At 54.9% G+C, this 114,900-nt stretch carries 113 protein-coding genes, 1 tRNA gene and 1 other RNA gene (2 of these 115 running past the window's edge); 68 read left to right on the forward strand and 47 right to left on the reverse strand.

Features of this window, described 5'->3' with window-relative positions:
• Positions 1-620, forward strand: partial view of a tyrosine-type recombinase/integrase gene (locus WMO46_RS04915; RefSeq protein WP_349093929.1) — the 3' portion only. Its footprint begins 316 nt before the window's first position; only the last 620 of its 936 coding nucleotides appear in the window; its start codon lies off the left edge, out of view; it ends in the stop codon at positions 618-620.
• 268 nt (positions 621-888) lie between these two features.
• Here the strand turns inward: WMO46_RS04915 and WMO46_RS04920 are convergent, their stop codons facing one another.
• Positions 889-1,776, reverse strand: coding sequence for a Fic family protein (locus WMO46_RS04920; protein ID WP_349093930.1), 888 nt, complete (start codon positions 1,774-1,776; stop codon positions 889-891).
• A 144-nt stretch (positions 1,777-1,920) separates the two neighbouring features.
• On the opposite strand from WMO46_RS04920, the gene WMO46_RS04925 reads away from it, so the two are divergent.
• The 6 genes from WMO46_RS04925 (at position 1,921) to WMO46_RS04950 (ending at position 8,358) form a co-directional block, all read left to right on the forward strand.
• Complete coding sequence (locus tag WMO46_RS04925; protein WP_349093931.1) at positions 1,921-2,367, forward strand: phage terminase small subunit P27 family; 447 nt, start codon at positions 1,921-1,923, stop codon at positions 2,365-2,367.
• Positions 2,368-2,378: 11 nt separating this feature from the next.
• Positions 2,379-4,046 (forward strand): terminase large subunit, encoded by a 1,668-nt coding sequence (locus tag WMO46_RS04930; RefSeq protein WP_349093932.1) that lies wholly within the window; start codon positions 2,379-2,381, stop codon positions 4,044-4,046.
• 27 nt (positions 4,047-4,073) lie between these two features.
• Positions 4,074-4,361, forward strand: coding sequence for a hypothetical protein (locus tag WMO46_RS04935; RefSeq protein WP_129652106.1), 288 nt, complete (start codon positions 4,074-4,076; stop codon positions 4,359-4,361).
• 63 nt (positions 4,362-4,424) lie between these two features.
• Positions 4,425-6,443 carry an ATP-binding protein gene (locus tag WMO46_RS04940; protein WP_129652107.1) on the forward strand — a complete coding sequence of 673 codons (2,019 nt, stop codon included), beginning with the start codon at positions 4,425-4,427 and terminating at the stop codon, positions 6,441-6,443.
• A 129-nt stretch (positions 6,444-6,572) separates the two neighbouring features.
• Complete coding sequence (locus WMO46_RS04945) at positions 6,573-7,727, forward strand: phage portal protein (RefSeq protein WP_129652108.1); 1,155 nt, start codon at positions 6,573-6,575, stop codon at positions 7,725-7,727.
• Positions 7,714-8,358, forward strand: coding sequence for an HK97 family phage prohead protease (locus tag WMO46_RS04950; protein WP_129652109.1), 645 nt, complete (start codon positions 7,714-7,716; stop codon positions 8,356-8,358). Before WMO46_RS04945 ends, WMO46_RS04950 begins: the two co-directional genes overlap by 14 nt.
• 204 nt (positions 8,359-8,562) lie before the next feature.
• Here the strand turns inward: WMO46_RS04950 and WMO46_RS04955 are convergent, their stop codons facing one another.
• Both WMO46_RS04955 and WMO46_RS04960 read right to left on the reverse strand, forming a co-directional pair.
• Entirely contained in the window at positions 8,563-8,889 is a 327-nt protein-coding gene (locus WMO46_RS04955) for a hypothetical protein (protein ID WP_129652110.1), read from the reverse strand.
• 90 nt (positions 8,890-8,979) lie between these two features.
• Positions 8,980-9,642 carry an NERD domain-containing protein gene (locus WMO46_RS04960; RefSeq protein WP_165357794.1) on the reverse strand — a complete coding sequence of 221 codons (663 nt, stop codon included), beginning with the start codon at positions 9,640-9,642 and terminating at the stop codon, positions 8,980-8,982.
• Positions 9,643-9,856: 214 nt separating this feature from the next.
• Between WMO46_RS04960 and WMO46_RS04965 the strand changes: the two genes are divergently transcribed.
• From WMO46_RS04965 to WMO46_RS05070, 22 genes are all read left to right on the forward strand, one after another.
• A complete protein-coding gene (locus WMO46_RS04965; protein WP_165357795.1) occupies positions 9,857-11,056 on the forward strand; it encodes a phage major capsid protein in 1,200 nt (399 codons plus the stop codon).
• A gap of 3 nt (positions 11,057-11,059) precedes the next feature.
• Complete coding sequence (locus WMO46_RS04970) at positions 11,060-11,596, forward strand: head-tail connector protein (protein WP_129652112.1); 537 nt, start codon at positions 11,060-11,062, stop codon at positions 11,594-11,596.
• Positions 11,589-11,906: a phage head closure protein gene (locus tag WMO46_RS04975; RefSeq protein WP_129652113.1), complete on the forward strand. Its 318-nt coding sequence runs from the start codon at positions 11,589-11,591 to the stop codon at positions 11,904-11,906. Before WMO46_RS04970 ends, WMO46_RS04975 begins: the two co-directional genes overlap by 8 nt.
• Complete coding sequence (locus WMO46_RS04980; protein WP_129652114.1) at positions 11,887-12,411, forward strand: HK97-gp10 family putative phage morphogenesis protein; 525 nt, start codon at positions 11,887-11,889, stop codon at positions 12,409-12,411. Before WMO46_RS04975 ends, WMO46_RS04980 begins: the two co-directional genes overlap by 20 nt.
• A gap of 17 nt (positions 12,412-12,428) precedes the next feature.
• Positions 12,429-12,764: a hypothetical protein gene (locus WMO46_RS04985; protein WP_129652115.1), complete on the forward strand. Its 336-nt coding sequence runs from the start codon at positions 12,429-12,431 to the stop codon at positions 12,762-12,764.
• Between the two features lie 17 nt (positions 12,765-12,781).
• On the forward strand, positions 12,782-13,222 hold the full coding sequence (locus WMO46_RS04990; RefSeq protein WP_129652116.1) for a phage tail tube protein: 441 nt from the start codon (positions 12,782-12,784) through the stop codon (positions 13,220-13,222).
• 5 nt (positions 13,223-13,227) lie between these two features.
• A complete protein-coding gene (locus tag WMO46_RS04995) occupies positions 13,228-13,587 on the forward strand; it encodes a hypothetical protein (protein WP_129652117.1) in 360 nt (119 codons plus the stop codon).
• Between the two features lie 35 nt (positions 13,588-13,622).
• A complete protein-coding gene (locus tag WMO46_RS05000) occupies positions 13,623-13,910 on the forward strand; it encodes a hypothetical protein (RefSeq protein ID WP_276716159.1) in 288 nt (95 codons plus the stop codon).
• Positions 13,895-14,404: a hypothetical protein gene (locus WMO46_RS05005; protein ID WP_129652119.1), complete on the forward strand. Its 510-nt coding sequence runs from the start codon at positions 13,895-13,897 to the stop codon at positions 14,402-14,404. The genes WMO46_RS05000 and WMO46_RS05005 overlap by 16 nt, the downstream gene beginning before the upstream one ends.
• 10 nt (positions 14,405-14,414) lie before the next feature.
• Positions 14,415-15,203: a DNA adenine methylase gene (locus tag WMO46_RS05010; protein WP_242493248.1), complete on the forward strand. Its 789-nt coding sequence runs from the start codon at positions 14,415-14,417 to the stop codon at positions 15,201-15,203.
• A complete protein-coding gene (locus WMO46_RS05015; RefSeq protein WP_129652315.1) occupies positions 15,203-16,219 on the forward strand; it encodes a DNA cytosine methyltransferase in 1,017 nt (338 codons plus the stop codon). The genes WMO46_RS05010 and WMO46_RS05015 overlap by 1 nt, the downstream gene beginning before the upstream one ends.
• Before the next feature lie 14 nt (positions 16,220-16,233).
• On the forward strand, positions 16,234-17,193 hold the full coding sequence (locus WMO46_RS05020; RefSeq protein WP_129652120.1) for a DNA-methyltransferase: 960 nt from the start codon (positions 16,234-16,236) through the stop codon (positions 17,191-17,193).
• A gap of 1 nt (position 17,194) precedes the next feature.
• On the forward strand, positions 17,195-17,971 hold the full coding sequence (locus WMO46_RS05025; RefSeq protein WP_129652121.1) for an adenine nucleotide alpha hydrolase family protein: 777 nt from the start codon (positions 17,195-17,197) through the stop codon (positions 17,969-17,971).
• A gap of 101 nt (positions 17,972-18,072) precedes the next feature.
• A complete protein-coding gene (locus tag WMO46_RS05030; protein WP_129652122.1) occupies positions 18,073-18,369 on the forward strand; it encodes a hypothetical protein in 297 nt (98 codons plus the stop codon).
• Between the two features lie 191 nt (positions 18,370-18,560).
• Positions 18,561-18,983: a hypothetical protein gene (locus tag WMO46_RS05035; RefSeq protein WP_129652123.1), complete on the forward strand. Its 423-nt coding sequence runs from the start codon at positions 18,561-18,563 to the stop codon at positions 18,981-18,983.
• Positions 18,984-19,036: 53 nt separating this feature from the next.
• Entirely contained in the window at positions 19,037-19,252 is a 216-nt protein-coding gene (locus WMO46_RS05040) for a hypothetical protein (RefSeq protein ID WP_129652124.1), read from the forward strand.
• 108 nt (positions 19,253-19,360) lie between these two features.
• Positions 19,361-19,693, forward strand: coding sequence for a hypothetical protein (locus WMO46_RS05045; RefSeq protein ID WP_129652125.1), 333 nt, complete (start codon positions 19,361-19,363; stop codon positions 19,691-19,693).
• Positions 19,694-20,003: 310 nt separating this feature from the next.
• Positions 20,004-20,222 (forward strand): hypothetical protein, encoded by a 219-nt coding sequence (locus WMO46_RS05050; protein WP_129652126.1) that lies wholly within the window; start codon positions 20,004-20,006, stop codon positions 20,220-20,222.
• Positions 20,223-20,297: 75 nt separating this feature from the next.
• Positions 20,298-20,495 (forward strand): DUF4314 domain-containing protein, encoded by a 198-nt coding sequence (locus WMO46_RS05055; protein WP_129652127.1) that lies wholly within the window; start codon positions 20,298-20,300, stop codon positions 20,493-20,495.
• Positions 20,496-20,645: 150 nt separating this feature from the next.
• Positions 20,646-20,933: a hypothetical protein gene (locus WMO46_RS05060; RefSeq protein ID WP_129652128.1), complete on the forward strand. Its 288-nt coding sequence runs from the start codon at positions 20,646-20,648 to the stop codon at positions 20,931-20,933.
• A gap of 201 nt (positions 20,934-21,134) precedes the next feature.
• Positions 21,135-22,175, forward strand: a complete 1,041-nt coding sequence (locus tag WMO46_RS05065; protein WP_129652129.1) for an alcohol dehydrogenase — start codon at positions 21,135-21,137, stop codon at positions 22,173-22,175.
• A 13-nt stretch (positions 22,176-22,188) separates the two neighbouring features.
• Positions 22,189-22,677, forward strand: a complete 489-nt coding sequence (locus WMO46_RS05070; RefSeq protein ID WP_129652130.1) for an exodeoxyribonuclease X C-terminal domain-containing protein — start codon at positions 22,189-22,191, stop codon at positions 22,675-22,677.
• A gap of 3 nt (positions 22,678-22,680) precedes the next feature.
• On the opposite strand, the gene WMO46_RS05075 is transcribed toward WMO46_RS05070, so the two are convergent.
• The 3 genes from WMO46_RS05075 to WMO46_RS05085 are packed head-to-tail and all read right to left on the reverse strand — an operon-like array spanning position 22,681 to position 25,762.
• The gene (locus WMO46_RS05075) at positions 22,681-23,382 is read right to left on the reverse strand and encodes a BspA family leucine-rich repeat surface protein (RefSeq protein ID WP_129652131.1); all 702 of its coding nucleotides are present in this window, start codon (positions 23,380-23,382) and stop codon (positions 22,681-22,683) included.
• A gap of 3 nt (positions 23,383-23,385) precedes the next feature.
• Positions 23,386-23,619: a hypothetical protein gene (locus tag WMO46_RS05080; RefSeq protein ID WP_129652132.1), complete on the reverse strand. Its 234-nt coding sequence runs from the start codon at positions 23,617-23,619 to the stop codon at positions 23,386-23,388.
• Positions 23,620-23,623: 4 nt separating this feature from the next.
• Positions 23,624-25,762 (reverse strand): hypothetical protein, encoded by a 2,139-nt coding sequence (locus WMO46_RS05085; protein WP_207209358.1) that lies wholly within the window; start codon positions 25,760-25,762, stop codon positions 23,624-23,626.
• Positions 25,763-26,114: 352 nt separating this feature from the next.
• Here WMO46_RS05085 and WMO46_RS05090 point away from each other — a divergent pair, with 352 nt between their 5' ends.
• Together WMO46_RS05090 and WMO46_RS05095 are read left to right on the forward strand one after the other, a co-directional pair.
• On the forward strand, positions 26,115-26,618 hold the full coding sequence (locus tag WMO46_RS05090) for a hypothetical protein (RefSeq protein WP_349093933.1): 504 nt from the start codon (positions 26,115-26,117) through the stop codon (positions 26,616-26,618).
• A 78-nt stretch (positions 26,619-26,696) separates the two neighbouring features.
• Positions 26,697-28,820: an NACHT domain-containing protein gene (locus WMO46_RS05095; protein WP_276716170.1), complete on the forward strand. Its 2,124-nt coding sequence runs from the start codon at positions 26,697-26,699 to the stop codon at positions 28,818-28,820.
• Here the strand turns inward: WMO46_RS05095 and WMO46_RS05100 are convergent.
• The 10 genes from WMO46_RS05100 to WMO46_RS05145 form a co-directional block, all read right to left on the reverse strand.
• Positions 28,795-31,152: a hypothetical protein gene (locus tag WMO46_RS05100; protein ID WP_349093934.1), complete on the reverse strand. Its 2,358-nt coding sequence runs from the start codon at positions 31,150-31,152 to the stop codon at positions 28,795-28,797. The genes WMO46_RS05095 and WMO46_RS05100 overlap by 26 nt on opposite strands.
• A 6-nt stretch (positions 31,153-31,158) precedes the next feature.
• Positions 31,159-31,566: a structural protein P5 gene (locus WMO46_RS05105; protein WP_349093973.1), complete on the reverse strand. Its 408-nt coding sequence runs from the start codon at positions 31,564-31,566 to the stop codon at positions 31,159-31,161.
• A 145-nt stretch (positions 31,567-31,711) separates the two neighbouring features.
• Positions 31,712-32,086 carry a hypothetical protein gene (locus WMO46_RS05110; protein WP_349093935.1) on the reverse strand — a complete coding sequence of 125 codons (375 nt, stop codon included), beginning with the start codon at positions 32,084-32,086 and terminating at the stop codon, positions 31,712-31,714.
• A gap of 10 nt (positions 32,087-32,096) precedes the next feature.
• Positions 32,097-34,961, reverse strand: a complete 2,865-nt coding sequence (locus tag WMO46_RS05115) for a hypothetical protein (RefSeq protein WP_349093936.1) — start codon at positions 34,959-34,961, stop codon at positions 32,097-32,099.
• Positions 34,962-35,030: 69 nt separating this feature from the next.
• Positions 35,031-35,621 (reverse strand): ORF6N domain-containing protein, encoded by a 591-nt coding sequence (locus tag WMO46_RS05120; protein ID WP_349093937.1) that lies wholly within the window; start codon positions 35,619-35,621, stop codon positions 35,031-35,033.
• 10 nt (positions 35,622-35,631) lie between these two features.
• Positions 35,632-36,945: a site-specific integrase gene (locus tag WMO46_RS05125; protein WP_349093938.1), complete on the reverse strand. Its 1,314-nt coding sequence runs from the start codon at positions 36,943-36,945 to the stop codon at positions 35,632-35,634.
• A 304-nt stretch (positions 36,946-37,249) separates the two neighbouring features.
• Positions 37,250-37,323: transfer RNA gene (locus tag WMO46_RS05130), tRNA-Asp, on the reverse strand.
• 55 nt (positions 37,324-37,378) lie between these two features.
• Complete coding sequence (locus WMO46_RS05135; protein WP_196018071.1) at positions 37,379-37,915, reverse strand: RsmD family RNA methyltransferase; 537 nt, start codon at positions 37,913-37,915, stop codon at positions 37,379-37,381.
• A complete protein-coding gene (locus WMO46_RS05140; protein ID WP_349093939.1) occupies positions 37,906-38,520 on the reverse strand; it encodes a hypothetical protein in 615 nt (204 codons plus the stop codon). Before WMO46_RS05140 ends, WMO46_RS05135 begins: the two co-directional genes overlap by 10 nt.
• Positions 38,498-39,133 carry a hypothetical protein gene (locus tag WMO46_RS05145; protein WP_019150405.1) on the reverse strand — a complete coding sequence of 212 codons (636 nt, stop codon included), beginning with the start codon at positions 39,131-39,133 and terminating at the stop codon, positions 38,498-38,500. Before WMO46_RS05145 ends, WMO46_RS05140 begins: the two co-directional genes overlap by 23 nt.
• A gap of 48 nt (positions 39,134-39,181) precedes the next feature.
• Here WMO46_RS05145 and WMO46_RS05150 point away from each other — a divergent pair, with 48 nt between their 5' ends.
• The 3 genes from WMO46_RS05150 to mutS all read left to right on the forward strand — a co-directional run bounded on the left by WMO46_RS05150 (position 39,182) and on the right by mutS (position 44,046).
• The gene (locus WMO46_RS05150) at positions 39,182-40,597 is read left to right on the forward strand and encodes an ATP-dependent DNA helicase (RefSeq protein ID WP_129649688.1); all 1,416 of its coding nucleotides are present in this window, start codon (positions 39,182-39,184) and stop codon (positions 40,595-40,597) included.
• A complete protein-coding gene (locus WMO46_RS05155; RefSeq protein WP_019150403.1) occupies positions 40,590-41,165 on the forward strand; it encodes a uracil-DNA glycosylase family protein in 576 nt (191 codons plus the stop codon). Before WMO46_RS05150 ends, WMO46_RS05155 begins: the two co-directional genes overlap by 8 nt.
• 217 nt (positions 41,166-41,382) lie before the next feature.
• A complete protein-coding gene (mutS, locus tag WMO46_RS05160; RefSeq protein ID WP_410520082.1) occupies positions 41,383-44,046 on the forward strand; it encodes a DNA mismatch repair protein MutS in 2,664 nt (887 codons plus the stop codon).
• Positions 44,047-44,141: 95 nt separating this feature from the next.
• On the opposite strand, the gene WMO46_RS05165 is transcribed toward mutS, so the two are convergent.
• The 4 genes from WMO46_RS05165 to WMO46_RS05180 all read right to left on the reverse strand — a co-directional run bounded on the left by WMO46_RS05165 (position 44,142) and on the right by WMO46_RS05180 (position 48,099).
• A complete protein-coding gene (locus WMO46_RS05165) occupies positions 44,142-44,555 on the reverse strand; it encodes a hypothetical protein (RefSeq protein ID WP_349093940.1) in 414 nt (137 codons plus the stop codon).
• A gap of 33 nt (positions 44,556-44,588) precedes the next feature.
• Positions 44,589-45,212, reverse strand: a complete 624-nt coding sequence (udk, locus tag WMO46_RS05170; RefSeq protein WP_349093941.1) for a uridine kinase — start codon at positions 45,210-45,212, stop codon at positions 44,589-44,591.
• A 75-nt stretch (positions 45,213-45,287) separates the two neighbouring features.
• On the reverse strand, positions 45,288-47,246 hold the full coding sequence (gene gyrB / locus WMO46_RS05175) for a DNA topoisomerase (ATP-hydrolyzing) subunit B (protein WP_019150399.1): 1,959 nt from the start codon (positions 47,244-47,246) through the stop codon (positions 45,288-45,290).
• A gap of 109 nt (positions 47,247-47,355) precedes the next feature.
• Complete coding sequence (locus WMO46_RS05180; RefSeq protein ID WP_129649698.1) at positions 47,356-48,099, reverse strand: cell division ATP-binding protein FtsE; 744 nt, start codon at positions 48,097-48,099, stop codon at positions 47,356-47,358.
• 225 nt (positions 48,100-48,324) lie between these two features.
• Here WMO46_RS05180 and WMO46_RS05185 point away from each other — a divergent pair, with 225 nt between their 5' ends.
• From WMO46_RS05185 to WMO46_RS05255, 15 genes are all read left to right on the forward strand, one after another.
• Positions 48,325-51,522 (forward strand): ATP-binding protein, encoded by a 3,198-nt coding sequence (locus tag WMO46_RS05185; protein ID WP_349093942.1) that lies wholly within the window; start codon positions 48,325-48,327, stop codon positions 51,520-51,522.
• A 97-nt stretch (positions 51,523-51,619) separates the two neighbouring features.
• Positions 51,620-52,023: a transfer-messenger RNA gene (gene ssrA / locus WMO46_RS05190) on the forward strand.
• Positions 52,024-52,285: 262 nt separating this feature from the next.
• Positions 52,286-53,497 (forward strand): site-specific integrase, encoded by a 1,212-nt coding sequence (locus WMO46_RS05195; RefSeq protein WP_349093975.1) that lies wholly within the window; start codon positions 52,286-52,288, stop codon positions 53,495-53,497.
• A gap of 244 nt (positions 53,498-53,741) precedes the next feature.
• The gene (locus WMO46_RS05200) at positions 53,742-54,014 is read left to right on the forward strand and encodes a hypothetical protein (RefSeq protein ID WP_196018090.1); all 273 of its coding nucleotides are present in this window, start codon (positions 53,742-53,744) and stop codon (positions 54,012-54,014) included.
• 86 nt (positions 54,015-54,100) lie between these two features.
• Positions 54,101-54,841, forward strand: coding sequence for an AAA family ATPase (locus WMO46_RS05205; protein WP_349093943.1), 741 nt, complete (start codon positions 54,101-54,103; stop codon positions 54,839-54,841).
• Positions 54,810-55,826 (forward strand): DUF3871 family protein, encoded by a 1,017-nt coding sequence (locus WMO46_RS05210; protein WP_349093944.1) that lies wholly within the window; start codon positions 54,810-54,812, stop codon positions 55,824-55,826. The genes WMO46_RS05205 and WMO46_RS05210 overlap by 32 nt, the downstream gene beginning before the upstream one ends.
• Positions 55,827-56,097: 271 nt before the next feature.
• Positions 56,098-56,460 (forward strand): LytTR family DNA-binding domain-containing protein, encoded by a 363-nt coding sequence (locus WMO46_RS05215; RefSeq protein ID WP_129649710.1) that lies wholly within the window; start codon positions 56,098-56,100, stop codon positions 56,458-56,460.
• Positions 56,460-57,341: a hypothetical protein gene (locus WMO46_RS05220; RefSeq protein ID WP_129649712.1), complete on the forward strand. Its 882-nt coding sequence runs from the start codon at positions 56,460-56,462 to the stop codon at positions 57,339-57,341. The genes WMO46_RS05215 and WMO46_RS05220 overlap by 1 nt, the downstream gene beginning before the upstream one ends.
• Before the next feature lie 132 nt (positions 57,342-57,473).
• Entirely contained in the window at positions 57,474-58,538 is a 1,065-nt protein-coding gene (locus WMO46_RS05225) for a hypothetical protein (RefSeq protein WP_129649714.1), read from the forward strand.
• Positions 58,510-60,702, forward strand: coding sequence for a hypothetical protein (locus WMO46_RS05230; protein WP_349093945.1), 2,193 nt, complete (start codon positions 58,510-58,512; stop codon positions 60,700-60,702). The genes WMO46_RS05225 and WMO46_RS05230 overlap by 29 nt, the downstream gene beginning before the upstream one ends.
• 346 nt (positions 60,703-61,048) lie before the next feature.
• Positions 61,049-61,771 (forward strand): hypothetical protein, encoded by a 723-nt coding sequence (locus WMO46_RS05235; protein WP_129649718.1) that lies wholly within the window; start codon positions 61,049-61,051, stop codon positions 61,769-61,771.
• 32 nt (positions 61,772-61,803) lie between these two features.
• Positions 61,804-62,229, forward strand: a complete 426-nt coding sequence (locus tag WMO46_RS05240) for a hypothetical protein (protein WP_129649720.1) — start codon at positions 61,804-61,806, stop codon at positions 62,227-62,229.
• Entirely contained in the window at positions 62,213-62,623 is a 411-nt protein-coding gene (locus tag WMO46_RS05245) for a hypothetical protein (protein WP_129649722.1), read from the forward strand. Before WMO46_RS05240 ends, WMO46_RS05245 begins: the two co-directional genes overlap by 17 nt.
• Positions 62,624-62,826: 203 nt before the next feature.
• On the forward strand, positions 62,827-63,393 hold the full coding sequence (locus tag WMO46_RS05250) for a hypothetical protein (RefSeq protein WP_349093946.1): 567 nt from the start codon (positions 62,827-62,829) through the stop codon (positions 63,391-63,393).
• A 39-nt stretch (positions 63,394-63,432) separates the two neighbouring features.
• Complete coding sequence (locus WMO46_RS05255) at positions 63,433-63,837, forward strand: aspartyl protease family protein (RefSeq protein ID WP_349093947.1); 405 nt, start codon at positions 63,433-63,435, stop codon at positions 63,835-63,837.
• Between the two features lie 92 nt (positions 63,838-63,929).
• Here WMO46_RS05255 and WMO46_RS05260 read toward each other — a convergent pair whose 3' ends face one another.
• Positions 63,930-65,231 carry a VapE domain-containing protein gene (locus WMO46_RS05260; protein WP_349093948.1) on the reverse strand — a complete coding sequence of 434 codons (1,302 nt, stop codon included), beginning with the start codon at positions 65,229-65,231 and terminating at the stop codon, positions 63,930-63,932.
• Positions 65,218-65,541 (reverse strand): helix-turn-helix domain-containing protein, encoded by a 324-nt coding sequence (locus WMO46_RS05265; protein WP_349093949.1) that lies wholly within the window; start codon positions 65,539-65,541, stop codon positions 65,218-65,220. Before WMO46_RS05265 ends, WMO46_RS05260 begins: the two co-directional genes overlap by 14 nt.
• Before the next feature lie 737 nt (positions 65,542-66,278).
• Between WMO46_RS05265 and purT the strand changes: the two genes are divergently transcribed.
• From purT to WMO46_RS05285, 4 genes are read left to right on the forward strand one after another with little or no spacing between them, the layout of a single operon-like run.
• Positions 66,279-67,448 (forward strand): formate-dependent phosphoribosylglycinamide formyltransferase, encoded by a 1,170-nt coding sequence (gene purT, locus WMO46_RS05270; protein ID WP_276714683.1) that lies wholly within the window; start codon positions 66,279-66,281, stop codon positions 67,446-67,448.
• 54 nt (positions 67,449-67,502) lie between these two features.
• Positions 67,503-68,636, forward strand: coding sequence for an acyltransferase family protein (locus WMO46_RS05275; protein ID WP_349093950.1), 1,134 nt, complete (start codon positions 67,503-67,505; stop codon positions 68,634-68,636).
• Between the two features lie 22 nt (positions 68,637-68,658).
• Positions 68,659-69,099: a peptidylprolyl isomerase gene (locus WMO46_RS05280; RefSeq protein ID WP_019150394.1), complete on the forward strand. Its 441-nt coding sequence runs from the start codon at positions 68,659-68,661 to the stop codon at positions 69,097-69,099.
• Positions 69,100-69,103: 4 nt separating this feature from the next.
• Positions 69,104-70,267, forward strand: a complete 1,164-nt coding sequence (locus tag WMO46_RS05285; protein ID WP_349093951.1) for an acyltransferase family protein — start codon at positions 69,104-69,106, stop codon at positions 70,265-70,267.
• Between the two features lie 107 nt (positions 70,268-70,374).
• Here WMO46_RS05285 and WMO46_RS05290 read toward each other — a convergent pair whose 3' ends face one another.
• From WMO46_RS05290 to WMO46_RS05330, 9 genes are all read right to left on the reverse strand, one after another.
• A complete protein-coding gene (locus WMO46_RS05290) occupies positions 70,375-71,562 on the reverse strand; it encodes a pyridoxal phosphate-dependent aminotransferase (RefSeq protein WP_019150392.1) in 1,188 nt (395 codons plus the stop codon).
• A 103-nt stretch (positions 71,563-71,665) separates the two neighbouring features.
• The gene (locus WMO46_RS05295; RefSeq protein ID WP_026076449.1) at positions 71,666-73,330 is read right to left on the reverse strand and encodes a putative transporter; all 1,665 of its coding nucleotides are present in this window, start codon (positions 73,328-73,330) and stop codon (positions 71,666-71,668) included.
• Positions 73,331-73,419: 89 nt separating this feature from the next.
• Positions 73,420-74,118, reverse strand: coding sequence for an LrgB family protein (locus WMO46_RS05300; protein WP_278966124.1), 699 nt, complete (start codon positions 74,116-74,118; stop codon positions 73,420-73,422).
• Entirely contained in the window at positions 74,111-74,482 is a 372-nt protein-coding gene (locus tag WMO46_RS05305; RefSeq protein WP_019150389.1) for a CidA/LrgA family protein, read from the reverse strand. Before WMO46_RS05305 ends, WMO46_RS05300 begins: the two co-directional genes overlap by 8 nt.
• A gap of 33 nt (positions 74,483-74,515) precedes the next feature.
• Positions 74,516-74,674 (reverse strand): FeoB-associated Cys-rich membrane protein, encoded by a 159-nt coding sequence (locus WMO46_RS05310; RefSeq protein ID WP_019150388.1) that lies wholly within the window; start codon positions 74,672-74,674, stop codon positions 74,516-74,518.
• Positions 74,675-74,677: 3 nt separating this feature from the next.
• Positions 74,678-77,200 (reverse strand): ferrous iron transport protein B, encoded by a 2,523-nt coding sequence (gene feoB / locus WMO46_RS05315; RefSeq protein WP_349093952.1) that lies wholly within the window; start codon positions 77,198-77,200, stop codon positions 74,678-74,680.
• Between the two features lie 107 nt (positions 77,201-77,307).
• On the reverse strand, positions 77,308-78,696 hold the full coding sequence (locus WMO46_RS05320; protein ID WP_349093953.1) for an efflux transporter outer membrane subunit: 1,389 nt from the start codon (positions 78,694-78,696) through the stop codon (positions 77,308-77,310).
• Positions 78,696-81,830, reverse strand: coding sequence for an efflux RND transporter permease subunit (locus WMO46_RS05325; RefSeq protein WP_349093954.1), 3,135 nt, complete (start codon positions 81,828-81,830; stop codon positions 78,696-78,698). The genes WMO46_RS05320 and WMO46_RS05325 overlap by 1 nt, the downstream gene beginning before the upstream one ends.
• 4 nt (positions 81,831-81,834) lie before the next feature.
• Positions 81,835-82,944: an efflux RND transporter periplasmic adaptor subunit gene (locus WMO46_RS05330; protein WP_196017504.1), complete on the reverse strand. Its 1,110-nt coding sequence runs from the start codon at positions 82,942-82,944 to the stop codon at positions 81,835-81,837.
• Between the two features lie 165 nt (positions 82,945-83,109).
• Between WMO46_RS05330 and WMO46_RS05335 the strand changes: the two genes are divergently transcribed.
• The gene (locus WMO46_RS05335) at positions 83,110-83,283 is read left to right on the forward strand and encodes a histone H1-like protein Hc1 (protein WP_019150383.1); all 174 of its coding nucleotides are present in this window, start codon (positions 83,110-83,112) and stop codon (positions 83,281-83,283) included.
• Between the two features lie 54 nt (positions 83,284-83,337).
• On the opposite strand, the gene WMO46_RS05340 is transcribed toward WMO46_RS05335, so the two are convergent.
• From WMO46_RS05340 to WMO46_RS05355, 4 genes are all read right to left on the reverse strand, one after another.
• Positions 83,338-85,053 carry a phosphoethanolamine transferase gene (locus WMO46_RS05340; RefSeq protein ID WP_349093955.1) on the reverse strand — a complete coding sequence of 572 codons (1,716 nt, stop codon included), beginning with the start codon at positions 85,051-85,053 and terminating at the stop codon, positions 83,338-83,340.
• A gap of 13 nt (positions 85,054-85,066) precedes the next feature.
• Complete coding sequence (locus tag WMO46_RS05345) at positions 85,067-86,260, reverse strand: BamA/TamA family outer membrane protein (protein ID WP_349093956.1); 1,194 nt, start codon at positions 86,258-86,260, stop codon at positions 85,067-85,069.
• Positions 86,261-86,266: 6 nt separating this feature from the next.
• Entirely contained in the window at positions 86,267-86,785 is a 519-nt protein-coding gene (locus WMO46_RS05350; RefSeq protein WP_019150380.1) for a hypothetical protein, read from the reverse strand.
• Positions 86,786-86,888: 103 nt separating this feature from the next.
• On the reverse strand, positions 86,889-87,260 hold the full coding sequence (locus WMO46_RS05355) for a DoxX family protein (protein ID WP_410520083.1): 372 nt from the start codon (positions 87,258-87,260) through the stop codon (positions 86,889-86,891).
• A gap of 92 nt (positions 87,261-87,352) precedes the next feature.
• Here WMO46_RS05355 and WMO46_RS05360 point away from each other — a divergent pair, with 92 nt between their 5' ends.
• Complete coding sequence (locus WMO46_RS05360; protein ID WP_129649752.1) at positions 87,353-87,841, forward strand: low molecular weight protein-tyrosine-phosphatase; 489 nt, start codon at positions 87,353-87,355, stop codon at positions 87,839-87,841.
• On the opposite strand, the gene WMO46_RS05365 is transcribed toward WMO46_RS05360, so the two are convergent.
• Both WMO46_RS05365 and fabG read right to left on the reverse strand, forming a co-directional pair.
• Positions 87,819-88,700, reverse strand: coding sequence for a PorV/PorQ family protein (locus WMO46_RS05365; protein WP_019150377.1), 882 nt, complete (start codon positions 88,698-88,700; stop codon positions 87,819-87,821). The genes WMO46_RS05360 and WMO46_RS05365 overlap by 23 nt on opposite strands.
• Positions 88,701-88,983: 283 nt before the next feature.
• The gene (fabG, locus tag WMO46_RS05370; protein WP_019150376.1) at positions 88,984-89,730 is read right to left on the reverse strand and encodes a 3-oxoacyl-[acyl-carrier-protein] reductase; all 747 of its coding nucleotides are present in this window, start codon (positions 89,728-89,730) and stop codon (positions 88,984-88,986) included.
• Positions 89,731-89,853: 123 nt separating this feature from the next.
• Here fabG and WMO46_RS05375 point away from each other — a divergent pair, with 123 nt between their 5' ends.
• The 4 genes from WMO46_RS05375 to WMO46_RS05390 all read left to right on the forward strand — a co-directional run bounded on the left by WMO46_RS05375 (position 89,854) and on the right by WMO46_RS05390 (position 93,286).
• Complete coding sequence (locus WMO46_RS05375; RefSeq protein WP_349093958.1) at positions 89,854-90,123, forward strand: GIY-YIG nuclease family protein; 270 nt, start codon at positions 89,854-89,856, stop codon at positions 90,121-90,123.
• Positions 90,124-90,380: 257 nt separating this feature from the next.
• Positions 90,381-91,661 (forward strand): serine hydroxymethyltransferase, encoded by a 1,281-nt coding sequence (gene glyA, locus WMO46_RS05380; RefSeq protein WP_019150374.1) that lies wholly within the window; start codon positions 90,381-90,383, stop codon positions 91,659-91,661.
• 1 nt (position 91,662) lies between these two features.
• Positions 91,663-92,343 (forward strand): DUF2461 domain-containing protein, encoded by a 681-nt coding sequence (locus tag WMO46_RS05385; RefSeq protein ID WP_019150373.1) that lies wholly within the window; start codon positions 91,663-91,665, stop codon positions 92,341-92,343.
• A gap of 1 nt (position 92,344) precedes the next feature.
• A complete protein-coding gene (locus WMO46_RS05390) occupies positions 92,345-93,286 on the forward strand; it encodes an alpha/beta hydrolase family protein (RefSeq protein ID WP_019150372.1) in 942 nt (313 codons plus the stop codon).
• Positions 93,287-93,362: 76 nt separating this feature from the next.
• Here the strand turns inward: WMO46_RS05390 and glmS are convergent, their stop codons facing one another.
• The 5 genes from glmS to glmM form a co-directional block, all read right to left on the reverse strand.
• Positions 93,363-95,207, reverse strand: coding sequence for a glutamine--fructose-6-phosphate transaminase (isomerizing) (gene glmS / locus WMO46_RS05395; RefSeq protein ID WP_349093959.1), 1,845 nt, complete (start codon positions 95,205-95,207; stop codon positions 93,363-93,365).
• Positions 95,208-95,329: 122 nt separating this feature from the next.
• Positions 95,330-96,112, reverse strand: coding sequence for an inositol monophosphatase family protein (locus WMO46_RS05400; RefSeq protein WP_129649762.1), 783 nt, complete (start codon positions 96,110-96,112; stop codon positions 95,330-95,332).
• A gap of 6 nt (positions 96,113-96,118) precedes the next feature.
• Complete coding sequence (locus WMO46_RS05405; protein WP_129649764.1) at positions 96,119-97,483, reverse strand: dipeptidase; 1,365 nt, start codon at positions 97,481-97,483, stop codon at positions 96,119-96,121.
• A 4-nt stretch (positions 97,484-97,487) separates the two neighbouring features.
• Positions 97,488-97,931: a copper resistance protein NlpE gene (locus WMO46_RS05410; protein ID WP_129649766.1), complete on the reverse strand. Its 444-nt coding sequence runs from the start codon at positions 97,929-97,931 to the stop codon at positions 97,488-97,490.
• A gap of 4 nt (positions 97,932-97,935) precedes the next feature.
• The gene (glmM, locus tag WMO46_RS05415) at positions 97,936-99,324 is read right to left on the reverse strand and encodes a phosphoglucosamine mutase (RefSeq protein WP_019150367.1); all 1,389 of its coding nucleotides are present in this window, start codon (positions 99,322-99,324) and stop codon (positions 97,936-97,938) included.
• A 115-nt stretch (positions 99,325-99,439) separates the two neighbouring features.
• On the opposite strand from glmM, the gene WMO46_RS05420 reads away from it, so the two are divergent.
• The 7 genes from WMO46_RS05420 to WMO46_RS05450 are packed head-to-tail and all read left to right on the forward strand — an operon-like array spanning position 99,440 to position 105,783.
• Positions 99,440-100,318, forward strand: a complete 879-nt coding sequence (locus WMO46_RS05420; RefSeq protein WP_410520080.1) for a nucleoside phosphorylase — start codon at positions 99,440-99,442, stop codon at positions 100,316-100,318.
• Between the two features lie 33 nt (positions 100,319-100,351).
• Entirely contained in the window at positions 100,352-101,476 is a 1,125-nt protein-coding gene (gene dnaN, locus WMO46_RS05425; RefSeq protein ID WP_349093960.1) for a DNA polymerase III subunit beta, read from the forward strand.
• 10 nt (positions 101,477-101,486) lie between these two features.
• Positions 101,487-102,254, forward strand: coding sequence for a 3'-5' exonuclease (locus WMO46_RS05430; protein WP_019150364.1), 768 nt, complete (start codon positions 101,487-101,489; stop codon positions 102,252-102,254).
• The gene (locus WMO46_RS05435) at positions 102,251-104,077 is read left to right on the forward strand and encodes a LysM peptidoglycan-binding domain-containing protein (RefSeq protein ID WP_410520081.1); all 1,827 of its coding nucleotides are present in this window, start codon (positions 102,251-102,253) and stop codon (positions 104,075-104,077) included. The genes WMO46_RS05430 and WMO46_RS05435 overlap by 4 nt, the downstream gene beginning before the upstream one ends.
• A gap of 7 nt (positions 104,078-104,084) precedes the next feature.
• Complete coding sequence (locus tag WMO46_RS05440) at positions 104,085-104,738, forward strand: redox-sensing transcriptional repressor Rex (protein WP_026076444.1); 654 nt, start codon at positions 104,085-104,087, stop codon at positions 104,736-104,738.
• The gene (locus WMO46_RS05445) at positions 104,731-105,315 is read left to right on the forward strand and encodes an FAD synthase (RefSeq protein ID WP_196016605.1); all 585 of its coding nucleotides are present in this window, start codon (positions 104,731-104,733) and stop codon (positions 105,313-105,315) included. Before WMO46_RS05440 ends, WMO46_RS05445 begins: the two co-directional genes overlap by 8 nt.
• A 54-nt stretch (positions 105,316-105,369) precedes the next feature.
• Complete coding sequence (locus WMO46_RS05450; RefSeq protein ID WP_026076443.1) at positions 105,370-105,783, forward strand: acyl-CoA thioesterase; 414 nt, start codon at positions 105,370-105,372, stop codon at positions 105,781-105,783.
• 118 nt (positions 105,784-105,901) lie between these two features.
• On the opposite strand, the gene htpG is transcribed toward WMO46_RS05450, so the two are convergent.
• Positions 105,902-107,962 carry a molecular chaperone HtpG gene (gene htpG / locus WMO46_RS05455; RefSeq protein WP_349093962.1) on the reverse strand — a complete coding sequence of 687 codons (2,061 nt, stop codon included), beginning with the start codon at positions 107,960-107,962 and terminating at the stop codon, positions 105,902-105,904.
• Between the two features lie 223 nt (positions 107,963-108,185).
• Between htpG and WMO46_RS05460 the strand changes: the two genes are divergently transcribed.
• Positions 108,186-108,713 carry a nitroreductase family protein gene (locus WMO46_RS05460; RefSeq protein WP_349093963.1) on the forward strand — a complete coding sequence of 176 codons (528 nt, stop codon included), beginning with the start codon at positions 108,186-108,188 and terminating at the stop codon, positions 108,711-108,713.
• Between the two features lie 40 nt (positions 108,714-108,753).
• Here WMO46_RS05460 and WMO46_RS05465 read toward each other — a convergent pair whose 3' ends face one another.
• From WMO46_RS05465 to dnaE, 3 genes are read right to left on the reverse strand one after another with little or no spacing between them, the layout of a single operon-like run.
• A complete protein-coding gene (locus tag WMO46_RS05465) occupies positions 108,754-109,746 on the reverse strand; it encodes an aldose 1-epimerase (RefSeq protein WP_129649778.1) in 993 nt (330 codons plus the stop codon).
• A 2-nt stretch (positions 109,747-109,748) separates the two neighbouring features.
• Positions 109,749-110,063, reverse strand: a complete 315-nt coding sequence (trxA, locus tag WMO46_RS05470) for a thioredoxin (protein ID WP_019150356.1) — start codon at positions 110,061-110,063, stop codon at positions 109,749-109,751.
• Between the two features lie 43 nt (positions 110,064-110,106).
• Positions 110,107-113,919: a DNA polymerase III subunit alpha gene (gene dnaE, locus WMO46_RS05475; protein ID WP_276759477.1), complete on the reverse strand. Its 3,813-nt coding sequence runs from the start codon at positions 113,917-113,919 to the stop codon at positions 110,107-110,109.
• 158 nt (positions 113,920-114,077) lie between these two features.
• Here dnaE and WMO46_RS05480 point away from each other — a divergent pair, with 158 nt between their 5' ends.
• Entirely contained in the window at positions 114,078-114,287 is a 210-nt protein-coding gene (locus WMO46_RS05480) for a putative signal transducing protein (protein WP_019150354.1), read from the forward strand.
• Positions 114,288-114,386: 99 nt separating this feature from the next.
• On the opposite strand, the gene WMO46_RS05485 is transcribed toward WMO46_RS05480, so the two are convergent.
• On the reverse strand, positions 114,387-114,900 hold the 3' portion of the coding sequence (locus WMO46_RS05485; protein ID WP_278965157.1) for an energy transducer TonB. It continues 227 nt past the right edge of the window; only the last 514 of its 741 coding nucleotides appear in the window; its start codon lies off the right edge, out of view; it ends in the stop codon at positions 114,387-114,389.

The raw sequence follows: 114,900 nt of genomic DNA on the forward strand, positions 1-114,900 counted from the left end.
AGCACAGCAAACTGCCGCTGACGGCGGAGCAGGCGTTCCGGCTGTTGGACAGCATCGATACCTCGACCGCCATCGGACGCCGCGACCGACTGATGATTTCGCTGATGCTCTTCAACGGGCTTCGCACATGCGAGGCGGAGCGTATCGACATCGGCGACTTCGCCGAGTGCGAGGGGCAACCGATCCTCCGCATCCAGCGCAAGGGGCGCACGGACAAGAACGAGATCGTCGTGCTGCATCCCGACACGGTCGCGTGGCTGGAGGAGTATATCGCCGATAGGGACTTCGACAGCGACACTCCGCTCTTCGTATCCCATAAGGCGCAATGCGACAACCGGCTTGTGCGACAGACGATCGGGCGGATCATCAAACAACGCCTCGCCCGCATCGGCATCTCGCATCCGAAGATCTCGGCACATTCGCTCCGTCATACGTTCGGGGCGCTGATGGTCGAACAGGGCATAGACATCGAGACGATCAAGGATATGATGGGACACTCCGATACGAAGACCACGCGCATCTATATCGAGATGGCGCAGCAGCGACGACTGCTCCATCACTCGCCGTCGATGACCATAGGCGATGCGATATTGAACAGCGGCGGCAAACCGCACCGATGATTGAAGTACAGTGAATTAATGAATTACGCTATATGTTTAACGGACAAAACATTGCGATTTTACGTAACTCGCTGAAACCCGATAGTGGGTATCAAAGAGTTGCGTGATCGAGGTACGCTCCCGACCGAAGACGGGGAGGGGTCGAAAATCCTTCGTGCCCTGCGGAAAGCAATCGCGCCCCAAGTCTTCTGTACGCGCGTGCAGAATCGAGGGAAACGGGAAAATCCGTATAGCGAGAATAAAATGCTCTTTGAAATATCGAACGGAATCAATACTCGATTTTGAAATAGTCGAGTACCGCCTTGTAGTTGTCTTGCGCCGTCAGGCAAGTGTCTGTCAGATACTCCCGAACTTCCGGCCAGCGTTGCAGACCGCGATAGTAGAACATCTTCAGGTCGTCCGTGATGATGAACGGCACGATGCCGTTGGCCAGACACTCCTTGAACATCATGAGCCGCCCGACACGTCCGTTGCCGTCCTGAAACGGATGGATAGTCTCGAAGCGCTGGTGTAGATCGAGGATATCCGTCAACGATTTCTGTCGCTTGGCATTGTATTCGGCAAGCAACGCTTTCATCTCCCGACCTACGTTCTCGGGTGCGGTCGTTTCGTTGCCGCCTACTTCGTTGGGCAGACGTTTGTAGGCACCCACGGCGAACCACTCCTTGCGGCTGTCGGATGTTCCCGACTTGAGTAGGGCGTGCAGCTCCTTGATCAGCGATTCGGTCAGCCGCTCCTCGGCACGGTCGATCACGAGGTCGATACAGCGGAAGTGGTTCGTCGTCTCGATAATGTCGTCTACACGGACGCTTTCGCCCTCGATACCGACAGTGTTCGTCTCGAAGATATAGCGCGTCTGGTCATGCGTCAGTCGGCTGCCTTCGATGTGGTTGGAGTTATAGGTCAGATCGATCTGCGTCTTGTGGTAAATGCCGCCTTTGAGCTGCATAGCCTTTTGCTCGCGCAGGGCAGCGAGTAACGGCGACAGCTTCGAGCGGCGGCGTTTGCGTGCGGGCAAAGCGGCATCGGCGGGAATGTTCCATGTTTTTCCCGTGAGGAATGCGCCCTCGATTTTACCTTCGGCGCAATAATTCCGCGCCGTGCGTTCCGAAATGCTGTACTTCTCGGCGAATGCGACTACTGAAATATACTCCATAAACTCCGTCTATCGGCAAGTTCGATTCCGATTTCGATGCCAAAGATAGCAATATTTGCCGGTATCGGCAAATTATAAATAGAATTTCTATTTGGATAATGCAATGTTAAAATGACGAAAGGACGCAAGAAAATACCTGATGAATTGAAATCCTTACGGGGTACGGACCAGCCGTGCCGGATGACCGGTGACGCCATTCCTGCCGGAACCGCTGTCGCGGCATTGCCGCGCTCCGGATTGAAAGGTACGGCGAGGAAGGTGTTCGAGGTCGTGGCGACGGAGTTGATCCACAAATGCCTGCTCGATGTCGTCGGTGTGGACTTGGTCGTCGCCTACGCTCGCGAGATGGGGCTGTACCACGACATGATGCGCGAAACCGAAAAAGAGGGATACACCATCGAAGCGATGACGAAACACGGTACGGCGACGATCGTCAACCCCAAGCGCAAGGTCGCGGAAGCGGCACTCGCCAACGCCAAGGCGCTGGCTGCCGAGTTCGGGTTGACGCCTGCCAGTCGCAGCCGCGTGGCGGCCTTGCTTTCGGATAATACCCCGAAAGACGATTTCGCCGAGTTCGAGGAGATAAAGTAGATTATCGCAATATGGCTGTTGTCAAGAAATATCCCGCCGAACTTTATGCCGAGCAGGTGCGCTCCGGCGAGATTCTCGTCTGCGAGTATGTCCGCCTCGCCGTCGAGCGTTACTACGCCGACCTCGACCGTGCGCTCGACAAAGGATGGTACTTCGATAAGAAAGCCGCAATGCGCGCTATCCGTTTCATCGAGAAACTCAAACATACCAAGGGCGAGTGGGCGGGACAGCGGTTCCGACTGGAGCCGTGGCAGCAGTTCGTGCTGTGGAATATCTTCGGGTGGAAGAATGCCGACGGCACGCGCCGCTTCCGATACGCTTATATCGAGATCGCCTGCAAGAACGGCAAAACCGCACTGTCTGCCGGCATCGGGCTGTATATGCTCTTCGCCGATGGCGAGAGCCGCCCGGAGGTCTACTCGGCCGCGACGGTCAAGGATCAGGCGAAAATCTGTTTTTCGGATGCTGTGGAGATCGTCAAGGCGACTGACCTGAAAAACTACCTCACGCCATATCGCAACTCGATCGTCTATGAACTCAAAGGCGGTACGATGAAGCCTCTCTCGTCCGATTACGGCACGCACGACGGTCTGAATCCGAGTTGCGGTATCATCGACGAGTTCCATGCCCACAAGGACAGCGGAATGTTCGACGTCATCAAGTCGGCTTTCGGCGCACGGCGGCAACCGCTCATGTTCATCATCACGACGGCGGGCTTCGACAAGTCGGGAGTCTGCTATGCCTATCGGGAGAACGTCATCAAAGTGCTGCGCGGCGTGAACGAGGACGATTCGTTGTTCGGCATCATCTACACGCTCGACGATAAATCGGAGTGGGATGACCCGACGATGTGGATCAAGGCCAATCCCAACCTCGGCGTGAGTTTGAGCGCCGACTATCTCGCCGACCAAGTGAAAGACGCCAAGAACCGTCCCGAAGCCGTCCGCAACGTGATGACGAAGAACGTCGATCTGTGGGTCGATGCTGAGCGGACATGGATACTCGACGACGTTTGGCAAAAGTGCATCGGTACGACCGACCCTGCCGATTTGAAAGGCTGCGCTTGCTGGGGCAGATTGGACCTCTCGAATGTATCGGACATTACGGCTTACGTGCTGCTCTTCCACGAGAACGACCGATTCCAGTTGCTGCCGCACTTTTGGATTCCCGAAGAGAAGATGCTGGAAAAGGTCCGCAAAGAGAATATCAACTACGACAAGTGGGCGGCAGAGGGCTATGTAACCGTTACGCCGGGCAATGTCATCGATTACGACTTCGTCAAGGCGGATATCCTGCGTATCGTGGCCGACTACGATCTGCGGACCTCGGCTTACGACCGCTGGAACTCTTCGCAGACGATCATCGACTTGCAGAACGAGGGGATGGAGTGCAACCCCTTCGGACAGGGCTACGGCTCGATGTCGGCGCCGACCAAGGAGTTCGAGAAACTGGTGCTGACCGGGAAGATCGAACACTTCGGCAATCCGGTCTTGCGGTGGATGCTCGCATCGACGCTCGTCAAGACCGATCCTGCGGGCAATATCAAACCCGACAAGGAGAAATCGACGCAGAAGATCGACGGCATCGTCGCCTCGATCATGGCACTCGGAGAGTGGATGACGGCACAGGCCGACGACGAGAGCAACCCGTATGAAAACAGAGGACTATTAACCTTATAACACGATATGAATATGAGTAGCAGAAAAATGAACCGAAAGCAATACAAGCGTTATCATTCGCCGGTCATCGCCGCCGAGCGCGAGAAAGTCGAGGCGGAACTGTCGGCGATGAATCCGCTCGAACCCGAAGTGCGACATTTCCTCTCGTTCGAGGGCTTCGCGGAACTCTACCTCCGTATGCGTGACCTTTATCCGACGCAGTTGGAGGCTTACGAACGATTGGAGGATTTCTACATCACCATCACCGGTAAGCGCAGATACTCCGAATTCAGTTCATTCAGGAGGGTGTTGAATAGGATGAGAAAAAGCTTCTAATTAATATCGAGTAATTTTAAATTTGCTATATTTGTAATGACAAATATAAAGACTCGAATAATTATGAGTAGGCTGAACATAATTGGAATTGTTAAAGGCATTAGAAGTAAAACGAATGTTTATACACCTATTATCGAGGCTGTAGTCAATGCGATTGATTCAATTTATGAATCAGGTCGCAAAGATGGAGAAATAACTATCCTCATCAAACGAGAAGCAGAATTCTCTTTTGGAGATGGTAACTTACCAGCTGTGCAAAGTATAGAAGTTATTGATAATGGGGTTGGATTTACTCAAAAAAACAGAGATTCATTTGACACTTTTTATAGTGATATGAAGATCGCTCGAGGAGGAAAGGGATTCGGGCGGTTTATGTTCTTAAAATACTTTGGGGATACATCGGTTAGTAGTATATACAAAACGGAAGAAGGAGAATTCAGATTACGTCAATTCCAATTTGGAAAACAATTTGATATTGTCGTTAATGAAACGGATGTTCATTCTGAGAAGTCAGATACAGAAACCCATATATATCTGAATAATATCATTGATAATAAATACATTGACAAAGGGCTGGAAACTATTGCTCGAAAGCTATTAGAACGACTTTTAATATTCTTTATTGACGATTCGACTCCTTGCCCAATTATTAGGGTGGTAGATGCTTCGGATATTGGTGCTCCTATCATTTTGAATCATTATATTAATCAAGATGATAGCGATATAAAATTATTGGACACCAAACCATATGAAATCAGTTCTCCACTATCATTGGAGTCAAGTCATTTTATTGCAAAAATATTCAAGGTATTTTATGCTCAAAATCAAAAGAGTAAAATTTGTTTAACAGGGCATAGTAGAGAAGTAACAGAAACTACTTTACAAAATTATATTCCCGAATTTGAAGATGATTTTTTTGAAGAAGAACAACGAGGGAAAGAAACCATCAGGAGAAATTATATTGTTAAAGTTTATGTAGTAGGTTCATATCTTAATGATAATGTTTCTATTGAACGGGAAACTTTTAATTTCGAGAAAGATAAGTATAGTGATTTATATCCATATTCTCAAACTGATATTGAGAAAGGTGCTGCTGATAAGGTCCGCGAACTTTTCAATAATGAGGTAAAAGTCCGGGAAGGAAAAAAAGTTTCTCGAATTACAGAATATATCACGTCTTCAGCTCCATGGCACAGATCATATATGGAAGACTTGCCGCTTGATAAAATTCCATATCATGCTACAGAGGAGCAAATAGAATTAGCTTTTCAGAAAGTTAAGTTTAAAAAAGAGCAAGAAGCTCGTATTGAATTAAAAAGTATATTGAATGAAGAGCAATCAGAAGAATCTTCTTTTGATACTGATTTACGTGGATTGATTTCAAAAGTAACAGAAGCCGGTAAAAATGATCTTGCTCATTATGTGTGTAATCGCCGTATTGTATTAAAGTTATTACAACAACTTTTGAAACGACGAGATGATGGGAAAGCGGAATTAGAGAAAGAATTGCATAATTTGATATTTCCTATGGGAGGAGACTCTAATACGACTGACTATACTGAACATAATTTATGGTTATTGGATGAACGTCTCGTTTTTTCTGAGTACATTGCATCTGACAAAAAAATATCTGCAAAAGCTGCTCCGACAGAACCGGATATTGTTATTTTTGACAAAAAACGATCATTTCGCAATGGAGATAATGAATTTAGCAATCCATTAACAGTTTTTGAATTTAAGAGACCCAAACGAACTGCTTACACGGCAGATGAAGATCCAATTATACAAGTAGGTAACTATGTTGATGAGATTCGTGCAGGAAAATATGAAACTCCTGAAGGTGTTGAGAAAGTAAAAGTGAATGATTGTACACCTGTTTATGGTTATATTGTTTGCGATCCTTGTGATAAAATAAAACAATTTGCTAAAAATCATCAATTAACACCCAGTCCAGATCAAGAAGGGTATTATGGCTTTCATGCGGGATTTAATATCTACTTTGAGATTTTAAGTTATAAACGGTTACAGTCAAATGCGGATCTAAGAAATAAGATATTTTTTAGGAAATTAAATATCGATTAACGGACATTGTCTTATCCATATCTCGAACCGCTTCGCTATGTTTGTCCCGAATAAAGGCAAGCGATAGTGAAGTGGTTCCCATTTTTGCATAGGGGCGAGCGGCGCGACATTTCATCGGCCGAGTTCGAGATGGCGGTAAATAAAGTCATTACTGCCGATTCGGTCGCCGATGCCACGCACCAGCCGTATATCACCGAGGAGGGTGCACTGAACCTTACAGCGGTTTGGGCTTGCGTGCGAATCCTCTCCGAAACAGTCGGAACGCTCCCGTTGCATCTCTATCGCCGTACTGTGCGTGGCCGGGAGCGACAGTACGACCATCTCTGCCACCGACTCGTGCAGGTTCCCAACTCCTATTCCACACGTTTCGACCTGATGCACCACCTGATGGTATCGTGCGCTCTGTGGGGCAACGGCTATGCCCGCATCTTTCGGGACAAACGCTACCGCCCTGTTCGGCTGAAGTTCATCCATCCTGCCCGTATCGAGCCGCTCCTTACCGACAACGACGAACTCTTCTACCGATCGGACACGGGCGAACTGCTCCCGAACGAAGACGTCATCCACCTGCGCGGGCTATCGACCAATGGCTACAAGGGTAAAAGTCCGATCGCCGTCCATCGCGACAACCTCGCACTCTCCGTCTCGGCGCAACTCTACGGCAAACGGTTCTTCGATCAGGGCGGCAATATGTCGGGCGTCTTCAAATATCCCTCGACGCTCAAGCCCGAAGCCTACCAGCGGCTCAAGAAAGACCTCATCGCCCAATCGGTCGGTTTGCATAATGCCCACGTCCCGCTGCTGTTGGAGGGCGGTATGACCTACGAACGCATCTCCATTCCTCCTGAAGATGCGCAGTTCATCGCTACGCGCAAGTTCCAAAAGACCGAGATCGCTACCATCTACGGCATTCCGCCGCATATGATCGCCGACTTGGAACGTGCCACGAACAACAACATCGAGCATCAGGGTATGGAGTTCGTGCAGTATTGCCTGATGCCGTACCTCGTCCGCATCGAGGAGGAGTTCAACCGCAAACTGCTACGCGAGGACGAGTTCGGGGAGTATTACTTCCTCTTCGGTCTGAACGGGTTGCTACGCGGCGATGCTAAGACCCGCTCGGAATACTACAAGAATATGAATATCGTCGGCGCGATGTCTGCCAACGAAATCCGCTCCCTCGAAGATATGAACTCCTACGATGGCGGCGATGAATACTTCGTACAAATGAACATGCAGCCGGTAACGACTGCCGTAAAACCTGAAACGAATGGAACTGAATAATGAAATAGAGATCCGGAGCCTTGTCGGCGATCTGCATATCGAAAGCCGCGAGGAGGGAATCGTCAGCCGGACGATCGTCGGCTATGCCGCGAAGTTCGAGAGTTGGAGCGACCCTATTATGGGGTGGTTCCGGGAGAAGATCGCGCGGGGCGCGTTCGATGGGTGCGACCTGTCGGACGTCATCATGTGTTTCAACCACAACACCGATTCGATCCTCGCCCGCACGACGAGCGGGACACTGCGACTGGAAGTGGACGACGTAGGTCTGCGCTTCGCGTTCGAGGCTCCGAATACGACTTCGGGGAGCGATATGCTGGAACTGGTACGCCGGGGCGACGTCTCGAAATGTTCGTTCCGTTTCGGCGTCGAGCAGGACGAGTGGCAGTATGCCGACGAGCAGAACGGTCTCGCGATGGATGAGCGGACAATAATCCGGTTTTCGCGTGTGGTGGATGTGTCGCTCGTGGTATTTCCCGCCTATCCCGAAACCGAAGCCTCGGTGCGGCATCTCGAAGAGCGGAAAGCAGAGTATCTGCGCGAACATGCACCGCAGCCGGAACGAAATGATCGTGCTGTCGCTGAAAGCCGGGCAAGGAAGCGACTGGTCGAGAGTTTACGAATCAAACAGTAACAAAAAAGGATGCAATTTTCATTGTATCCTTTTAATTTTGTTTCAATAACCCTTTGATGTATTCTTCGATTTCGACCGCTGAAATTATTATCCGGGGTTCGAGTTGAATAGCCAATGCCGTACCTCCGACGAGCGTCCACCCTTCGATGCACTCGAGTCGGGATACTCGTTCGATAATCGCTTCGGTATGTTCGGCTATACCTCTCATGCGGTCAATTTTGAAAGGTGGCGCGTCATCATCGCTTTCAAGTACCGATCCGGATAGCGGATGCCGAAATAATACCAAGCGAAAAAACGATTGAGCGAATAATAGTAATCGCCCTGTACGACCATCGTCCGGAGCCAGACATCTTTGATTTTCTTTGCCGAGAAAAGCCGGAACAATAAATCGATATCGTCTAAATCGAGTTTTTCGAGAGCGGCTTCTATCAGTTGATCGTCGGACATATTTTCCCGAACGGATGTCTTGTCATACGACCAGAACCCGCCTGAGTCAATCAATTTATCAGCGATATGCTCCCGAATATTCATACTGCAAAAATAATACTTTCTTATTTCAGAACGCTGTATTATTCCTAATTATTATCGACAAATTATGTTCCGAAATGAAAAAATTACACTTCAGCAACGGTGCGTGAACTTACATTTCGGATAATTGGAGCATCCGTAAAATCGGCCGTATGCCCCTTTTCTCTCGACCAGCCGGCCGCCGCATCGCGGACAAAGACCGGAGGCGAGCGCATGCTCATAGTTAACTACCGTCTGCCGAACCCGTTTTACATGTTCACGGTTACGACCAGCAGTCGTAACATTCGCCTGTTGCAGGGTGGCCGCAATGCGCTGTACTTGCTCATCGTCGATAACTTCCGTCCGATACTGCTTGATCGTCGGGGCCAAATCTCTCCAATAGATTACGTGTGCACTTTCAACGGTTACGTTCAGAGAGGCTTTTCTCGAAAAGGCGACGATCGAAATAATCGGATATCGGCCGCCGGCCGACAGAGTTTGCCGTACAGCACGGATATGCGTCTGATTCTGCCTTACGGGATTGGCAAGCGCATATTTGTAACCGTAAAGATTCTGCGTCCACTTTTCGCTGTTTTCGTGCCCGAATATCCAGCCTTTGTAGTTCTTCGTTTCGATGACGAATATTCCGTACTTGGACACCACGATGTGATCTATCTGCGTCGTTCCTCGGGCTGTTTTCAGGATCACGTCGTCGAGAATACAATAGTCGTCGGACAAAAATGTATTGAGCCTTGCCGATACGATCCGTTCGCCCATACGACCTTTTATCTTCGGTCGAAAAACTCGAAGCGTAATCGTAAGAGCGATTACTATTATCCCGATAAATATTCCTGACATAGATCTGATTTGAATGCCGTTACAAAATTAATCGTTTTATCGAATCTCTCGGTCAGTCAACTGCGACAAAGTTTCCCTATTACGGCTGATGCGTGGATTAAGTTTGCTCCCGAACGAATCAATAACGAGATTTATGAGCAAACTGAAAACCCTTAAAGAGAGTCGCGCTGCCGTGTTCGCAAAGATCGACGAGTTGCGTACCGCGACCGACGGTCGCGAGATGACCTCCGAGGAGCAGGAGCGGTGGAACACGCTGCTTGCGGAGTACGAGCAGGCCGACCGCGCCGTCGAAGCCGAGGAGCGCTACGTCGATATCGAGCGCCGGCAGGCCGAGCAGCAGTATGCCCGACAGACCTCCGGCGAGCAGCCCGACGAACGTCGTGCCGAGGAGTACCGCACCGCTTTCCGCGACTACCTGCTGCGCGGTGCTGCGGATATTTCGCCCGAACACCGGACAATGTTCGAGCAGCGCGCCGGCATCACGGGTTTGTCGGGCGGCGTGATCGTCCCTTCGTCGCTTGCCGACAGCATCGAGGTCGCGCTGAAAGCCTACGGGGGGATGTTCGAGGCGGGTTCCATTCTCACCACGAGCAAGGGCGGTGATCTGATTATGCCGACGGTAAACGATACCGATGCGAAGGCTACGGTCGTTGCCGAGTATCAGCAGTCGACCAAGTCCGCACCGTCGTTCGGCTCCGAAACGCTCAAAGCCTACACCTACCGCACGCCCATCGTCCCCGTGTCGTTGGAGCTGTTGCAGGACTCTGCATTCGACCTCGAATCGCTGCTCTCGGGTCTGCTGGCCGAGTCGTTCGGGCGGGGTATCAACTACGACCTCACGCGCGGCGACGGCAAGGGCAAACCCAAGGGCATCGTCGAGTGGGCGCACGCCTGTGCCGTCAGCCCTTCGGGCAACGGGATTTCGCTCGACGCACTGATCGAGCTTATCAAGGGCGTGGATTCCTCCTATGCCCGACACGGGCGGTTCATGTTCAACCGCAATACGCTCTACTCGCTCGTCAAGATCAAGGATACGACGGGACGCTACATCTGGCAGGAGGGTGCGAAGGACGGTACGCCGCCGACCTTGTTCGGCAAGGCGTATATCCTGAACGACGACCTCGACGATGCCGCAGCGGGCAAGACTTCGGTGCTGTTCGGCGACTTCTCGAAGTTCAAGATCCGTATGGTCCGATCGTTCCGCGTGATCCGCCTGAACGAGCTGCTCGCCGAGTACCTTTCGATCGGGCTGTTCGGCTTCGCCCGCACGGATGGCATCCTGCTGGACGCCGGTACGCACCCCGTTCACAAGTTGGTGCATAAATCGGCGTAAGGAATGACGGTAATCGAGATGCGGGAGCCGCCGATCGCGCTGGAACTCGCCAAGCAGCACCTGCGGGTAGGCAGCGCCGCCCATGACGATACTTTGATCGCTGCGAAACTCGACATGGCCGTTGCTGTGGCGGAGGATATGACCGGACGGATCATTCGGGAGAAGAGGGTACGGTTCGACGTATCGATTCCCGCCGACGCTCCCATCGTTCGCCTGCCCGTCCCTACGACGCGCATCGAGCGGCTCTCCGTTTCTCGAACCATCGTTCCCGAATCCGACTACACGCTTTTGGAGGACGACTACGACCCGATGCTGATTGCCGAACCGCAGTACGGCGGACAGACCGCAACGGTTACGGCCGTCGTCGGCTACGATCGTGTTAATATACCTCCGGCAATCAAGGCAGCTGTTCTGCTGATCTTGGGTACGCTCTACGACAACGAATCGGACAATCTGGTCGGCCGCTCCGTCTCGGAGCTGTCGCTTACGGCCGAGAAACTCCTGCTTCCGTGGCGGGTAACCCCTTACGGCGATGTTTGACACGCGAATCGAGATCCTCGAATACACCGAGGAGCGGGACGAGTACAACGACCTCACGGAATCGCTCCGGCGCGTCGCTGTCTGCTACGCCCAGCGTACCGAGAACGGCGGTCGGGAGAACCTCTACGCTGGACGCATCGTCCACGAGAACGAAACGGTCTATACGATCCGTTGGCAACCCGACCTGCGCCCCGATATGGTCGTTCGCGACGAGGGGTTCTTGCGGAAAATAATTTCGATCCACGAGGAGGGGCGCCGCTGGCGCCTGCACCTCAAATGCCGGAAGAGCGATGCTGACGATCGAGGTTGACGGTTATGCCGAAGCCAAGCGGATTTTGGACGAACTGCCGAACACGATGCAGAAGCGGATGCTGCTTGCGGCTCTGCGCGCCTTGGCCAAACCGATGTTGCAATCGGCACGGAGCAAAGTCCCCGTTCGCACGGGCAAACTGAAGAAGCAGCTGCGCACGGTTCGCTACAAGGATCGCAACGCTTCGAAGTCGGAGGTGGCCATCGCCGTGAAGCCGGTCTTCGAACGCACGAAGAAGAAAGGCGCCGTGAACGAATATTACGGCAAGTTCATCCACGAGGGGACTGCCGACCCGCGTACCTCGAAAAAGGGCAAGTTGTTGGTCTTCGACGATGCGCAGGGCAAAAAGGTCTTCGTCCGCAGCGTCAGGGGCATCCGACCGACGCCTTATCTGGAGCAGGCTTATACGGAAAACTCCGAGCGCACGGCGGCGATCTTCGGCGACGAGTTGGCTGCGGCAGTCGAGAAGTTCGTGAATAAAAACTTCGCACCGGTATCGAAATGACGGATTTCAAGAAACAGTTGATCGCACTTTTGGAGCATGAGATTCCCGAATTGGCGGATAGGATCCAAGCCGGTGCGGTCGATGCCCGGACGCCTGCGCCTTTCGCCGCATTTTCCGTTCCGGAGGAGACGCCCGTAAGGACGCTGCACGGCATCGCCGGCTACCGGACGATGTTCGAGGTCGCGGTCTACGACAGCAGGGTCTCCGGTGCGGAACGCCTCAAGCATCGCGTGATCGCCGCCTTAGAGGGTGCGGAGTTCGATGACAAACGCAGCCGTTTCGTCTCCTCGGCGACGGAATACTACGCGGACTATGATCTGCACGGCGCGATGATGTCATTCAGAATCATATAACGACAAAACGATAACTTATGCCTGAAACTTACGGAAACAAACAGGTCGTCCAAGGCGAGGACATCATTCTCTTGGTGGACGATAAGACGACGCTCCACGCCACGACGCACACGCTGAAAGTGGACTTGGAGATGAAGGAGCTGCGCACGAAGGATACCGACGGCAAGGAGAAATGGCCGGGCGATGTATCGTGGTCGGTGGACGGCGACGGGCTGGTGGTCATCGACGATTCGATCGAGAACAGCCATACCGCCGAGGAGGTCCTCGACCTGGTACTTCGGAAAAAACTCGTCGAGGTGGTCGTCAAGTCGCCGCTCACGGGACTCGCGAAGATGTACACAGGCAAAGCCTACATCACGACCTTCTCGCTCTCGACGCCTGCGGGCGACAATGCCTCTTACAGTTATTCGCTTACCGGCAGCGGCAACCTGACGCCGGTAGACAAACCTGAATCCTGACCGCTATGAAAGAGATCATCATTCAAGGCACGCCGCACCCGATCCACTTCGGACTGCGCGCCATCGACGAGTTCGTCAGGCAGCGCGGTGCGGAGTTCGGGCAGACGGTCGCTTCGAACGACGCCCTCGGATCGTTGGACAGCATCGTCGCGCTGACCGCTACGGGACTCAACGAGGGTGCACGACGTGCCGGCAGCGACCGCCGCTACACCGAAGACGAGGTGTGGGACATCTTCGACGAGGAGCCGTCCCTCATTCTTGCCGTCTCGGAACTCTTCGTCGAGAGCATCGCGCCGCTGACGGATAAGTTGGGCGACCTCTCAAAAAACGGGAAACGCCCGACGACGGGGAGCCGCAAGCGGTAACCTACGAGCGGTGGTTCGCCATCGCCGTCGGGCAGATGGGACTGGCACCCGAAGCCTTCGAACGTCTGACGCCCGCAGAGTTCATCTACGCGTGGCTCGGCTGGGCGAAACGCGAAGGCGATAGGCAGCGGCAGGCATGGGAACGCGAACGGTGGGCGGTATGGGTTGCTACCTGCATCCAGCTCGACCGCAAAGACCGCCGCCCGATGACCGAGATGTTCCCGCTGCCATGGGAGGGGCCGACGGCTCCCTCCAAACAAGAACCGACCATGCAGGAACGCATGGAACGAATCGAAGAAATGAAACGATGTATCCGAAAATAACCCTGATTATCCTGACGATCGCCGCTGCCGGCTGCTCTTCGCTCCGAAGCACGCGATCCGAGCGGCACGAGACGCTCGCTATCATCGACTCGACCCTTACGATGCTGTTCCGGCAGGAGTTCAAGCGGCAGATCGGAACGCTCCGCCGGACTGTCGTGGAGTTTTATCCGCCGGCAGAATATCCGGAACCGAGCAACGACCGGCTCCCGAATCCGACCGACACGCTCCGCGCCGTTCTTCCGCCTCCGAAGATTCCGGTGGCGAGTGTTTCCCGGCAGCCGGTCAAGCGCATCGCCTATACCGAGGTATCGATGCAGAACGACCGAACGATCCTTACCGACAGCATTTCGCATAGCCGCATCAACACGGCAGCCCGCAACGACGTACAGGAGCAGACTGACGAGCAGCCATCCTCCGGTATCGCATGGCTCAAGTGGGCGACGGCACTTGTCGCACTGACGCTTCTTCTGCTCTTATTCCTCAAACTCCGATAACCGAACCCTTATGGCCAGACTGAAAACTCCGATTTCATACTATGGCGGCAAGCAGATGCTTCTGAAGCATATCCTGCCGCTGATTCCCGAACATACGCTCTACACGGAAGCCTTCTGCGGCGGCTGCGCCGTGCTGTTCGCCAAGCCGCCCGCGCAATGCGAGGTCATCAACGACACGAACACCGAATTGGTGAACTTCTACCGCGTGGCGCAGACGCAGTATGCGGCACTTAAGGCGATGATCGATGCGACGCTCCACAGCCGCGAGATACACGCGCACGCACGGCATATCAACGAGCATCCGTCGTTCTTCACACCCGTCGAGCGGGCTTGGGCGGTGTGGGTCTGTACGAAGTTGGGCTTCGCCTCGATGATCGACGGAACGTTCGGCTATGACCGCAGCGGCACGACGACGCTGAAACTCCGCAATGCGAAAGAGGCCTTCACGGAGGAGTTGTGCAGCCGCCTCGGCCGCGTTACGGTCGAGTGCGAGGACGGCATCGATGTCATCCGCCGCTATGACTGCCCCGAGGCGTTCCACTTCGTCGATCCTCCTTATGTCGGCAGCGACTGCGGACACTACAACGGTACGTTCGACGAGGAGGATTTTTCGAGGTTGCTCGACACGCTCGCGGCGGTCGAAGGGAAGTTCATGCTCACGATGTTCCCGCACGAGAAGATCGAACGCCTCGCCGACCGGTACGGCTGGACGATCCATCGGCTCGACCGCACCATCACCGCCTCGAAAGTCTCCCGCCGCCGGCAGGAGGAGTGGATTACGACGAACTACCGGCAATAATGAATCGTCGTCCGACACACGCCTCGCTCTTCAGCGGCATCGGAGGCTTCGACCTTGCGGCCGAATGGGCGGGCTTCGAAAACAAGTTCAATTGCGACACGGATCCGTTTTGCCGCCGTGTTCTCGAATACCATTTCCCTCATGCAAAACAATACACCGATATCTGCACGACAGATTTCTCTGTTTGGCGAAACCGTATCGACGTTCTCTCGGGAGGCTTCCCCTGCCAGCCGTTCAGCTCGGCAGGCAAACGACGAGGTACAGAGGACGATCGTTATCTCTGGCCGCAGATGCTGCGAGCTGTTCGGGAAATCCGTCCCCGCTGGGTCGTGGGCGAAAATGTTCTCGGAATCGTTAGTTGGTCGCAAGGATTGGTATTCGAGCAGGTGTGCGCTGATTTGGAAGCTGAAGGTTACAGCGTCCAGCCGTACGTACTTCCAGCTTGCGGTGTCGATGCGCCGCACCGGCGATACCGAACATGGTTCGTCGCTCGTATTGCCGACGGTTCAAACACAAGGACTGAAGATATGTCGAAACGGACGGATGGAGCCGCTGCCGTTGAATTTACTGCCGACGCCGACAGTCAGCGATGCGACTATCGGTTCTGTGATAAGCAGCAAGGATCGGTATGTCGCGACGTCGACCGGAATATGGCGGAAGATCGACGAACGGGGTGCGAATTGGAGCTTGGGCTTGAGCAGGATGTCTCTGTTGCATCTGCTTCCGGAACCCGAAGCGAACGGATATACTCGACCGCTCGACGGCACGGAAGCATACCGGATTGGGACGACTTCCCGACTCAACCCCCTGTTCGTCGAGGAGATGATGGGATTTCCGAACGGTTGGATCCTGCTGCCGTTTTTGCGGGACTCGACGATCGACAGAGCAGACGCCGCAGCCATGTAGTTCGATGGTGCACCGAAGCGATCAAATGTTACGGCAATGCCATCGTCCCGCAGGTGGCATACCGGATTCTGATGACGATTTACCGATATGAAAGCCGTATTGCCGAATAATGCCTTAACTCGATATGCAACTGAACACAATCTATAATACCGACGCCATCTCAGGTCTACGTTTGCTTCCCGACGAGTCGGTGGACTGCATCGTCACTTCGCCTCCGTACTGGCAGATGCGCGACTACGGCATCGGCTCGATCGAGTGGCCGGACGGTTGGTCGGGACAGTTGGGGTTGGAACCTACGCGCGAGGAGTTCATCGCGCATCTGTGCATGATCTTCGACGAGTGCCGCCGCGTACTGAAACCCTCCGGCACGCTGTGGGTGAACTTGGGCGATTCGTACAGCAAACCCTACAAATACAACCGCCGACAAGATCCCAAGTGGAGCGAGAATTCGAAGAACAGCGATTGCCTTTTAGATATCAAGGTCGATACGGCGCGTCACCGTATTCCCTCCAAGTCGCTGTGCAATATTCCGAACAAGTTCGCCGACGAAATGATCCTGCGCGGCTGGGTGCTGCGCAACGAGATCATTTGGTACAAGCCCGCCTGCATGCCTGCCTCCGTGCGGGATCGTTTCACGGTGGACTTCGAGAAGATGTTCTTCTTTACCAAGTCGCAGCGATACTATTTCGAGCAGCAGTTCGAGCCGTATGCCGCCTCATCTTTCGATCGCTATAAAAATCCGGTAACGCTCAACGGCAAAAGCGGAAAGTATCGCTGCATCAGCGGAAAACCTCACGGACGCCTCGAGATAAATCCTCGCGGTCGCAATATGCGGTGCGTGTGGCGTATCCCTTATGAACCGAGCCACGAGGCGCACTATGCCATGTATCCTTCGCGATTGGTCGAGACGCCGATCGAAGCCGGATGTCCCGAAGGGGGACTCATACTCGATCCCTTTATGGGCAGCGGAACGACGGCAGTCGTCGCCCGACGATTAGGACGCCATTACATCGGCTTCGAACCCAATCCGGAGTATGTCGCAATTTGCAAGAAGAGACTCGAACAGCAAACCCTCTCCCTTTGATATGTCTTCGCATACTTACGACAATCACGCCTATATCGCTTCGTGTTCATTCAGCAAGGATTCGATCGCTACGATCCTCCTTGCCCTCGAACATGGCGAGCCGCTCGATGCCGCCGTCTTCTCGGAGGTGATGTTCGACCACCGGCGCAATATCAGCGGTGAGATGCCCGAACACATCGAGTGGATCTACTCAACGGCGATTCCGCGTCTTGCCGCCTTGGGCGTACGGGTCGATGTCGTCCGTTCGGAGAAAGACTATCTTACGTTATTCCATACGGTCATAGGGAGCGGTACGCATAAGGGTATGCTGCGCGGCTGGCTCATCGGCGGCAAGTGTTGCGCCAACCGCGACCTCAAAATCCGGCCCATACATCATTATTACGGTCGTTTCCGCAAACAGGGCGTCGTGCAGTACGTCGGCATCGCGGCCGACGAACCGAGACGCCTCGCACGAATGCAGGACAAAGGGTATATCCGTAAAACGAGTCTGCTCGCCAAGTACGGGTACACCGAGGCGGACGCCCGCCGCAAGTGCGAAGAATACGGTCTGCTGTCGCCTCTTTACCGAACCTCGCATCGGGGCGGTTGCTGGTTTTGCCCCAACTGCCGCATTCCGGTCTTCGCCGAGTTGCGCCGCCGCCATCCTGAATTGTGGCGCGAATTGCAACTGCTCTCGAAGGTCGAAAATAAGTCTTCCGAAGGTTTCAAATACGGGCAGACTTTCGAGGAGGTCGAACAGCGGATGAATCTCTTCGAGTACGCTCCTGTGCTATTCTAAATAACTGAAAATAAATACGATAATAGTCGCCTGATAACTTGCGTGTTCCGAATAACGATGTTATGTTTGTCATACGATAAACAACTAAAATAGAGCGAATTATGAAAAAGACAGTCATCGTGAAAGGCGAGCGTCGCAAGGTGGAATTCGAGTATCGGGTAATCGATAAATTGGTTAGTTGCCAAAAAAGCAAACGATGGGATAAGCAGTGGGGATGGCTGCCGGTCGAAACCTATTACCACGAGGCCGTTGCCATTATCGACGGTGTAGAATATCCGAGCGTCCGGCGCTGGCATACCAATGGCGGCAGGTATTCGGAACAGTTCTTTTACAACGGACATTTCTATGATTCGTATAAGAAAATGATCGAGCGCATTCTCGAATCGGCAGACGAATAACTCTTGAACCTCGATGGAAGCAGATGGAAAAACAGGCTCCGTACGGAGCCTGTTTCGACCTTTCGCCACAAGCGTAAATAACTGAAAATAAATATGATAATAGTTGTCGGATAACTTGCGTGTTCCGAATGACGATGTTATGTTTGCAGTACAATAAACAACTGAATAATAAACGATTAAAACACCCGAACATGACAAGTGCACAAGCAAAACAGATCGCGTCGAACTATATGCGACAGCAGAGCGATTACGTATTTTCGGCTGTAACGGTTAAAAGCCTCGCTCCGGCGAACGGACCAGTTAAGGTGTGGCTTACCACCGAAGACGACTACGGGGACGAACTGATCGTCGAGGTCGAGATGAACCCACAGTCGAATGAGATCCGCTGGAAGAAGATCTGCAACACGGGACGCCTATCCGAATATCTGAAGCCGGCTATTCGGATCGATAAACTTTCGGCGGGGCAGCGCTTCCGGTTGCAAGGCGACTGCGTGGTTTACGAGTTCATGGACAATGTAAAGGACCGCAGCAGTATTCCCTATATCATCCGACGGGCGGACCGGTCCGGTTGCGTATCGAGAGTCGGATGGCAGGAAGTCTTTCCTATCGAGTAACCGATAACCGCGCACCTTGCCGAAAGGCAGGGTGCGCATAAAACGATACGACGATGAAACTCCACCGAACGAAAACCGGAACTTACACGATTGCGGATATTACTGCAACTCAATATCGCGCCCTTGCTGCCGTGCTTATGACCGCCGATGAGCGTTGCTTCGACGAGCAGGACGAGGACGGCAACTATTACAGCAACGACGATTTCGTCTGCTCGCTCGATGGCGATGAACGCGAGGCTTTGCGACAGGTGTGCGACGCACTTCTATAACGTGTAAGATATTGAAAATAAATGCAATAATAATTGCAGAAAGACTTGCGTGTTCCGAATTATGATGCCATCTTTGCAGTGCAATAAACAACTAATATAGAGTGTATTATGAGTACAAGAGCAAGAATCGGAGTAAGACTTCCCGACGGAAAAATCAAAAGCATTCATATATGGCGGGACGGACATCCCGATACGTTGGGCGAAGCGTTGTCAGCGCACTACAATACATTGGAATCGGCAATGGCACTGGTCGAACAAGGCAACATAATCGATGTGGAGGCGCGTCTCGAAGAGTGCCGGTTCGAGAAATCGAATGAACGGTACGATACCGAGCCTCGGATTTATAAATCGGTTGCCGCCTACGAACGAGAAATCGAGGAGGATATATGTTGCAAATATCTCTATCGGGACGGCAAGTGGGAATACCTGGCGGTCGATTAGTAACCGACTTCCGATCGTAAGGAGCGAATGCTCCGAGCCTCCGACGGGAGGCTTTCCCTCGTTTCGTCCATTCAGTTGTTTATTGCGACCGGAGCCGTACACGATGTACGGCTCCGGTTTTCGTTCAAAGGCGGGACATTGTTTCTGCAACGAATCTTCGGCAGCATGTATATTTACCATATGGAAAATACTTGATAAATAGTTGATATTCTTTGAATTAAGTTGCCGACAAACTTGCGCGCTCCGAATAATGATGTTATGTTTGCAGTGCAATAAACAATTGAACCACAATCTATTAAACGACTCGATTATGAATACAGCGAATCGAAAAAGAACGGAGATCGACGCCGAACTCGACCGGTTGGAGGTCGAATTCGAGAAGAACCGCAAGGAGATGCAACGCCTTGCCGACGAGAACAGACGTGCCGGTAACCGCTACGGCGAATTATCGAATGCAAATCACGACATCAACAACCGGATCCTTACATTGCTCGCTGAGCGTTGGGAATCGGAAGAGACGACCGATTGACGAAACGAGAGACGGACCCCGCCGAGAAATATTCCTCGGCGGGGTAAAACCCGAAACCGGAAAACACATAAAGTGATGAAAACGATAAATGCAAATGCAACGGTAGGCGACAAGATTCGCATTATCCATCTTCGCGACGAGGACAGCCGTTACGACGGCAAGGAGGGTACGATCGAGTTCATCGACTCGCTCGGACAACTGCACGGCACATGGGGAGGCTTGGCAGTCATTCCCGAAGTCGATCGGTTCGTAATTATCGAGAAAGCGGAATAATCGCCGGCAACGATAATGCTCGGTTCCGCCATCTTTTTGTAATATCTAATCTATTGAAAATAAATACGATAATAGTCGCCGAATAATTTGCGTGTTCCGAATAACGATGTTATGTTTGCAGTACGATAAACAACTAAAAAAGAGCGAATTATGAGAACGAACATCGAACGGTTTTTAGAGAGATTCCCGAAGAATGCCACGAATTGGGCGCAGGCGACGGACGAGGTGCGCGATATGGCTCGCAAGGCTCGCGAATTGTTGGAAGAGTACGAAGGCGTAATCGTCGAACCGGTAAATTTCCGGGCTATCGAGACCCCGGCCGAGTGGAATACCGAAGGTCGCGAGTTCGTCCTGACGAACTTCGATCGCATGGCGGATAGGACCAAAGAACGCTTCTACGACTACTTCCGCGAGTGGTTCGAAGGCGAAGAGGAATAGACCGACGCACGGATGCTCCCCGCAGCTCGAACGGGGGAGCATCCGTCCTAACCCCGGAGCAGGGTTGCACACGTCTCTTTCGATAGGAAATCTATCGTGCTCCATCAGTTGTTTATTGCAGCCGGAGCCGCATCATGTGCGGCTCCGGTATTTTATTTTGTATGTAAATAATGATTAAATTTGTAACGAAAACAGAATACGATGAAAGCCTATACCTATATCGAACACGGGCGGTTCGGGCTGCTCGACAAGCCGAACCCCGCCTTGCAGGATCCTCGCGACGCCATCGTGCGCGTGACGCTCGCAAGCATCTGCACCAGCGACCTGCATATCAAACACGGCAGCGTGCCGCGCGCCGTCGAGGGCATCATCGTCGGCCACGAGATGGTCGGCATCGTCGAGGCGGTCGGGTCGGAGGTGCGCAGCGTAAAGGCCGGCGACCGCGTGACGGTCAACGTCGAGACCTTCTGCGGCGAATGCTTCTTCTGCAAGCGTGGCTACGTGAACAACTGCACCGATCCCGACGGAGGTTGGGCGCTGGGCTGCCGCATCGACGGCGGGCAGGCGGAGTATGTTCGCGTGCTGCATGCCGATCAAGGGTTGAACCGCATTCCCGATACGGTAAGCGACGAGCAGGCATTGTTCGTCGGCGATATTCTGGCTACAGGTTATTGGGCGGCGAAGATTTCGGAGATTGTGCCCGACGACACGGTCTTGATTATCGGTGCCGGACCGACGGGTATCTGCACGCTGCTTTGCGCAAGATTGAAGCGCCCGAAGCGAATCATCGTCTGCGAAAAATCGCCCGAACGACGGCGATTCGTGCGGGAGCACTATCCCGAGGTGCTGACGGTTACACCGGAGGCGTGTCGCGAGGCAGTCCTTGCAAACAGCGATCGCGGCGGCGCCGACGTCGTGCTGGAGGTGGCCGGAGCCGAGGATACGTTCCGCATGGCGTGGGAGTGCGCCCGCCCCAACGCGACGGTTGTCATTGTTGCGCTCTACGACCGGCCGCAGATGCTGCCGCTGCCTGACATGTACGGCAAGAACCTCACCTTCAAGACGGGCGGCGTGGACGGCTGCGACTGCGCCGAGATACTCCGCCTGATCGAGGCGGGCGAGATCGACACCACGCCCCTCATCACGCACCGCTATCCGCTCGGACGCATCGCTGAGGCATACGACCTCTTCGAAAACCGCCGCGACGGAGCGATCAAGGTGGCGATCGATTGTACCGAATAAAAAAGGCTGTATTATGTATCCGCATGATAACATTTTCAAGATATACTATCGAATAGGTCGGGCATTGCCGTTCGAAGTAAGACGATTTCCCGATGGGCGAGTTTCCGACTGGTATCGGAACCAATCGGTCGTCGTAACGAAGATCGCCCCGAAAGGCGAATACGGTCATGCTTGGGGATATTACCTACGCAACGGACAACGAGAAAATGCGTATTGGTGCAAGAAAAGCGATGCGGAACCTCGTCCGATTCCTTGTTGCGGGTGTGGCGGATGGGTTCTCGTAAATGTAATAGGCGAACCGACTGCCACACCGGATATCGACATCGAACAGGCATTGGAGCATAAGCCCAATGACAAATTAGGACCTTCCGACACGATGCGATTCGGCAAACATAAAGGGAAAACGCTGGCAGAGGTCAAGGCTGAAGATGAACAATATCTTCGGTGGGCAGAGACCAATGTAAGCGGTTTCTGTGTAGACTGGGAAAGTTTCGAGCAATAGCATTTACGTCAACGTCCACCCTTTGTCTGTCGCGATCGCTTTTTGGATAGCATTCAGTTTAGCGAGGTTCTTCGCTCCGATATTGCAGGTCTTGCCATTACCTGTATCGGATAGCGCATTCAACAGGAATACCAAACTCTCTACCGTGAGTTTCGGGCAGCCGTTTACGGCGATGTCTACATCGACGGGTCCGTCGATGATTACCGTTTCGAGTGCGGAGCAGGAGACGAACGTCGTGTCGATTTTCGATGTTACCTTGCTGAAGTCGAGTCTTCCTCCGATTTTGCGCAGGCTCTTGCAACCGTGGAACATCTCCGAGGCGGAGGTAATGCGCGAAGTGTCCAGCCCGCCGATCTCCTGCAAGTTCGTACAGCCGTAAAAGGCATACATCATATTCGCGACGTTCGAGGTGTCGAGCGTCGGCACGCGCTCCAGCGCCGTACAGCCGTAGCACATCTGATACATCGAATCGAACGACGCCGTGTCGAACTCCGGAAATACCGACATCGTCGTATTGCCCCGAAAGAGCTGGTAGCCGTTGCGGATCTGATTCATTCCGCTGGTGCTGTCCACCAATGCGACTTTATCGACGAGCGATGCCAACGTCTCTTCGTCGGTTGTCGCCACGCCTTTGTCGCGGAGCGTCTCGGCAAGGTGCTGCCGCAGCGCATCGAGCCGCAAAACGAGTGAAGTAAAGTCTGCCATACGCTATCCGATAATATGGTTCAGTGCCTCCTCGATACCGGTCAGCCCGAGCGAAGCGGTCATCGCATCGACCAACGTTGCAAAAGTCACGGCAGCACCCGTACCGTTGCGGTCGATTTCGATAAGGTCGGTGGCGGCCAAAGTCGTCACCTTCGGGAGTTGAGAGAGCGTAATCGTATCGGTATCCGATCCGGTTGCAGGTCGTCCTATAATCGACCCTGTTTGTTCTATTGCCATAATTCTATTCTTCGTAAATCTTGAATTCGAACATCATCTGATAAGTTACGTGCCACATGCATTTGGCGGAGGAATAGGGCGACGGCACAGCTAACAGTTGCAGCAGTCCTCCGTAAGTTTCGATACGAGGAACCGGCAGATAGCCCATTCCGTAGGCATCTTTCTTCAGTGTCGTCACGATACCCGACTGCGTGTCGTCCGCCGCAAGCACGATGTTCGGCGAAGAACGCGTGCGGATCGGACAGTCGTAGAGGTTCACTACGCTGCCGATATACTCGGACGATACGGGCAGGTTCAGCCAGACGATGAAACTGCCGAAATCTGCGCCGTTGGCGATCAGGTTGAAGTTGCGGTTTAGCGTATATTTGCGGGTGGAGGCGTTGTAGTCCGTACCTTCGTCCGTGAAGTATTTGAATTGCACCTTCGAATATCCGCTGAAGATGCCGCTCGCCATTTCGACGTGTCCGTCTTCGTAGATGCGTGTGGCAGCCGTCGCAGCGTTCTCGATACCGTCCGCACCGGCGAAGAACATCAACTTGCCGTGCTTCGACGTCGGAGCGCCTTTCAATGCGCAGCCTGCCATACCCGCCACGACCTTCTTGTCCGTATCGTCCTTTACGCCGACGAACCCGGACAGCACCACGCCGCTTCCGGCATCGATCTCCGTCGAGTTATCCTGAAAGTTCTCGCGCAGATACTCCAGATCGCTGTCGTCGCTTTTCGCCGCCTCGTCCAAGAGTGCCCCGATCGTCCGCCGGGCCGTGTAGTAAGCCTCTATATCGGCGAAATCATCCCCGATCGGAATGAACTCCGGTTTCGGCTGCGTGTATTTCCCGATGGCGGCGACGGCCCGCTGATAGGCATCTTCGTAGGGCGTCCATTCGTCGGCGAGCAACCGGACGACGCGCCGCTTGCCGTGTACCATAAGTACTTTGCCGTTCGCGCTGCGATAACGAAACACGGAGAGCAGCCGCAGGGCATTGGCGCGGAGTTGTTCGTACTCGGTTCGGATATCTTGCAAGCGCTCTTTCAAAAACGACTTCTCCACGGGTGAAACATACTTGTCCGAGTTGATACGACCAAGAGTCTCCAATGTCGAGGAGATCGTCTGCATCAACACGTCGAAATCCGTTCCGACATCGGGTTTCGCGGGGTCGATGCGACCGAAGCGCAGGATGCCGTTGCGGAAACTTACGCCATAACCCGTCGAACGGTTGAAAAGCTGCATATCGCCCGTAGCGGAGTCGAACCACGAGTCGCCCGACTTGTCCGAGAGGAAGCCCGTGAGGTAGATGTTCTTCAGATAGGCCGAATAACCGGTCATATCCAGACCGTGCGCCTTGAGATTCGAAAGGTCGCCGAACTGAGCAGCGATATTTTCCGTGCGGATCGTCCAGTCGTCCATACCCGTGAGGAAGCGCAGGTAGGTGCGGGTTTCGTAGCGGGAGGTCCGGCGCTCCTTGTCGGTCGTATTGCCGAATGCAACGAACTGCATCGCCGCCTGCGGATGGTAGGGGTAACCCTCGCGCAATTCGTACCGCCATTCGGCGTAAGTGTCGCGGTCGAGGCACTCGGTAAGCCGGAAGTAGCAGGTCGTGAAACCTGCATAGGCGCGGTTGCCGAACGAGTCGTCCGAATCGACGGTATTGCCGCTCGACGCGTCCATTGCCGAGTTCAGGAAGATGCCCATACAGAGGTCGTTCTCGCGCAAGGTGCTTATTTCGCCCTCCTCCAACTTGACGACCAACGTCCGGTTTTCCGGCGAGACGATCTCGACGATGCCGCCGCCCGGAGCGGACCACCGATCGCCGACGACCGTTTCGATGCGGTTGTAGCGGTATTCGGGAACCTCCAAGAACTCCTCCAAATGAAGCCGTCGCAGGTACGTATCGCCCATAACCGACAAGTCGCCCGAGATCGTACCGCCTTTCTTGTCCAACTTCTTGTCGAGTTCGCCGGACAGTCCCGTGATGTCGGCAACGGCGTGCGTATGCTTCTTCGGAGCCATCACGCCTTTGATCTCCTTGCCGGAAACCTTCATCGATGCGGCGGCAGTCGGGACGTCGACGATGAATTCGAATGCGTCGAACTCCGCCAACTGTCCCGAAGCGCTCGCGAGGTCTTTGATGCGAACTTCGTCCATAACGACGTGAAAATAACGCTTCGCCGAACCTTTTTCGGGATACAAAGTCCCTAATTCCGAAGAATGCCTTATCTTTGTAGTTGCATTCCGCACAGCCGGAGTGCGACATATTATCCGACTTGACTCTGGAGAAAACTGGTAATTTTTAACAAAGGGTTGAGCACACCGTATTCTCGCATCGAACGGCTCTCGTCGTAAGGTTCGGGATATGGTCATATCCCTGCTTTACGGCGTGGGCTATATGTGCTTATCCTTTGTGGGTATACCAGTACCTCTCCAGTATAAGCGGCAGTAGGCCCACGTTCTTTTTGCCCGGCGGACAGACGCGATCCTATCTGCCATTTCGATGATTATGAAAGCAACGAATCGAATACCGGATCGCCGTGTCGTGCGACCGTTGACCGCACGAATATTGCGGTCGTTTCTGGTGGCGTCGGAACGCTCGCATCACCATATTTATGCGCTGTGGGAACACGCATCTGTCCTGTCATTTTCGATAAAAAATGCAGACGGCGAATATTTGTCGTTGCGGGAGTTTTTCGGCAGGGGCGATGCGGTTGCGCCCGACGATCCGCTCATCGTCATCTTCCACGAAGTGCATATCGAAACCGTGGAAGAATTGACCGCTGAATATATCGAACGTATTTACGAATCGTTCCTTTATCACCATTGCGAGATGGGATTGCGCCGCAACGCTCCGCTCCGTTTGACTCCGGAATCGATACGACGATACGGCTTGACCGAAGCGGACGCCGTCCTTGTCGGCGACCATCTCGAAGTCCTGAACGAGATGATCCGTCGGAAACTCCAGCAGCGATACGATGAACTCAAAGTGCTGGATTGCATTCGGAAGTGATAGTCATTATTTTTTGTAACAATCATATAATCATATCAATTAATTTGGTATATTTGTATTACTAAATATAATTTTCTTATGAAAGAGAATACTATTACCCTGTTTGGATTAGGAGACAAATATTTGCAGAATAAATTACCTTTTGAGTTTCCAATTGCATCGTCAGCAAAATCATTTTATGTAAAAGATTCAGAAAATAAAAAATATGTAGCTCCTATCTTAAAAATAAATGAAACTAATGTTGAGAAAGATGATATTCCCAATGTTATTTGTATTTCTGCGGCGGGTGCAACAGGGAAAAGCGAACTATCCAAATATTTATCAGCACATTATACTGCCCCCATTTTTAATCTTAGTTTGCATGATGCTGTTGGAAGTAATTCCCTAACTGGCATATTATTCGATAGTCTGGGATATGACGACGCGCCAATTTTTATTGCACAATTACGTACCGGCAAATCATTTTTGATAATTGACGCGATGGATGAAGGTTACCTAAAAACTACAGCCAATGGATATGATAGTTTTCTGGATAATATTGCATCAATTAGTAAAACTTCGCCCAATACTTGTGTCGTGATTTTAGGGAGAACACAAGCCATTGACCATACATATCTATATCTTGATGAAAAAGGTGTCAAAGTTTCTTTGTTAAGCATAGAAGCTTTTACAATAGGACAAGCAAAAGAATTTATTGACAAGCAATTAGATATCCAAGGATTCGAGCAACAATATATAATTGTCCGGGATTATATTATTGAAACAATAGAGGGATTTTTTAAAAACCAATCAGACATTAAAAAATCCCAATATTTATCATTTATTGGTTATGCACCTGTTCTATTATCAATAACATTATTATTATCACAAGAGCGTAATTATAAAAAACTTCACGAAGAACTATTAGCAAAGAATGATAAAAATATAGATCTGATAATTACGATTATAGAGCTAATTCTCAATAGAGATAAGGAAGAAAAAATCAATATCAATTTGTTACCTTCTTTATTAAATGGGAGGTCTAACTCATTTAAAGATAATGTATATAACACTATATATAATATAGACGAACAGTGCTATAGAATTATTGCGTTTATTTTATCTAAACCCATTAATTTAAATATAACGGGAGATAATACATTTGATAGTTTATATGAAGAGAAAATATGCAATTGGATAAAAGAACATCCATTTATCGAAAATAAAAAGATTCAAAATGCGGTATTCGAAAGTTATATTATCGCGAGATTAATTCAAAATGATTCATATGCAAATTTGGCATATGAATATCTAAATACAGTTTATAAAGATGCTTTTATGTTCTTCTTTATATACGATAAGTTATCAAAAGATAGAAAATTAGACCGTAAAATATTACCATTTTTATATGCGTCTATTAAATCGTTAGATAATTCAGAACATGTAACCAGTTTATCTATTGATGAGACTAATATTGATAAAACTTCGTTATACTGCGATGTTTCATTCCAGATTGATGATAAATCATATAACTATGAATGTAAGTTCCCTCAATCAGAAACTCTATTTATTGGCGATTTCTTATCAGATGTGGCCATTGATGCAGATGATGCTAAAATTCAGTTAAATAAGAGTAGGTGTATTTTAATACCGCCTATCTCTATAACTTGTAATACACTCTATAGTTATCCCAGTGAAATAATTATTGAAAACACAACGAACATAAACTCAGATAATACAATAGTGTTTGATTGTGAACATCTAAATATTGATTATTCACATAATGGGCAATATATATTATTATATAGAAATAGAAATACAGAATGTTTAAATATCTTTACATCACAGCGTCCCGATTACCCTTTTGATGCATACTGGAGTCATAATAAAATTTTGTCAGAGTTAACCGAAGAACAACTTTCGTTATTTAAAAAACTTAGGAAAATTATAGTTTTATTTAAATCTCATAGTAAAGGCCGCATGGCTAAATTCAAAGATAAAATCAACAACCGAAGAGTGTGCGGTACAGGAATAGGAAAAACGCTTTTAACAGAGTTGCTGAATAAACATGTTTTATATTTAGAAGGAGAATTTTATTTTATTTCCCCAGAAAATATGGATATTCATTTAGGATTATCCTATGATCAAATTAAAATGGGAATTATAAACGATAAAACAAAAAAGTTTTTAGTTAATCTCACCCACCCAACACCTCTGACTTGAAGTTCTCCTTTCCGAGAACATACACCAAATCCCGACCCTTGGCAGTCAATTGACCGCCGAGGGTTATTCGTAGATTCTGCGCGCTGCCGCCCGTCGGGAGCATCGCCTGCAACTTCGACAGCGGTGCGATGACTTCGGGATCCGTGCCTGCATTGGGATTGTCGCCGACCATCGCATAGGTAGGACCGTATGCCAGACCGCCGTTGGCCAGCGCAGGCACGCTCTTCTTCGCATTCTTGTTGATGAGCGCCGTCATTACGGCTGCCGCCGCGACCATCGCAGCACCGATGGCGATCGCCGCCCACGGGTTGGCGAGAACGGATTTCAACGCCGATTTGAAGGCGATGATCATCACGCCGAACTCGATGAGCTGCGAGCCGATATTCTTCAAAAAATTGGCGAACTGCGTCAAGATCGCTTTCATCAGTCCTCCGAATCCCAAATCGCCGGCAATGATCTGCCCGATAGCCTCCGCCGCTGCGACGATGCTGTCGGCCATAAACTTCGACACCTGCTGATCGAAGCGCGTCATCACCTCCGCAATCGTGGCGTGGACATGCTCCAATGCTGCCGAGAACGACCAGCCTTTTGCCGTCAGTGCCGTCGTGTAATTCTCGACCATCGAAACCGTATCGGCGATGTGCTCCTGCAAGTATGCGCTGCTGTCGTCTGCCCAGCCGTACAATCCTTCGCGCACCGCACCGAATATCGTCTGCATCTGCTGCGCGTATTGCGATGTTACGGGTTTCAGATCGCCCATTTTGAGTTTCGGCGCCGGCAGTTCCAACTCGAAGCCCCCGGGCAGAATACCGTCCATCTTGACGACGGGTTTCAGATCTTCGGGCTTGATATTCTTGATGCGCTCCAGCTCTTTTTGTAGCTTCTCGATCTCGGCGTTCGCCGCGGCGATATCCTCGACGGTCGATTCGGGCAGCAGTTTCTTCTTTTCGAGAGCCTCGATCCGCGCCTGCAATTTGCCGATGATACCCGTGCTTTGTTCCGTCTGCGCGTTGGTTCCGGCGATGGACTTCATCAGTTCCTCGGTTTGCTTGCGAGCCTCGTCCGTTACCTTGTTCAGTTCGGCCTGCGCTTCGGCGGCTTTCTTCTCCGTTTCGCGTTTTTTCTCGATAGCTGCCGTCAGCAAGTCGTACTCCTTGCGCAAGGGTGCGAGTTTCGATTCGTCGGGTACTTTCTGCAAGGTAAAACCGGCGACCAATCCTCCGAAATTCGGAACCATCCGCGTCTTGGTCGTCGTGGCGATGATCTCTTTCTGCTCGGCGATATTCTCCTGCAACTTGCGTTCGAGTTCGTCGAGCGATTCGGTCTCGGCCATCTCGTCGATCATCTTCTGCTTTTGGATGCGGGCGTAGGCGAACGCCGCACCGAGCGCGAGGACCGCCGCCATAATCAATCCGACGGGCGATAGCAATGCCGTAAATCCTGCTGCCAGCATCGGCAGCACCTTGATCACGGTGCCGATTCCGAGCGAAAGGGGACCGACCGCTGCGATCAGCCCCGCCACGACGACGATCGTCTGCATCATCGCCGGCGACATCGATTGCAGCATCTGCACGACCGTCGAGAGCGCACCCGCTATCTTCGTCGCGAAAGGCATGATGGCCGCACCGATCCATTCGAGGAAGTCGCCCCACGCATTCTTGAGCTGCTGCACGGCTCCGAGTCCCGTCCGTGCGGCGGCTTCGGCCTGCCCGCCGAACTTACGCTCCAACTCGTCGAGGATCATCGCCTGCGCTTTGGCTATGTCGCCCGTCTCGGCGAGTTTCTTGATTACCTCCGTCTGCTCCTTGGAGAAGGTGATGCCGGCACGCGATAGCGACGAGAGTTTCGTCGCGGGATCGGAGAGCGCTTTGCCCAACTGCAACGACGCCGAACCCAAATCCATCTCCAACGCCGTAGCAAGGTCCAATGCCAACGCCTGCGTGCGCTTGAAGTTCTCGCCCGTGATGTTGGTGAAAGCCAACAGGCGGGCGGTGGATTTGTCGAGGATCGTCTCGTCGCCGAAAATCGTCTTGCCCTGCAACTCCGAGGCGTAGTCGGCCAGCTGCCGGAAGTTGTAACCGACGGCCTGATTCGTAACCTTGAGCGCCTGCTGCACCTTCGCCTCGGCTTTGGCCTGTACATCGGCCAGGTGTAGCGACACGCCGCCCAATGCCGCAAGGGGTGCGGTGAGCTTCAGCGAGAGCGACTTGCCGATGGAGGTCAGCTTCTTTTCGAGCGAGCCGAGTCCTTTCTCGACCTGTTGCGCCTTCTGTTGGAACTCATACGAGTCGGCCCCGATCTTTATAAGTAAATCGGCGATTCTCCGGGACATGGCTGTTTAGGGTTTGTGTTGCAGATAGAGCGTCCAGCCTGTCTCGACGTCCGATAGTACCGCCGGCCGCCCGTTCTCCACGCGCGACATAGCAGCCACGACGGGGATCATCGTTTCGCCCGCCTGCGTATCGACAGGCTCGTCGGCACCGATGCCCGACCATTCGGACACGCAACGGATATAGTTCTCGGTATGGTTCTCGACGGGCGGAGCGTAGCGCGAGATCATCTGCCGGATTGTCCGATAACCCTTGCGGGAGTAGGAGTCCAGCAGCACGAACATCGCGCGGTAGCCCCACGCCATCGTCTCGAACTGCTTGAATGCCGTATCGCGCGAGGGCGCAACCTCGCCCAGATACTTCGTTGCCGATCGGCGGATATTGCCGGGATTACGATTGCGCATCCCTCTCGGCAAAGTTTTCTCGTTCATAATATCTGTTATTCGTTCTGGAATGTCATTGTAGCAATCGTTTCCTCCTTGCGGCTCGGCAGAGCCCGAAGCGGGTTCTGCTCTCGCTCCGCGGCGTCGGTTACAATTACTCAATCCTCTGCTCATTGCTTTATGATTTTCGGTTATTTTCGTCGTTCTCTTTGCGCCTGCGTTCCAACTCGGCTCTTTTGAGCAAGACCGGACAATGTTCGGGCGGCGTTTCGCATTTGTATGCCTGTCGGATGACGATGCGGCTGTGGTCGATCTCCACGTCCTTGTGCTCGATGATGATTTCGAGTTTGCCGACCTTCTCTTCGAGTTTCTCCACACGCCCGTCCAGCCGCGTGATCTGCTCGGACTGGATCGCCACGACCTTCTCCGTGTTTGCTAATTCGGCGGAGTCGGCGGCCGCGTTCTCCTTGCGCTTCTTCGCGTTGAAAAAGAGAATCGTTCCCGCCAGTCCGCTGGCGAGGATGAAGTTCAGAATGATGGATAGTGTTTCCATAGTTTCGCACTTATTCAGGAATGTATTTGTAAATCGTCCGTTCGCGCACGATATAGAGGTCGCCGTAGATGAAAAATAGCCCCATGATGTTCTCGCCCCAGCCGGCGACGTTCCGAACGTCGGTCGTCGTGTCGTCGCGGAAGTTCCGGATGAAGATGCCGTCGTCGTAGGAGTGCACGACCTCGCTCATCGTATGGTCGGCATGATCCGCCCAGCGTCCCAACCGCCGGAGCAGCGTCCGCTCGGTAATCGAATCCCGCCGGTAGAACCACAGCATATCGTCGGCGTTGATGCCGATATAGTTGTCGGAGACGGTGACGATCTGCTCGCCCGCAGCGAATTGCAGCATCTTGCAGGGCTGGTGGAACCGTTTGTCGTGCAGATAGGCGCCATGCGAGGTGTTCACGACGATCGTATTTTCCGTGCGCCGCAGGGCGAGGATCGCACCCGACATCGGCGTACCCTCGTAGGCATATCCCCGTCCGCGATAGCCGGTCGAGGCATCGGGCGAAACGTATTTGCACTCCGGGCGCGAGAGGTAGCGATAGGTGCGGTAGTTCGGCTCCTCGTCCTCAGCCGTGGCGGCGCTGCGTCCGCCGGCATTGCCGCTGCGCGGACCGATATACTGCCGGTAAGATTTCAGGATATGAATATACCCGTCCATGCAGGTCGCGACGTTGCGGTACTCCTCCGGCGGGACGTATATCCGTTCGACCGTACCGCGATAGTCGAGGTAGCGGACCTCTTGCCCGTCCACCGCGACGAACCCTTCGTCCGCCTCGAACATCTCGAAGGACGTCGTGCTGCGATAGATCTCCCGCACCTGCCGCGTAGCGGTATCGAAGGCATAGACCGTCTTTTTATCGGAGGATTGGAGCAGCAGCCGGTTCAGGCAGCGGATCGCCTTGCCGACCGTGAAGGACAGCGTCGCGACCGCTATGCAGTCGTCGCCCTCCGGCGGTCTCTCCGTTGCGAGCAGATGCGGCATCTCCGTGAGTTCGCTGTTGTAGGAGTCGTCGAGGGCATTCAGCTCGATGGAGTTCAAGTAATAGGCGGCGTTCAGGAACTTGTCGTCCCGAACCACCGTATTCATATCGATATGCTGTCCCGTGAAAATCTCGCCCGTGATGCGCCGGCTCGGCAGCTGCTTGTACCGCAATGCTCCCTGCACGATATGACCGACCAGCGTGTCGTAGTCGTTCCGACCTTTCGTATGCCAGATGCGCGTGGGGTTGCCGCCGGCATCGAGGTAGTAGAGCGCATAGAGCAGCCGGTCGTTCGGAATGGCGGGAATATCGCTCACGGGAAGCGTTACGGACATATCGACATTGTTCGCGGGATCGACGAGCGATTCGTAGCGCAAACCCTTGTCATAGCTGTCGCCCGCATCGATTGAGAGCGTCATCTTGCGGAACGCGGCGCTCTCCTGATAGCCCGAGGTGCGGCCGCTCGGGTTGCCGAAGCGGTCGGTATAGGTCGTGATCTTGCCGATGAGCGTCTGCCGGATGAAGAACCGCCACTCGCCGTCGCAGGGGATGCCGTCGATCTCGATCTTCATATTCTGCTCGTTGCCGGTCTTGACCGTACTCGCGATCTCCCCGTCGGAGGACTGCACCCACGAGCCGCTCTCGGCGAGGCTGTATGTCGCCTTTTCGCCGACGATGCGAACGCCGTAATGCACCGCGACATCGACGCTTTCGTTCGGGCGGTAAATACCCAGTCCCCATTCCCGATGGTAGGTCTGCAACCCGAACTCCCATACGAGCGGGAAGTTGCACTGCTCGACGGGAAAGCCCCGAGTTACGACCTCCGCACCCCGATAGGCATCCTCGCCGCTGAAATAGAGTTCCTCCCCGCTTTTCACGGAGACGAAGCCGTGCGGATCCGTCCACGCGTCGGGATCGTAGAACCCGATGCGGGCTATCAGGTTGTCGAGGCTTTTGTTCTTTACATCGACCGAGACTTTGCGCAGCGCAGGGACGATGTCGAGCGTCGAACTTCCCTCGATGTGCAGGTCGCCCGTCCACATACCGTCGATGCGCTCGCGGGCCGCCGACGCGACGACCTGCGCACCTGTATGGATCACGAGCCGCAGTCCGCTGCCCGTAACGACCCGCCCGACGGGATGCTCCGTGCCGACGCGGTAGAAATTCACGGGACGGGCAGTTCGGTAGAGCGACACGGCACGGCGGATATGCAGGGCGCCGTTCGACTGGAAGATCTGTCCGGCGAACGGACGCAGGCACAGTTCGAGGATGTCGCGATAGGTAGGCTCCTCGTAGACGTAGTAGAGCCGTTCGAGGTCGATATAGGTTTGACGGAGCGGAGAGGCGTTCTCGTCCATCCCTTCGGCATACAGATCCATCCAGTCCGCCGTATCGAAATCCAACTCCAACAGGTCGATGCAGGAGGAGAGCAGTTCCCACAGCGACCGTCTGCCCGCGGTGCCGATATGTACGAGGTCGCGGAACGGAATGCTCGACAAGAGGTTGAAACCATCCACGGCCTTGATCGTGACGGTATAGGGCGGAGCGGTGAAGTTCTCGGAGTAGAGGTCGGAGGTTACGTAGCCCCGCCAATAGAGCTGCCGATTGCGGAAAATCGAGACGCGAAAATAACGGGGATCGGAGGTAAACAGAGCCAGGTAATGGAAATTCTCCTTGCAGAGGATATTGATGGTCGCTTCCGAAGCCTTGACCGGCACGTAGAACTCGTCGCCCCGTTTCTCCCACGTGATCTGCAACGGTGCACCGCCGTCGAAGGTCATCTCCTCCGACGGACCTGCGTACCCCCGCTCCGAAATCTCCACGCGCCACAAAACGCCTTTGTACTTCGAGCGAAGTTCAGCGTAATATTTCAGACCGAAAATCGCCACCTCGTCTCTCCTTTGGCGTAAAGGTAGACGGGGCGGCGAGTACGGAAGAGATACTTTGTCTCCGTTGCGCTACTGTTCCTTTTCAGGGGTAACCCGAAATCCGATCGGTCTTCGGGCTGCATTCCGTTTCGGCAGTTCGACCGATAATGCTCCGATCGCTTCGTAAATCGTTTCGATATCCTTGCGCACGTCTTCCGACAAATCGTTGACTCCGCCCAATATCTCTTCGGTCGTTTGTTCGAGTTCGAGAATCCGCTCCCGGAGTCGTGCGATCTCGACCGATTCGGCGGTTCGTGTCAGGATGCAGTTGCGCATGGCGACGAACGCATCCATAATCGAGATGCTGACCTGAATCGCCGTCGGGCTTCGCAATACGGCAGACAACATCGAAACGCCTTGCTCCGTAAAGGCATAGGGTAGATATTTCAGGTGTTTGCCTCGTTCAAGCGGCATATCGTTTAAGGTGCCAATTCGGCACCTTAAAGCCTCCTCTTTGGTCAGCTGAAACATGAACCGCTCCGGGAAACGCTCGATATTTCGTTTGACGGCACGGTTGAGAGCCTTGGTTTCGACGCCGTACAACTCCGCGAGGTCTTTGTCTAACATCACCCGCACGCCGCGCACCTCGTGAATCTTGTTCTGTATGATTTGCAATTCCATAAAAATCTGTTTATAAACCGGCCGCAACCGTTGTCGGGCGAATCATCGCCTTGGCGTTCAGCTTGCCGGCGAGGACCTCCATGTCGTTGTTGATCTTCGTGTCGATGACCCGCGCATAAATCTGCGTCGTCTGAATATTCGTATGTCCGAGCATCTTCGATACGGTTTCGATCGGTACTCCGTTGGCCAGCGTAACGGTCGTAGCGAAGGTGTGCCGCGCCATGTGGAATGTCAAATCCTTGTCGATGCCGCACACGCTTGCAATCTCTTTCAGGTAGGAGTTGACCTTCTGATTCGACGGGACGGGGAAAAGCAAGCCGCCTTTGGCCGTACCGTCGTATTTCTCGATCAATCGTATGGGAACGTCGAGCAGACGCACATGCACGGGAACATCGGTCTTCTGCCGTTTGGTGTCGATCCAGAGATTGCCGTCGGGCCATCGGCGGAGCATATCGGCGGATAGATGTTTGAGGTCGATATAGGCCAAGCCGGTATAGCAGCTGAACAGAAAGAGGTCGCGGATGACTTCGAGCCGTTTCATGGCGAATATCTTATTCGCGAGGCGGTCCAGTTCTTCGTCGGTCAGGTAGCCTCTGTCCACCTTCTCGAAATGGAGTTTGTAGCCCGCTAGCGGATCGTTCTTCGACCAGCCGTTCAAATAGCCGACGTGCAACATGGTCTTCAACTGCCGCATCAACTTCATCGTCGAATTGTTCGTCAGCCGGTAGTTCATGCGCAGCCATCGGTCGAAATCGGTAGCGAAGCGGGGATGCAGCTCCTTGACCGCCATATCGGGCAGGCGGTAGCGCGCCTGCATGAACTCCGCAAGTCGGTTGCGGGTCAGTTTGTAACGCAGATACGTTTCGCGGCAGCATTGCTCGGTTTTGAGCAGGTCGGTATAATCCTCGATGAAACGGTCGCAAACCTGCAATAACGTAGTGGCGTTCTGGTCGAGTCCCGTGATGGCGTTTTTGAGTTTGCCGGCCGTGATGACCTCCTCGCGCCGAAGCATCTCGTCGTATTTGCGCCGTATCAGCACGCGCAACTCTTCGAGCATCTCGTTGATCTGTTTCTCCTCTTTGGTCTTGCCCGCCGTGCGGTAATCTTTCGGCAGCCAGCGGTCGGGATGGATGTACATTCTCGTAGCGAAATGCACCATTTCGCCGTTGACGGTGATGCGCGCTACGATAGGGACGGTGCCGTCTTCGCGGATCTTGCCTTTCTGAATGATAAAAATTACGGCGAAGGTACTTTTCTGTGCCCGTAACCTGCGGGACGGTCTCGCGGCGTTTTCGTGTAACCGCTGGTTCGTGTCTTTCTTCATAACGATACTTTACTTATTGGTTCGACAAAAATAGTCCAACACAACTATTTGATTGACAAATAGGTAAAGTCAATGAAGGACGCCGCGAAGACAAGCCGAGGCAAGGTTACGCGATTGCGATGCGCCGGTTACGAATGGGTTACGTTCGGGCGTCCCGAAGTGTCCGCAGGAACGGATTCGGGGCGGTTTCGCGTAAGCCATATGTAACCTGAAGCGGATTTCCTAACGCTTTGACGCATCGTGCAATAGGGCATAAACAAAAGAAAACGAGACGGCTGCGGTAACCATCTCGTTTCTTCGTCTGCGGTGCGTAGGGGACTCGAACCCCTGACCCCGTGCGTGACAGGCACGTATTCTAACCAGCTGAACTAACGCACCATTCCGGTTATTGCGAGTGCAAAGATAATGGAATTTTTTGAATCGGCAAATGCTTTCACGGCTTTTTGAAGAAAGAAAATTGCACGCTTCCGTAACTCCTTAATTGCCAGAACTCGGGATAAGCCGAAAAATCCATTTTTTTCGAGTGCTCGAAAATGAGGATGCCGCCCGGACGCAGCAGATCGCCTTCAAGGACCAGTTTCACGACCTGTTCGCTGCCTTCCAGATCATAGGGGGCGTCCGAAAAAATGATGTCGAATTGCTTCGGACAGCTTTTCAGGTAGAGGAACACATTGGCTTTCACCGGGTAGAAATTCCCAATTCCCAACTGTGCGGCGGTTTGCCGGATGAAATTGTAGTGGACGGCGTTGATCTCCACCGAGGTGACGCTCCGCGCCCCGCGCGATGCGAATTCGTAGCTGATCGACCCGGTGCCGGCGAAAAGGTCGAGCACGTCGCACTCCTCGAAATCCACCAGGTTGCCCAATACGTTGAAGAGGTTCTCCTTGGCGAAATCGGTCGTCGGCCGCGCCCGCAGGTTTCGGGGCGGATTGATCGCCCGGCCCTTGTATTTTCCGCTTACTATTCGCATGTCGCTTGTTTGAAACGTTTTCCCAGCAGTCTGCGGGCCGCCTTGGGGGAGTCGCCCGCGATGCGCAGTTCGAACCCCGCAAGCGGGAAACAGCCGTTCAGCCGCTCGAAGAAGTAGGCGAGGTCGGCATCCGACCCTGCGGGAATCACCTCGGCCAGTTGCAGGGCCCCGTCGTCGTATACCTTTATATATAACAGTTCCGCGCGGCGGCACATCCATACGGTTTTGGTCGCATCGTGCGGCGTATGGAGCAGCGGGGTGGTGAACCGGGCCCGGTCGCCGAGTTTTTCCTCGATCTGCCGCAGGATTTCGCGGTTAATCGCCGCGACGGCTGCATATTCCTCTTCCCGGCCGCAGCATACGGCGCATTCGTCCGCTGCCGGGGGCATTCCGTTCGCCGCGAGCAGCTCGGCGGCGTGTTTTTCGTCGAACAACTCTGCGGGGACGAGCATCGTGCGGGGAAGCAGCAGTTCGACCTGCACGGCCGTGTGCTCCGCAGGGATGTCCGACAGCGCAGGGACCGAAAAAGAGTGTCCATCCAACGAGCGCTGAATGGACACCGTATAGCCTGCCTGCGGCGTGTTACTCCCAGTTACCGGCCTCATTGTTTCCGGAATCCATCGAGCCGAACTTGACACCGGCATAGCGGTTGAAGTTGTTCTCCTCGTCGTCGATCAGGTTGATGACCTCCTGACGGTAGGTGACCGTGTCGAGGAACATCTTGTAGGGAGCGCGGCACTCCACGACCGGGACTACGACCTTGGACTCGGTCGTGATGACGCCGGCTTCCATGATGAACTCCGCCTTCTTGTCGGTTCCGGGGATGTAGCGGAAATTCTCGACATCCTCGCGGCTCACCTTCTTGGGAGCGAAAATGGTGTCGATCACGGCTACCTTGAACTTCTCGATGTTCTTCTTGCCCGATTTTTTCAGCATGGCCATTGCCACCGAGTCGTCCTCGTCCACGATCTTGCGCTCCATTTCGAGCGTGTCGGTGAGTACGAAAGCGGTCAGCGAGTCGAAGCTGCCGGTGAAGTGCTGGTATTTCGACTTGAATGCGCGCTGTGCGGTACGGATGTCCTTGATGCGGTCGATAACCTGTGCCTTCTTCGTCTTCATTTCCTGATCGAAACGAATCGGGGTGGAGATCTGGACGTAGATAACGTAGATCAGGCCCACGATAGCTACGGCAAGAATGATTTGAACGAGTTTTTTCATTTTAATAGATATTTGTTATTAATTTTGCACTAAATTAAAAACCGACGCATGCTCAGCACACGTATCGCGACCCAAATTTACGCTAAAATTTGTTTCGAAACAACTCCCGGGCAAAAAAAAATCATAGAAAAGTTGTCCGAATATCTTGCAGACGACGATTTTTCGAGGATTTTCGTGCTGAACGGTTATGCGGGCACCGGAAAAACGACGCTCATCGGGGCTTTGGTCGGGGCGCTTAAAGATTTGGGAATCAAACCCGTGCTGCTGGCGCCCACGGGGCGGGCCGCCAAAGTGCTGGCCCAATACGCTCAGGAAAAGGCTTTTACCATCCACAAACGCATCTACCGCCAGCGCACGAACGCCGATTACGAATCGAAATTCTCGCTCGATTTCAACCGGGAGTGCGGAGCGGTGTTCATCGTTGACGAGGCTTCGATGCTTTCCGATGCGTCGGGCGGCGGGGCGGTTTTCGGCAGCGGATCGCTGCTTTCGGACCTGGTGGAGTATGTCCGCAGCGGCCGCGGGTGCCGGCTGGTGCTGGTCGGCGACAGCGCCCAGCTGCCGCCCGTGGGGGCCGATTTCAGCCCGGCGCTCGATCCCGCGTCGATGGACGCCTACGGCGACATCATTTACGGCACGATGGACGAAGTGGTGCGGCAGGAGGCGCAGTCGGGCATCCTGTTCAACGCCACGGTGGTGCGCTGCATGCTTGAAAACGGCCTTTACGAGATTCCCCGCTTCCGGCTCGGCTTCCCGGATGTCGAGCGGATCGAGGGCGGCGAGTTCCTCGAAAAATTGCAGGACTGCTACGCCCTTTACGGCCGCGACGAAACGATCGTCGTCACGCGGTCGAACAAGCGCGCCAACCGCTACAATGAGGGTATCCGGCGCAACGTGCTCTGCGCCGAGGAGGAGATCGAGAGCGGCGATATGCTGATGGTCGTCAAGAACAACTACTATTTTCCCGAACATACGGAGGATTGTCCGATGAACTTCATCGCCAACGGCGACATCGCGCGGCTGAAGCGCCTGCGCCGCTTCGAGGATTTCTATGGCTTCCGCTTCGCCAACGCCGTGCTCGAATTTCCCGACTACGACGGCGCGGAGATCGAGTGCAAGATACTTCTGGACACGATCGCTTCGGAATCCCCGTCGCTCACGCGCGAAGAGTCCACGCGCCTTTTCTACGAGGTCGAGAAGGACTACCTCGACATCAAGAGCAAGCTCAAACGCTTCAAGGAAATCCGTGAGAATCCGCATTTCAACGCCGTTCAGGTGAAGTTCTCTTACGCTGTCACGTGCCACAAAGCGCAGGGCGGCCAATGGCGGGCGGTCTTCATCGACCGCTGCCTGTTCGGCGACGAGCCGATGACGCGCGACATGCTCCGCTGGCTCTACACGGCGCTGACGCGCGCCACCGATAAATTGTATCTTGTAAATTTCGACGATCAATTCTATGAATAGCGAACAGCATCCCCTCGAACCCTTTCTGCCCGAAAATGCCCGCCTGCTGATGCTGGGCAGCTTCCCTCCCAAGCGCATCCGCTGGTCGATGGAGTTCTTCTATCCCAATCTGCAAAACGACATGTGGCGCATCGTGGGCTACCTGGCCGCGGGCGACAAGACGCACTTCCTGGAGCCCGGCGGACGGCGTTTCGACAAGGAGCGCATCGAGGCGTTCTGCCGCGAGCGGGGTATTGCGCTCTACGATACGGCAGTGGAGGTTATACGACTGAAAGACAACGCTTCGGATAATTTTCTTCAAGTGGTGCGCGAAGTGGATCTCGCGGCCCTGCTGGCCCGTATTCCCGCCTGCGGGAACATCGTCACCACGGGGCAGAAAGCTACCGACACGCTGCGCGCCGTCACGGGCTGCGACGAGCCCGCAGTGGGCGGGTGGGTGCCCATGCACTTTGCCGGACGCGACCTGAAACTGTGGCGCATGCCCTCCTCGTCGCGGGCTTATCCGCGGCCGGTGGAGTGGAAAGCCGGGTTTTACCGGAAAGTCTTCGCCGAAAGCGGGATCATCTGACGCTGCTGCCGGAAAAACAGCCGGAAAAAGCGAAAAAAAATTGAGTTCCGGCTTTGCACGGCATCCAAAAAAGGGCTATCTTTGATGGCGTAACGATGCTTTTATATGCCGGGCGGTTTTACGGCTCCGCTGGCAATCGGCTATTGCAAAGGTCCGATTTTTTTGTATCTTTGCCGTATAATTTATACAATTTTTTATTTTGGCCTCAGACAAGAAAATCGACAAAAAATATGTCGAGACGCCCCTGATGAAGCAGTATTATGCCATCAAGGCGGTGCATCCCGACGCCATACTGCTGTTCCGCGTAGGCGACTTTTACGAGACCTTCGGCGACGACGCGATCAAGGCCAGCGGCATACTGGGCATCACGCTCACACGCCGCGCCAACGGATCGGCGGCGTACGTCGAGCTGGCGGGATTTCCCTACCATGCCATCGACACCTATCTGCCCAAGCTGGTGCGGGCCGGCGAGCGCGTGGCCATCTGCGAGCAGTTGGAGGACCCCAAGCTGGTGAAAGGGCTCGTCAAGCGCGGCGTCATCGAGCTGGTGACTCCGGGCATCGTGCTGGGGGACAACATCCTGGCCAACAAGGAGAACAACTTCATCGCGTCGGTCTATTTCGGCCGGCAGATCACGGGCGTGGCTTTTCTGGACATCTCCACGGGCGAATTCTACGTGGCCGAAGGTTCGGACAGCTACGTCGATAAGCTGATTTCGAATCTCCAGCCCAAAGAGGTGGTCTATCAGCGCGGCTACGAGGACCGTTTCTCCGGTTCGTTCGGCTCGAAACTCTACACCTACCGCCTCGACGAATGGGTCTTTTCGGAGGAGGTCAACCGCGAGAAACTCTGCAAGCAGTTCGGGACCAAATCGCTGAAAGGCTTCGGCGTGGAGCAGTTCACCAGCGGCATTTCGGCCGCCGGGGCCATTCTCTACTACCTCGAATTCACCGAGCACCGCGAGACGGGGCACATCGCCTCCATCGCCCGCATCGACCAGGACGACTACGTGTGGGTCGATAAGTTCACGATCCGCAACCTGGAGCTTTTTTCGTCGAACGGCGCACGCGAGAAATGCAGTTTCGCCGAAGTGATCGACCGAACGCTGACGCCGATGGGCGGACGCCTGCTGAAACGCTGGATCGCCATGCCGATCAAGGACCCGGTGCGGATCAACGAACGGCTGGACGTGGTGGAACGCTTCATCAAGGATGCCGACCTCGCGGACGTTATCCGCGAGCAGGTGGCGCTGGTGGGCGACCTCGAACGCATTGCGGGCCGTATCGCGGCCCAGCGGGTCACGCCGCGCGAACTGGTGCAGCTCAAAAACTCGCTGGGGGCCATCGACACCCTTAAAGCCGCTCTGGAATCCACCGACGACGACCGCCTGCACGCGCTGGCGGGGCAGATCGACCCGCTGGCGGAGGTCCGCGAACGCATTGCCCGCGAGATCTATCCCGATCCGCAGAACAACCAGATACAGAAGGGCGGCGTGATTGCCGACGGGGTCGATCCCGAGCTGGACGACCTGCGGCGCATCGCGCTCCACGGCAAGGATTACCTTTCGCGCATTCAGCAGCGCGAAAGCGAGGCGACGGGTATTCCGTCGCTCAAAATCAGCTACAACAACGTCTTCGGCTACTATATCGAGGTCCGCAACGCCCATAAGGAGAAAGTTCCTGCGACGTGGATTCGCAAGCAGACCCTCGCCAATGCCGAACGTTACATCACCGAGGAGCTCAAGGAGTACGAGGAGAAGATCCTCGGCGCCGAAGAGAAGATGCTCGTGCTCGAACAGCGCATCTATGCCGAGATCATGGCATTTATCTGCGGTTCGCTGACGCCGATGCTGCGCGACGCGGCCGTGGTGGCGCGCATCGACTGCCTGCAATCCTTCGCTCGGCTGGCCTGCGAGCGGCGCTACGTGCGTCCGGTGCTCGACGACGGCAAGCGCATCGACATCCGGCAGGGCCGCCACCCGGTGATCGAGACCCTGATGCCCGTGGGGGAGGAGTACATTCCCAACGACGTGATGCTTGACGACAAGCAGCAGCAGATCATGATGATAACCGGTCCCAACATGTCGGGTAAGTCGGCGTTACTGCGTCAGACGGCGCTCATTATCCTGATGGCCCAGATGGGTTGTTACGTACCCGCGAAGTCGGCCCATATCGGCGTCGTGGACAAGATTTTCACCCGCGTCGGGGCTTCGGACAACATCTCGCAGGGCGAATCGACCTTCATGGTCGAGATGCTCGAATCGGCCAGCATCCTGAACAACATCTCCGACCGCAGTATCGTGCTGCTGGACGAGATCGGGCGCGGAACCTCGACTTACGACGGCATTTCGATCGCCTGGGCGATGGTCGAGTATCTGCACAACCATCCGACGGCGCACGCCAAGACCCTCTTCGCCACGCACTACCACGAGCTGAACGAAATGGAGCAGATGTGCCCGCGGGTGAAGAACTACCACGTTTCGGTCAAGGAGATCGGCAACCAGATCGTCTTCCTGCGCAAGCTGGAACGCGGCGGCACGGAACATTCGTTCGGTATTCACGTGGCCCGCATGGCCGGTATGCCGATGTCGGTCGTTTCGAGGGCCGACGAGATTCTGCGCAACCTCGAACTGGTCTACGGCAACAACGAGATCGTGCCGAGCCGCAGTCTGAAGGAGCGGGGACGCAAATCGGCGGCGCAGGCCGTGAAGGAGGCAGCCAAGAGCGCCGGACCTCAGAACATGCAGTTGTCGATGTTCCAGCTGGACGACCCCGTTCTGGTGCAAATCCGCGATCAGATCAAGGGCCTCGACATCAATTCGCTGACGCCGATCGAGGCATTGAACAAACTCAACGAAATCAAGAAGATAACCGGCATCTGACGAAGCAATGCTTGAAATAGGATATACACGAGCCCCGGGCCTCTTTTCGAGAAGTTCGGGGCTCGTATTATGTATCTAATTAGGTGTTATTCTAATTAATACACGCCTTCTTTTTCTCTTATTATACCTTTCTCATATTTGTTGGCATACTTATCTGAATAAATTACAAGCTTACTGAATTTGGGTCTTCCAACCTGAATTTGTCCATTAGAAAAAACATATAGATAAACGTTTTTCATAGTCTTATTCCATACTATTTTACCGTTAGAGTCTGTTACTTTTACTTTAACCCTATGCTTATTAACGAAAAAGTAATCTGGGCTATTGGATTTGATAGCAACTTCTACATCGGTATATATTTCGCCTTCTATATCAAAATGTAAAACTTTACGAATTAACTCTACACCTTCCATTGGCGGTGCTTTTTCAGTTTCATCGTTGGTGCTTTGAGCAAAAGCAAACGAATCAAATGAAAGCGTGATAATTAGAAAAGCAATAAATTTTTTCATAGCTTCATCATTTTAAGGATGCTCTTAGGTTACCTATTTACTGCGCTCAATCAGCGAACGGATGTTCTGTATCAGCATCGTGACGGCCACCGAATTGAAGCCGCCTTCGGGAATGATGACATCGGCGTACTTCTTCGACGGCTCGACGAATTCGTCGTGCATCGGCTTCACGGTCGAGGTGTACTGCGTGATGACCGACTGCATCGTCCGTCCGCGTTCGCAGACATCGCGCAGAATACGCCGCGCCAACCGGATGTCGGCATCGGTGTCCACATAAACCTTGATGTCCATCAGTTCGCGCAGCTCACGGTTCTCGAAAATCAGGATGCCGTCAACGATAATCACCTTCGAGGGTTTCACGCAGACGGTTTCACCGGTGCGGTCGTGGTCCACGAACGAGTAGACCGGATGTTCGATGGGCACGTTGTTTTTCAGCGCCTTGATATGCTCCACCAGCATCTCCGTGTCGAAAGCCTGCGGATGGTCGTAGTTGAGCTTCGTGCGCTCCTCGTAGGTGAGTTCCGGATGCGCCTTGTAATAGTAGTCGTGGCAGAGCGTCACAACGTCATCACCCACGAATGCCTCTTGCAACCGTTTGACGAGCGTTGACTTCCCCGAGCCGGTGCCTCCGGCGACTCCGATTACCGTTACGTTCATTGTGTCAGAATTTTAGGCTAACTATATAAAGAAAAGGATCACCCATACGGGGCAATCCTTTTCCATGTTTGTCGCTTATGCGTCGATGTTCGCGTAGTGCGCGTTTTTCTCGATGAATTCGCGGCGGGGCGGAACCTCGTCGCCCATCAGCATCGAGAAGATGCGGTCGGCTTCGGCGGCGTTCTCGATGTTCACCTGACGCAGGATGCGCGTATCGGGATTCATCGTCGTCTCCCACAGCTGGTGGGCGTTCATCTCGCCGAGACCTTTGTAACGCTGTACATGCGATCCCTTGCCGAATTCGGCCGTGATGTCGTCGCGCTCCTTCTCGGTCCAGCAGTAACGCTCCTGCTTGCCCTTCTTCACGAGGTAGAGCGGCGGGGTGGCGATATAAACGTGGCCGTTCTCGATCAGCTCCTTCATCTTGCGGAAGAAGAACGTCAGCATCAGCGTGGCGATGTGGCTTCCGTCAACGTCGGCATCGGTCATGATGATGATCTTGTTGTAGCGCAGCTTTTCGAGGTTCAGGGCTTTCGAGTCCTCCTCGGTGCCGATCGTCACGCCGAGGGCCGTGAACATGTTCTTGATCTCCTCGTTCTCCCACATGCGGTGCTCCTGGGCCTTCTCGATGTTCAGAATCTTACCGCGCAGCGGCATGATAGCCTGGAAGTTGCGGTCGCGGCCCGATTTGGCCGTACCGCCTGCCGAGTCACCCTCGACGAAGAAAATCTCGGCGATCGAGCGGTCGCGGCTCGAACAGTCGGCCAGCTTGCCCGGAAGTCCCGCCCCCGACAGCACGGTCTTGCGCTGCACCAGTTCGCGGGCGTGGCGTGCGGCATGGCGCGCCGTGGCGGCCAGAATCACCTTCTGCACGATGGCTTTGGCGTCCTTGGGGTTCTCTTCGAGATACTGTCCCAGCGCCGAGGCCATGGCCTGATCGACGGCGGCCGAAACCTCGTCGTTGCCCAGCTTGGTCTTGGTCTGTCCCTCGAACTGCGGCTCCTGCACCTTCACCGATACGACGGCCGTAAGTCCCTCGCGGAAGTCGTCGCCGTTGATGTCGAACTTCAGCTTGGCGAGCATGCCCGAATCCTCGGCGTATTTTTTGAGCGTGCGGGTCAGCGCACGGCGGAATCCCGTCAGGTGCGTACCGCCCTCGATGGTGTTGATGTTATTTACATAGGAGTGGACGTTCTCCGAGAACGAATCGTTGTACTGCATGGCCACCTCCACCGGAACGCCGTTCTTCTCGGTGTCGAGGTAGATGATCTGGTCGATGATCGGGGTGCCGCGCGTGGCGTCGAGGTACTTCACGAACTCTTTCAGACCCTCTTCCGAATAGAAATGATCCTCGCGCGTCTTGCCCTCCTCATCGGGACGTTTGTCGTAGAGGTTCAGACTGATGCCCTTGTTCAGGAACGCCAGTTCGCGCAGACGGTTGGCCAGAATCTCGTATTTGTATTCGGTGGTATGGGTGAAGATCGAGCCGTCGGGCTTGAAGGTGATGATCGTACCGCGGTCCGTACATTCGCCGACCACTTCGACCTGCGAGGTCGGGGCGCCCTTGCTGTACGTCTGGCGGTAGATTTTGCCGTCGCGGCTGTGAATCTCGGCGATCAGCAGCGTCGAAAGCGCGTTCACGCAGGATACGCCCACGCCGTGAAGGCCGCCCGAAACCTTGTAGCTGCCCTTGTCGAACTTACCGCCGGCGTGGAGCACCGTCAGCACCACTTCGAGCGCCGATTTGCCCTCCTTCTCGTGGTAGTCGGTCGGAATGCCTCGGCCGTTGTCCTTGACGGTGATCGAGTTGTCCTCGTTGATCGTCACGTCGATGTCGGTGCAGTAGCCTGCCAGCGCCTCGTCGATCGAGTTGTCCACGACCTCGTAAACCAGGTGGTGAAGACCCTTTTCGCCGATGTCGCCGATGTACATGGCAGGACGCTTGCGCACCGCTTCGAGGCCCTCGAGGACCTGGATGTTCGACGCGGAGTATTCTTCTTCTTGTTTTTTTACGTTTTCTAATTCGGTACTCATCGTAGTCTGTAAAATATCGTACAAATATACGAAATGTTTCCGGATAAAACAAGCGTCCGGAAAAGCCTTTGCATTCTATTTTTTCGTCTGTTTGTCCGCTTTGCGGATGCTACGCCAGTTCGGCTTTGAGGTCCACCTCGCGGATTTTGCCCTGCGCGAAGAGGACGGCCCGGGCGGGGTAGTTCTCGATCAGCGACGTGTTGTGCGTTGACATCACTACGGCGCAGCCCCGTTCGGCGATCTTCTGGAACAGCTGCATGATGCCGTCGGCCGTCACCGGGTCGAGGTTGCCCGTGGGCTCGTCGGCCAGCAGCACCTGCGGGTCGTTCAGCAGGGCGCGGGCGATCACCAGCCGCTGCTGCTCGCCGCCCGAGAGTTCGAAGGGCATCTTGTAGCTCTTGGCGCCGAGTTCCACCAGCCCCAGCACCTGGTCGATGCGTTCGCGGATCTCCTGCTCGCGTTTCCAGCCCGTGGCCTTCATCACGTAATAGAGATTCATGAAGACATTGCGGTCGGTGAGCAGCTGGTAGTCCTGAAAGACGATCCCGATGCGGCGGCGCAGGTAGGGGATGTCCCGGCGGCGCAGTTTGCGGAGGTCGAAACCGGCGACGTATCCCTCGCCCGTGAGCAGCTGCATTTCGGCATAGAGGGTTTTGAGCAGGGAGCTTTTCCCGCTTCCGACCCGGCCGATCAGGTATACGAACTCGCCCGGGGCGACCGAGAGGTTTATCTCCGAAAGAACCATCTCCCCGCGTCGCAGGAGTTTTTTTTCCGGACGGCTGCCGAAAGGATCGTCGGCGTGGTAAATCGCCGCGTCACGGAGTCGGACAACATATTTGTTATCTGTCTGCATGCTGATAAAAGTGTCGTTGCGACATCAAAGATAAGCAAAAAATCGTCCCCGCGAAGCACCCCGGGGCAAAAAAAGCACCATCGGAACTTCCGTACGCATTCGGTCCGGGGAAAAGGGCCGAATGCCGTTGTTAACGGGCGTTTTTGTCTACAAAACCGCGCGTTTTTATTTTGCAATTCCGACGGCGGATACCTATTTTTGTCTAAATATCTGAGGGAATCATAGATGAAAGAAAACGAGATACTGCGAGCGGTATTGCAAGATACCGGGACCGGCTGGTGGGAGGCGGATATGACGAGGAGGATATTTCACATGTCCGATTTTTTGCAGAGGCTGCTTCGGTATTCCACCCCGGAGGTAGGATTCGACGAAATGAAAAGTCTGATCCCGGAGGCTTATGCCGAAATATTCGGACCGGGGAATTGCCTGTTGCAGGATGCGCATACGCCCAAACGCGCCATTCCCCTGATCGCGTCCGACGGGCGCCGGCTGTGGTTGCAATGGAAGGTGCTCGGCCGGGAGACGACTCCCGACGGCCGTGACGTTATGACCGGCTATGTACAGCAGATCGAATTCGAACCGCCTTCGGAGAACGGACGCGACCGCGTCCGGATCGACAACCTGCTCTACCGGCTCAACAGCATTTCGCATACGCTGCTTGCGCTGCTGCACAGCGACAGGACCCGCGATACGGTCAACAAGATTCTCTATGAAGTGCTTACGATGTTCCGCGGCGACAGGGCCTACATCATCGAGTTCGACTGGGAGAAACGCACCCATAACTGCACCTATGAAGTGACGGCGAACGGCGTTTCCAGCGAGCAGGACCGGCTCAGTTCGATTCCGATGGAGGATTTTCCGTGGTGGACGAAGCATGTCTCACAGGGCAATTCCATTATTCTTTCCGACATCAGCGACCTGCCTTCCGAGGCGGCGGGCGAACACGATCTGCTGGCGGCGCAGAAGATCAAATCGCTGCTTATCATGCCGCTGGCCTCGCGGGACAAGGTTTGGGGCTATGCCGGCATCGACATCGTTGACAGACGCCGCGAGTGGACCGACGAAGACTGCCAGTGGTTCGCATCGCTGGCCAACATCATCGGGCTGTGCCTCGATTTGCAGCGTTCCGAACAGGCGGCGCAGGCCGACCGGCTCTATCTGCAAAACCTCTATCGGCATATGCCGATGGGGTATCTCCGGATGAAGATGATCGGCGACGAAGCGGGCCGGCCGCGCGACTACCGGGTGATAGATACGAACGATGCCGCGGACAAGATGCTGAACCTTCCGCGCGAATTCTACGTCGGTCACCTGGCCTCGGAACTCGGCGGCGAGCTGGCTCCGGTGCTGGAAGACGCCTCGGAGGTGCTCCGGACAGGACGATACGTCGAGGGGCACATCGGTTTGGAGCGGGACGAAAAACTTTACCTCAATTACATCCTCTACTCTCCGTGCGCCGAGGAGGTCGTGGCCTTCTTCTCGGACCTGACCGAGGTGCACAAGGCCCACGAGGTGCTCTACCGCAACGAACGTTTCCTGCGCAATATTTTCGACAACATTCAGGTCGGGGTGGAGCTTTATGCCCCGGACGGCACGCTGATCGACATCAACAACAAGGACATGGAGATCTTCGGCGTGACCCGCGAAGAGGCTCTCGGGCTCAACTTCTTCGAGAATCCGCTCGTGCCGCAGGATGCGCGCGAGGGGGTGCGCGCCGGACTCGAACAAGCCTTCCATGTCAACTATCCCTTCGAACGGCTCAACGGTTATTACACCTCGTCCAAGACCGGCTTTTTGGAGATCTACACCACGGTCAACATGCTCTACGACATCGAGGGGAACATCTCCAACTTCATGCTGATAAACATCGACAACACCGAGATCAACCGCGCCCACACGCGGCTGGCGGAGTTCGAGAGTTCGTTCGCGCTGGTGAGCAAACTGGGCAAGATGGGCTTCTGCCGCTTCGACCTGTTGACGCGGGCCGGCAGCGGGGTGCCCCAATGGTACCGGAACCTCGGGGAGCGGCCCGATACGCCGCTCGACCGGATCATCGGCGTCTACGACCACGTCGATCCCGTCGATAGGGCGTCGATCCTCGAAAATATCGCCCGCGTCAAGGCCGGGACATCGGACAGCTTCAACCTCGACCTGCATATCCTGAATGACGACGGCACGGAGAAATGGACACGCATCAACGGGGTGCGCAATCCGATGAACAACGATCCGTCGAAGATCGAGATGGTCTGCGTCAATTACGACATCACGGAGCTGAAAATGACCGAACGGAACCTGATCGAGGCCAAGAACAAGGCCGAGGTCAGCGACCGGCTCAAATCGGCCTTTCTGGCCAATATGAGCCATGAAATACGCACGCCGCTGAACGCCATCGTGGGATTCTCGAATCTGCTGACCGAAACGGACGATCCCGAAGAGCGGCGCGACTACCTGCGCGTGGTCGAGGAGAACAACGACCTGCTGCTCACGCTGATATCCGACATTCTCGACCTTTCGAAGATCGAGGCCGGAACATTCGAGTTCAACTACGGACCGGTCGATGTGAACCAGATGTGCGAGGAGGTGGTGCGCTCGCTGAGCCTCAAAGTGCAGGGTCGCCCCGTCGAACTGCGCTTCGTCGGTCCCGGAAGCCCCTGCTTCATCCTGGGCGACAAGGGCCGCCTGACGCAGGTCATCACCAACTTCATCAACAACGCCGTCAAATTCACCGCCGAGGGCAGCATCACGCTGAGCTATGCGGTCGAAGGGACCAGCATACGCTTTGCGGTCGAGGATACCGGTTCGGGCATCGACAAAGAGCATCTGGACAATATCTTCGAACGCTTCGTCAAACTGAACAGCTTCGTGCAGGGCACGGGTCTCGGTCTGTCGATCTCGAAGTCGATCGTCGAACAGATGGGCGGACAGATCGGCGTCGAGTCGGAACCGGGCGAGGGAGCCTGTTTCTGGTTTACGGTGCCGATGGGGACTCCCGAGGCGCTTCCGGATTCCGACACGGCCTGTCCGCCCCGGATGACTGCGCAGTCGGCATCCCGCAGCGGACGCCGCCCCGTGCTGCTGATCGCCGAGGATACCGACAGCAACTACCTGCTGTTGTCGCTGATGCTCAGAAAGGAGTATGAAGTGATCCGCGCCGGCGACGGCGAGGAGGTCGTGCGGCTGTGTGAGCAGATTCAGCCCGACGCCGTGCTGATGGATATTCAGATGCCCGTGATGGACGGCCTGAAAGCCACGCAGCAGATTCGCCGGAGCGGGAGCCGGGTGCCGATCATCGCCGTGACGGCCTACGCCTACGACCGCGACCGTCAGAAAGCCCTCGAAGCGGGATGCGACGAATACCTCGCCAAACCCCTCACGGGCGATACGCTGCGGCAGACGCTGCACAGACTGCTGGCGGGAGAATGAGCGGCCGGAGAGCGGAAATTTTCCGCCGTGACCGATATTTCGGAAAAAAGCACTATCTTTGCATCGGTTTCCGATTGGCTTTGCGCCGGAAAAACCCGGGGGTGCCCGGTTTTGACAGCAGGCAGAGTTTGATTGTAAGCACGTCGAGCGCTGTGCGGCGGCTCGTTAATCCCGATGCTCGAACTACAAATGGCAATAACAGCCTTGCACTCGCTGCCTAATTTTCAAGGAAAATTGGCTTAATCACCGAAGCCCAGGCGCTTTGGCGACGAGTATCCCGAAGGGACGTTCCGCTCTTTAACGGCTCTTCATACGGGGTATCATTTATTTAGAGATAGTGCGGCGGAGTGTTCCGGCCGTCGTGCGAAATTTTAGGAACTGGGCCCTGTGTTCGGTCGCTGCCTGCCAGGCACGGGGAGAAGGATCAAATGGCGGCTAAACGTGTAGAAAGCTTTCGGGTTCCCTGTTTGGACGCGGGTTCGACTCCCGCCACCTCCACTGAAAACCAGGTAGTTATGAGAAAAATCCTGTAATTCTGAGAATTACGGGATTTTCTTTTTGTGCTCTGTATGTACTTCTCGGCAGGATTCGGAAAGAGTTTACTTGGAGAATTCATGGGAGTTGTAGTTGGACTTCCCAAGTCCAAGTGAAAGTCCAAGAGAATGCTGTATATTTCTCTGTATTGCAGTATTTTACACTTGCAAAACTCGTTTATTTTACTTATCTTTGTACCATCGGATTTCCCGATAAATTCATCGTAATGATGCTATCCATTTTATTTTTTGTTAAGCGGAGGAAACCGCTTAAAGACGGCTCTGTGCCTATCTTTATGCGTGTCTCCTCCCATCAGGAGTATGTTGAGTGCTCGCTTCGTCGGAGCACTATGCCGTCCCAATGGGTTACGGCCAAAGGTAGGGTAAGGAACAATACCCTCGTAAACAAACAGTTGAATGAATATCTCGACCAGCAGGAATTTCGTATCTACGACATTGAGAGGGGGTTATTGGCTGAGGGTAAGCAGGTAAGCGTTCAAGAGGTAATGCGGCAATACCGAGGTGTTGAACAACTGGAGGGTGAGATGCTGTGCAAACTTTATGAAGAGCACAATTCCCGGATGAAAGAATTGATCGGTAAGACGGTGGCAGCCAATACCTATAAACGGCATCTGACCTCGCTGAAACTATTCCGGGAGTTTTTGACAGCGACTCGCGGTGTCAGCGATATAGAGGTTAAAGCGTTGGATGCACAACTCATGGAGGAGTATCAACATTACTTAATGACTGTTCGGAGTAACAATAACAACACGACTGTCAAGTATTTGCGTAATCTGAGCAAGGTTGTGAATCTTGCAAAAACGCGGGGACTTATTCAGACCAATCCAATAGATTTGCTACCTCTTAAAATGCAGACTGTTGAACGGGAATTTTTGACGCAGGATGAGTTGAAGCGGCTGGAAGAAAAGCAGATTGGTATTTCGCGTTTGGAACAGGTTCGGGATATTTTTCTGTTTTGTTGTCTGACCGGATTGGCTTATGTCGATGTGGCGTCTCTCAGCACGGAAAATATCGTCGAGGGTAAGCGGGGTAGGCAGTGGTTGCGAAAAGCTCGAAACAAGACCAATAATATGTGTAACATTCCTTTATTGCGCCCTGCATTGCGTATTTTGGAGAAATATGCGGAATATCGGGCTGCGACGGGTAGGCTTCTCCCTGTACCGAGTAATCAGAAAATGAACGCTTACCTGAAAGAACTGGCAACGTTGTGCGGGATAACTAAAAATCTGACAACACATTGTGCCCGGCATACCTTTGCCACGACGGTTACTTTGGCAAATGGAGCTTCGTTGGAAAATGTTTCGAAGATGCTGGGACACAGTAGTGTACGCATGACTCAACATTATGCCAAGATTCTGAATAGTTCTATCGAACGTGATATGGATAAAATCGAATCTGAGTTGATAGGAGAGGATGAATAAGGACGAGGGCGGGAGTATCCAACTCCTGCCCTGTTTTTTAAGTAAATGAATCTGTTATAGTTGACAAACATTATTATTAATAAGACCTTATTTACTGACTTACAGGGAGTGTAGAATTTTTATTTTTTAATTTTTTTTTTCGGTTTTATCCGCATAAATCCGTTCCAATCCATTCTCGACCCCTCCCCGCCTTTGGCGGTGGGGATAGTCCCCCTGCACAACTATTCAAAATCAACTTTGTGGTATGGAAAGCAATCTGAAATTCATTAAGACGTGGGAGGTAGCCCAGTTCAAGGCTCAGCAGGGCGTCGAGAAACTGGAGGTAAAACAGAATCCTCACACAGGCAAGGTGTTCTTTGTCTATGGCTTTGAAACAGGCCCTTGCAGTCGGAAAGTAGAGACAGGACACCTGACAGACCCGGTAGTGTCTCAGGTGTGCAACTCCGAGACAGGAGAGATGTTTATGATGCTCCATCAGCGGGGCGAGGGAGGAGCACCTACATTGGCTGTGTTTTAGACTGATTCTCTTTTATACATTTGTACAGACAGGAGGCTTTGGGGCTTTCTGCCTGTTTTTTTATTCATTAAACCAATTAATACGCTATGTTACACATCCGTCCTTCTACAAGAAACCGGGCCAAGATCAAATTGGCCCTTCAAGGCTGTGCAGGTTCGGGCAAAACCTACTCAGCCCTCCTGTTAGCCTATGGCATGACCTCTGACTGGTCTAAAATTGCCGTCATAGATTCAGAAAATGGCTCTGCCGATCTCTATGCTCACCTCGGGACCTATAATGTGGTCTCCCTCGGCGGTGATTATTCCCCTGAGAATTACATCGAGGCCATCACCTTATGTGAAAATGCAGGCATGGAGGCAATTATCGTGGATTCCATTTCCCAATGCTGGGACTACCTGCTGGATTTCCATGCAGGACTGCAAGGCAACTCCTTTGCAAACTGGGCCAAGGTCACACCCCGTCAGAATGCCTTTGTACAGAAAATCCTGCAATCTGCGGTGCATATCATCTGTACCATGCGCACCAAACAGGATTATGTGCTCAATGAAAAGAACGGCAAGATGGTCCCGGAGAAAGTGGGACTTAAAGCCATGCAAAGGGATGGCATGGACTATGAATTTACCGTCGTCCTGGATATAGACCTCAAGCACCATGTGCAGGCCTCCAAAGACAGAACCGGTCTGTTCATGGGCCGTCCCGAGTTCACCATCACTCCCAAAGTAGGCCAAGCCATTCTGAACTGGTGCAACCTCAATCCTCAATCAAACATCATTCAACCCCAAACCCCTCAAAACTATGGAAACAGCGCTCCAACTCCATCCCGTTAGGCAAGAGATCATTCCTCTGCCGACACAACATCCTCTTACCATTACACAGCCGCTCAGGACGAATAAGACCACACCCTTTATAGAGGCCAATACCAAAGAGGTTTCACTCCGCCACCTGCAAAGTGATTGTGTAGTCCCGGTTTTCTCCAAAGACAACGAGGTAACTATTTCACACCCTGCCTTTGTGGAGACAGTCCATGAGGCGGCCCAGCAGTTCTTCCGGGGAGAGGCCATCGACAGCCCCGAAATAAGGGTGAGCCATATCATCAAGGGCAGAATCCCCGAGGCCATCCACAAGCCCGTGAACCAGCTTTTGGAGACAGACAAGACCATCTACTATGAGCGGATGATGTTCTGCTTTGAAATCCCCACTATCTGTCAGGACATCGACGGAAACCCCTTAAAGCTGACAGTAGGAGGAGTAAGGGCCTACAACCATGAAAATCTCTACAACAGGAAATCTGCGGAGAAATTCAAGGTCTTTGTGGGCTTTCAGAACATGGTCTGCTGCAATATGTGTGTCTCCACAGACGGATATAAGAGTGAGATCAAGGTGATGAATACACAGGCCCTTTTTCAGGCTGTCATGGAGCTGTTTCAGCTCTATAACCCCGAGAAACACACAAGGCAGATGCAAACCCTCGTGAACTCTTCCATGACAGAACATCAGTTCGCTCAGTTCTTAGGAAAGTCGAGGCTTTATCAATGCCTGCCCCAGGAGGATAAAAAGAGACTGCCCCAACTGCTGATGACCGACACCCAAATCAATCTGGTGGCAAGGGCTTACTACCAAGACGAGGCTTTCGGGGTGGATGCACAGAGCAGAGAGATTTCCATGTGGAAAGTCTACAACCTCCTGACAGGGGCCAACAAATCCTCTTACATCGACAATTTCTTGGACAGGGCTCTCAACGCCTCGCAACTGGCTGAGGGAATCAACAAGGCCCTTTATGGAGAGAGTGAGTACAGGTGGTTTGTAGAGTGAGGGAAAGGAATGAGGTATAGATTTAGATTTTTCTATACCTCTCTTTATTTTAAAATTAGAAATATTTTGAATATGCAAGATTTGTATCTAATGTTTGTCGGATGGATCTTATTCATCGTTGTGACCTATATAAGAGCAGATCACCGGAAGCAAAAGTAAGCGTGTATCATAATGATTTTATACAGAAATTCGGCTATTTCATACATTTGGTATTAGAAACTTTGTCCATAAGGAATAACTTGGCTATTTTTGTTTTTCGATAAAACAACCGATGAAGCAATATTTGATTATATCTACCTCAAACGATCTTGTGCGGATTGCGCCAGATCGGATTGTTTATATTTCATCGGATGGAAACTATTCCACTCTTATACAGGCTGATGGAGATATACGGATGTTGTCCTTTCAGTTGGGACAAATTGAAAAAATGATTGCCAGCCAACTTGGTGTAGAGGGAAACATCTTTATTCGTATTGGCAAAAGTTTGATTATTAACCGCTCCTACATCTATTATATCAATGTTCCGAAGCAAAAACTTGTGCTGTCGGATGTAGAGACTGTCAATCATACTGTTACAGCCTCTCGAGAAGCATTGAAACAATTGAAGGAGTTTTTGGAGAAGGAGGGTAGGTAATGAAGACGGAAAAGGATATTAGGGATGATGAAATCCGAGTAATTGGAGGTGGCGGTGATGCAACGCGATCCAATCCGCTTAAATGGTGGATATGGGGCGGTTTTATGATAGCAGTTATTTCCGTAATCGTTGTGGTTGTATTTATATTTTGTAGAAAATCTCAAATCCCAGATGAACAAACTTATTTTGAACCACAACCGAGAATTGAACGATCTGTGGATGCATCACCGGGGAAATTTGGTCGAGAAGTAGATTCATTAACTCGGGGATTTATTGAAATACAGGATACGGTGATTAATGATATTCCGTTACGCATCTATATTCCGCACAATGCCAAAATGTCGTTACATGTCGGACGTTTGGATAAGCGAGATACCAGTATAATCTTCGCCGCGCAAGCTGCTGATATTCGCCGAGACAACCGTAAGATTGTTGGGGCGTTTGTATTAAAAGGGGAACCGTTGGCTTGGGGATTGTCTAAAAAAGGCTATTGTGCTATCATTAATGATAAAATAACGATTGGAATAGCTGATAATTCTCCGCTGTTTGAACAGGCAACAGAAACAGACGGCTATTTTTTTCGACAATATCCGTTGGTTGATAACGGTAAATTGGTAGAAAATGAACCGAAAAATAAATCTGTTCGCCGGGCATTGTGCGACCGAAATGGAGAGGTAATGATGGTTGAAAGCTTGTCAAATGAATCATTTCACGACTTTGCGCAAGCATTGGTTGATCTGGGAATAACCAATGCGATTTATTTGGTCGGTAGTTCTGCGTACGGATGGGCTGTCAATGATAATGGTGATCGCATTGAATTTGGAATTGAGAATCTTCGATTGCCCAAAAATGCAAGTTATATTGTTTGGCGACGTAGGTAATCGCGCGAAAAATACTATTTCGTACAATACAAGTTTGATTTCGTACAACGGCGGGAAAATCCCAATGTTGTGCGAAATCTTTTTTTGATATTTGTTACAGTTAAACAACTAACAGATCAAAATTTACAACAAATGAAGCTCTACATTGCCATATTGGGCGGCATGCTGATGATTGGATGCGGACACCCTGTGATCCAAGATGCCAATCATGATTATACTGACACAGTTCAGTCTGAAGCGATTAAGCCACATCAAGCGTGTAACTCTATTTATTATTGGAAAACAACATTTAACCCGACAGAATCCGAATTGAATTTTTTGAAAGAATACGACGTGAAGCGTTTGTATGTTCGTTTCTTCGATGTGGCGCTGGATAATAGCTGGCTTGGAGAGCAACTGTCAGTTGTGCCGATTGCAACTACTGTTTTTATACAATCTCCTCCCGCAACTATGGAGATTGTACCGACAGTTTATATTACACTTGATGCTTTACGAAATATCAAAGGCCAAGAAGCCGAATATGCGCATAAAATTCTCACCCGGATTCGGGCAATGGCGACACGACATAAAATTTCGAATATCAATGAGGTGCAGTTTGACTGCGATTGGACCGGAACGACACAGGAGAGTTATTTTGAATTATGCCGAATTGCCAGAGATACGTTGCATGTGCGAGGAATTGGTGTGAGTGCAACAATCCGATTGCATCAATTACGAAAAGACCCTCCTCCTGTTGATCGTGGTGTATTAATGTTATACAATACAGGCGCATTAAAGAATGCTGATACAGAGAATTCTATATTGAATTATTCGGATATTGAATTTTATCTAAAAAATGCCGTTTATCCGTTACATCTCGATTTTGCATATCCGACGTTTTCGTGGGGTGTGTGGTTTCGGGATAATAAATTCAGAGCCATATTACATACAATTAACTGTTCCGATAGGGCATATTATCAATCACAAACAAAAGGAATCTATAAGGTTATTAAAGATCACTATTTAGGGTCTCAGGAACTTTTGAAAGGAGATATAATCCGATTGGAAAATTCTCATTTTGTTGAGATACTGAAAACGAAATGCCAAGTCGAGAAAGAATTGGCCAGAAACAACTATTCCATCATACTTTATCACTTAGACTCTGCTAACCTATCAAAATACACACCCAATGAAATTACGTATATATATAATCGTTAACTTATTATTATTTCGCCTATTATCTACCCAAAAGGTTTATTCATGCTGGGGGCCTTGGTACGCTCCAAAAGACTATCATACTTTTCGTATTTATGAAGAAGATAAACAACTATATACAGAAGATGAATATGGACATCCCAAGCTAAAAAGTGAGGTCATATTAAACTGTGAACTATGGCAAAAATTGATAGGCGAGGCAATTCCTGTTAAAGATATTTATGAGGCGATCTATAAATCTACATATGAGGATATTTTACGAATACCCCAACTTATTGCCTTGCCGAATGCGACGGACTCTCTGATGCAAAATCAATTTGTCAAATGGGTTGTTGGACACAAAGATCGGGAAATTGCCGAGTTTTTGCTTCTTGCCAAACTCTGCGAAAAGATACGTTGGGAACAAAGTTCTCCGTGGTACTATCCGACAGACAACGATCATGTCAGTTTGACATTAACCGATGTTGCTGTACAAGCCCAAGCCTATGCCGGCAAGCGATTACAAGACCGCTATGCCTTGCAAGCAATTCGCGCTTTATTCGCAACTGCCCAATATGATAAATGTATTAATTATTGGAATGACATGCACGACAAACTTCCTGATGGCCTATTGAAAAAGATGATACGGCCTTATGTTGCGGGTGCATATTTCCGAACCGGAGCTATCGAAAAAGCCAAGCAGATTTACGCAGAGTGTGGAGATGTTAACTCATTGCTCTATTGTGCAGGTAAGCAAGGTAAGCAAACCAACGAAATCGAGCAAATGGAGTTGGTCTATAAATATTGTCCGAATTCACCTATGTTAGCGCAGACTGCACAACGATTAATTCGATTCTTTGAGGGAATGTCTAATGGTTGGTGTGAACCTAGTGATAGGAGATGGTGGGCGTCATGTCTGCCTCTTTATGAATTTTCGTTGAAGGTCGCTTTGGAAGGTAAAACAGCCAATCCTGCAATGTGGTACTATACGGCTGCATACATTGCGGATAAAAATGGGAAAGTACAAAAAGCATCCGATCTTTTGGCAATGGCTGAACGTTCCAAAGGAGACCATTTTATCAAAGAATCTGTTAAGGTTCTAAGAATTTATCTTGATGCGAAACGATTGCCCTGCGATGCATCCTATGAACAGAAATTATTCAGACAATTGCAATGGCTCGATAAGAAAATAAAAGAAAATAGTCCTTACCAAGCAGTGAATGACTATTTCTTGAAAGCCAATATCAGTTTCAATTATTGGAATGATATGCTGCGAAAGATTGTTTTGTCGGTTGTTGTTCCCAAATATATTATTCAGAAAAATTATATTCGCGCCATACAACTCACAAATATGGCTGACAATTTATTATATAATCAGATTGACAAGATAATTGATTATTATGGCCTCGATACAAGAATCGAAACGCTATCCGAATATCGAAAAAGTACTCATTGGAATGCCATTGATTACAGCAATTCGTTATTTGCTTTGGTAGATACAATTGGAGTAGACAATGTTGTTGCTTACACCAAAAGGCTTAAACATCCTCAAACTGCGTTTGATACCTTTTTGAATGCAAGAGGATATGTCAGTCTGGATTATTTTAATGACATCATCGGCACACAATGCCTGCGAGAGATGCGATATGCTGAGGCCGTCGTATATCTCGGGAAAGTTCCGTCGGCGTTCCAATATACACTAAATACGTATAGAGACGGGTATATGAAGCGAGATCCATTTAATGTAGATAGTCAGGTTTTAATTCACGACAATTCAGATTACAAATTTAATTTTGCACGAGAAATGTTCTCTTTGGAACAAGCAATGCAACAGACTACGGACCCCAATCGTAAAGCACAACTGTTGGTCCGTTATGCTGTTGGTATTCGTAACTCAATAGATTGTTGTTGGGCTTTGACGCAATATTATCGCGGTACATCATTTTGGGGTAGTTGTGATAAAATAGATTGGACTGAAACGATTAGTTGGAAGCAAGCGCAACGTCGAAGTGATAAATTATTGAAGGATGCATTTGCGATGTTTACAGACGATGAGTGTGCGGCGCATACACACTATCAATTACTCCATTGTCATACGGTTGTTGAAAAATATCCCGATACAAAGGCGGCAGAAATTATCCGTGGTGCCTGCGACAACTATCAAGACTACCGTCCGTCCAAAAAATGATATAATCGAGGCTAATAGTTTCTAATGTTCTTTGCAACAGTCCTAAAAAAGAGGTGCGGTCATTGCATTTTCCAAGTTAGTTTTCTACTTTTGTAGAACATACTAACTGACACGGAAAGTGTAAGTTTATTCCCATAAAGCGAATCTGGAAAATTCATTGATGGTGAGAATAAGCGGACTTATCCTTTCGTCGTATACTTACCCAAGTATATAGGCGTAGGACTGTTGCTTGTTTTATCCATCGAGGTATTCCAGAACCCGCTTTAATAAAATAGGCTTTCAGTCCTGCGCTTTCTTTTTACTACTAATCCATCTGTGAGGGACGGCAGAAGAAAAAACTACTATTATGGGATTAAAAGATTTACTCAACAAGTCAAATTCAACATCACAAGAGAATAATGAGTTGCGATGCCGATTACGTGATTTACTGACATTAGCTGCTATTGATGGAGAAATTACAGATAAAGAATCCTTGTTCATATTTAATTTATGCCGTCAAGACGGAATCCAAGTTGAAACTATATCTGGGAATGTAATGAATGCTCCTGATGCTTATCCAAACGACTTTAACCTAAGAGGGAAACACTTGACACAAATGGTTGCTTTGATGATGATTGACGGGGAATGTGCTGAATCTGAAATTAAATACTGCAAGAAAATAGCATCAAAATTAGGCATTGAAGAACAGGCTATTAGTAAACTTGTCGCAGGAATTGCAAATGGTAAAAATAATCTATTAAATGAGTCAGAACGAGAAAGTGCGGTTATAAGTTTTTTATCAAATGGAGGATTTGAAGAATTTACAAAACCGCAAAATAATAATGAAGATACCATTAGACAGAAAATTAGAGCAGGATTTGACCAAAATGTAAAAAAAATGACAACTCAGTCGCAATATAACGATCCTCTCATGTTGGGATTGGTAGTGAAATCTGCTATCGCAACTTTTTATCAACAGATGAAAAATGATAGCACACTTTTGTCTTTGTGTGAATTATATGGTCTTAATTATCAAAGCATATTGAAAGAGGAATGCAACTATGCCCTCCATCGGTACTTAAAGGAATAATCTTTTTCTTTAACACACATAAATAATTGAAAATGATTTGGATTTTAATCTTGGCTGTCATTGTATGGCTGTTGTTCAAATTTGCAAAAGAGCACAATGAGCATATTCAAACTCATGTAACGAATTATGGGGGCATGGATGAAAAATATAGCGTCCTAATAGAATTTTTACAAGGGGCAGGAATGCATATTACTAAATTAGGAACAAGCAGTATTGAATTAAAAAACAAAGCAGAATCCGCTAATTGTGTTATGTATTATATAGGTACACATTTAGAAATCTTGTTTATTACGAATATGCCGCTGTTAGGATACCAGAAAAAGAAATGGGTATTCCCTGACGGTTATCCACAAGAAAAAATGATTGAGGAAATAGATAATTATGCCAATTGGCAAGTTCAACAAATGATGAAAGTATCCGATAATAGTCAATATATAAATTATGATGAACGGGATTAAGGCGGGACTAGAATTGCAGAAGATTTCAATATCCATGGGAAAGGTATATAAAACTTTATCTACTCTTTCTGGGAAAATGCAGGATAATTTAGATGTCTATGATAATAAAGAAGATTTCTATGTCCTTGCATACACTTGTCGAGTTGCAATATTAGACAGAATCCAAGCTAATGATTGGATTCAAATGCAAATCCCGATAAGGATTCCAACAAGTATGTTTACCTCCCGCAAGGAAACTATTGCGACGGGGTTGAATTTAACGATTGGAAAATTGAAAGAGTTGGCTTCATCTAATAATACTGTAGCATATAACATTGAAGAAATTTTGCAGAAACGCAAGTTATTTTATGATTTTGAAAAAATGTTACCACCTAATATAAAAGATAAATTATAATTCCCCTCACACTTACTTTTCTATAAAGCATACAATCTAACTGCGCATATAGTATAGCTTAAAACGACACTGAGCGAAGATAATCCGGTATGTCCTAAATGTGGAGGAGTGATGCAGAAACTCGATAAATAAGATAGATTTACGTAATAGATATATAAAGTAAATGAGTGTGTGATTATTTTCACTATAAAATTATAAATACAATGAAAAATTACTTATCAATACTTACATTTTTACTAATGCTTAGTTGTGGAAGTTATAATGGCAAAAATATTTCGATGGCAAATTCGTTGACTAATGTGGATTCTGCCGTTTTATCAAAAGAAGATAGAGCCACAAAAAATTTGAATGATTCCACTGCCAATATTAATATGCCTAAATCACTGAATGATATTCGCTTTGGCAGCTGGACTAAAAAAGATTGGTATGACAATGACTATTTCCGTGCTTTACGCAAATATATTGATGCGTGCTATAACGGTGAAATTAAGAATGATGATTTAGAGCCTTATAAATCTGCATTAAAGGGGAAATTCGCAATAGGTCAGGCAGAACCAGGGGCATTTGGTGGCATGTTTATTTACTTTATTTTTTTAGATGCTCCTAATAAGATTTTTGAAACATGGATATATAGCGACGTTGATGAAAATACAGAAACAGTTGTAGATTATCAAGTACGAGGAGTAGGGGTAAGCGAAGAAGATTCCCAATTTACAAAAGACGATATTTTGTCTATAATGAAGGAGCACCCAGAAAATAAATTATGGTAACCCAAAGGAATGTGGTTAAATCTATTCTCAATACACTTTATGCATAAAATAAAATTGCCTATAATAGGATTATCACATACGGGTTTACCCCTCCTCATAGTAAAAGCACAGGCCAAGAACCTGTGCTTTTTGCTTGATACGGGGAGTAATATCAATGTCCTTGATAAAAGAGTAGCTGAGTTCTTCCAGCTTTCGGGTGGAACAGCCCAACAGCAACAATTCGGGATAGATGGAGAACTCAGAACCTCAAACATTGTAGAGTTTTCTTTTTCTTTGGAAGAACGGGAGTACAAAGCAGATTTTTCGGTGATGGATTTATCCTCGGCTTTTGGAAAAGTGGAGGAAGAATCGGGCATACAGATTCATGGTCTGTTGGGATGTTCTTTTATGGAGCAACAGAAATGGGTTCTCGATTTTGAAAACCTTACACTCCGTTTGCCTTGATAACTGACGAAGTTTCAAAAACAGCTTACCCTGCTTACCCATGAAGCAAAAAATAGGGGAGAAGCCCACTTGCCTCTCCCCTTTGCATCCGATTATGTTGTTGGGATCTCTTGTGTTTTGGCTTTTATTAGGTAGCCATAACGCCCTTGACGTTTGATACGAATAAATTTTCTAGCTTTCAGCACTCGACCCAACTTTTGTTCAGATAGCGTTCGTAAGCCAGACAGGCGCAGCAGATTCTTAAGAATTTCTGTATTTAACATAAATACAGCATCGGTATCATCTTCTGTGCATGGTTCGTAAAATGCCATGAGCTGCTCCTCCTCCGGAATTACGGCCCGGAACTCCTCATTATTTTGTTCTAGCTCGGATAGCTCGTCTTGCGAGAACCAATATTGAAAGCCATTTTGGATCAAGTTTATAGCTTGAGCATAGGCTTTATCTAGGTCTACAAAAGGCTTGTAATCAATCTGTTTTGCCTCAAAACACAAGAATCTGCGATTCCCTGTGATGTCGTGCAAGAAATCCTTGTTATTAATCGATCCTGCAAAAGAGGCTCGGCGAGTATAATGCTCGTGAGTAAAAGCATATGCTCTCCGAATATGAATATCCCGCTTGGTTATTAACTCTTTGAGTGCATCCAAGTTACGACTCATATTTTCAAGTTCGTCCATGATGATTACGCAGCACTCTGAGAGTTTTACTTGCGAATCCTTGTCTCTGACATTGACCATTCCTGCGTAGACATATTTTCGCAGAGGTGCTGGGATGAGGTTGCCCAGCCAAGTTGTTTTGCCGATGCCTTGTTCTCCGCTCATAATCAGGGCTGTGTGGTTCACAACCTCCGGTTGCATCCACGAAGCCGTCATAGCGACAAACCATTTCTTGAAAGCTCGTCGCCAAAAAACTTGATTTCCCGTTGCTACTGTATCTGCAAGCTGCTCAATGTAATCAGTTTGGCCATCATACTCTGGCAGGTTGACCGTGTATTCGATGTATGGGTCATACTCAACCATAAACTTTGAGGCCAAGATCATCCGCAGTGTACTCATAGAACATTGTAGATCAGCGTATTTCAAATCCCTGAGAATGCTGTTGTAGTCAAAGTCACGCATCTCAACAAAAGGTGCGTCTGGGTCTTTAACTAGCTTAAATTCAGCCTTATTCGAAACTACGTTATACCGAAATATCCATCGGGCACGTAAAAACAACTCAATCTGTTCGATGAGTGTGTCACCGCCCGTTGTTTTTAGTTGCAACCCTTGGGGTTGCGGAGCAACCTCGGTAAGCGGGGTAACTCCTTGCAGCATCTCGTCCATCGCCGGGCTGTCGTCCGGTGTGATGCCGCCATGTGGTGCTGTTGAAAGGTTCGGGCCTTGATTAAGATCGTACATAGCCTGCACCTTTCGTTTTTTTAGAATTTGTATTCATGTATTTTTGCAGTTCGGTTCTGCTTATGAACCAGCTGCCCCCGATTTCTTTCATCGGCAATTCGCCTGCGGCGCGCCAGTTAAAAATGGTTCGGGAGGATCTATTAAAAATCCGGGCAAGATCGTTGATGTCGTAAAATTTCTCTTCTTCCGCATCTTTGGCTTTTGCTTCCAGATTCTCGACAGTTTGCACCAGCTGCTCAAGGCGTGCCGTGAGCAGAGAGATGCGCGTTGTCAACGCCTCTACTTGGGTTGTCTCATTACTGTGCATCATTTGAGTTATTAGGTTTAACGATCAGAAAATGAATGCTTTGATTTATTCGTTTCATATTCTATAAAGTATTATGTCGGGAGCTACCCGGCGTGTTACATTACAAGGCATGGCGCGACCACTCCTCCGATTGCCCCGTTTTTAGTAGAGCGGGCAACTCTCTTCGGATGTCAAAGAACCTTGTCACCGACAGCGACAAAAAAATCCACGACAAATTACAACTGCTCTTGCTGTATTGACGTGAATAACGGTGCTGTGCTTTCCGGACTTACGCAACGGCCGGTGCATCTTTCATCGTCCCCGTTGTAAACGATGATGATGCAAAAATCTGTAAAAAATTTAACATTTCCAAACATTTTCCGCAACCTTGCTGTATGTTTCCTAATTTTGCACTATTTTACATCGTCTGCGCGATAGCAGACACTTGGAGTTTTCGTGGGAGTTAATTTTTGTGCCTGTGTATATTGTTTATTATCAGCGGGTATTGTGTTTGGTTCGACTCCCGCCACCTCCACGAAAAGACGAGCGATACCGCTCGTCTTTTTTTTTGCGGAGCCGATGGACGCTCCGGCCGGTGCGAAGGTTCTCCGGTCCGCCGCACGGAAGCCGCCGTCGAAGAAATAGGGAAAAGAGACGGAAAATTCGGTCGAAAAGTTTATCTTTGCGTTGCGAAACGCCCGGCGGGATGCCGATTCCGCAGGCGCAAATGGATTCGATACCGTTTTTAATTACATACCTTTATGAAAAAGATACTGCTTCTGGGCTCGGGCGAACTGGGCAAGGAGTTCGTGATTGCGGCTCAGCGGCTGGGCCAGACCGTCGTGGCATGCGACAAATATGCGGGAGCTCCCGCGATGCAGGTGGCCGACGCCTTCGAGGTCTTCGACATGCTCGACGGTGACGCACTGGCGGCGGCAGTCGCCAAACACCGTCCCGATGTCATCGTTCCCGAAATCGAGGCTATCCGCACCGAACGTCTCTACGATTTCGAACGGGCCGGGGTGCAGGTGGCACCGAGCGCCCGGGCCGTGAATTTCACGATGAACCGCAAGGCCATCCGCGATCTGGCGGCCAAGGAACTGGGACTGAAAACCGCCCGCTATTTCTATGCCACGTCGTTCGAGGAGTTGCAGCAGGCCGCCGGAAAGATCGGCTTCCCCTGCGTAGTGAAACCGCTGATGTCCTCCTCGGGCAAGGGTCAGTCGGTGGTGAAGGCTCCCGAAGAGCTGGAACAGGCATGGCGCTACGGCTGCGAAGGTTCGCGCGGCGACATCCGCGAACTGATCGTCGAGGAGTTCATCCGTTTCGACAGCGAAATCACGCTGCTGACCGTCACCCAGAAGAACGGCCCGACGCTGTTCTGTCCGCCGATCGGCCATGTGCAGAAGGGCGGTGATTACCGCGAGAGCTTCCAGTCTCCCGAGATCGCTCCCGAACACCTCGCCGAAGCGCAGCGCATGGCTGCGGCCGTCACCGAAGCGCTCTCCGGCGCCGGGCTGTGGGGCGTGGAATTTTTCCTGAGCCACGACAACGGGGTCTATTTCTCCGAACTGTCGCCCCGTCCGCACGATACGGGCATGGTGACGCTGGCCGGAACGCAGAATCTCAACGAGTTCGAACTCCACCTGCGGGCCGTGCTGGGGATTCCGATCCCGGCCATTACGTTCGAGCGGCTGGGCGCCAGCGCCGTGATCCTCTCGCCCGTGGCGACGCAGACGCCGCATTACGAAGGCGTGGAGGAGGCCGTGGCCGACGATCCCCGCACCGACATCCGCATCTTCGGAAAGCCCGTGGCGCGCGTGAACCGCCGCATGGGCGTCGTCGTGGGCTACGAGCCGCTGGGCAGCGATCTCGACGCCCTGCGCGACCGCGTGAAGGCCGCCGCCGCGAAGGTGAAAGTGACGGAGTAGCGACCGGGCGTTCCGGCGCGAGGAGAGACAAGAACGACCCCAAAAACAGATAAGATGTCAGACGTTTCGGCAGCCGCATTTGCGGATACCAAACCGCATTACAACATTCTCGACGGACTGCGCGGCGTGGCCGCGTTGACGGTCGTGTGCTTTCACCTGTTCGAGGCTTATGCGACCAGCCACCTCGACCAGCGGATCAACCACGGCTACCTGGCCGTCGATTTCTTCTTCATCCTCTCGGGTTTCGTCATCGGCTACGCCTACGACGACCGTTGGACGAAGATGACGGTCGGGGAGTTCCTCAAACGGCGTTTCATCCGCCTGCACCCGATGGTCGTCATCGGAGCCCTGATCGGCGCCGTGATGTTCTATTTCCAGGGATGCTCCGTCTGGGACGTATCTACGGTGTCGGTCGGGGCGCTGCTCCTCGCCACGCTGATGAACGCTCTGCTGATTCCGGCGACCCCCGGGACCGAAATCCGGGGCGTGGGGGAGATGTACCCGCTGAACGGCCCCAGCTGGTCGCTGTTCTTCGAATACATCGGCAACATCCTTTATGCCTTCTTCATCCGGCTGCTTCCGACCCGTGCGCTCGCCGTTCTGGTCCTGCTGACCGCCTGCGGACTGGCGGCATTCGCCGTCTGGGGACCGCTCGGCGATTTGTGCGTGGGGTTTGCGCTGACGGAGGAGAACATCCTCGGCGGTTCCCTGCGCCTGTTGTTCGCATTCCCGGCAGGTCTGCTGCTGGCACGGATATTCAGACCCGTAAAGGTTAAAGGTGCGTTCTGGATCGGCGGCATCGCCATCGTCGCTATCTCCTCCGTGCCGCGCATCGGGGGCGGCGAGCACCTGTGGATGAACGGAATTTACGATGCCGTCTGCGCCATCGTCCTCTTTCCGGCGATCGTCTGGCTGGCGGCTTCGGGCAGGACCACCGACCGGATAACCACGCGGGTTTGCAAATTCCTGGGCGACATCTCCTATCCGCTCTATATGGTCCACTATCCCTTCATATACCTTTATTATGCGTGGGTCAAGAACGAAGAACTGACTTTCGCCGAGTCCCTGCCCGGCGCTGCGGCGCTGGTCGCGGGCTCGGTTCTGCTGGCATGGCTGTGTCTGAAACTTTACGACGAACCCGTCCGCCGCTTCCTGTCGAAGCACCTGCTGCGGACCGAAAAAAAGTGATACACATCAATCAAGCGACGATATGAAAAAATACGCAATCATTTCGACCGAAAAAGGGGTGATGAAAGCCGAGCTTTACGCTGCCGAAACTCCCGGAACCGTGGCCAATTTCGTCGAGCTGGCCGAACACAATTTCTACGACGGACTGACGTTCCACCGCGTGATTCCCGACTTCGTGATCCAGGGCGGATGCCCCAAGGGCGACGGCACGGGAGGTCCGGGCTACACCATCAAGTGCGAGACTTCGGCTCCGCGCCAGCGTCACGACCGCGGTGTGCTCTCGATGGCCCACGCCGGGCGCGACACGGGAGGTTCGCAGTTCTTCATCTGCCACAACCGCGAGAACACCCGACATCTCGACGGCCGCCACACCTGCTTCGGACAAGTGGTCGAAGGATTGGACGTGATCGACGACATCCGTCCCGGCGACAAGATTCTATCCATCCGAATCGTCGAAGAGTAAGCCTATGACTGCAACCTCTGCCGGTTATCTGGCCTCCAAACCTCGCTACGAGATCCTCGACGGACTTCGCGGCGTGGCGGCGCTGATCGTGGTGGCCTTCCACCTCTTCGAGACCTACTCCGGGGGACAGGCTTTCCAGATTCTCAACCACGGCTATCTGGCCGTCGATTTCTTCTTCGTGCTTTCGGGCTTCGTCATCGGCTATGCCTACGACGACCGCTGGAACCGCATGTCGCTCAAAGATTTTTTCAAACGGCGGCTCATCCGCCTGCATCCGATGGTCGTCATGGGGTCGGTCATCGGGGCGCTCTTCTTCTACTTCCAGGCCGCAGCGTTTCCGATGATCGCCGACGTGGCGTGGTGGAAAGTGCTGCTGATCTGCCTGCTCGCCTGCACGATTCTCCCCGCGCCTCCGGCGTGGGACATCCGCGGGTGGGGCGAAACCAGTCCGTTGAACGGTCCCGCGTGGTCGCTGCTCTACGAGTACATAGCCAACATTCTCTATGCGCTCGTCATCCGCCGTTTTTCGAAGCTTCTGCTCGGCTTCTTCGTGGCCGCAGCCGCGGTGCTGACCCTCGATCTCACGCTGAACCTCAATCTCTTCGGTTTGCTTTCGGCCAACCGTTCCGTGGCATGGACCGTCATCGGCGGATGGAGCGTCACTCCGGAGCAGATTTACATCGGCTTCTCGCGCCTGCTGTACCCCTTCTTCGCGGGATTGCTGCTCTCGCGCCTCGGGGCGCTGATCCGGGTGCGGGGCGGATTCTGGTGGTGTTCGCTGCTCATTGCGGCGGCGCTGGTCATGCCCCATGTCGGCGATCCCTCGACACCGTGGTTCAACGGCGTCTATCAGGCGCTGGTGATCCTGCTCGTCTTCCCGCTGATCGTCTCGATGGGTGCCGGAAGCCGCGTCACGGATGCCAAATCCATCGCCGTCTGCAAATTCCTCGGCGAAATATCCTATCCGCTTTATATCACGCATTATCCGCTGGTCTATATGCAGATGGCATGGGCTGCGGGCAATCCCGATGCGCCGCTCAGCACGCATATCTTCGTCAGCGTCTCGGTATTCATCATGTCTGTCGGACTGGCCTGGGCCTGCCTGAAACTCTACGACCTGCCCGTCCGCGAGTGGCTCACCCGCCCCCGCCTAAAAGGCAGGGCTTAGAGGCGATAACGCTATCCGGCCTGTTCTGCGCTTCCGCCGTCGAACATAACAAAACAGAGAGCCGCCCCCGAAAAGGAGCGGCTCTCTGTTCTCGTATGTCGCGGCGTTTACTTGCCGAAAGCGATCTTGATCTTGTCAGTGGCCTTTTTCAACAGCTCTTCGGGGCAGCAGAGGGTGATGCGGATGTAGTGCTTGCCCTCTGATCCGAAGATTCCGCCGGGGGTCAGGAACACGTCGGTCTTCTCCATCACCTCGTCCGAGAATGCGAAGCTGTCGCCCTCGTAGCCCTCGGGCAGCTCGGCCCACACGAACAGGCCGGCCTGACCCTTGCGGTAGCGGCATCCCAGCGCGTCGAGCAGTTCGTATGCCTGCTTCTCGCGGCCGTAGTAGATGTCGTTCAGCTCCTTGAACCACTCCTCACCCAGCGACAGCGCCGTGGCGGCAGCGGCCTGAATGGGGTAGAACATACCCGAGTCCATGTTCGACTTGAAGGTCAGGATCGAGTCGATCCACTCCTTTTTGCCCACCACGACGCCCACGCGCCAGCCGGCCATCGAGTGGCCTTTCGATAGCGAGTTCATCTCCAGCGCCACGTCCTTCGCGCCCTCGGCCTCCATGATCGAGATCGGGTGTTCGGCGTTGCGGATGAAGCTGTAAGGATTGTCGTGCACGATCAGGATATTGTGCTTGGCGCCGAAATCGACGATCTTCTGGAACAGCTCCATCGAGGGCGTCTGTCCCGTCGGCATGTTGGGATAGTTGACGAGCATCATCTTCACGCCGTCGAGCCCGGCCTTTTCGATCGCGTCGAAATCGGGATAGAAATTGGTCTGCTTGTTCAGCGCATAGGGCAGCATCTCGCCGCCTGCCAGACGCACGGCAGCCGAATAGGTGGGGTAGCCGGGGTTCGGGACGAGAACCTTGTCGCCCTTATTGAGGAACGTCATGCAGATATGCATGATACCCTCCTTCGAACCGATCAGGGGCAGCACCTCCGATTTGAAATCGAGCTCCGTGCGGTACCATTTCTTATACCAGTCGGCAAAAGCCTTTCGCAGGATGGGTTCGCCCTGATAGGACATGTATTTGTGCACGTCGGGACGCTGCGCCTCTTTCGCAAGGCGGTCGATCACGGAGTGGTGGGGCGGCAGGTCGGGGCTGCCCATGGCCAGTTTTACGATCTGGCGGCCCGTTGCCGCTTCGATCTCGGCGATCTCGCGCAGACGGCGCGAAAAATAGTACTCTCCGATGCCGTCCAGCCGGTGCGAACGGGCGATGTTGACTGCTTTTGCCATAGCTTGAATTATGTTTGGGATTATGCTTTCCGGACAAAGATAGGAAATAATGGAAATATTAAAAAATTATAGGAACAAAAAAAGCGGCCCGGGCCGCTTTTTGTTACAATGCGAACAGTATGAATATTTGCGCTGTCAGGACCCGCAGGAACATCACCACGGGATAGACCGTTGAATAGCCCACGGCGGGCATGTCGTTTCCGGCCGTGGCGTTGGCATAGGCCAGCGCCGGGGGATCGGTCATCGCGCCGGCGATCATTCCCATGAGCGTATAGTAGTTCATTTTCAGCTTCAGCCGCGCGAAGAGCGAGACGATCAGCAGGGGTACGACCGTGATGATCACGCCGTAGCCGATCCAGCGGTAACCGCCTCCCGCAATGGCGTCGATGAATCCGTCCCCGGCGCCGATTCCCACGGCTGCGAGGAACAGCGCGATGCCGATTTCGCGCAGCATGAGGTTGGCGCTCATAGTGGTATAGGTCACCAGGTGGAAGTGGGTTCCGAAGCGTCCGATCAGGATCGCCACGATCAGCGGACCGCCCGCCAGACCCAGTTTCACGGGCTGCGGAACGTTCATCAGGGGAATCGACCCCAGCAGCACTCCGAGGGCGATGCCCACGAAGATCGTCACCAGATTGGGCTGGTTGAGCTTTTTGAGCGAGTTGCCCAACACGTCGGCCACCTGTGTCACGGCCTTCTCGGGTCCCACGACCATCACGCGGTCGCCGACCTGCAATTCGAGCCCCTGATAGGGGATCAGATCCACACCGGCGCGATTGACGCGGGTGATCGTGATTCCGTATTTGGTCCGCAGGCGGAGATCGGAGAATTTCTTGCCGTTGATCGACGATTTGGTGATCAGGATGCGCCGCGAGATCAGCTCGGCATTGGGCGTGTTGTTGCCCCAGTCCTCGTCAGTGAGCTCCACGCGATGCCCGAAGAAAGCCACGACGGCTTCGACATCCTCGGCCTGACAGATGATCCACAACTTGTCGCCCAGACGGAGCACGCTGTCGGCGTCGGCCATCGTGATCTCCCCGTCGGTGTGCCTGATGCGTGAAATCACGAACTGACGGTTGACCAGATCGCGCATATATCCCACCGTGCGTCCGTCGAGCATCGAGTTGGTGAACTCCACGGAGACTTTCTCGGCGAATTTCTGCTCCTTGGAGAGTGCGGCCAGCGCCTCGTCCTCTTTTTCGAATTTCACGCGCAGGGCATAGCGGATGAAGATCATCGTGAAGATGATGCCCACGACGCCCAGCGGATAGGCCACGGCGTAGCCCAGCGCGACGCTGGGATCGCTGAATCCCGAGGCGTCGGCATAAGCCTGCTGTGCGGCGCCCAGTCCGGGGGTGTTGGTCACGGCGCCCGAGAGGATGCCGACCATCGTCGGAATGGGCGTTCCGGTCACGACGTGGATGACATAGGCCGTTGCGACGCCCAGCAGGACGATCGCCGTGGCGCATCCCACGAGGGTGATTCCGCCGTGCTTGAACGACGCGAAGAATCCCGGGCCGACTTGCAGTCCGATCGAAAAGACGAAAAGGATCAGTCCGAATTCCTGCACGAAATGCCTCACTTCGCCGTTGACGGTCATCCCGAAATGGCTGAACAGGATGCCGACGAACAGTATCCATGTGACACCCAGCGAAATGCCTCCGATTTTGACTTTTCCCAACAGAATGCCGATGGTGATTACCAACGCGAAAATAAGTACGGCATGGGCGATGCCGTTGCCGAAAAACAGGGTATACAACCACTCCATATTAACCTAATTTTGTGCCTTTTGTCGAGTCGGGCGCAAAATTACTACATATCGCAGAAATAAAAAACTTTTCGGGAAAAGAATTTTCCTCAATACAGATACTTCTCCATCAGCGGCATCAGCAGCGCCGTCGCAAGCCCCATCAGGGCCATCGCCAGGCCGCTCAGAGCCCCTTCGGCGGCCCCCATTTCGATGGCCCGGGCCGTTCCGATGCCGTGTGCGGCGGCTCCGAGCGCGAATCCCCGCGCCTCGGGATCGCGGACGCCGCAGCGGCGCAGTATCCATTCGCCGAAGATGCTGCCGAAAATTCCCACGCAGAAAACCACCACCGATGTCACCGACACGTTGCCGCCCAGCGGTCCCGAGACCGACACGGCGATCGGCACCGTGACCGATTTGGGGGCTATGGAGGTCAGTATCTGGCGTTCGGTGCCGAACATCATGGCGATGTAAACCACGCTCAGCACCCCTGCGACGCATCCGACGAAGGTGGCGATGCCCACGGGCAGCAGGCTCCCGCGCAGGCGTTCCAGCTGTTCGTAGAGGAGGTATCCCAGCGCCACGACCGACATCCCGAGGGCGAAATTGAGTACGCCCGTCGCCTCCTGATAGCGCGCGTAGCCGATTCCTGCACAGCGCAGAAAGACGATCACGGCGACGAAAGTCAGCAGCACGGGGTGCAGCAGCGGCAGCCGCGTGCGGCGGTAGATCGCGCCGCCCAGACAATAAAGCCCCACGGTGAGGGTCAGCAGAAAGAGGTCCGAGGAGAGGAAAGAGGCGTCAGGCATCGTGGCGGAGGTGTTTGATGTGCCGCAGACGGGCGCGGCGGTTCAGGCTCTGGAAGGTCTTGCCCGTGATGAGCAGCACGACGATCGTGGAGACGATTCCCGAGACGACGATGGCCCCGAGGTTTTCGAGGATCACGCGGTAGGAGTCCATCAGCCCCACGCCGTAGGGCACGAAGAACAGCGCCATGACCCCCAGCAGGAAGCGCGCCGCGGGACGCACCGTTTCGGCCCGCACCCAGCGCATGCACAGCGCTGCGAAGAGCAGGATCATGCCGATGATGTTCCCCGAGACATATCCTCCGGTCACGAGGCTCAGCGCATTGCCGATGAGCCAGAAAAGCAGGATGTAGAAAAGTCCGACCACGTTCGTTTTTGTTTGCGGCCGCAAAGATAAGATTTAATTCTTTCGGTTGTGCTTTTTCAGCGGACATTGTTCCGAGGCGCACGACGCACAGCCTCCCCGGCGTTTCCCGCACGCAAGCCTCCACAGCCGCAGGGCCGCTGCCGCCACCGCGGCGATCCCGATAGCCCCCACGATATAATCCTGCCAGTCCATCGTTCAGAATAACAGGACGATGCGGTAGACGATCCATGCTACGAGCCAGGCCATCGTCGTGTTGTAGACGACCGACGCCGCGGCCCATTTCCATCCGGCTTCGGAACCGATGGCGACCACCGTGGCGATGCAGGGGACGTAGAGCAGGATGAAGACGAGGAACGCCAGCGCCGAAGCGGTCGAGAAGTCGCCGCTCGCCAGCAGCCGCTGCGACAGCGAGGCCGTCTCTTCGTCCCCGGCGGGCTCGGAGGGCTCTTTCTCCGCGGATTCCGCGACGACGATCTCGGTCGTGCCGTCCGCACCGCCGATGATTTCTCCCTCAGCGGGCGTCGTCACGGCGCCTTCGGAGTAGAGCACGCCCAGCGTCGAGACCACGATCTCCTTGGCCGGAAGTCCCGACAACAGCGCCACGCTGGCCTTCCAGTTGAATCCCAGCGGGCTGAACACCGGTTCGCACCCCTTGCCCAAACGTCCCAGATAGGAGTTTGCGTAGTGGGTCTCGGTTCCGGCAGTCTCGTCCGTGCGGGGGTAGTAGCTCAGAAACCAGACGATCACCGAGGCGATCAGGATCATGCCGCCCATCTTTTTAAGGTATTGCGCGCACTTGTCCCACATGTGCGTGAGGGTCGTTTTCCACGTCGGGAGACGGTAGGGCGGAAGTTCCATCACGAACGGCGTTTCGTCCACCGGGAAGAGGAACCGCCGCATCAGCCGCGCCGTGACGACGGCCAACACGATGCCCAGCACGTAGAGCCCCAGCATCACCGACCCGGCGTTCGCGGCAAAGAACGTCCCCGTCAGCAACAGGTAGATCGGAATTCGAGCGCTGCATGACATGAACGGCGTAATGAGTATGGTTATCAGGCGACTGCTGCGGCTTTCGATGGTCCGCGACGCCATGATCGCGGGGACGTTGCAGCCGAATCCCATGATGAGCGGGATGAACGACTTTCCGTGCAGGCCGATGCGGTGCATCACGCGGTCCATGATGAACGCCGCACGGGCCAGATAACCCGAATCCTCCATGAACGAGATGAAGAGGTAGAGAATCATGATGTTCGGGAGGAAGACGATGACGGCGCCCACGCCGCCGATGATGCCGTCCACCAGCAGGTCGCGCAGCGGTCCGGCGGGCAGCAGGGCGTCCACGCCGCCGCCGATCCATCCCACCAGCGCGTCGATCCACTCCTGCGGATAGGCTCCGAGGCTGAACGTGCACCAGAACATGAACCACATCAGCGCGAAGAAGATAGGGAATCCCCACAGCTTGTGCGTCACGAAGGTGTCGATCACGGCCGTCGTCGTGACCTCCTCGCGCCGCCCGGGGGTGAAAGTCTCCTTCAGGGCTCCCTGGATGAATCCGTATTTCTGGTTGGCGAAGGCCGTTTCGACATCCTCGCCCAGCGCTTCGGTGATGCGCCTGGCCTCGCGGTCGCGGATATCGGCCCACTCGGGGTAGCTCCTGCATTCGCGGAGACTCTTTTCGGCCTCGGCATCGCCTTCGAGCATCTTCATCGCATAGTAGCGGGGCGGGAAAGCCTTGGGCAGTTCGTCGCGGTGGTCGCTCATGTCGCCGTTAAGCCTGCGCAGCCCCTCTTCGATCACGGGACCCATGTTGATATGGATATGGCGCACGCGCTCGTCGCGGTTCTCGTAGACATCGATCACGGTGTCCAGCAGGGTGTCGATGCCGCGGTGGTTGCGCGCCTCGACGGGCACCATCGGCACGCCCAGCATGCGGCCCAGATTCTCGTAGTCGAGGGTGGCTCCGCTGGCTTGCAGCTCGTCGTACATGTTGAGCGCCACGACCATACGCGGGTTTATGTCGATCAGTTCGGTGGTCAGGTAAAGATTGCGTTCCAGATTCGAGGCGACCACGGAGTTTATCACCACATCGGGGATGCTCACAGCCAGATGATGACGCACGTAACGCTCCTCGGGCGTGTAGGCCGAGAGGGCGTAGGTGCCGGGCAGGTCGGTGACCTCGAAGCGGTAGCCGCGGTAGACGCAGCTGCCGATCTTGGCCCCGACGGTCACGCCGCTGTAATTGCCCACGTGCTCGTGACCGCCCGAGATGGCGTTGAACAGCGAGGTTTTGCCGCTGTTGGGGTTGCCTACCAGCGCCACCGTGATAGTTCGCGTGCGGCGTGTCACCACTTCGTCAATGCTCGTGCAACATTCTGCGCCGGAATCCGCAGCTCCGAATGCGTCGTTCCGTTCCGGTTCCCCGCCGGGGCCGTGATGATGGTGATGCTCGTGATGATGGCGGCGATGTCCGCCTTCGAGGTATTCGGTGGCCTCGCTGTCGGTGAGCACCTCGACCATGTCGGCCTCGCTGCGGCGCAGCGAAATGTCGTAGCCCATGATCTTGTATTCGATCGGGTCTTTCAGGGGCGCATTCAGAAGCACTTCGACCTGCTGTCCGCGGACGAATCCCATCTCCATGATGCGGCGGCGGAAGCCTCCGTGGCCCATCACCTTGACGATCGTCCCCGATTCGCCGGTTTTAAGTTCGGATAGACGCATTTTCTTCTATTTTGCGTCCCAAAGATACTATTTTACCGCAAAATACACAATCCCTACAAATAGGTATAGTTCCACTATTCTGACAACATACTGTCAACGTAAAATTTTCATTCCTGATTCTCAATTGTGTCGTTCCAGCCGCCGCCCAGCGCCTTGCAGAGCGTGACGTAGTTGATATACTGCTGCGCCACGAGGTTCACCAGCTCCATTTGCGTCTGGTAGAGACTGCGCTCGGCGTCGATCACATCGAGGTAGTCCGACAGTCCGCTGCGGTAGAGTGCGCGGGTCATCGTGGCGACACGGTCGTTCGAGAGCAGCAGTTCGCCCGTGCGCCCGGTCTGGTCGCGGTAGGTCGTGATGGCCACCAGCGCCTTTTCGACATCGGCGAAGGCCGTCAGCACGGTCTGCTCGTAACTCTTCGCCGACTGCGTATAGGCCGCCATCGCGGCCCGTTCGGCATTGCGGAGCTTTCCGAATCCGAAGATCGGTTCGGCCACGGACCCCAGCGCATCCCATGCCCAGGGATTCGCAGCTGTTAAACCTTTGATCGAGCTGGATGCCACTCCGCCTTTGGCCGTCAGCGAGATGGACGGGAAGCGGGCGCTCCGCGCCTGACCGGCCTGCGCAGCGGCTCGCAGCATGTTGAAATGCGCTTCGCGGATGTCGGGACGCCGTTTCAGAAGCTCCGACGGCAGACCCACGGGAATCTCCGCAGGCAGGTCGTCGGTCAGCAGGCGCTGGCCCGCTCCGGAGAGCTGCACCTGCGAGGGCGTTTCACCCAGCAGTATGCCCATCGAAAGCCACGTCTGCTCTACGGCGCGGCTGTATTGCGGAATGTCGGCCTCGGCGGTGTAGACCAGACTCCGGGCCTGCTCCAGCGCCACGCCGTCGGACATGCCGTAGCGGAACATCGAGTCGATCAGCGCGGCCGATTCGCGTCGCAGCCGGAGGGTCTGACGGGCGATCGAAAGGTCGCGCTCGTACTCCAGCAGCGTGAAATAGGTCGTGGCGACCTCGGCGGCCAGCGAAAGGCGGACGCCCGCCAGCGCCCATTCGGTCGAGGCGATCTCGGCCTTTGCGACGCGTTTGGCGTTGCGCAGGGCTCCGAAAAGCGACAGCTCCCACGAGAGGGTCGGCTCGACGGCATACGACTGCACGATCTTGGTTTCGGGGGTGTATTCGCCCTCGGCCGAGGCCCCGATGCCGATCTGCGGCAGGTATTGCGCCCGCACGGTCCGGAGGTTGGCCCGGGCCTCTTCGACCCGTGCGGCGGCCGCGGCCACGTCGCGGTTGTTGGCCAGCGCCCGTTCGACGAAGGCGTTGAGCGTCGTGTCGCCGAAGAGTTCCCACCAGCGTTCGCCCACGCCCGTCGTGTCCTGCGAGAACCCCTCGCCGTAGAGATAGTTCTCGGGCGTGGCGACCTGCGGCGGATAGAATTTCGGGGTGCAGGCGGCCAGCATCACGACGGCGGCGGTGATCGTAAGTTTCGTTTTCATTATGCTTCCTCCGTTTTTTGACGTTCGCGGCGCTGTTCGAAGCGGCCGATCTTTCCGACGAAATAGTAGAGCGCAGGGTAGACGAAGATGCCCAGCAGGGTGGCGAACAGCATGCCGCCCACGAGGGCCACGCCCATGATGTTGCGGGCTGTGGCGTAGACGCCGCTGGCGAAGACGAGCGGCATGACGCCCAGGATGAAGGCGAAGGCGGTCATGATGATCGGCCTCACGCGGAGTTTCGCGGCCCCGATGGCCGCATCCATCAGCGACGCGCCCTGCTCGCGGAACAGCCGGTCGGCGTATTCGACGACCAGAATGGCGTTCTTGGCCGCCAGTCCGATCAGCATGACGAGCGAAATTTGCATGTAGATGTCGTTGACATAGAGCGCATTCATCAGGTGCGTGCCGCCGACGAACAGCACGGCGCCGAGCACCGCCACCGGAACGCTCATCAGAATCGCCAGCGGCAGTCCCCACGATTCGTACAGGGCCGCCAGCGCGAGGAACACGAACACGAGCGCCAGTGCATAGACCAGTCCGCCGGTCTTCGAGGCGTTGGCCTCCTGATACGAGGTACCGCTCCATGCCGTGCCGATGTCGTCGGGCAGCACGGCAGCGGCCGTCGCCGTGATCTCCTGCATGACGGTCGTCGTCGAAGCCCGTGCGGCGGGGGTGACGGTGAGCGATACGGAGCGGTAGAGGTTGAACTGCGAGACGTACTCCACGCCCACGGTGTCGGCCACCTCGACGAGTGACGCCACGGGGACGCTTTCGCCCGATGCCGAGGTGACATAGTAGCTGTCCAGCGAACGCCGGTCGAGGCGGTAGTCGGGCGCGGCCTGCACGTAGGTCTGATAGAGCTTGCCGAAGCGCGTGAAATTGTTGATGTAGGTGCCGCCCAAGAGGGTGGTCAGCTCGCCGTACAACGTTCCGAGGTCCACGCCCGCGGCCAGCGCCTGCTGTTTGTCGATGCGCAGCCGCCGCTGGGGCACCCCGGCGTCGAACTGCGTGGTGACCGAGGCGACGGAGGGGCTTTTGCGCAGCGAGTCCATCAGCCGTTCGGCGTTTTCCAGCAGGTAGGCCGTGCCGCGCCCTTCGAGGTCCTGCACCTCGACCGAAACGCCCGACGTGACGCCCAGCCCCGGAATCGAGGGCGGAATGAAGGCATAGCATTCGGCCCCGGCGACCGCCACGTAAAGTTCGTCGGTGAGTTTTTGTGCGATCTGCATGGCCGAGAGCTTGCGGTCGGAGTAATCGACGAGTTTGACGAAGATGATGCCGCTCGAGGTCGAGGCGATGCCGGCCATCATGTTGAACCCTGCGGCGAACGACGTGGAGGCGACCTCGGGAAGCGTGCGGATCACGGCATCGGCGTCGGTCATGGCCTTTCGGGTCACTTGCAGCGACGAGGCTTCGGGCGTCGAGACCATCACCATCACATAACCCTGATCCTCTTCGGGGAGGAATCCCGCGGGCAGTTTGCGCCACACCACGAAGATCGCCCCCAGGACCACGGCCACGAACAGCCCCGTGCGGGCGACGTGGCGCATCAGCGTCGGAGTGAAGGCCGTATAGCGGTCCATCTGCCGGGCGAACCAGCGGTTGAAAGCCGCGAAGAAGCCTTTCTGCGACGGTTCCCGGTGGCGGAGGAGCAGGGCGCAGAGCGCCGGAGAAAGGGTCAGGGCGTTGAACGCCGAGATGACCACCGACACGGCGATCGTCACGGAGAATTGCTGGAACAGCCGTCCCGTGATGCCGCCTGTGAACGACACGGGGACGAAGACGGCCAGCAGCACGACGGTCGTGGCGACGATCGGCGAAGCCACGTTGCGCATGGCTTCCAGCGCCGCCGCACGGGGTTTCATGCCCCGTTCGATATTCACCTGCGCAGCCTCGACGACCACGATGGCGTCGTCCACGACCAGTCCGATGGCCAGCACGAGCCCCAGCAGCGAGATGATGTTGATCGAGAATCCGAGCAGGGGAAACAGCGCGAAGGCGCCGACGAGCGACACGGGTATCGCCACCAGCGGAATCACGGTCGCCCGCCAGTCCTGCAAGAAGAGATAGATGATGAAGATGACGAGCAGGAGCGCGATGATGAGCGTGCGGAAGATGTCCCTCACGCCGGCGTCGATGCTCGTCGTGGTATCGACGATCGTGGCGGCTTCGATGCCGTCGGGAAAACGCTCCGCGAGCCGTTCCATCGCGGCTTTGATCTTGCCGCCGACGGCCACGGCGTTGCTGCCCGGCTGCTGGTAGATGACGATCATGGCCGTCGGATCGCTCTCGTAGGACGAACTGACGCCGTAGGTCTGGCTTCCGAGCGACACCTCGGCGATGTCGCCCAGACGGATCTGCTCGCCCGAGGAGGTCGTGCGCACGACGATGTCGGCGAACTCTTCGGCGGTGGAGATCTGCGGCGGCATGGTCACCGTATAGGTGTAGGCCACGCCGTAGGGAACCGGTTCGGCCCCGAACTGCCCGGCGGGGTAGATGCCTCCCTGCTGTTCGATGGCCGCCGTCACCTCGTCCACGGCGATGCCGTAGTATTTCAGCACGTCGGGCCGCAGCCAGATACGCATGGCGTACTCTCCGGCGCCCATGATCGAGACCTTGCCCACACCGTCGATCTTCAGCAGTTCGTTTTGCAGGTTGATGTAGGCGTAGTTCGAGAGGAACTCCCCGTCGTAGCGACCGTCGCTGTGGAGCGAGTAGACCATCAGGAATCCCGTCATGGTCTTGCGCGTGGTGACGCCCTGCCGGGTGACCGTCGCCGGGAGTTCGGCCGTGGCCGACGAGACGTTGTTCTGAGTGAAGATGGCGTCCAGATCGGGATCGGAGCCGATGTCGAACGTGACCTGCAAGGTCATCGACCCGTCGTTGGCCGAGGTGGCCTGCATGTAGAGCATGTCGCTGACGCCCATCACGGCCTGGGCCACGGGCGTCGCCACGGCGTTGTTCACCGTCTCGGCATCGGCGCCGTCGTAGGTCGCCGAGACCTCCACGACCGGGGGCGTGATGTCGGGATACTGTTCGATCGGCAACTGCGTGATCGAGATCAGCCCCACGAGCACGATGACGATGGCCAGCGAGATGGCGAAGATCGGACGCGAGATGAAAAATTTCTCCATAGGGCTATCTCTTTTCGGGAATCACTTTCGCGCCGTTGCGCAGCTTCTGCTGCCCGGCGACCACGATCCGTTCGCCCGGTTCCAGCCCCTCGTCGATGCACCATAACGCGCCATAGGTGTCGCCCGGGATGACGCGGCGGTAGTGCGCCGTGCTGTCGGCCGCGACTACCCACACCGAGCTGAGGTCCTGGGCCTGGCTCACGCCCTGCTGGGGTACGACGACACGCGGCCGCACGGGGCCCACGTTGGCCTCCACGCGGGCGAACTGCCCGGGCTTCAGCGCCTCGTCGGGATTGGGGAACATCACCACCAGCACCAGCGTCCCCGTGGTGCTCGACACGTCCTTGCGCGTATAATCGTAGCGTCCCTCGTGGGGATACTGCGTGCCGTCGGCCAGCACGAGGCGGATGTCCGAGAGCAGCCCCTCGTTGTCATAGATCGAGGTCCGGTTGCCGGCATAGCGCAGGTATTGCGACATCGGGATCGCCACGTCCACGGTCACCGTGTCGATGTTCGACACGGTCGTCAGCACGCTGAACTGCGTGCCGGGACCCACGTAGTCGCCCACGTGTGCCGCCGTGTGTTCGACGATGCCGTCGATCGGGGAGCGCAGTTCGGCATAGCCGACGTTCATCCGGGCGCTGCTGAGCGTCTGCTCGGCGGCGCGTACCGAGGCTTCGGCGGCCTTCCACTGCGCGGTGTACTGGTCCAGCTGCGCCTGACTGATGGCATTGATCTTTGCCAGCGGCACCGCACGGTCGTAGTTGTTGCGCGCTTCGATGGCCTGTGCCCGGGCCGATTCCAGCTGGGCTTCGGCCGCCAGCATCGAGGTCGAAAGCTGGTCGGGGTCGATGGTGAACAGCAGCTGCCCCCGTTTGACGGGCATGCCGTTGCTGTAACGCTTCGACGACAGGTAGCCGTTCACGCGCGGCTGGATCACGGCGTCGAAATTGCTCGCAAGGTAGCCGATGAAACTCATCCGGTTGGGAACGGAGTCCACGACGGCCTCGGCCACCTCGACCCGCAGGGGAGGCATCTCCTGCCGGGAAGCATGTTTTCCGCAGCCCGCGAGGAGCGCTGCAAAGAGGCCGGCTGTAAGGTAGAATTTATCCATAGAAGGGGATGTTTTACCCCCGGACGAGGGCAAAAAACGTACCGCCATCCCCGTAAAACGGACTTTTTTAATGAAAAAACGCTGTTTTTTCGTGTCCCGGGAGATGGAGTTTAGAATATTTTTATATCTTTGCGTTGATAACAAACCCAATTAACAAATAAAACCATGAAAGAATTAGTAGCAAAAATCAACGCAGAGTTCGAGGTATTTGCAGCCAACGCAGCTGCTCAGGTCGAGAAGAACAACAAGGCTGCCGGCACCCGCGCACGCAAATCGGCCCTGGAGCTTTCGAAGCTGATGAAGGAGTTCCGCAAGGTTTCCGTAGAGGCTGCGAAATAATTCGAACCCGAATTTCGCAATAAAGGCTGTCCTTGCGGACAGCCTTTATTGTTTTCAGTTCAGTTCGATTCCGTAACGCCGGAACACCTCCATATCTTCGGGCCGGAGTCCCGTCTTGCGGTAGGGTACCGCTTCGTTGTGGTCGTTCAGATAGCGGCGCGGGGCCGTGCGGTCGAAATCGGGACTCACGAGCGACACCTTCGTCGTGAGGAACCGCCCCCGGATCGAAGCCATGTCGGCCATGGTGTGAAACAATGCGTGCGTCGTGGCCGGAGCCGTCGCATTGGCCTCGGCGGCGGCGACCTTTTCGGGGAAGCGTTCCCGGTAGCTCTCCGAGAACCACGCCAGCGACGCCACGTAAAGCTGATAGGCCGTAGTGGTGGGCGAGGCGTGAAGGAAGCGCTCCCGGTGGTCGTCGATCAGGTCTTCGCCGTGGTCGGCGCAGTAGAGCAGCGCCGAGGAGGTGTTTTCGAGCGACCCGAGGTAGTCGATGATCCCCGACAGCACGTAATCCGTATAGCGGACCGAATTGTCATAGGCATTGACCAGCATCGGCCGGTGCTGTTTGGCGATCGCCACGTCGTTGTCGGGCTGGAAATATGCGAACTCCCGCGGGTAACGCTGGTGATAGCTGAAATGCGACCCGTAGCAGTGGAGGATGAAGAAAAGTTTCCGGGAGGTGCTTTTTTCGATTGCCTTGCGCATCTCGTCGAGCAGCTGCGTGTCGTGGCGCGGCGAACGGATGTAAATCAGGTGCTTGGCGTCGTGGGCCAGGTGGTCGATCATGGCGCCCTGCCGCGACTGGTTGGAGATGAACCACGTGTCGAAGCCCGCCTCGTTGAACAGCGCCGGAAGTCCCTTGCGGCGGTACAGTTCGTCGTGTTCGTCGGTGGCCACCGACGAAAGGATCAGCGGCACGCTCTTGTGCGTGGTGTTGCTCTGGGTCAGCACGTCGCGGAACACCACCAGCCCCTCTTCCTGCGACAGCAGGGGATTGGTCTCGCGCCCGTAGCCGTAGAGCTGCCAGTTCATGGCCCGCGAGGCTTCACCTATAATATATACATAGACCTCGCGTCCGGGGACTTCGGCCGTGCGCTCGGCTTCGTAGCTGAATCCGGCGGAGGTCTTTTCGTAGTTGAACGACTTGCGGAATTCCGAGCCGCTCAGTCCGAGGTTGTAGAGAACGTTCAGGGGGAAGATTTCGTCACGCAGCACGTGCCGGTCCTCGCTCACGTGGTAGGCGGGCCACAGGGCCAGCAGTCCCAGCGCGAAGAGCGCCGCACCGGTCAGTCCGATATTCATGCGCGCCGTGCGCGTGATGTAGCGTTTGTGGCCGATCTCGCGCGCCGCGAGCCACAGCAGCGGCAAGTAGATGACGCATACCAGCACCACCGAAGGGTAGATGTTGCCCAGCAGTTCGCCCGCCTCGCCCGGATTGGTCGTCAGGAGGTTGGTGAACATGTCGGTGGCGATGATCGAGTTGCCGAAGAGGTATAACAGCACGATCTGGAAGGCGCAGAAGAAGATGAACGGGAACGCCAGCCAAATCATCACGCCCGAACGGCGCAGGGCCACGCTCCACATCATGTAGAATCCCAGCGGCATGAGGATCAGCGCCTCGACGGTCCACACCGAATAAGGTTCGGTGTTGGCCAGCACGCAGTTGGGAATGATCAGCGCCACGAAGAAATAGACGGTCAGCAGCGTCGTGAAGCGGCTGCGGGTCTTGACCGTTTGCCGTCTGTTTTTCCGGTTCGTATCAGCACTCATAAGCCAAATAGCTCTAAAAAGCCTCGTTGATGCTCAGCAGGAATCCGCTTGTCTTCTTGCCGAATCCGTAATCGAGGCGAACGTTAACTCTTTTTTTGAGCTCCCACCGGAAGCCGATTCCGTAGTTGGGGAGCGTCTGCGACCAGTCGAACTCGCCGAGCGACGGAAACACGTTGCCCGCACCGCCCCAGACCGCGCATCCGATCCGCCGCCAGATCCGCTGGCGCAGTTCGATCTGCAAGGTGATCATGTCATTGTCCGTATAGCGGCCCTGGTAATAGCCGCGCATCCGCTGGCTGCCGCCCAGCCGGGCGAGCATCGGCCACGGCGTGCCGTCGGTGTTGAACACCGCGTAGAGGTCGGCGGCGAGGATGCCGTCTTTCCACACCCGCTGGTAGGCATCGGCCGTGAAAGTCGTGCGCCACAGCGTTTTGCCGCAGTTTCCGAGCCCCTTCGGGAAAAGCGTCTCCTGAAAACTCACGTAGAGACCCCGGAACGGATTGGGAATGAAGTCGCGCGAATCGTATTCGAGGATCGCTCCGATGCCCGTCGCCGTATAGTGCAGCTTTTCTCCGTGCAGATACTCCTGCTTGGAGAATTTCAGACCCCGCGTGTGTTCGAAACTCACCAGTCCGCCGACATAGGTATGGGGCAGGAACTCGTGCAGATAGCGCCCTTCGACCAGATAGCGTTTTTCGGAATAGGTGCTTTCGGGATTGTGGCGCCCCGCATCATAGCCGATGCCCCAGAAACTGCGGGGCGCCGAGGCGAACATCACCGTATAATTCAGACGGCGTTTGTTGTGCGAGAAAATGGTGTTTCCCGTCACGCCCAGCGCATAGAACCCCGACACCGAAACGTTGGCGAAGATCGAAATGTCCGACGGCGCCGTGATCGAATCCGTACGGTCGAGGCGGAACAGTCCCGCCGCCAGCAGGCCGATGCCGAAGCTCGTGTTCTTCGAATAGCTGAGGCCTCCGGCGAAGGTGAAGTCGATCTTCTTTTCGAAGGTCTTGTCCGTGGTCGATTCTCCGAAGTAATCGACTACGCGGCGCAGGAAAGGTTTCTTTCGGGGAGCCTCCTGCGGCAGCGGGGTGTAGGTGTAGTGCAGCGTGTCGCCGTCTGCAACACGGGTGCTCTCCTGGGCCCGCCCCGTGAGGAGCGAACCTGAGAGCACGAGGATCAGGACAACGATTCTGCGCACCATCGAGATCTATTTGTACTTCTCGACGGTCTGGTAGAAAGCCTCCTTGTCCGCGTCGGAGAGGATGCCCTTGCGCACGAACACCAGTTCGCCCTCCTTCGATACGATCATCAGCACGAACTGGTTGTTGCAGTCGCCCAGTCCCCAAGCCTTGCTCAGGATGCGGTCCTGATCGGCCAGCACCGTGGCGCCGTTCGAGGCCGTGCGTTTCTTGGCCATGCTGCGGGCCATGCCGTTGGGTACCATCGGGGCGTCCTTGAGGTTCATCACCCCGAAGCCGTAGATGTTTTCGCCCGATGCGCGTCCGTTCTTTTCCAGTTCGATGGTGAAATCCTCGTTCTGTTTGTGGCGGTCGGGGTCCACGTAGAATATCATCAGGTTCTTTTCGCCGAAATGGGGCAGTTTGGCCGGTTTTCCGTCCAGGTCGAGCACCTCGACGTTCTGCACCTTGCGGGGCAGTTCCTGCGCCGCGGCGGCCGATGCGGTCAGCGCGAAAGCCGCCAGCATCACGATCACTTTCATCTTCATTACGTTCTGTTTTTGCGGTTTCTAACGAAAACAAATCGTGTCAAAGATACGACATTTCTCCGAACATCGGGAATGTCGGCACTCCTATTTATTGTCCGATTGGTCACTTTTTTCTACCGGCAGCGGCTATGGCAGTGTCGAATCCGTAAAATCCGCCTCCCGAGATGATCAGGAAGACATAGACGCCGAGCCATACGAACTCCTGTTCCCCGGCTCCGAATCCGCCCCAGACGAACATCAGAAGAATGCCCACCGCCATCAGGAATGCCGCAGGACGCACCCACAGCCCCATGATGATAAGCACGGCCAGCAGCACTTCGACGACCGTCACGATGACGAACACGGCGGCGGGCTCGATGTGAAGCAATGCCGGATATGATCCGATTATTTCGTTGTAGTTCTGTATTTTGCCGATGTTGTGAAACAGCATCATGGCGCCCGTGAACAACCGCATGTAGAACACGGCCCAGTCCATGCGTCGGTATTCTCCGATCCGTTCTGTCATTTTCTTCTCCATATCCCCGGGTCCTGCAATTCGCGTTCCGAAAAATTCGCTATCTTTACGGCATGGAACCGAAAACAAGAATCTTATTCGTCTGTTTGGGCAATATCTGCCGCTCTCCGGCCGCCGACGGCATCATGCACGACCTCGTGGAGAGGCGGGGAGTCGCCGACCGTTTCACGATCGACTCGGCGGGCACCTACGGAGGCCACCGGGGCGAACTGCCCGATCCGCGCATGCGGAGCGCGGCTTCACGCCGCGGCTATGCGCTGACGCACCGTGCACGGCAGGTGAGCGAAGCGGATTTCGACCGCTTCGACATGATCGTCGGGATGGACGACATGAATTACGAAACGCTGTATCGCATGGCGCCCTCCCCCGAGGCCGCCCGCAAGATATTCCGCATGACGGAGTTCTGCCGCCGCCATCCCGACCGCACCTATGTTCCCGACCCCTATTACGAGGGACACGAGGGTTTCGAGCTGGTGCTCGACATGCTGGAGGACGGCTGCGAAGGGATTCTGGAATATCTTAGAAATCCAGTCCGAAACTGATGCTGTACGTATTGCGCAGGAGCGTGTGCTTCTTGGCGAAGAGATAGGCGAAGTCCAGCCGCAAGTGGAGGATGCGCACGCCTGCGCCGACGGTCCAGTAGCTCGGATAGTAGTCGCGCCGCTCGCCGTAGTGGTAACCCGTGCGCAGTTGGACCAGTTGCATCAGGTTGTATTCGGCACCCACCGACATTTGGAATCCGCGGACCGACGACGGCGAGAAATAGTATCCCAGGTCGGTGCCGACGGTGATTTCGTGCGCATCGGTGAGGAACGTATCGAGGGCCGCCCCGACGGTGAAATCCATCGGCAGCGTGTAGTCCGTATCGTGGACGTATCCGCCCAGATTGCCCAGCTTGGCACCTGCGCGCAGCGTCGAGTAGCTGCCGACGTTCTCCAGCGGCAGCTGGTAGGCGGCGCTGAGATCCACGGCCAGGGCGTCGGCCGAAATCTCCGGGCGTTTCAGGTGCATGTAACGCGCCACGATGCCCAGAGCCCAGTTGTCGCCCATGCGGCGCGAATAGCCCAGATCGACGGCCATGTCGTTGTTGCCGTGTTCGCGGAGATACTGGCGCCAGCCGATCTGCGCGAGGTTGACGTTGTCGAAGCGGCAGAAGCCCGACACGGCGTAATAGTCTATATCTTCCTGCCCGTAGTAGGACGACGAAATCTGCGACGGCATGCGCGAAAAAACCGCCATCGCCGAGTTGTTGTAGATGGCGTGCGAGCCCGAAAGGGTGGTCATCATCAAGCCGCCCATGCCGATCGCCTTGGCGTCGGGGCTGGGGAGCGTCGCCTCAATTCTTTGGGCGTATGTCTGGAATACGGCCAGGGCCGCGATCAAGGTTACGAGTCGTTTCATAATTACAAATATAGTAAAATGCAAAACTGAATTGCATCCGGTCCGACAGAACCATCCAACTGCAAAAAGCGTCGTTACGGCGTCAAAGATAACAAAAAAATGCAAGTTGCGACAATTACGGCACACGCTCCGTTTTCGTGCCGTGACTGTCGGCGGCGCTTCGGACACGAAAAGAAGGCTTCCTGCGGAATAAACAAAAGTGCCCGACAAGTTTACTTGAACGGACACTTTTGTTTTCAGAAGATGCCTTGCGGCATCCTCTCTTTTCGCTTCTCTCAGCTTCTTAGCAGTTCATCGCGCCGCAGCAGTGGATGACCTGACCGCTGACATACGACGAAAGATCCGAAGCAAGGAACAACGCCACCTTGGCAACGTCCTCGGGCGTGCCGCCGCGGCGCAGCGGAATCTGCTTGTACCAGCCCTCTTTCACCTCGTCGGGCAACTTGGCGGTCATTTCGGTCATGATGAAACCGGGGGCGATGGCGTTGGCACGGATACCTCGCGGGCCCATCTCCTTCGCAATGGATTTAGCCAATCCGATCATGCCGGCCTTCGACGCCGAGTAGTTGCACTGTCCGGCGTTGCCGCTGACACCCACCACCGACGACATGTTGATGATCGAGCCGCCTTTCTGCCGCGCCATGACGGGCGTTACGGCGTGGATGAAGTTGAACGCCGATTTGAGGTTCACGGTCAGCACGGCATCCCACTGAGCCTCGGACATGCGCATCATCAGGCCGTCTTTCGTGATTCCGGCGTTGTTGACGAGGATGTCGATGCGTCCGAAATCCTTCACGATCTGGTCGATGACCTGATGCGTCTCTTCGAAATTCGCGGCGTTCGAGGCGTATCCCTTGGCCTTTACGCCCAGTGCGGCGATCTCGGCCTCGGTGGCCTTGCCGTTCTCGTCGATCACGAGGTCAGTGAACGCCACGTCAGCACCCTCTTTGGCGAATTCGAGTGCGATGGCCTTGCCGATGCCGCGTGCGGCGCCGGTCACAACGGCCACTTTTCCATCCAGTAATTTCATAATGTTATACTTTTTAAGGTAATATCTGCCAATTTTGCGGCACAAAGATAAAAAATAATATTCCTATATAGAATTTTTTTAAGAAAAACATATCTTTACGCAATAGTAAAAAACAAGATTCCAATGAGAAAACAAGATTTATTTTTTATTAAAAATTTTAGACCACAACAAGGTTGTGATAGTCAAGAAATATGTGATTTAAAGAAAGATGATTTATCCAATATTCCGGATTGTGCAGGTGTATATATTATAACATCGTTTAAAACACGTTTCATTTATCCCGAAGGAACATCTCGAATAATCTATATAGGGAAATCTGACAATTTGAAACGAAGGCTAAAAGAATATCAAAGACACTTAAAAAGTTTAAAGAGGGATTGTCAAGAATATTAGTGCTGTGAACGTTATCACTATATGGATAAACATGGTGCCCATACCTTTTTTTACAAATGTCGTGGAGTACAAGATGCTAAAGATTTAGAATGCAGAGTAATGTTTGCTTTTTATAAACGCTATTCAGCCACGCCTGTCGGAAATAGTGCTCGGTCACTCGGAAAATAATTATATTTATATATGATAGGATTAAATTTCAGTAAATATCCCTATATTTACCAACTGTAAACAGCATTTCATAAAATCCAATTTAAAATATGAAAAGAGATTCCCAGATTTTCGATTTGATTGCCGCCGAGCGCAGCCGCCAGATGCACGGCATCGAGCTGATCGCCTCGGAGAACTTCGTCAGCGACCAGGTGATGGAGGCCATGGGCTCGGTTTTGACCAACAAATACGCCGAAGGCTATCCCGGCGCCCGCTACTACGGAGGCTGCGAGGTCGTGGACAAGGTCGAGTCGCTGGCCATCGAGCGCATCTGCAAGCTCTACGGCGCGGAATACGCCAACGTGCAGCCCCACTCGGGCGCGCAGGCCAACATGGCCGTTTTCTTCGCCTGCATGCAGCCGGGCGACACTTTCATGGGGCTGGACCTCGCACACGGAGGGCACCTCTCGCACGGTTCGCCGGTCAACATGTCGGGCAAATACTTCCGGGCAGTAGGCTACCAGCTCGACGAGAAGACCGGCACGATCGACTACGACGCCATGGAGCGTAAAGCCCTGGAGTGCAAGCCCAAACTGATCGTCGGCGGCGCCTCGGCCTATTCGCGCGAATGGGACTACAAGCGCATGCGCGAGATCGCCGACAAGGTGGGGGCCCTGCTGATGGTGGACATGGCCCACACGGCCGGACTGATCGCCGCCGGGCTGCTGGACAACCCCGTGAAATACGCCCATATCGTCACCTCGACGACCCACAAGACCCTGCGCGGACCCCGCGGCGGCATTATCCTGATGGGCAAGGATTTCGAGAATCCCTGGGGGCAGACCACGCCGAAGGGCGCCGTGAAGATGATGTCGCAGATCCTCAATTCAGCCGTATTCCCGGGCATCCAGGGCGGTCCGCTGGAGCACGTCATCGCCGCCAAGGCCGTGGCTTTCGGCGAGGCGCTGGAGCCTGCCTACAAGGAGTATCAGACTCAGGTGCAGAAGAACGCCGCCGCGATGGCCGCCGCTTTCGTGAAGCGCGGTTACAAGATCGTATCGGGCGGTACGGACAACCACCTGATGCTGGTCGATCTGCGGACGAAATTCCCCGAACTGACGGGCAAGCTGGCCGAGAAATGCCTCGTGGCCGCCGACATCACCACCAACAAGAACATGGTGCCGTTCGACAGCCGCTCGCCGTTCCAGACCTCGGGTCTGCGCTTCGGCACCCCGGCCATTACGACCCGCGGTCTGAAGGAGGACAAGATGGATTACATCGTCGAGCTGATCGACCGCGTGCTGCACGATCCGGAGAACGAGGCGAATATCGCCGCCGTCCGCAAGGATGTGAACGCCCTGATGGCCGACTATCCGCTTTTCGCGTGGTAAGATGAAAGAGGTTATCGACTTCTTCCGCCGCCTGCACGACGACAATACCCGGGAGTGGTTCGACGCCCACCGCGCCGAATGGACCCGGGTGAAAGGGCGGTTCGCGGATTTCACCGGACAGTTGATCGAGGGCATCTCGTCGTTCGATCCTACGGTGCGGGGCCTGCGTCCGCAGGACTGCACCTACCGGATCGCCCGCGACACGCGCTTTTCGAACGACAAGTCGCCCTACAAGACCCATATCGGAGCCTACATCGCCCCGAAGGGCAAGAAATCGGGCTTCGCGGGATACTATTTCCACATCGAGCCCTGCGCCGATTCGCTGGTGGGGTGCAACCTGCTTTCGGCGGGTCTTTACTGCCCCGAACCGACGGTGCTGCGATCGGTGCGGGAGGAGATTCTCGATAACGGTGCGGAGATCGAGGCGGCCGTCGGCAAGGCCCGGGGATTCCGGCTCTACGAAGGCAACAAGCTCAAACGCATACCGACAGGATTTCCCGCCGACAGCGAATACGCCGAGATGTTGAAATTGAAGGATTTTTACCTCGAACGGCCGATCACCGAAGAGTACCTGCTCGCTCCGGACCTGCTGGAGCGCACCGTCGAGGAGTTCCGCCGTACGCAGCCGTTCATCGCCATTCTGAACCGCGCCGTGCAGTACGCCTACGACGAAATGATGTAGCATGAAACGGTTGATTTTACTTGCCGCGCTATGGATTGCGACGACGGCCGGCGCACAGGAGATCCGAAAGGAGACTTTCGCCTATGCCGTCCGCGAGTCGGATACGCTGAGGCTGGACCGCTATGCCGCCCTCACGCCCGACAGTCGGAAAAGACCCTGCCTGATGTTTCTCTTCGGCGGCGGTTTTATGACCGGAACGCGGGATAACCGCCGTTTCCGGCCCTTCTTCGACTACTACGCCCGCAAGGGTTTCGTCGTCGTTTCGATCGACTACCGGCTGGGGATGAAGCGGGCGAAAGCGGCCGGCCTGCTCGATGAGGCTCATTTCGCGCAGGCGCTGGATTCGACGCTCTCGATGGCGATGGAGGACCTCTACGACGCTACGGCCTATGTCTGCGAACGCATGTCCGATGTCGATCCCACCCGAATCGTAACGTGCGGATCGAGCGCCGGGGCCATCACGGTCCTGATGGGCGAATACGGACTGTGCAACGGTCATCCGCTGACCCGCGGCAAGTTCGGTCGGGACTTCGGCTACGCCGGGGTCATCGCCTTCGCGGGGGCTGTTTGCGATCGCCGGGATACGCTGCGCTGGGACCGCGATCCTGCACCGATGATGCTTTTCCACGGCGACGCCGACCGCAACGTTCCCTACGGCAAGATCGGCTTTGATGGGGTGTGGCTCTTCGGATCGGAAAGCATCGCCGAAGATCTCGCGCACCGCGGAATTCCGTATTGGTTCCATTCCGTGTCCGACACCGATCATTCGATGGCGTGGCGGCCGATGCGGGAAAACCGTGCGGAGATCGACGCATTCCTCGAAAAACTGGTCTTCGGCGGACAGCGGCAGGCGGTCGAAACCCGCATAAGGCCGCTCGACACTCCCCGGAAGCCGAAAGACTTCAAGATCGCCGACTACATCGACGCCAACTACGGCCACTAAAGCGCCTCCCGGCGCATGAAAAATCCGCAGTCCTCTTTCCGAAGACTGCGGATTTTTTCGTCGCCCGGACGGAGATTCACTCCACGGTCACCGATTTGGCGAGGTTGCGGGGCTGATCGACGTTACGGCCCTTGTAAACCGCAATGTAATAGGCCAGCAATTGCAACGGCACCGATACTACGACCGGCATGAGACATTCGGCGATGACCGGAACCTCGATCACGTAATCCGCCGAACGGCGCACCTGTTGGTCGTCGCGGGCGACGACGGCGATGATCTTGCCGCCCCGGGCCCGAATCTCCTCGATGTTCGACGCGGTTTTTTCGTAGGTGTGATCCGGTGTGGCGATGGCTACGGTAGGCATTTCGGCGTCGATCAGCGCGATGGGGCCGTGTTTCATCTCGGCGGCGGGGTAGCCCTCGGCGTGAATGTAGGAGATCTCTTTGAGTTTCAAGGCGCCCTCCAAAGCCGTAGGGTAGTTGTATCCGCGGCCCAGGTAGATGAAATTGTGGGCGTAGGTGAATATCTTCGCCAGGTCGGCGACCTGCGGTGCGACCTTCAACACCTCCTCCAACGTTTCGGGCAGGTGGAGCAGGGCGCTCGCAACTTCGTGGTAATATGCGTCCGAAACGGTTCCCTTTTCGCGGCCCACAGCCAGCGCCAGCATCGCCATCACGGTCACCTGCCCGGTGAAAGCCTTCGTCGAGGCGACGCCGATTTCGGGACCTACATGGATATAGGCCCCCGAATCCGTCGCCCGGGCGATGGACGATCCCACGACATTGCAGATGCCGAAGACGAAAGCCCCGGCCTTGCGGGCCAGCTCCACGGCGGCCAGCGTGTCGGCCGTCTCTCCCGACTGCGACACGGCGATCACGATGTCGTCCTCGCGGATGATGGGGTTGCGGTAGCGGAACTCCGAGGCGTATTCCACCTCGACCGGGATGCGGCAGATCGACTCGATGAGGTGTTCGCCGATCAGCGAGGCGTGCCACGAGGTGCCGCACGCCACGAAGATGATGCGCCGGGCGGCGAGGAATTTGTCGCGGTGGTCGATCACTCCCGAGAGCCTCACCTCGCACGTGTCGGGGTTGATGCGCCCGCGGATGCAGTCTACGAGCGTCGAGGGCTGTTCGTAAATCTCCTTGAGCATGAAATGGGGATAGCCGCCCTTTTCGAGCTGCGAGATGGAGAGCTGGAGCTTGCGGATGTCGATCTTCCCCTCGTGGTTGTCCAGCGTCACGACTTTCAGGGGTTTGTCGCGTTCGATCACGGCGATCTCCCCGTCGCCCACATAGACGAAATCCTGCGTGTATTCGATGATCGACGCGGCGTCGGACGAGAGGAAATACTCGCCCTCGCCGATGCCCACGACCATCGGACTGCTCTGCCGTGCGGCAATGATCCGGTCGGTGTTTCCCTTCTCGACAACGGCGATGGCATAGGCCCCGACCACCTGACGAAGCGCCTGCTGCACGGCTTCGAACAGCGTGCAGCCGTTCGTCCGGCGGACGTATTCGATCAGATTCACCAGCACTTCCGAATCGGTGCTGCTGCGAAACGTGTAGCCGTTCTCGACGAGCGCGTCTTTCAGTACGCGGTAGTTTTCGATGATGCCGTTGTGTATCAGGGCGATCTGCTCCGATTCGGAGTAGTGGGGATGGGCGTTGGCGTCGTTCGGAACCCCGTGCGTGGCCCAGCGCGTGTGGGCGATACCGATGGTTCCGCCGAGGTCCTTGCCTTCGAGGAAGTGTTCCAGGTCCGAGACCTTGCCTTTGCATTTGAAAACGTGAAGGGCCCCCGTCGCATTGACCAGCGCGATGCCCGCGCTGTCGTAACCCCGGTATTCGAGGCGGTGCAGACCCTTCACCAGAATCGGGCAGGCGTCACGCCGGCCGACATATCCTACAATTCCGCACATTTGTTTTTTTCGTTTTGTCCGGGATAAAAATAGTAAAATATTTTACGAATACCGGCAAAAAGAGGGCGGGAATTTACACCCGCCCTGTCGATTTTTTGGAAACAAAACTGTTTTTCAATCGGTTACCTGACGTATTTCCGAATCTCCTCCACGATTGCGGCATTGCCCGCTACGATCGAGATGCCGCGGTCGCGGCGGAGTTCGCAGACGACGCCTCCGGCCTCCCGCAGAATCAGTTCGGCGGCGCAGATGTCCCATTCGTGGAGCGCCAACTCCCAATAGCCGTCCAGCAGTCCCGCGGCGACGCAGCTGATGTCGTAGGCTGCCGCTCCCAGCCGCCGGACATCCCGCACGTAGGGGATGATCCGGGCGACGTTGTCGCTGTTGTTGTCCGGATTCACGTCTTTGTCGTAGGGAAACCCCGTGGCGATCACCGATGTGGCGAGCGTCCGTTTCTCCCCGACGCGAATGCGTTCGGGCTCCCGCGAAGCGTATTGCAGATGCGCTCCGCCGCCCTTTACGGCGGTGAACAACTCTCCCAAATACGGGGCATAGACCACGCCCACGATCGTTTCGCCCTTGTGTTGCAGGGCGATCGAGACCGCGAAAACGGGCAGTCCCTGACTGTAATTGGTCGTACCGTCCAACGGATCGACCACCCAGCGCCAGTCGCTCTCCGCACAGCCGCGGCTGCCGCCCTCCTCGCCCAGAATGGCGTGGTCGGGATAGCGCTCCGCGATCATCCCGGCGATCAGTTCTTCGCTCTCCTTGTCGGCGCGCGTCACCACGTCGTAGACGTTGGATTTGGTCCGCACGGCGAGTTCGTCGCCCCGGAAATAGGCGAGCTGTATCTTCCCGGCCTCCCGGGCCATCCCCACGGCAAATTCCAGCTGTTCGTCGTACATCGGCTGTCAGCTTTCGGCGAAATACTTGTAAAACAGCGGAATGGTCTCCACGCCCTTGTCGAACTGTTCGAGTCCGTAACTCTCGTTCGGCGAGTGGATGGCGTCCTCGGCCAGCCCGAATCCGATCAGGATCGACTTGATGCCCAGAATCGACTCGAACCCGCTGATGATCGGAATCGAACCGCCCGAATAGAAGGGCAGGGGCTTCTTGCCGAAGGTCGCCTCGACGGCCTTTTCGGCCGCCTTGTAGGCCGGCATATCGGTCGGGGAGACGTAGGGCATGCCGCCGTGAAGCGCCTTCACCGTCACTTTCACGCTCTTGGGCGCAATGGCGTTGAAATGCTTTTCGAAGAGCTCCGAAATCTTGCGGTAGTCCTGATTCGGGACCAGGCGCATCGAAATCTTGGCCGAGGCTTTCGCGGGGATCACCGTCTTGGTGCCTTCGCCCGTGTAGCCGCCCCAGATGCCATTGACATCGAGCGACGGACGCACGCCCGTGCGTTCCAGTGTCGTGTAGCCCGCTTCGCCTTCCACATCGCCGATTTCCAGCGATTTTTTATAATTTTCCATATCGAACGGCGCCTTGTTGAACGCCTCGCGCTCCCCGGGCGTCAGTTCGCGCACATCGTCGTAGAAGCCGGGGATCGTTACACGGCCGCTATCGTCTATCAGACCGGCCACCAGCCGCGTCAGCACGTTGGCCGGATTGGCCACAGCGCCGCCGAAGAGCCCCGAGTGGAGGTCCTTGTTCGGCCCAGTCACTTCAACCTCCATGTAAGCCAACCCTCGCAAACCGCATGTGATAGAGGGCGTTTGCATCGAGATCATCGAGGTGTCCGACACCAATATAATATCGGCTGCGAGCATCTCCTTGTTCTGCTCGCAGAAGCCGTAAAGGCTCGGCGAACCGATCTCCTCCTCGCCCTCAAGCATGAATTTGACGTTGCAGGGCAGCGTGTCCGTGGCGCACATCGCCTCGAAAGCCTTGGCGTGCATCCACAACTGGCCCTTGTCGTCGTCCGCTCCGCGGCCCCAGATGCGGCCCTCCTTGATGACGGGTTCGAACGGCTCCGTGCGCCACTCGCCGCGCGGGTCCACAGGCATCACGTCGTAGTGGCCGTAGACCAGCACCGTTTTGGCTTTCGGATCGACGATCTTTTCGGCATAAACCACCGGATTGCCCTCCGTGGGCAGTACGTCGGCACGGTCAGCGCCGGCCTTGGCAAGCGCCGCGGCGAGGAACTCCGCGCAACGCTGCATGTCGGGTTTGTGTTCGCTCTGCGCGCTGATCGACGGGATGCGCAGCAGATCGAACAACTCACTGATAAACCGTTCCTTATTATCCTTTATATAAACTTTTGCTTTATCCATTCGCTTACTTGGTTTTTTGCAGTACGTAATTCTCCGCCAACGCTCCCGTGACGGGTTGTTTTTCGGCATCGAGCATGCGCAGCCGGTTTTCCTCTACCTTGTAATACTCTTCCGATCCGTCGTCGAGCTGAGTCAGGGTCAGCAGATTTTCCTTGACGCTGAAAACGCCTTTCTCGTCGAACTCAGCGTCGCGGTCGATGTATTTCATGTGCAACTCGTATGTCCCGTCGGGATTGAGCGTCAGCGTCGTTTGGATTCCCGGGCAGTCTGCCGCCGGCAGGGTGCCTTCGTAGGTGCCCAGGTAGTCGAGCGACGTTTCGGCGGTGTGCATGTCGGGCGCCGCCGCGGTCGTAGTCTGCGTTTCGGCGGCAGCTTTCTTTTTCGGGGCGTTTCCGCCGCAGGCGACCAGCGCGAGGGCTGCGGCAAGGATCAATACGTTCTTTTTCATGGTCTTAGATATGACAGATTTCTTTGATTTCAGCAATGAACCGCTGCGCCAGCGCGTCGGCCTCGTCCATCGACTTGGCTTCGGTGTAGACGCGGATGATCGGCTCGGTGTTCGATTTGCGCAGGTGAACCCAGTTCTCCGGGAAGTCGATTTTTACGCCATCTATATCGTTCACGTTTTCACCCGCATAACGAGCCTTCACTTCACGCAGCACTTTATCCACGTCGATAGCCGGCGTCAATTCGATCTTGTTCTTCGAAGCATAGTACGAAGGGTAGGTCGCGCGCAGCTGGGTCATGGTCATTCCCTTCTTCGCCAGCCACGTTAAAAAGAGTGCCGTGCCCACCAGCGCATCGCGTCCGTAATGCAGTTCGGGGTAGATGACTCCGCCGTTGCCCTCGCCGCCGATCACGGCGCCGACCTCCTTCATTTTCGTCACGACGTTGACCTCGCCGACAGCCGAAGCGTAGTATTTGCCTCCGTAACGTTCCGTAACGTCGCGCAGGGCCCGCGACGAGGAGAGGTTCGAGACCGTGTTGCCGGGCTTTTCGGAGAGGATGTAGTCGGCGACGGCCACCAGCGTGTACTCCTCCACGAACATCGAACCGTCCTCCGAAACGAATGCCAGCCGGTCCACGTCGGGATCGACCACGATGCCCACATCGGCCTTTTCGCGCACGATCACCTCCGAAATCTCCGTGAGATTCTGCGGCAGCGGCTCGGGGTTGTGGGCGAATTCGCCCGTCGGCTCGCAGTTCAGCTCCACGACCTCGCAGCCCAGCTCGCGCAGCAGCTTCGGCATGACGACTCCGCCCACCGAGTTCACGGCATCGACGACCACCTTGAAACGGCGTTTGCGCACGGCTTCGGCATCGACCAGCGGCAGCGCCAGCACGCGGCGGATATGCTCGTCGTTGAAATCCTCGCGCGAAAGGACATGTCCGATAGCGTCGATCGCGGGGTAGTCGTAATCCTCCTCCTCGGACATGGCCAGCACCTGCTTGCCCTCGGCGTCGTTCAGGAATTCGCCGTCAGAGTTCAGCAGTTTCAGGGCGTTCCATTGGCGGGGGTTGTGCGAGGCGGTGATGATGATGCCGCCGTCGGCCTTTTTCGTGATGACGGCCATTTCGGTTCCCGGGGTGGTGCACAACCCGACGTTGATGACATCGGCGCCGCAGGCCAGAAGGGTTCCTTCGACGAGATTCGAGACCATTTCGCCCGAAATCCGGGCGTCGCGTCCTACGACTATGGTAAGTTTTTTGCCCGGTGTACGGCGGGCGATCAGACGCACGTAGGCCGTGGTGAATTTCACGACGTCGGGCGGCGTCAGGTTCTCTCCTGCGGGACCTCCGATGGTGCCGCGGATGCCCGAAATGGATTTGATAAGAGTCATGTTTTATTCGGTTTTGGATATACTTTATATTTATGAAAAATTAGCGTCGAAGTTTTGATATTCGAGGTAAATATATTACTTTTATGCCAATTATGGAAATTAAAAAACGACAATTATGAGGACGATTCCCGCTTCCGAATTGATAATCAACGACGACGGTTCGATATTCCATCTCCACCTGCTTCCCGAGCAGCTGGCCGACACCGTGATATTGGTCGGCGATCCCGGCCGCGTGGCCCTCGTGGCCGGATTTTTCGACACGAAGGAGTGCGAAGTGGCGAACCGCGAATTCAAGACCGTGACGGGGACCTACAAAGGCAAGCGCATGACGGTCCTTTCGACCGGCATCGGCATCGGCAATATCGACATCTGCGTCACGGAGCTCGATGCGCTGGCCAACGTCGATTTCGCCACGCGGCAGGAGAAGGCCGTGAAAAAACAGCTTACGCTGGTCCGCCTCGGCACCTCGGGGGCCATTCAGCCCGACATCAAGGTCGGCGAATTCGTCTTTTCGCGCACCTCGTGCGGTTTCGACGGTCTGCTGAGCTACTACAAGGGCCGCGACGCAGTCTGCGACCTGGCGCTCGAAGAGGCTTTCGTGAAGCACACGAGCTGGTACGAGAAGATGCCGCGTCCCTATTTCGTCGATGCCGACAAGACGCTTTTCAAGCATTTCAGCGACGTTACGCGCGAGGGCATCACCATCGCCGCCCCGGGCTTCTACGCCCCGCAGGGCCGCTGGGTGCGTCTCGAACCGCACGACGCGCATCTGAACGAGAAGATCGAGTCGTTCGGCTACGAAGGCCGCCGCATCACCAACTTCGAGATGGAGGGTTCGGCGCTGGCCGGGCTCGCGGCGCTGATGGGCCACCGCGCCGCCACGATCTGCACGATCATCGCCCAGCGCATCGCGCAGAATGTAAACACGGACTACAAACCGTTCGTGAAGGAGATGATCCGGACGGCCCTCGACAAACTGGCTATTTTAGAGTAAGAAACCATAAACAGAAAAAACAGAAAAAAACGTATGAAATTTTCCGTATCAAGCTCGGCACTGCTTTCGCTCCTGGCCACCACCGGCAAGGTTATCAGCAATAAGAACACGCTTCCCATTCTGGACTACTTCCTGATGGAACTCAACGGCAACACCTTGAAAGTCACGACTTCCGACCTCGAAACGACCCTGATCGGCTCGATCGAGGTGGACAGCGTGGAGAGCGAGGGCACGATCGCCGCGCCGGCCAAACTGATGCTCGACTCGCTGAAAGAGTTTCCCGAGCTGCCGCTCGTGATCGACGTTAACGACAAGAACTGGGAGATCAAGATCAACTGGAAGAGCGGTTCGCTCTCGATCCCCGGAGCCAGCGCCGTGAGCTATCCCGCCGTGCCGCAGCTGAGCGCCGAAAAGAAGGAGCTTTCGATGGACGTGGACACGCTCGTCAATGGCATCAACAAAACCATCTTCGCCACGGCCGACGACGAACTGCGCCCCGTGATGAACGGCATCTATATCAATCTGGCGCCCAATGCGCTGACGTTCGTTGGCACCGACGCCCACAAGCTGGTGAAATACGAGTCCGAGACCACCAACGAGGTGACTGCCTCGTTCATTCTGCCCAAGAAGCCCGCCAACCTGCTGAAATCGGTGCTGCTGAAGGAGGACGACGCGATCGAGATGGCGTTCGATTCGAAGAACGCCCTGTTCAAACTCAAGAGCCATACGCTCGTATGCCGCCTGATCGAGGGCAACTACCCGAACTACAACGCCGTGATCCCGGCCAATAACCCCAACAAGGTGCTGGTGGACCGCATCGAACTGGTCAACGGCATCAAGCGCGTGGCCGTCTGCTCGAATCCCACGACGAACCTCATCCGCATGGACATCGCCGACAACAAGATCAACCTCACGGCCCAGGACATCGACTTCTCGGTGTCGGCCAACGAGACGATCTCGTGCAGCTACGACGGTCAGCCCATTTCGATCGGCTTCAAATCGACGTTCCTCGTCGAGATCCTCTCGAACATGGAGACCCCGACGGTGGTGGTGGAGCTGGCCGATTCGACCCGTGCCGGTGTCTTCAAGCCCGTATACGACGACAAGCAGTCGAGCGCGACGCTCATGCTGCTGATGCCGATGATGATCAACGCATAACGGCGGCCAGATGAAGCTGAACCTCAAACGACCGATCATCTTCTTCGACCTCGAAACCACCGGCATAGACACCGCAAAGGACCGCATCGTCGAAATTTCGATGGTCAAGGTCATGCCCGACGGCGAGGAGATCACCAAAACCCGCCGGATAAATCCCGGAATGCACATTCCCGAGGAGGCTACGGCCGTACACGGCATCACGGACGAGGACGTGAAGGAGTGCCCGACGTTCGCGCAGGTCGCCAAGTCGCTCGAACAGTTCATCCGGGGCTGCGACTTCGGCGGTTTCAACTCGAACCGCTTCGACCTCCCGGTGCTGGTCGAGGAGTTCCTGCGGGCGGGTGTCGATGTGGATTTCAAACGCCGCAAGTTCGTTGACGTACAGAACATCTTCCACAAGAAGGAGCAGCGGACGCTGGTCGCGGCCTACAAGTTCTACTGCGACAAGAACCTCGAAGACGCCCACTCGGCCGAGGCCGACACGAAAGCCACTTACGAGGTGCTGATGGCCCAGCTGGACCGTTACGACGACCTGGAAAACGACATCGACAAGCTGGCCGAATACTCGTGCCGCGCCGAAGCGGCGGACTACGCCGGGCGCATCCTCTTCAACGAAAAGGGCGAGGAGGTCTTCGGATTCGGCAAGTACAAGGGACGTTCGGTGGCCGAGGTGTTCCGCATCGAACCCAGCTACTATGCGTGGATGATGAACGGCGATTTTCCGCTCTACACCAAGAAGGTCATCACCGAAATCCGGATGCGCGATAAACTGAAATGACGATGAAACGACTCTGTGCCACAGCCCTGACGATCGCGTGGGCTCTCTGCGCCCTTGCGGCGGAGAAGTCCGGAACGATCGTCTACATCAACGGCTCGAAGTACTACATCCACACCGTCCAGCCGGGGGAAACGCTCTACGGACTTTCGAAAACCTACGGCGTGGGCGAGAAGGTGATCCTCGAAAACAACCCTTCGATCGCCCGCGGGCTGAAAACGGCCGAAAACATCAAGATCCCTTTCGTGAGCGACGTTCCCGAGCCGAAGTCGGACAGGAAACTGCGCAAGACCTTCGATTTCCATTTCGTGTCGAAGGGCGAAACGCTTTACGCCATTTCGCGGCAGTATGAAATTCCCGTGAAAACCCTTCTGGAGGACAACCCCAACCTCGATCCGCTGCACATGCGCCTCGGGGAACGCATCCTGATCCGCAAGAAGCAGATCGGTTCGGAGGACGAAGCCGGCACGAAGGAGCAGTGGGAGGAGTACCGCCAGTCGCTGAACAGCGTGGCCGACGAGGGTACGGCCTATCACATCGTCCATCCGGGCGAAACGTTCTACTCGCTGTCGCGCCGCTTCGGAATCACGGAGACCGAGCTCAGCGCGCTCAACGACGGGCTGAAACCCGCGGACCTCAAAGCCGGGGCGATGATCAAAATCCCGCAGCCGGACGGCGCCGTGACGGCGGAAGCTGCCGACAGCCTGCGCCGGGACAGCGTGGCCGCCTCGGAACGGCAGGTCGTTCCCGTCGAATTCCGCGCCCTGCGCCGCAGCGAACCGCTTCGTGTGGCGCTGCTGCTGCCCATCGCCACGGGCGGCGAGGCCAACGGCAACTACCTGGAATTCTATCAGGGATTCCTGCTGGGGCTCGACAGCGTTAAAATCCGGCAGGGCATTTCGGCAGAGGTTCATCTCTACAACACGGCCCGCGACACGGCCCGCATCCGCGAGATCGTCGAACGGGACGAGGCGTTCCGCAAATCGGATCTGATCGTCGGACCGGTCTACGAAGAGGGGCTCACTCCGATAATCCGCTTCGCCGAGGAGAAAAAGGTGCCCGTGGTGTCGCCGCTGGCGCATATCGTCAACCATAACAGCGACGTGCTGTTCCAACTGGCGCCCGATCCGGCTCACAAGTACGAGAAAGCGGGAGATCTGGTGGGCGGCGACAAGCACGTGACGCTGATCTACACCGCCTCGACCGACAAGGAGTTCGAGCGCGAGATACTGGCGCTGCTGGGCGACTCGGAATACTCCCGCTACACCTATAAATACGAGCATCCGTCGGCGCGTTCGGCCAACAGCCCGAGCGACCTCACGCCGCTGCTGGAGAACGGGCAGGACAACCTTTTCGTGATCCTGTCGGACAACAGCGTCGATGTGGAGCGCATCCTCGCGGCCCTGGCATCGGCCGATACGAGCATCACGAGTCGCGGACGCACGGCGCCCCGTTTCTCGGTGCTGGGCAACCCGCGCTGGAACCGTTTCGGGGGAATCGACCGCGCCATCTATTTCAAGGACCGCGTGGTATTCTTCTCGACCTATCATGCCAAACGCGACTCCGAGGTGGTGAGGACCTTCGACAGCGCCTACATCCGTGCGTTCGGCGCGTTGCCGACGCTCTATTCCTACCGGGGTTACGACACCGCCGTGATCTTCGCCCCGGCCATGTACGGCGACATTGAGTACGACCTCGAAGACTGCCGCTATACGCCGTTGCAGACGACTTATCTGTTCGGACAGGGCGAGGGACGCGAAAACCACGTCAACCGCAACTGGATGCGTGTGAACTACAACAGCGACTTCACGATAACCATCGAATAGCAGAATCATGGCAACTTTGACCAACAATACGATCCCCGAGAAGACCATCGAGCGACTGAGCGAATACCGCCGCACGCTGCTCGCCAGCCACAAGCAGGGCATCACGCACATTTTTTCGCACGTGCTGGCCGGCATCCACGGCATCACGGCCGTGCAGGTGCGCCGCGACCTGATGCTGATCGGATTTTCGAGCGATACGAAGAAGGGCTACGACGTGCAGGTGCTGATCGAATACATCAGCCGGATTCTCGACAGCCCCTCGCCGATGAACATCGCGGTGCTGGGCATGGGCCACCTGGGGCAGGCCATCACCAAGTATTTCAACGGCAAGGGCCTCAAGCTGAAGATCACCGCGGCGTTCGATGTCGATCCCGAGAAGGTCGGCAAGACCATCGACGGCATTCCGTGCTACCACATGGATACTTTCGAGGAGGTGGTCGAAGACCGGGACATCTCGATCGTCATCGTTTCGTCGCCGACGAAGGTCGCCCCGACGCTCGTGCTGCCGATCATCAACGCCGGCATCAAGGGCGTGTTGAACTTCACCTCCACGCCGCTGAACTTCCCGCAGGGAATCATCGTCGAGAACTACGACATCACGACGCTGCTGGAGAAAGTCGCCTATTTCGTCAAAGAGAACGAGGAGAACAGCAATGCCTGAGAGGGAACAGCAGGGCGGCATACGGGTATTCCACGGTTTCGACGCGCTTCCGCGCTTCGTCCATCCGGTCGTGACCGTCGGGTCTTACGACGGTGTGCACCGGGGACACCGGGCGTTGATCGAGCGACTTATCGCCGAAGCCCGCGCCGCAGGGGGAGAGAGTATCGTGCTGACTTTCGAGCCGCATCCGCGCATCACGCTCGGCAGGGACGAGGGGCTGCGGCTGCTGACGACCCTCGACGAGAAAATCGCCCTGCTCGGAGAACTGGGCGTGGACAATGTGATCGTCATCCCTTTCGACCGGGCTTTCAGCGCCCTGACGGGTGCGGAGTTCGTCGAGGAATACCTGATCGGAAAAGTCGGCGCCGAAACGCTCGTCGCGGGCTACAACCACCGCTTCGGCCACGACCGGCTCGACTGCGACGCCCTCGCAGCGACGGGACGGCTGCGGGTCGTGAAAGTGGGACCGTGTACGGTTGACGGCGTACGTGTCAGCTCGACGCTGATCCGCCGGTTGCTGGAAGAGGGCAAGACCGAGGAAGCCGCCCGCCTAAGAGGCGCCCGCTTAAAAAGTTAGGGGATTGACCTGACCTGCGCTGCCAAACTGAACGCAAATAAAATAAGGAAAAATATGTTAAGCCACGATTGCCAGATACGGGTGTGGTACAAACACACCGATCAGATGGCCATTTGCCACCATTCGAACTACATCTGCTACTACGAAGCGGCCCGCAGCGAATTTCTGCGTGCGCTGGGCATGTCGTTCGCCGAGGTCGAACGGCGGGGCATCATGATGCCGATTCTCGAAGTGCAGTCCAAGTACCGCAAGCCGGCCTATTTCGACGAGCTGCTCACGGTGCGCATCATCCTTCGGGAAATGCCCTCGACACGCATCAATTTCTTCTACGAAATCTACAACGAGCGGGGCGACCTGCTGAATACGGGCATGACCCAGCTGGGGTTCATCCACAGCGATTCGCGTCGTCCCTGCCGCTGTCCCGAGTGGTTTCTCGACCTGCTCCGGAAAGAGTGGACCGAGGAGTAAACGCCCCGCTATGTTGAAAAAACGGACCTTCCGCGATGGAAAGGTCCGTTTCGTCTTATAGACTCAAAAAGAGCCGTGTCCCGGCGGGGACACGGCTCTGTCATTCGGCTCGGCCGGGTTATTTCTCGATCAGCGAGATCGACCGCTGGATGAAATCCGTGAGATTCTTGCCTTTCAGCATGCCGTTCGTGAGCAGGGCCAGATCGATGATCTGCTTGACGAGGCGGTTTTCGCCGCCGATCTCGCGCAGACGCTGGTTGCGCTCGTCGCGCAGGGTAACGACCTTCTTCGACAGCTCCTCGCGGGTGGACTTCTCCTCGGGAGTCAGCTCCTCTTCCTTCTTGCCCTTCACGACCTCGTCGAAACGCTTCTCTTCGGCCACGGCGGCGTCAATCTTCTTGGTGACGGTCCGGAGCTTGTCGCCATAGGCTTTCTCCACGTCGGCGAGAATGTCGATGACAATGGGGTGGTTGCCGTTTACCGCAATGGTGAAGTTGTCGGGCATCTGGCCGTAGAACTGGCTCATGCCTCCGCCGCCCATCGCAGCCATCTCCTTCATGCGGCGCATGAACTCGTTCTGGGTGATGACCACCGGAGCTTCGTCGGGCGACATGGCCTCGAACGAGATGTTGTAGTGTATCTTGTCGTCCTTGGGCATCTGGCTCTCGAACACCGGTTCCAACAACTCCTGCTGCGCCTCGGTAAGCGACATCTTGACGTTCTCCTCCTTCTGGATGAGCTTGTCGATGACATCGCTGTCCACGCGCACGAACCGCGTTTCCTTCTCTTTCGACTCATACCAGTTGATGTAGTGGCTGTCCAGCTGGCCGTCCATCACCAGCACGTCGTAGCCCTTGGCCTTGGCCGCCTCCAGCGAGGTGTATTTCGCCACGGGATCGTCCACGTAGAGGAACACCACGGTCTTGTTCTTGTCGGTCTGGTTCTCCTTCACCTTCTCGGTGTACTCCTTGGGGGTGAAATACTTGCCCTCGGTATTCTTCCAGAGCATGAAATCCGAGGCTTTCTCGGCGAACTTCTCGTCGGTCAGAATGCCGTACTGGATGAATACCTTCAGATCGTCCCACTTCGACTCGTAGTCCGCACGCATGGTGTTGAACAGCTCCTGCAAACGGTCTGCGACCTTGCGGGTGATGTAGCTCGAAATCTTCTTCACGTTGGAGTCGCTTTGCAGGTAGCTGCGCGACACGTTCAGCGGGATGTCCGGCGAGTCGATCACGCCGTGCAGCAGCGTCAGATACTCCGGCACGATGCCCTCGACCTGATCCGTGACATACACCTGGTTCGAATAGAGCTGAATCCTGTTCTTCTGAATCTCGAAATTGTTGTGGATTTTCGGGAAATAGAGGATGCCCGTCAGGTGGAACGGGTAGTCGATGTTCAGGTGGATCGAGAACAGCGGCTCGTCGCTCATGGGGTAGAGCTCGTGGTAGAACTCCTTGTACTGCTCCTCGGTGATTTCGGCGGGCTTGCGGGTCCACAGCGGCTCGACATTGTTGATGATGTTGTCCTTGTCCGTATCGACGTACTTGCCGTCCTTCCACTCCTTGACCTTGCCGAAAGCGATGGGCACGGGCAGGAAACGGCAGTATTTTTTCAGCAGACCTTCGATCTTCGACTCCTCGGCATACTCCAGCGCATCTTCCGAGAGGTGCAGTACGATGCTCGTACCGCGGTCGCGGGCCTCGTCGGTCTCCTCCATTTCGAATTCGGGGGTCCCGGTGCAGCTCCAATGCCCGCTCTTCGCTCCCTCGCGGAACGACCGGGTGAAGATCTCCACCTTGTCCGAGACCATGAACGCCGAGTAGAATCCCAGTCCGAAGTGGCCGATGATCGCCTGGTTCTTGTACTTCTCCATGAACTCCTCGGCACCCGAGAAGGCGATCTGGTTGATGTACTTGTCTACCTCCTCGGCCGTCATGCCCACGCCGCGGTCCGTCACGGTCAGCGTCTTCTTCTCCTTGTCCACGGCCACACGAATCGTCAGATCGCCCAGCTCGCCTTTGGCCTCGCCGATCGACGAGAGGGTTTTCAGCTTCTGGGTGGCATCCACGGCATTCGAGATCAGCTCGCGCAGGAAGATTTCATGCTTCGAATAGAGGAATTTCTTGATGACGGGGAAGATATTCTCCGTCGTAACTCCGATTTTTCCGTTTTTCATAGTGCTATCGTTGTTGTTGTATTTGATTTCCTGCCCTTCCTGCAACAAACGGTGTGCCAGCGAATTTTTTCTGCCATTCTGTCAGCCGGGGCTGACAAAACCTGTTTGGCGGCACGATTTTTTTGTACCTTTGCCGACATAAGACGCCGGTTTCAGCGCAGGACGGTCCCGGGTTTCGGAACCCGGTCCGCGCATCCGGCGGGAACCCGTAAATTCATCGACAATGGAAACATTCGATTTTCTGAAACTGGCGAAAAAGCGGTATGCCTGCCGCAAATACTCGGACAGACAGGTGGAGCCGGAGAAGCTGACCCGAATCCTCGAAGCGGGGCGCGTGGCTCCCACGGGCGCCAACCGGCAGCCCCAGCGGCTGGTGGTCGTGCAGTCGAAAGAGGGAATGGAGAAACTGGCGCGCTGCACGCGCGATTTCGGGGCTCCGACGGCCATCGTCGTCTGCGCCGACACCTCCGAGGCGTGGACCCGCAAATACGACGACAAGATGATCGGCGACATCGACGCCTCGATCGTCACCGACCACATGATGCTCTGCGCCGCGTCGCTGGGGCTCGACACGCTGTGGATCTGCATGTTCAAGCCCGAGGCCGTGCGCGAGGAGTTCGCGCTGCCCCCGCACGTGGAGCCCGTGAACATCCTGCTCGTCGGCTACGGCGACGGCACCCCGTCCGATCCCGACCGTCACGACACGCAGCGCAGGCCGCTGGACGAAACGGTTTTCCACGAACATTTCTGAAACGAAAAAGGGGATCGGCAACCGATCCCCTTTTTTCAACCTATTTCGCGTAAAGCCGGAACACCATGCGCCACGACTCGCCCGGGGCGATGGTCCGGAACCCTTCGGCCGAAGGATTCGGCAGATTCGGGGCGTTCGTGGTCCACGACTGCGGTTCGGGACAGCAGTAGGGCACCCGGCCCCCGTTGTTCCAGATCGTCCAGTAGGTCGTCTGGGAATCCACCTCGTAGAAGATCCGCGCACCCGTGCGCACGTTCTCGACCAGCGCCCCGCGGAACGACTTGCCATTCACGTCGATCTCTTTCAGCGTGAAGCCCGCTTCGATAGGGTCGCATTCGGTGACCCGGAGCCCGCCCTCGCGCAGCTTGGCGAATTGCTCCGACAGCGGCAGCTTGCGGCCCGTCGGGAGGTTGCGCTCGTTAAGTTCGACCTGCTCGCCGACGGCAACGCGCATCACGTAATCCGCGGCGTCGCCTCCGGCGAAGGGAATCGACAGCGGAGTGTGGAATCCCACGCCCACGGGCATCCGCAATTTGCTGCGGTTCGAGAACATCACCTCCTGCTCCAGCCCGTCGGCCGAGAGCCAGTAGGTGATCTTGCACTTGAACTCGTGCGGAAAATCGCGGAAAACGGCGTCGTTACCCGCATTGGCGTAGTAACGGCACTCGACCATCACCTCCTCGGCCGTTTCGCTGGCCTTCGAGACGATGAAAGCCTCGCTTTTGAGCACCCCGTGGTGGTAGTTGTGCTCTTTCTCGATAGTGATGGGGTACTGGTAGGTGCGGCCCTCGAAGGTGTAACGCCCGTCGGCGATGCGGTTGGGCGGAAACAGAATCGGCAGACCGAACACCTGCGGACGGCCCCTGAACACCTCGATCTCGTCGGCTCCGGGCGTGCGCAGGATCTCCGCGCCCAGCCGCGTATTGGCCAGCCGCACGAGGTTCGCGCCCATTCCGGGAACCAGCAGGGCCGTGTAGTCGCCCTTGGAGAATTCGACGGCTTTCAGGCCGTGGAAATCGACGGTACGCAGCATCCTCAGAACAGTTTTTCGATCTTCGCTTTCAAGGCGTCCTTCGAGCAGGCGCCCACCTGCTTGTCAACGACTTCGCCGCCTTTGAGGAAGATGATCGTCGGGATGTTCCTCACGCCGTACTTCATCGTGATATCGTCGTTTTCCTCGACATCGCATTTGCCGATGACCGCTTTGCCGTCGTATTCGGCGGCCAGTTCGTCCACGATGGGCGACATTGTGCGGCAGGGACCGCACCATTCGGCCCAGAAGTCGATGACTACCGGCTGGTCGCCTGCGAGCAGCCCTTCGAAATTCTCTTTGTTGATTGCCAATGCCATTGCTTTGTGTTTTTTGTTGATTATAATAGATTGGTATACGGTTCTATGCGATTGAATAGTTGATGTTGTTGTCCTCCAAATATCCGACCAAAGACTGCGTGAGGCTCACCTTGTGGCTCTTCGAGAAGAGGCGCAGCGAAACCTGCGCTTCGCGGTCGTAGACGCTCAGACGCAGCAGCGTGTCGCCCTTCGACTCGCGGACCTTCGCTGTCAGATCGCGGATCAGCATCTCCGTCACATCCTCGACCGGCAGCAGCACGACCATCTCCTTGATCATCGTGTCGCGCATCTCCTGCAACTGGACCATCGAGGTGATCTTGAACTCCAGCTCCTTGTCGTTGTAGGGCTTGGGCTGGACCTTGCCGCGAATAAAGAGGAAGTAGTCCGCGAAGAGGTATTTGCGGAAATTCTCGTAATCCTTGCCGAAGAGGGCGAATTCGTGGGCGCCGTTGTAATCCTCCAACTTGAACTTGCCCCACGGCTTGCCGGTCTTGGTCATCAGGTTCTGCACGCTCACGACCATTCCCGCCACGGCGATCTCCTGCCCCTTGATGGCGTCGAGATTCTCCAGCTCCGAGAGCTGGGTCTTGCACATGTGGTCGATGATAACTTTGTAGTCGTCCAGCGGATGCGCCGAGAGGTAGAGTCCCACCATCTCGCGCTCCTTCGTGAGCTTCTCCAGCTGGCTCCATTCGGCGCAGGCCGGAAGCACCGGACGCTGAATGTCCACATGTCCCTCGCCGCCGAACAGGCTTTGCTGGGCGTTGTTCTGCTCGGTCTGGAACCGCTGGCCGTAGCGCATCAGCTGTTCGATGAAGGTGATGCCATTGGCGTCGCGGGCATCCACGCCGAAGAACTTGCAGCGCGAGAAATCCGAGATCGAGTCGAAAGCTCCTGCGTAGGCGAGGTTTTCGAGACATTTGCGGTTGACCAGCGAGTAGTTCACCCGCTCGATGAAGTCGTAGACATCCTTGAACGGACCGTTGGCCTTGCGTTCGGCGATGATGCTCTCCACGGCAGCCTCTCCGACGCCCTTCACGGCGGCCAGTCCGAAACGGACATCGCCGGCCAAGTTGGCCGAGAACTGCCGCATCGACTCGTTGATGTCGGGCCCCAGCACGCTGATTCCCATGCGCTTGCACTCGTTCATGTAAAGCGTCAGCTGCTCGATGTTCGTGAGGTTTCGGCTCAGCACCGCAGCCATGTACTCCGAAGGGTAGTTGGCTTTGAGATAGGCGGTCTGGTAGGCCACCCACGAATAGCACGTGGCATGCGATTTGTTGAACGCATAGGAGGCGAATTTCTCCCAGTCGGCCCATATCTTTTCGAGCACCTTCGGGTCGTGGCCGTTTTTCTTGCCGCCCTCGATGAACTTGGGTTTGAGGTGGTCCAGCTTGTCTTTGAGCTTCTTACCCATAGCCTTGCGCAGCGTGTCCGACTCGCCGCGGGTGAAGTTGGCCAACAGACGCGACAGCAACATGACCTGCTCCTGATAGACCGTGATGCCGTAGGTGTCTTTCAAATACTTCTCCATCACCGGAATATCGTACTCGATGGGGCTGCGGCCGTGCTTGCGGGCGATGAAATCCGGGATGTAGTCCATCGGGCCCGGACGGTAGAGGGCGTTCATCGCAATCAGGTCTTCGAAGGTCGAGGGCTGCAATTCGCGCAGGTACTTCTGCATGCCCGCGGACTCGAACTGGAACGTTCCGACGGTGCGGCCCTCGCCGTAGAGCTTGTAGGTCGCCGGGTCGTTGATGATCGTGAAGTCGTCGATGTCGATCTTCACGCCCTTGGTCAGGCGGACGTTCTCCACGGCGTCCTTGATGATCGAAAGGGTCTTCAGCCCCAGGAAGTCCATCTTGATAAGTCCCGTGTCCTCGATCACCGAGCCTTCATACTGCGTGACGAGCATCTTTTCGCCAGTCTCCTTGTCGTCGGCCGTCGAGACGGGCACCCAGTCGGTGATGTCGTCGCGGCAGATGATCGTACCGCAGGCGTGCACGCCCGTGTTGCGGACGTTGCCTTCGAGCATCTTGGCATAGCGGATCGTGTCCCTCACCACGGGGTCGTCCGACTGCTCGGCGGCTTTCAGTTCGGGCACATAGTCGATGGCGTTCTGCAAATTGAGCTTCTTGTCCGGAATCTTGTCGGGAACCAGCTTGCAGAGGCGGTCCGACTCCGAGAGCAGGAGCTTCTGCACGCGCGCAACGTCCTTGATGGCCAGTTTGGTGGCCATCGTACCGTAGGTGATGATGTGCGCCACCTTCTCCTTGCCGTATTTCTGCGTCACCCAGTTCAGCACGCGGCCGCGGCCGTCGTCGTCGAAGTCCACGTCGATATCGGGGAGCGAAATACGGTCGGGGTTCAGGAAACGCTCGAACAGCAGGTCGTAGGCGATGGGGTCGATCTGCGTGATGCCGAGACAGTAGGCCACGGCCGAACCTGCGGCCGAGCCACGGCCCGGTCCCACCGAAACGTCCAGTTCTTCGCGTGCGGCGCGGATAAAGTCCTGCACGATGAGGAAGTAGCCCGGGAAACCCATCGTCTTCATAATGTGCAGCTCGAACCGCAGCCGCTCTTCCTGCTCCTCGGTCAGATGTTCGCCGTAGCGCCTGTGTGCGCCCTCCATCGTCAGCTTGGCGAGGTAGTCGGCCTCGAACTTGATGCGGTACAACTTGTCGTACCCGCCCAGTTTTTCGATCTTTTTGCGGCCTTCCTCCTCCGACATCACCACATTGCCGTTCTCATCGCGCGTGAATTCCTCGAAGAGGTCCTGTTCCGTGAGCCGGGCGCGGTACTCCTCCTCGGTGCCGAACTCCTTGGGGATCTCGAAGTTGGGCATGATCGGCGCATGGTCGATCGAATAGCACTCGACCTGATTGCAGATGTCCACGGTCGTCGCCATCGCCTCGGGGTCGGTTTCGCCGAAGATTGCAGCCATCTCGGCCGTCGTTTTCAGCCACTCCTGCTTGGAGTAGAGCATGCGCTTGGGGTCGTCGAGGTCCTTTCCCGTCGAGAGGCAGATCAGACGGTCGTGCGCCTCGGCGTTATCCTCGTCCACGAAGTGCACGTCGTTGGTGCAGACCATCCGCACGTTGTGCTTCGCGGCCAGTTCGCGCAGGTGTTTGTTCACATGCAGCTGCATGGGGTAGGCTTCGTGGTTGGCCCGCTCGACGGTGGCTTTGTGCAGCTGCAATTCGAGATAGTAATCGTCGCCGAAAACTTTTTTGTGCCACAAGATCGACTCCTCGGCCTTTTCGAGGTCGTTCGCCGTGATGGCGCGCGGCACCTCGCCGGCCAGACAGGCCGAACAGCAGATCAGCCCCTCGTGGTACTTCTCCAGCTCCACGCGGTCCGTTCGCGGACGCATGTAGAAACCCTCGGTCCACGCTTTCGAAACGATCTTTATCAGGTTGTGATAGCCCTTGAGGTTTTTGGCCAGCAGGATCAGGTGGTAACCGCTCTGGTCGGGTTTTCCCTCCTTGTCGTGCAGCCGGCGGCGCGCCACGTAGACCTCGCAGCCGATGATGGGCTTGAAAGCCAGTTTGCGGCGCAGCTCCTCCAACTGCCTCTCGCACTTGGCGATCTCCGCAGCGGGGTCTGCCGAAGCCTCCGTACCGTCTTTGAGGGCGGCGATCCGGGCCTCGCATTCGGCGGCCTTGTCCTTGAATTTGCCCTTGACCTTCTTGACGTAGTTGTAGAACTCCTTGATACCGAACATGTCGCCGTGATCCGTCACGGCGATGCCGGGCTGACCGTCGTTCATGGCCTTGTCCACGAGCCGCTGGATGCTGGCCTGTCCGTCGAGAATCGAATATTGGGTATGTACGTGAAGATGTACGAATTGCGTCATAGCTGCGTCGCTGTTAATATAGATAGTATAAGCCTATCTAGGCAGGAGGTTTATCCTTTTGCAAAGGTAGCCTTTTTTCCGGTAATTTCTATGGCAGGACTCTTGCATTTTATCAACAAAATGCTTAACTTTAGATATCCAACCAAAACCGGAAAATTATGCAAGACGACACGCTGGTTGTACTGGCGGAGTACAACACCATCACAGAGGCCGAAATCACCAAGTCGATGCTCGACAGCGCCGGCATCTGGTCCATGATCCGCAACGAATACATGTCGGCCATCTATCCGATCGGCACCATGCCCGCCCAAGTCGTCGTCCGCGAGGAAGACTTCGAAAAGGCCCGCACGATGCTGCGCCACAGGTAAGGGAATAAAGAAAAGGCTTCACGTTTGCGGTGAAGCCTTTTTATATGATCGGATAGCGCCGGAACCGTCGGCCGCCCCTAAAACCGGCTTAGAAGCCGGTCAGTGGCTTTCGGGGATGTAATTGCAGCGGAACTGGTAGGCCATGCGCTGGGGTACACCGCGAACCTTGCGGGGCGTCCATTCGCCCCGGCTGTTGCGGATCACACGGATCACCTCCTTCGTAAGACGCTCGTCAGGCGATTCGACGACATCGCCGATGGTGATCTTGCCGTCGGGCTCGACGTAGAAGCGGACGTGAACCACGCCGCCGACGCTCCTGAACCGGTCGTCGTAACGCACGCGCGTGCGCACCCACTCGAAGAAATTGGTATTCGGGTCCTCGCCCTGGAAAAGCAGGGGATCGGGGTCCTGCATGCGGACGATCTTCTCGACCGGCAGCCGCAGCGTCAGCCGCAGCGTATAATCGACCTTGCGGCCCGCGGCATCCACCGCAGGCATCCAGCCTTCGAGGTGTGAAAACGCCTCGGTCATCGCCCCGCGGGTCGCTTCGCTGGCGGGCGGAAGATCCGTGCGGTCACGCCCCTCGGAGGCGTTGTCGCGGAACCGCCATTCG

This window comes from Alistipes intestinihominis, from assembly GCF_040095975.1.
Taxonomy (GTDB): domain Bacteria; phylum Bacteroidota; class Bacteroidia; order Bacteroidales; family Rikenellaceae; genus Alistipes; species Alistipes senegalensis.

Excerpts from the sequence above, each read along its gene's own strand:
- WMO46_RS05300 (WP_278966124.1), bottom strand. The coding sequence starts at position 74,118 with ATGCCTGACGCCTCTTTCCTCTCCTCGGACCTCTTTCTGCTGACCCTC.
- dnaN (WP_349093960.1), top strand. The coding sequence starts at position 100,352 with ATGAAATTTTCCGTATCAAGCTCGGCACTGCTTTCGCTCCTGGCCACC.
- WMO46_RS05365 (WP_019150377.1), bottom strand. The coding sequence starts at position 88,700 with ATGAAACGACTCGTAACCTTGATCGCGGCCCTGGCCGTATTCCAGACA.
- WMO46_RS05045 (WP_129652125.1), top strand. The coding sequence starts at position 19,361 with ATGAGTACAAGAGCAAGAATCGGAGTAAGACTTCCCGACGGAAAAATC.
- WMO46_RS04930 (WP_349093932.1), top strand. The coding sequence starts at position 2,379 with ATGGCTGTTGTCAAGAAATATCCCGCCGAACTTTATGCCGAGCAGGTG.
- WMO46_RS05220 (WP_129649712.1), top strand. The coding sequence starts at position 56,460 with ATGAAGACGGAAAAGGATATTAGGGATGATGAAATCCGAGTAATTGGA.
- WMO46_RS05310 (WP_019150388.1), bottom strand. The coding sequence starts at position 74,674 with ATGGACTGGCAGGATTATATCGTGGGGGCTATCGGGATCGCCGCGGTG.
- WMO46_RS05430 (WP_019150364.1), top strand. The coding sequence starts at position 101,487 with ATGAAGCTGAACCTCAAACGACCGATCATCTTCTTCGACCTCGAAACC.
- feoB (WP_349093952.1), bottom strand. The coding sequence starts at position 77,200 with ATGCGTCTATCCGAACTTAAAACCGGCGAATCGGGGACGATCGTCAAG.
- WMO46_RS05060 (WP_129652128.1), top strand. The coding sequence starts at position 20,646 with ATGAGAACGAACATCGAACGGTTTTTAGAGAGATTCCCGAAGAATGCC.
- WMO46_RS05195 (WP_349093975.1), top strand. The coding sequence starts at position 52,286 with ATGCTATCCATTTTATTTTTTGTTAAGCGGAGGAAACCGCTTAAAGAC.
- WMO46_RS05210 (WP_349093944.1), top strand. The coding sequence starts at position 54,810 with ATGGAAACAGCGCTCCAACTCCATCCCGTTAGGCAAGAGATCATTCCT.
- WMO46_RS05150 (WP_129649688.1), top strand. The coding sequence starts at position 39,182 with ATGCTCAGCACACGTATCGCGACCCAAATTTACGCTAAAATTTGTTTC.
- gyrB (WP_019150399.1), bottom strand. The coding sequence starts at position 47,246 with ATGAGTACCGAATTAGAAAACGTAAAAAAACAAGAAGAAGAATACTCC.
- WMO46_RS05265 (WP_349093949.1), bottom strand. The coding sequence starts at position 65,541 with ATGATGCACAGTAATGAGACAACCCAAGTAGAGGCGTTGACAACGCGC.
- WMO46_RS05320 (WP_349093953.1), bottom strand. The coding sequence starts at position 78,696 with ATGAAAACGAAACTTACGATCACCGCCGCCGTCGTGATGCTGGCCGCC.
- WMO46_RS05225 (WP_129649714.1), top strand. The coding sequence starts at position 57,474 with ATGAAGCTCTACATTGCCATATTGGGCGGCATGCTGATGATTGGATGC.
- WMO46_RS05050 (WP_129652126.1), top strand. The coding sequence starts at position 20,004 with ATGAATACAGCGAATCGAAAAAGAACGGAGATCGACGCCGAACTCGAC.
- WMO46_RS05110 (WP_349093935.1), bottom strand. The coding sequence starts at position 32,086 with ATGGAAACACTATCCATCATTCTGAACTTCATCCTCGCCAGCGGACTG.
- WMO46_RS05005 (WP_129652119.1), top strand. The coding sequence starts at position 13,895 with ATGTATCCGAAAATAACCCTGATTATCCTGACGATCGCCGCTGCCGGC.
- udk (WP_349093941.1), bottom strand. The coding sequence starts at position 45,212 with ATGAACGTAACGGTAATCGGAGTCGCCGGAGGCACCGGCTCGGGGAAG.
- trxA (WP_019150356.1), bottom strand. The coding sequence starts at position 110,063 with ATGGCATTGGCAATCAACAAAGAGAATTTCGAAGGGCTGCTCGCAGGC.
- WMO46_RS05000 (WP_276716159.1), top strand. The coding sequence starts at position 13,623 with ATGGGACTGGCACCCGAAGCCTTCGAACGTCTGACGCCCGCAGAGTTC.
- WMO46_RS05145 (WP_019150405.1), bottom strand. The coding sequence starts at position 39,133 with ATGAAAAAACTCGTTCAAATCATTCTTGCCGTAGCTATCGTGGGCCTG.
- WMO46_RS05095 (WP_276716170.1), top strand. The coding sequence starts at position 26,697 with ATGAAAGAGAATACTATTACCCTGTTTGGATTAGGAGACAAATATTTG.
- WMO46_RS05435 (WP_410520081.1), top strand. The coding sequence starts at position 102,251 with ATGACGATGAAACGACTCTGTGCCACAGCCCTGACGATCGCGTGGGCT.
- WMO46_RS05165 (WP_349093940.1), bottom strand. The coding sequence starts at position 44,555 with ATGAAAAAATTTATTGCTTTTCTAATTATCACGCTTTCATTTGATTCG.
- WMO46_RS05285 (WP_349093951.1), top strand. The coding sequence starts at position 69,104 with ATGACTGCAACCTCTGCCGGTTATCTGGCCTCCAAACCTCGCTACGAG.
- WMO46_RS05335 (WP_019150383.1), top strand. The coding sequence starts at position 83,110 with ATGAAAGAATTAGTAGCAAAAATCAACGCAGAGTTCGAGGTATTTGCA.
- WMO46_RS05155 (WP_019150403.1), top strand. The coding sequence starts at position 40,590 with ATGAATAGCGAACAGCATCCCCTCGAACCCTTTCTGCCCGAAAATGCC.
- WMO46_RS05075 (WP_129652131.1), bottom strand. The coding sequence starts at position 23,382 with ATGGCAGACTTTACTTCACTCGTTTTGCGGCTCGATGCGCTGCGGCAG.
- WMO46_RS05055 (WP_129652127.1), top strand. The coding sequence starts at position 20,298 with ATGAAAACGATAAATGCAAATGCAACGGTAGGCGACAAGATTCGCATT.
- WMO46_RS04990 (WP_129652116.1), top strand. The coding sequence starts at position 12,782 with ATGCCTGAAACTTACGGAAACAAACAGGTCGTCCAAGGCGAGGACATC.
- WMO46_RS05040 (WP_129652124.1), top strand. The coding sequence starts at position 19,037 with ATGAAACTCCACCGAACGAAAACCGGAACTTACACGATTGCGGATATT.
- WMO46_RS05465 (WP_129649778.1), bottom strand. The coding sequence starts at position 109,746 with ATGCTGCGTACCGTCGATTTCCACGGCCTGAAAGCCGTCGAATTCTCC.
- glyA (WP_019150374.1), top strand. The coding sequence starts at position 90,381 with ATGAAAAGAGATTCCCAGATTTTCGATTTGATTGCCGCCGAGCGCAGC.
- WMO46_RS05240 (WP_129649720.1), top strand. The coding sequence starts at position 61,804 with ATGATTTGGATTTTAATCTTGGCTGTCATTGTATGGCTGTTGTTCAAA.
- WMO46_RS05235 (WP_129649718.1), top strand. The coding sequence starts at position 61,049 with ATGGGATTAAAAGATTTACTCAACAAGTCAAATTCAACATCACAAGAG.
- WMO46_RS05200 (WP_196018090.1), top strand. The coding sequence starts at position 53,742 with ATGGAAAGCAATCTGAAATTCATTAAGACGTGGGAGGTAGCCCAGTTC.
- WMO46_RS04955 (WP_129652110.1), bottom strand. The coding sequence starts at position 8,889 with ATGAATATTCGGGAGCATATCGCTGATAAATTGATTGACTCAGGCGGG.
- WMO46_RS05460 (WP_349093963.1), top strand. The coding sequence starts at position 108,186 with ATGGAAACATTCGATTTTCTGAAACTGGCGAAAAAGCGGTATGCCTGC.
- WMO46_RS05020 (WP_129652120.1), top strand. The coding sequence starts at position 16,234 with ATGCAACTGAACACAATCTATAATACCGACGCCATCTCAGGTCTACGT.
- WMO46_RS05350 (WP_019150380.1), bottom strand. The coding sequence starts at position 86,785 with ATGAAGATGAAAGTGATCGTGATGCTGGCGGCTTTCGCGCTGACCGCA.
- WMO46_RS05120 (WP_349093937.1), bottom strand. The coding sequence starts at position 35,621 with ATGGAATTGCAAATCATACAGAACAAGATTCACGAGGTGCGCGGCGTG.
- glmS (WP_349093959.1), bottom strand. The coding sequence starts at position 95,207 with ATGTGCGGAATTGTAGGATATGTCGGCCGGCGTGACGCCTGCCCGATT.
- WMO46_RS04945 (WP_129652108.1), top strand. The coding sequence starts at position 6,573 with ATGGCGGTAAATAAAGTCATTACTGCCGATTCGGTCGCCGATGCCACG.
- WMO46_RS05480 (WP_019150354.1), top strand. The coding sequence starts at position 114,078 with ATGCAAGACGACACGCTGGTTGTACTGGCGGAGTACAACACCATCACA.
- WMO46_RS05325 (WP_349093954.1), bottom strand. The coding sequence starts at position 81,830 with ATGGAGAAATTTTTCATCTCGCGTCCGATCTTCGCCATCTCGCTGGCC.
- WMO46_RS05400 (WP_129649762.1), bottom strand. The coding sequence starts at position 96,112 with ATGTACGACGAACAGCTGGAATTTGCCGTGGGGATGGCCCGGGAGGCC.
- WMO46_RS05290 (WP_019150392.1), bottom strand. The coding sequence starts at position 71,562 with ATGGCAAAAGCAGTCAACATCGCCCGTTCGCACCGGCTGGACGGCATC.
- WMO46_RS05140 (WP_349093939.1), bottom strand. The coding sequence starts at position 38,520 with ATGAGGCCGGTAACTGGGAGTAACACGCCGCAGGCAGGCTATACGGTG.
- WMO46_RS05405 (WP_129649764.1), bottom strand. The coding sequence starts at position 97,483 with ATGGATAAAGCAAAAGTTTATATAAAGGATAATAAGGAACGGTTTATC.
- WMO46_RS05100 (WP_349093934.1), bottom strand. The coding sequence starts at position 31,152 with ATGTCCCGGAGAATCGCCGATTTACTTATAAAGATCGGGGCCGACTCG.
- WMO46_RS05385 (WP_019150373.1), top strand. The coding sequence starts at position 91,663 with ATGAAAGAGGTTATCGACTTCTTCCGCCGCCTGCACGACGACAATACC.
- WMO46_RS05255 (WP_349093947.1), top strand. The coding sequence starts at position 63,433 with ATGCATAAAATAAAATTGCCTATAATAGGATTATCACATACGGGTTTA.
- WMO46_RS05280 (WP_019150394.1), top strand. The coding sequence starts at position 68,659 with ATGAAAAAATACGCAATCATTTCGACCGAAAAAGGGGTGATGAAAGCC.
- WMO46_RS05085 (WP_207209358.1), bottom strand. The coding sequence starts at position 25,762 with ATGGACGAAGTTCGCATCAAAGACCTCGCGAGCGCTTCGGGACAGTTG.
- WMO46_RS05080 (WP_129652132.1), bottom strand. The coding sequence starts at position 23,619 with ATGGCAATAGAACAAACAGGGTCGATTATAGGACGACCTGCAACCGGA.
- WMO46_RS05410 (WP_129649766.1), bottom strand. The coding sequence starts at position 97,931 with ATGAAAAAGAACGTATTGATCCTTGCCGCAGCCCTCGCGCTGGTCGCC.
- WMO46_RS04975 (WP_129652113.1), top strand. The coding sequence starts at position 11,589 with ATGTTTGACACGCGAATCGAGATCCTCGAATACACCGAGGAGCGGGAC.
- WMO46_RS04970 (WP_129652112.1), top strand. The coding sequence starts at position 11,060 with ATGACGGTAATCGAGATGCGGGAGCCGCCGATCGCGCTGGAACTCGCC.
- WMO46_RS05185 (WP_349093942.1), top strand. The coding sequence starts at position 48,325 with ATGAAAGAAAACGAGATACTGCGAGCGGTATTGCAAGATACCGGGACC.
- WMO46_RS04960 (WP_165357794.1), bottom strand. The coding sequence starts at position 9,642 with ATGGGCGAACGGATCGTATCGGCAAGGCTCAATACATTTTTGTCCGAC.
- WMO46_RS05330 (WP_196017504.1), bottom strand. The coding sequence starts at position 82,944 with ATGGATAAATTCTACCTTACAGCCGGCCTCTTTGCAGCGCTCCTCGCG.
- WMO46_RS04950 (WP_129652109.1), top strand. The coding sequence starts at position 7,714 with ATGGAACTGAATAATGAAATAGAGATCCGGAGCCTTGTCGGCGATCTG.
- WMO46_RS05125 (WP_349093938.1), bottom strand. The coding sequence starts at position 36,945 with ATGAAGAAAGACACGAACCAGCGGTTACACGAAAACGCCGCGAGACCG.
- WMO46_RS05450 (WP_026076443.1), top strand. The coding sequence starts at position 105,370 with ATGTTAAGCCACGATTGCCAGATACGGGTGTGGTACAAACACACCGAT.
- WMO46_RS05250 (WP_349093946.1), top strand. The coding sequence starts at position 62,827 with ATGAAAAATTACTTATCAATACTTACATTTTTACTAATGCTTAGTTGT.
- WMO46_RS05245 (WP_129649722.1), top strand. The coding sequence starts at position 62,213 with ATGATGAACGGGATTAAGGCGGGACTAGAATTGCAGAAGATTTCAATA.
- WMO46_RS05015 (WP_129652315.1), top strand. The coding sequence starts at position 15,203 with ATGAATCGTCGTCCGACACACGCCTCGCTCTTCAGCGGCATCGGAGGC.
- WMO46_RS05275 (WP_349093950.1), top strand. The coding sequence starts at position 67,503 with ATGTCAGACGTTTCGGCAGCCGCATTTGCGGATACCAAACCGCATTAC.
- WMO46_RS04940 (WP_129652107.1), top strand. The coding sequence starts at position 4,425 with ATGAGTAGGCTGAACATAATTGGAATTGTTAAAGGCATTAGAAGTAAA.
- WMO46_RS05025 (WP_129652121.1), top strand. The coding sequence starts at position 17,195 with ATGTCTTCGCATACTTACGACAATCACGCCTATATCGCTTCGTGTTCA.
- WMO46_RS05010 (WP_242493248.1), top strand. The coding sequence starts at position 14,415 with ATGGCCAGACTGAAAACTCCGATTTCATACTATGGCGGCAAGCAGATG.
- WMO46_RS05180 (WP_129649698.1), bottom strand. The coding sequence starts at position 48,099 with ATGCAGACAGATAACAAATATGTTGTCCGACTCCGTGACGCGGCGATT.
- WMO46_RS05030 (WP_129652122.1), top strand. The coding sequence starts at position 18,073 with ATGAAAAAGACAGTCATCGTGAAAGGCGAGCGTCGCAAGGTGGAATTC.
- dnaE (WP_276759477.1), bottom strand. The coding sequence starts at position 113,919 with ATGACGCAATTCGTACATCTTCACGTACATACCCAATATTCGATTCTC.
- WMO46_RS05420 (WP_410520080.1), top strand. The coding sequence starts at position 99,440 with ATGAGGACGATTCCCGCTTCCGAATTGATAATCAACGACGACGGTTCG.
- WMO46_RS05215 (WP_129649710.1), top strand. The coding sequence starts at position 56,098 with ATGAAGCAATATTTGATTATATCTACCTCAAACGATCTTGTGCGGATT.
- WMO46_RS04920 (WP_349093930.1), bottom strand. The coding sequence starts at position 1,776 with ATGGAGTATATTTCAGTAGTCGCATTCGCCGAGAAGTACAGCATTTCG.
- WMO46_RS05035 (WP_129652123.1), top strand. The coding sequence starts at position 18,561 with ATGACAAGTGCACAAGCAAAACAGATCGCGTCGAACTATATGCGACAG.
- WMO46_RS05260 (WP_349093948.1), bottom strand. The coding sequence starts at position 65,231 with ATGTACGATCTTAATCAAGGCCCGAACCTTTCAACAGCACCACATGGC.
- WMO46_RS05360 (WP_129649752.1), top strand. The coding sequence starts at position 87,353 with ATGGAACCGAAAACAAGAATCTTATTCGTCTGTTTGGGCAATATCTGC.
- WMO46_RS05345 (WP_349093956.1), bottom strand. The coding sequence starts at position 86,260 with ATGGTGCGCAGAATCGTTGTCCTGATCCTCGTGCTCTCAGGTTCGCTC.
- WMO46_RS05340 (WP_349093955.1), bottom strand. The coding sequence starts at position 85,053 with ATGAGTGCTGATACGAACCGGAAAAACAGACGGCAAACGGTCAAGACC.
- purT (WP_276714683.1), top strand. The coding sequence starts at position 66,279 with ATGAAAAAGATACTGCTTCTGGGCTCGGGCGAACTGGGCAAGGAGTTC.
- WMO46_RS05135 (WP_196018071.1), bottom strand. The coding sequence starts at position 37,915 with ATGCGAATAGTAAGCGGAAAATACAAGGGCCGGGCGATCAATCCGCCC.
- WMO46_RS04980 (WP_129652114.1), top strand. The coding sequence starts at position 11,887 with ATGCTGACGATCGAGGTTGACGGTTATGCCGAAGCCAAGCGGATTTTG.
- WMO46_RS05445 (WP_196016605.1), top strand. The coding sequence starts at position 104,731 with ATGCCTGAGAGGGAACAGCAGGGCGGCATACGGGTATTCCACGGTTTC.
- WMO46_RS05230 (WP_349093945.1), top strand. The coding sequence starts at position 58,510 with ATGAAATTACGTATATATATAATCGTTAACTTATTATTATTTCGCCTA.
- glmM (WP_019150367.1), bottom strand. The coding sequence starts at position 99,324 with ATGACTCTTATCAAATCCATTTCGGGCATCCGCGGCACCATCGGAGGT.
- WMO46_RS05440 (WP_026076444.1), top strand. The coding sequence starts at position 104,085 with ATGGCAACTTTGACCAACAATACGATCCCCGAGAAGACCATCGAGCGA.
- WMO46_RS04995 (WP_129652117.1), top strand. The coding sequence starts at position 13,228 with ATGAAAGAGATCATCATTCAAGGCACGCCGCACCCGATCCACTTCGGA.
- WMO46_RS05205 (WP_349093943.1), top strand. The coding sequence starts at position 54,101 with ATGTTACACATCCGTCCTTCTACAAGAAACCGGGCCAAGATCAAATTG.
- WMO46_RS05065 (WP_129652129.1), top strand. The coding sequence starts at position 21,135 with ATGAAAGCCTATACCTATATCGAACACGGGCGGTTCGGGCTGCTCGAC.
- WMO46_RS04935 (WP_129652106.1), top strand. The coding sequence starts at position 4,074 with ATGAACCGAAAGCAATACAAGCGTTATCATTCGCCGGTCATCGCCGCC.
- WMO46_RS05355 (WP_410520083.1), bottom strand. The coding sequence starts at position 87,260 with ATGGACTGGGCCGTGTTCTACATGCGGTTGTTCACGGGCGCCATGATG.
- WMO46_RS05375 (WP_349093958.1), top strand. The coding sequence starts at position 89,854 with ATGAGAAAACAAGATTTATTTTTTATTAAAAATTTTAGACCACAACAA.
- WMO46_RS05090 (WP_349093933.1), top strand. The coding sequence starts at position 26,115 with ATGAAAGCAACGAATCGAATACCGGATCGCCGTGTCGTGCGACCGTTG.
- WMO46_RS04965 (WP_165357795.1), top strand. The coding sequence starts at position 9,857 with ATGAGCAAACTGAAAACCCTTAAAGAGAGTCGCGCTGCCGTGTTCGCA.
- WMO46_RS05390 (WP_019150372.1), top strand. The coding sequence starts at position 92,345 with ATGAAACGGTTGATTTTACTTGCCGCGCTATGGATTGCGACGACGGCC.
- fabG (WP_019150376.1), bottom strand. The coding sequence starts at position 89,730 with ATGAAATTACTGGATGGAAAAGTGGCCGTTGTGACCGGCGCCGCACGC.
- WMO46_RS05295 (WP_026076449.1), bottom strand. The coding sequence starts at position 73,330 with ATGGAGTGGTTGTATACCCTGTTTTTCGGCAACGGCATCGCCCATGCC.
- WMO46_RS05070 (WP_129652130.1), top strand. The coding sequence starts at position 22,189 with ATGTATCCGCATGATAACATTTTCAAGATATACTATCGAATAGGTCGG.
- htpG (WP_349093962.1), bottom strand. The coding sequence starts at position 107,962 with ATGAAAAACGGAAAAATCGGAGTTACGACGGAGAATATCTTCCCCGTC.